80 protein-coding genes, 5 tRNA genes and 2 pseudogenes (1 of these 87 running past the window's edge) are annotated in these 115,343 nt (G+C 35.1%); 58 read left to right on the plus strand and 29 right to left on the minus strand.

Annotated elements, in window-relative coordinates; all coding sequences use genetic code 11:
- The first annotated feature begins 172 nt into the window (after nt 1-172).
- From FW780_RS20970 to FW780_RS21005, 8 genes are all read left to right on the plus strand, one after another.
- A complete protein-coding gene (locus FW780_RS20970; RefSeq protein ID WP_149835550.1) occupies nt 173-1,495 on the plus strand; it encodes a sigma-54-dependent transcriptional regulator in 1,323 nt (440 codons plus the stop codon).
- Nucleotides 1,496-1,848: 353 nt separating this feature from the next.
- A complete protein-coding gene (locus tag FW780_RS22785) occupies nt 1,849-1,926 on the plus strand; it encodes a potassium-transporting ATPase subunit F (RefSeq protein ID WP_077415921.1) in 78 nt (25 codons plus the stop codon).
- Between the two features lie 6 nt (nt 1,927-1,932).
- Nucleotides 1,933-3,627, plus strand: coding sequence for a potassium-transporting ATPase subunit KdpA (gene kdpA / locus FW780_RS20980; protein ID WP_149835551.1), 1,695 nt, complete (start codon nt 1,933-1,935; stop codon nt 3,625-3,627).
- A gap of 179 nt (nt 3,628-3,806) precedes the next feature.
- Complete coding sequence (gene kdpB, locus FW780_RS20985; RefSeq protein ID WP_149835552.1) at nt 3,807-5,846, plus strand: potassium-transporting ATPase subunit KdpB; 2,040 nt, start codon at nt 3,807-3,809, stop codon at nt 5,844-5,846.
- A 10-nt stretch (nt 5,847-5,856) separates the two neighbouring features.
- Nucleotides 5,857-6,414, plus strand: coding sequence for a potassium-transporting ATPase subunit KdpC (gene kdpC / locus FW780_RS20990; protein WP_149835553.1), 558 nt, complete (start codon nt 5,857-5,859; stop codon nt 6,412-6,414).
- A 68-nt stretch (nt 6,415-6,482) separates the two neighbouring features.
- Entirely contained in the window at nt 6,483-7,568 is a 1,086-nt protein-coding gene (locus tag FW780_RS20995; RefSeq protein ID WP_174774484.1) for a porin, read from the plus strand.
- Between the two features lie 57 nt (nt 7,569-7,625).
- Nucleotides 7,626-8,735, plus strand: a complete 1,110-nt coding sequence (locus tag FW780_RS21000) for a sensor protein KdpD (protein WP_149835554.1) — start codon at nt 7,626-7,628, stop codon at nt 8,733-8,735.
- 5 nt (nt 8,736-8,740) lie between these two features.
- Nucleotides 8,741-10,456 carry an ATP-binding protein gene (locus FW780_RS21005; protein WP_149835555.1) on the plus strand — a complete coding sequence of 572 codons (1,716 nt, stop codon included), beginning with the start codon at nt 8,741-8,743 and terminating at the stop codon, nt 10,454-10,456.
- 78 nt (nt 10,457-10,534) lie between these two features.
- On the opposite strand, the gene FW780_RS21010 is transcribed toward FW780_RS21005, so the two are convergent.
- Both FW780_RS21010 and ligA read right to left on the minus strand, forming a co-directional pair.
- Nucleotides 10,535-13,033 (minus strand): DUF7619 domain-containing protein, encoded by a 2,499-nt coding sequence (locus FW780_RS21010; RefSeq protein ID WP_149835556.1) that lies wholly within the window; start codon nt 13,031-13,033, stop codon nt 10,535-10,537.
- 98 nt (nt 13,034-13,131) lie between these two features.
- Entirely contained in the window at nt 13,132-15,138 is a 2,007-nt protein-coding gene (gene ligA / locus FW780_RS21015) for an NAD-dependent DNA ligase LigA (RefSeq protein WP_149835557.1), read from the minus strand.
- Between the two features lie 324 nt (nt 15,139-15,462).
- Here ligA and FW780_RS21020 point away from each other — a divergent pair, with 324 nt between their 5' ends.
- The 20 genes and pseudogenes from FW780_RS21020 to FW780_RS21110 all read left to right on the plus strand — a co-directional run bounded on the left by FW780_RS21020 (nt 15,463) and on the right by FW780_RS21110 (nt 46,205).
- The gene (locus FW780_RS21020) at nt 15,463-18,546 is read left to right on the plus strand and encodes a TonB-dependent receptor (protein WP_149835558.1); all 3,084 of its coding nucleotides are present in this window, start codon (nt 15,463-15,465) and stop codon (nt 18,544-18,546) included.
- 156 nt (nt 18,547-18,702) lie between these two features.
- Entirely contained in the window at nt 18,703-19,449 is a 747-nt protein-coding gene (locus FW780_RS21025; RefSeq protein ID WP_149835559.1) for a glycerophosphodiester phosphodiesterase family protein, read from the plus strand.
- 462 nt (nt 19,450-19,911) lie between these two features.
- Nucleotides 19,912-22,875, plus strand: a complete 2,964-nt coding sequence (locus FW780_RS21030; protein WP_149835560.1) for a SusC/RagA family TonB-linked outer membrane protein — start codon at nt 19,912-19,914, stop codon at nt 22,873-22,875.
- Between the two features lie 11 nt (nt 22,876-22,886).
- Nucleotides 22,887-24,335 (plus strand): SusD/RagB family nutrient-binding outer membrane lipoprotein, encoded by a 1,449-nt coding sequence (locus FW780_RS21035; protein WP_149835561.1) that lies wholly within the window; start codon nt 22,887-22,889, stop codon nt 24,333-24,335.
- 91 nt (nt 24,336-24,426) lie between these two features.
- Nucleotides 24,427-25,989: a calcineurin-like phosphoesterase C-terminal domain-containing protein gene (locus tag FW780_RS21040; RefSeq protein WP_149835656.1), complete on the plus strand. Its 1,563-nt coding sequence runs from the start codon at nt 24,427-24,429 to the stop codon at nt 25,987-25,989.
- A 334-nt stretch (nt 25,990-26,323) separates the two neighbouring features.
- A complete protein-coding gene (locus FW780_RS21045) occupies nt 26,324-27,037 on the plus strand; it encodes a 3-ketoacyl-ACP reductase (RefSeq protein WP_149835562.1) in 714 nt (237 codons plus the stop codon).
- Nucleotides 27,038-27,385: 348 nt separating this feature from the next.
- Nucleotides 27,386-28,213 (plus strand): 50S ribosomal protein L11 methyltransferase, encoded by an 828-nt coding sequence (gene prmA, locus FW780_RS21050; protein WP_047420603.1) that lies wholly within the window; start codon nt 27,386-27,388, stop codon nt 28,211-28,213.
- Between the two features lie 23 nt (nt 28,214-28,236).
- On the plus strand, nt 28,237-29,076 hold the full coding sequence (locus tag FW780_RS21055) for an SH3 domain-containing protein (RefSeq protein ID WP_149835563.1): 840 nt from the start codon (nt 28,237-28,239) through the stop codon (nt 29,074-29,076).
- Between the two features lie 1,014 nt (nt 29,077-30,090).
- Nucleotides 30,091-30,189 (plus strand): annotated as a pseudogene (locus FW780_RS21060) (hypothetical protein); the annotation flags it as partial.
- 169 nt (nt 30,190-30,358) lie between these two features.
- Nucleotides 30,359-34,999, plus strand: a complete 4,641-nt coding sequence (locus tag FW780_RS21065) for a DUF3883 domain-containing protein (RefSeq protein WP_149835565.1) — start codon at nt 30,359-30,361, stop codon at nt 34,997-34,999.
- Nucleotides 35,000-35,411: 412 nt separating this feature from the next.
- The gene (locus FW780_RS21070) at nt 35,412-35,609 is read left to right on the plus strand and encodes a helix-turn-helix transcriptional regulator (RefSeq protein WP_149835566.1); all 198 of its coding nucleotides are present in this window, start codon (nt 35,412-35,414) and stop codon (nt 35,607-35,609) included.
- On the plus strand, nt 35,609-36,688 hold the full coding sequence (locus FW780_RS22680; RefSeq protein ID WP_241676961.1) for a DEAD/DEAH box helicase family protein: 1,080 nt from the start codon (nt 35,609-35,611) through the stop codon (nt 36,686-36,688). The genes FW780_RS21070 and FW780_RS22680 overlap by 1 nt, the downstream gene beginning before the upstream one ends.
- Before the next feature lie 147 nt (nt 36,689-36,835).
- Nucleotides 36,836-38,401, plus strand: a complete 1,566-nt coding sequence (locus FW780_RS22685) for a type I restriction-modification enzyme R subunit C-terminal domain-containing protein (protein WP_241676962.1) — start codon at nt 36,836-36,838, stop codon at nt 38,399-38,401.
- A gap of 8 nt (nt 38,402-38,409) precedes the next feature.
- A complete protein-coding gene (locus FW780_RS21080; protein ID WP_206669041.1) occupies nt 38,410-39,978 on the plus strand; it encodes a type I restriction-modification system subunit M in 1,569 nt (522 codons plus the stop codon).
- Nucleotides 39,978-41,696 carry a restriction endonuclease subunit S gene (locus tag FW780_RS21085; protein ID WP_149835568.1) on the plus strand — a complete coding sequence of 573 codons (1,719 nt, stop codon included), beginning with the start codon at nt 39,978-39,980 and terminating at the stop codon, nt 41,694-41,696. The genes FW780_RS21080 and FW780_RS21085 overlap by 1 nt, the downstream gene beginning before the upstream one ends.
- Nucleotides 41,677-43,326, plus strand: coding sequence for a restriction system-associated AAA family ATPase (locus FW780_RS21090; RefSeq protein WP_149835569.1), 1,650 nt, complete (start codon nt 41,677-41,679; stop codon nt 43,324-43,326). The genes FW780_RS21085 and FW780_RS21090 overlap by 20 nt, the downstream gene beginning before the upstream one ends.
- Nucleotides 43,326-43,958 (plus strand): HNH endonuclease family protein, encoded by a 633-nt coding sequence (locus tag FW780_RS21095; RefSeq protein WP_149835570.1) that lies wholly within the window; start codon nt 43,326-43,328, stop codon nt 43,956-43,958. Before FW780_RS21090 ends, FW780_RS21095 begins: the two co-directional genes overlap by 1 nt.
- Nucleotides 43,959-44,074: 116 nt before the next feature.
- The gene (locus tag FW780_RS21100) at nt 44,075-44,410 is read left to right on the plus strand and encodes a hypothetical protein (RefSeq protein ID WP_149835571.1); all 336 of its coding nucleotides are present in this window, start codon (nt 44,075-44,077) and stop codon (nt 44,408-44,410) included.
- 165 nt (nt 44,411-44,575) lie between these two features.
- Nucleotides 44,576-46,066, plus strand: a complete 1,491-nt coding sequence (locus FW780_RS21105) for a recombinase family protein (protein ID WP_149835572.1) — start codon at nt 44,576-44,578, stop codon at nt 46,064-46,066.
- Nucleotides 46,059-46,205 (plus strand): PTS sugar transporter subunit IIBC, encoded by a 147-nt coding sequence (locus FW780_RS21110; RefSeq protein ID WP_241676963.1) that lies wholly within the window; start codon nt 46,059-46,061, stop codon nt 46,203-46,205. Before FW780_RS21105 ends, FW780_RS21110 begins: the two co-directional genes overlap by 8 nt.
- A 194-nt stretch (nt 46,206-46,399) precedes the next feature.
- Here FW780_RS21110 and FW780_RS21115 read toward each other — a convergent pair.
- Nucleotides 46,400-46,473 (minus strand) — tRNA-Arg (locus FW780_RS21115).
- Nucleotides 46,474-46,505: 32 nt separating this feature from the next.
- Nucleotides 46,506-46,580: transfer RNA gene (locus FW780_RS21120), tRNA-Pro, on the minus strand.
- Nucleotides 46,581-47,086: 506 nt separating this feature from the next.
- Here FW780_RS21120 and FW780_RS21125 point away from each other — a divergent pair.
- The 9 genes and pseudogenes from FW780_RS21125 to FW780_RS21175 all read left to right on the plus strand — a co-directional run bounded on the left by FW780_RS21125 (nt 47,087) and on the right by FW780_RS21175 (nt 64,519).
- Nucleotides 47,087-48,472 (plus strand): T9SS type A sorting domain-containing protein, encoded by a 1,386-nt coding sequence (locus tag FW780_RS21125; RefSeq protein WP_149835574.1) that lies wholly within the window; start codon nt 47,087-47,089, stop codon nt 48,470-48,472.
- Between the two features lie 8 nt (nt 48,473-48,480).
- On the plus strand, nt 48,481-58,689 hold the full coding sequence (locus tag FW780_RS21130) for a SpvB/TcaC N-terminal domain-containing protein (RefSeq protein WP_149835575.1): 10,209 nt from the start codon (nt 48,481-48,483) through the stop codon (nt 58,687-58,689).
- Between the two features lie 3 nt (nt 58,690-58,692).
- Nucleotides 58,693-59,301: a hypothetical protein gene (locus tag FW780_RS21135; protein WP_149835576.1), complete on the plus strand. Its 609-nt coding sequence runs from the start codon at nt 58,693-58,695 to the stop codon at nt 59,299-59,301.
- 384 nt (nt 59,302-59,685) lie between these two features.
- A complete protein-coding gene (locus FW780_RS21145) occupies nt 59,686-60,954 on the plus strand; it encodes a polymorphic toxin-type HINT domain-containing protein (RefSeq protein ID WP_149835577.1) in 1,269 nt (422 codons plus the stop codon).
- Nucleotides 60,954-61,292 carry a hypothetical protein gene (locus tag FW780_RS21150; RefSeq protein ID WP_149835578.1) on the plus strand — a complete coding sequence of 113 codons (339 nt, stop codon included), beginning with the start codon at nt 60,954-60,956 and terminating at the stop codon, nt 61,290-61,292. Before FW780_RS21145 ends, FW780_RS21150 begins: the two co-directional genes overlap by 1 nt.
- Nucleotides 61,293-61,665: 373 nt before the next feature.
- Nucleotides 61,666-62,523: pseudogene (locus FW780_RS21160) on the plus strand (RHS repeat-associated core domain-containing protein); the annotation flags it as partial.
- A 19-nt stretch (nt 62,524-62,542) separates the two neighbouring features.
- Nucleotides 62,543-63,118, plus strand: a complete 576-nt coding sequence (locus FW780_RS21165; RefSeq protein ID WP_149835580.1) for a hypothetical protein — start codon at nt 62,543-62,545, stop codon at nt 63,116-63,118.
- Nucleotides 63,119-63,403: 285 nt separating this feature from the next.
- Complete coding sequence (locus tag FW780_RS21170; RefSeq protein WP_149835581.1) at nt 63,404-63,868, plus strand: hypothetical protein; 465 nt, start codon at nt 63,404-63,406, stop codon at nt 63,866-63,868.
- 126 nt (nt 63,869-63,994) lie between these two features.
- Complete coding sequence (locus tag FW780_RS21175; RefSeq protein ID WP_149835582.1) at nt 63,995-64,519, plus strand: thermonuclease family protein; 525 nt, start codon at nt 63,995-63,997, stop codon at nt 64,517-64,519.
- Nucleotides 64,520-64,677: 158 nt separating this feature from the next.
- On the opposite strand, the gene FW780_RS21180 is transcribed toward FW780_RS21175, so the two are convergent.
- The 3 genes from FW780_RS21180 to FW780_RS21190 all read right to left on the minus strand — a co-directional run bounded on the left by FW780_RS21180 (nt 64,678) and on the right by FW780_RS21190 (nt 73,345).
- Nucleotides 64,678-67,764: a T9SS type B sorting domain-containing protein gene (locus FW780_RS21180; protein ID WP_149835583.1), complete on the minus strand. Its 3,087-nt coding sequence runs from the start codon at nt 67,762-67,764 to the stop codon at nt 64,678-64,680.
- A 57-nt stretch (nt 67,765-67,821) separates the two neighbouring features.
- Entirely contained in the window at nt 67,822-70,977 is a 3,156-nt protein-coding gene (locus tag FW780_RS21185; protein ID WP_241676964.1) for a T9SS type B sorting domain-containing protein, read from the minus strand.
- A 76-nt stretch (nt 70,978-71,053) separates the two neighbouring features.
- Entirely contained in the window at nt 71,054-73,345 is a 2,292-nt protein-coding gene (locus tag FW780_RS21190) for a fibronectin type III domain-containing protein (protein WP_149835584.1), read from the minus strand.
- 435 nt (nt 73,346-73,780) lie between these two features.
- On the opposite strand from FW780_RS21190, the gene FW780_RS21195 reads away from it, so the two are divergent.
- Both FW780_RS21195 and FW780_RS21200 read left to right on the plus strand, forming a co-directional pair.
- Nucleotides 73,781-75,385: a helix-turn-helix domain-containing protein gene (locus tag FW780_RS21195; protein ID WP_241676965.1), complete on the plus strand. Its 1,605-nt coding sequence runs from the start codon at nt 73,781-73,783 to the stop codon at nt 75,383-75,385.
- On the plus strand, nt 75,385-76,515 hold the full coding sequence (locus tag FW780_RS21200; RefSeq protein ID WP_149835586.1) for a tetratricopeptide repeat protein: 1,131 nt from the start codon (nt 75,385-75,387) through the stop codon (nt 76,513-76,515). Before FW780_RS21195 ends, FW780_RS21200 begins: the two co-directional genes overlap by 1 nt.
- Before the next feature lie 231 nt (nt 76,516-76,746).
- Here FW780_RS21200 and FW780_RS21205 read toward each other — a convergent pair.
- From FW780_RS21205 to FW780_RS21215, 3 genes are all read right to left on the minus strand, one after another.
- Nucleotides 76,747-76,820 (minus strand) — tRNA-Arg (locus FW780_RS21205).
- Nucleotides 76,821-76,852: 32 nt separating this feature from the next.
- Nucleotides 76,853-76,927 (minus strand) — tRNA-Pro (locus tag FW780_RS21210).
- Between the two features lie 15 nt (nt 76,928-76,942).
- Nucleotides 76,943-77,027 (minus strand) — tRNA-Ser (locus FW780_RS21215).
- A gap of 135 nt (nt 77,028-77,162) precedes the next feature.
- On the opposite strand from FW780_RS21215, the gene FW780_RS21220 reads away from it, so the two are divergent.
- The 4 genes from FW780_RS21220 (at nt 77,163) to FW780_RS21235 (ending at nt 81,785) form a co-directional block, all read left to right on the plus strand.
- On the plus strand, nt 77,163-78,188 hold the full coding sequence (locus FW780_RS21220) for an N-acetylmuramoyl-L-alanine amidase (protein WP_149835587.1): 1,026 nt from the start codon (nt 77,163-77,165) through the stop codon (nt 78,186-78,188).
- Nucleotides 78,189-78,260: 72 nt separating this feature from the next.
- Nucleotides 78,261-79,661 carry an aspartate ammonia-lyase gene (gene aspA / locus FW780_RS21225; RefSeq protein WP_149835588.1) on the plus strand — a complete coding sequence of 467 codons (1,401 nt, stop codon included), beginning with the start codon at nt 78,261-78,263 and terminating at the stop codon, nt 79,659-79,661.
- A gap of 88 nt (nt 79,662-79,749) precedes the next feature.
- The gene (locus FW780_RS21230) at nt 79,750-80,604 is read left to right on the plus strand and encodes a glycosyltransferase (protein ID WP_149835589.1); all 855 of its coding nucleotides are present in this window, start codon (nt 79,750-79,752) and stop codon (nt 80,602-80,604) included.
- A 134-nt stretch (nt 80,605-80,738) separates the two neighbouring features.
- Nucleotides 80,739-81,785: a hypothetical protein gene (locus FW780_RS21235; protein ID WP_149835590.1), complete on the plus strand. Its 1,047-nt coding sequence runs from the start codon at nt 80,739-80,741 to the stop codon at nt 81,783-81,785.
- A gap of 55 nt (nt 81,786-81,840) precedes the next feature.
- Here the strand turns inward: FW780_RS21235 and FW780_RS21240 are convergent, their stop codons facing one another.
- The 7 genes from FW780_RS21240 to FW780_RS21270 all read right to left on the minus strand — a co-directional run bounded on the left by FW780_RS21240 (nt 81,841) and on the right by FW780_RS21270 (nt 89,849).
- Nucleotides 81,841-83,340 carry a lipopolysaccharide biosynthesis protein gene (locus tag FW780_RS21240; protein ID WP_149835591.1) on the minus strand — a complete coding sequence of 500 codons (1,500 nt, stop codon included), beginning with the start codon at nt 83,338-83,340 and terminating at the stop codon, nt 81,841-81,843.
- Nucleotides 83,341-83,349: 9 nt separating this feature from the next.
- On the minus strand, nt 83,350-84,144 hold the full coding sequence (locus tag FW780_RS21245; protein ID WP_149835592.1) for an FkbM family methyltransferase: 795 nt from the start codon (nt 84,142-84,144) through the stop codon (nt 83,350-83,352).
- Between the two features lie 246 nt (nt 84,145-84,390).
- Nucleotides 84,391-85,056 (minus strand): DUF2461 domain-containing protein, encoded by a 666-nt coding sequence (locus FW780_RS21250; RefSeq protein ID WP_149835593.1) that lies wholly within the window; start codon nt 85,054-85,056, stop codon nt 84,391-84,393.
- Nucleotides 85,057-85,160: 104 nt separating this feature from the next.
- Nucleotides 85,161-86,390: an ABC transporter permease gene (locus FW780_RS21255; RefSeq protein WP_149835594.1), complete on the minus strand. Its 1,230-nt coding sequence runs from the start codon at nt 86,388-86,390 to the stop codon at nt 85,161-85,163.
- 23 nt (nt 86,391-86,413) lie between these two features.
- Entirely contained in the window at nt 86,414-87,163 is a 750-nt protein-coding gene (locus FW780_RS21260; RefSeq protein ID WP_149835595.1) for an ABC transporter ATP-binding protein, read from the minus strand.
- Between the two features lie 106 nt (nt 87,164-87,269).
- Entirely contained in the window at nt 87,270-88,535 is a 1,266-nt protein-coding gene (locus FW780_RS21265) for an efflux RND transporter periplasmic adaptor subunit (RefSeq protein WP_149835596.1), read from the minus strand.
- Between the two features lie 3 nt (nt 88,536-88,538).
- Nucleotides 88,539-89,849, minus strand: a complete 1,311-nt coding sequence (locus FW780_RS21270; protein WP_149835597.1) for a TolC family protein — start codon at nt 89,847-89,849, stop codon at nt 88,539-88,541.
- Nucleotides 89,850-90,076: 227 nt separating this feature from the next.
- Here FW780_RS21270 and FW780_RS21275 point away from each other — a divergent pair, with 227 nt between their 5' ends.
- From FW780_RS21275 to FW780_RS21310, 8 genes are all read left to right on the plus strand, one after another.
- Nucleotides 90,077-91,783 carry a DEAD/DEAH box helicase gene (locus FW780_RS21275; RefSeq protein ID WP_149835598.1) on the plus strand — a complete coding sequence of 569 codons (1,707 nt, stop codon included), beginning with the start codon at nt 90,077-90,079 and terminating at the stop codon, nt 91,781-91,783.
- Between the two features lie 151 nt (nt 91,784-91,934).
- Nucleotides 91,935-92,573: a DUF47 domain-containing protein gene (locus FW780_RS21280; RefSeq protein WP_042723220.1), complete on the plus strand. Its 639-nt coding sequence runs from the start codon at nt 91,935-91,937 to the stop codon at nt 92,571-92,573.
- Nucleotides 92,574-92,586: 13 nt separating this feature from the next.
- Nucleotides 92,587-93,729: an inorganic phosphate transporter gene (locus tag FW780_RS21285; RefSeq protein WP_149835599.1), complete on the plus strand. Its 1,143-nt coding sequence runs from the start codon at nt 92,587-92,589 to the stop codon at nt 93,727-93,729.
- Between the two features lie 101 nt (nt 93,730-93,830).
- Nucleotides 93,831-94,802, plus strand: coding sequence for a polyprenyl synthetase family protein (locus FW780_RS21290; RefSeq protein WP_047374128.1), 972 nt, complete (start codon nt 93,831-93,833; stop codon nt 94,800-94,802).
- A gap of 76 nt (nt 94,803-94,878) precedes the next feature.
- Nucleotides 94,879-95,829 carry a GSCFA domain-containing protein gene (locus FW780_RS21295; RefSeq protein WP_149835600.1) on the plus strand — a complete coding sequence of 317 codons (951 nt, stop codon included), beginning with the start codon at nt 94,879-94,881 and terminating at the stop codon, nt 95,827-95,829.
- Nucleotides 95,830-96,351 carry a DUF4269 domain-containing protein gene (locus FW780_RS21300; RefSeq protein WP_149835601.1) on the plus strand — a complete coding sequence of 174 codons (522 nt, stop codon included), beginning with the start codon at nt 95,830-95,832 and terminating at the stop codon, nt 96,349-96,351. It abuts the gene before it with no gap.
- Nucleotides 96,352-96,356: 5 nt separating this feature from the next.
- Nucleotides 96,357-97,124, plus strand: a complete 768-nt coding sequence (locus FW780_RS21305) for a TatD family hydrolase (RefSeq protein WP_149835602.1) — start codon at nt 96,357-96,359, stop codon at nt 97,122-97,124.
- A 3-nt stretch (nt 97,125-97,127) separates the two neighbouring features.
- Nucleotides 97,128-98,273, plus strand: a complete 1,146-nt coding sequence (locus tag FW780_RS21310) for a hypothetical protein (RefSeq protein WP_149835603.1) — start codon at nt 97,128-97,130, stop codon at nt 98,271-98,273.
- Between the two features lie 44 nt (nt 98,274-98,317).
- On the opposite strand, the gene FW780_RS21315 is transcribed toward FW780_RS21310, so the two are convergent.
- From FW780_RS21315 to FW780_RS21335, 5 genes are all read right to left on the minus strand, one after another.
- Complete coding sequence (locus FW780_RS21315) at nt 98,318-99,622, minus strand: DEAD/DEAH box helicase (RefSeq protein WP_149835604.1); 1,305 nt, start codon at nt 99,620-99,622, stop codon at nt 98,318-98,320.
- 189 nt (nt 99,623-99,811) lie between these two features.
- Complete coding sequence (locus tag FW780_RS21320) at nt 99,812-100,450, minus strand: porin family protein (protein ID WP_149835605.1); 639 nt, start codon at nt 100,448-100,450, stop codon at nt 99,812-99,814.
- 96 nt (nt 100,451-100,546) lie between these two features.
- Nucleotides 100,547-101,035, minus strand: a complete 489-nt coding sequence (locus FW780_RS21325; RefSeq protein WP_149835606.1) for a DUF6438 domain-containing protein — start codon at nt 101,033-101,035, stop codon at nt 100,547-100,549.
- Nucleotides 101,036-101,185: 150 nt separating this feature from the next.
- Nucleotides 101,186-102,169 (minus strand): GTPase ObgE, encoded by a 984-nt coding sequence (gene obgE / locus FW780_RS21330; RefSeq protein ID WP_149835607.1) that lies wholly within the window; start codon nt 102,167-102,169, stop codon nt 101,186-101,188.
- 63 nt (nt 102,170-102,232) lie between these two features.
- Nucleotides 102,233-102,811, minus strand: coding sequence for an adenylate kinase (locus FW780_RS21335; protein WP_149835608.1), 579 nt, complete (start codon nt 102,809-102,811; stop codon nt 102,233-102,235).
- 145 nt (nt 102,812-102,956) lie between these two features.
- On the opposite strand from FW780_RS21335, the gene FW780_RS21340 reads away from it, so the two are divergent.
- Nucleotides 102,957-104,186 (plus strand): LamG-like jellyroll fold domain-containing protein, encoded by a 1,230-nt coding sequence (locus FW780_RS21340; protein ID WP_149835609.1) that lies wholly within the window; start codon nt 102,957-102,959, stop codon nt 104,184-104,186.
- A gap of 102 nt (nt 104,187-104,288) precedes the next feature.
- On the opposite strand, the gene FW780_RS21345 is transcribed toward FW780_RS21340, so the two are convergent.
- Nucleotides 104,289-104,843 carry a phosphoribosyltransferase gene (locus tag FW780_RS21345; protein WP_047420642.1) on the minus strand — a complete coding sequence of 185 codons (555 nt, stop codon included), beginning with the start codon at nt 104,841-104,843 and terminating at the stop codon, nt 104,289-104,291.
- Between the two features lie 398 nt (nt 104,844-105,241).
- Between FW780_RS21345 and FW780_RS21350 the strand changes: the two genes are divergently transcribed.
- A complete protein-coding gene (locus FW780_RS21350; protein WP_149835610.1) occupies nt 105,242-106,831 on the plus strand; it encodes an ABC-F family ATP-binding cassette domain-containing protein in 1,590 nt (529 codons plus the stop codon).
- 84 nt (nt 106,832-106,915) lie between these two features.
- On the opposite strand, the gene FW780_RS21355 is transcribed toward FW780_RS21350, so the two are convergent.
- From FW780_RS21355 to FW780_RS21380, 6 genes are all read right to left on the minus strand, one after another.
- Complete coding sequence (locus FW780_RS21355) at nt 106,916-107,434, minus strand: HEAT repeat domain-containing protein (protein ID WP_149835611.1); 519 nt, start codon at nt 107,432-107,434, stop codon at nt 106,916-106,918.
- 86 nt (nt 107,435-107,520) lie between these two features.
- Nucleotides 107,521-108,066, minus strand: a complete 546-nt coding sequence (locus FW780_RS21360) for an AAA family ATPase (RefSeq protein ID WP_149835612.1) — start codon at nt 108,064-108,066, stop codon at nt 107,521-107,523.
- Nucleotides 108,067-108,108: 42 nt separating this feature from the next.
- The gene (locus FW780_RS21365) at nt 108,109-109,035 is read right to left on the minus strand and encodes an alpha/beta fold hydrolase (protein WP_149835613.1); all 927 of its coding nucleotides are present in this window, start codon (nt 109,033-109,035) and stop codon (nt 108,109-108,111) included.
- A gap of 44 nt (nt 109,036-109,079) precedes the next feature.
- On the minus strand, nt 109,080-109,751 hold the full coding sequence (locus FW780_RS21370) for an Abi-alpha family protein (protein WP_167510772.1): 672 nt from the start codon (nt 109,749-109,751) through the stop codon (nt 109,080-109,082).
- 14 nt (nt 109,752-109,765) lie between these two features.
- Nucleotides 109,766-109,984 carry a hypothetical protein gene (locus FW780_RS21375; RefSeq protein ID WP_149835615.1) on the minus strand — a complete coding sequence of 73 codons (219 nt, stop codon included), beginning with the start codon at nt 109,982-109,984 and terminating at the stop codon, nt 109,766-109,768.
- 19 nt (nt 109,985-110,003) lie between these two features.
- Nucleotides 110,004-110,765, minus strand: coding sequence for a hypothetical protein (locus FW780_RS21380; protein WP_149835616.1), 762 nt, complete (start codon nt 110,763-110,765; stop codon nt 110,004-110,006).
- A gap of 142 nt (nt 110,766-110,907) precedes the next feature.
- On the opposite strand from FW780_RS21380, the gene FW780_RS21385 reads away from it, so the two are divergent.
- The 5 genes from FW780_RS21385 to FW780_RS21405 form a co-directional block, all read left to right on the plus strand.
- Nucleotides 110,908-112,194: an adenylosuccinate synthase gene (locus tag FW780_RS21385; protein WP_149835617.1), complete on the plus strand. Its 1,287-nt coding sequence runs from the start codon at nt 110,908-110,910 to the stop codon at nt 112,192-112,194.
- Between the two features lie 180 nt (nt 112,195-112,374).
- Complete coding sequence (locus FW780_RS21390) at nt 112,375-112,665, plus strand: hypothetical protein (RefSeq protein WP_149835618.1); 291 nt, start codon at nt 112,375-112,377, stop codon at nt 112,663-112,665.
- Between the two features lie 253 nt (nt 112,666-112,918).
- A complete protein-coding gene (locus tag FW780_RS21395; RefSeq protein WP_149835619.1) occupies nt 112,919-113,761 on the plus strand; it encodes an energy transducer TonB in 843 nt (280 codons plus the stop codon).
- 164 nt (nt 113,762-113,925) lie between these two features.
- On the plus strand, nt 113,926-114,699 hold the full coding sequence (locus FW780_RS21400; protein ID WP_047420649.1) for a ParA family protein: 774 nt from the start codon (nt 113,926-113,928) through the stop codon (nt 114,697-114,699).
- 69 nt (nt 114,700-114,768) lie between these two features.
- Nucleotides 114,769-115,343: the 5' portion of a ParB/RepB/Spo0J family partition protein gene (locus FW780_RS21405; RefSeq protein ID WP_034697457.1), read on the plus strand. It continues 316 nt past the right edge of the window; only the first 575 of its 891 coding nucleotides appear in the window; it begins with the start codon at nt 114,769-114,771; the stop codon falls past the right edge of the window.

The following is a 115,343-nucleotide window of genomic DNA, read 5'->3' on the forward strand; positions in this document are numbered from 1 at the left end:
GGAGAGCCTTCGGCTTCGTTCAGGGTGAGAGCAAAGGCGTGAGGAGTATGAATGGATAGTAGGATTAAGCTCCTGAAATATGGACAGGTGTTCATTAAACTATTTCCTTATAAAGCCCCTTTTACTCGAATAAATTCAATAAGTTTGTATCAGTTTTCCAAAAATAATTACAATGTCAGGAAACATTCTGATCATCGATGATGAGATCAAACTCCTTAAGCTACTGGGAATGATCCTCTCCCAAGAAAATTTTAATGTAAAAGAAGCTTCTACAGCCCGTTCAGCGATGACTATGCTGGAGCAATATGAATTTGATGTTGTTTTAAGCGATGTCCGTCTGCCTGATGCTTTTGGAGTAGAATTGATAAAGTCTATTAAAAGTAAATATCCCCAATTGGAAATTATTCTGATGACTGCATTTGGAAATATCACGGACGCAGTACAGGCGATGAAGAATGGGGCGTATGACTATCTGGTGAAGGGAGATGATAATGAGAAAATTATCCCATTAGTATATAAAGCTCTTGATAAGGTAAAAGATAATAAATCAAGAATGGTGCAACCGACGGTCACTAAAGGATTTGACCAGATCATAGGTAAGTCGCCTTTAATTCTTCAGGCTAAGAAATTAGCTGAAAAAGTAGCTTTAACGGATGCCGCAGTGCTTCTTACAGGGGAAACTGGAACGGGTAAGGAAGTCTTTGCGAGTGCTATTCATGAAGGGAGTGACAGAAAGAAATACAGCTTTGTGGCAATCAATTGTTCGGCATTTAGTAAAGAGATTCTGGAAAGTGAGCTTTTTGGCCACAAACAAGGTGCTTTTACAGGAGCTATAAAGGATAAAAAGGGATTGATTGAAGAAGCTAATGGAGGAACTTTATTTTTGGATGAAATTGGTGAGATGCCCATAGAACTTCAGGCCAAGTTGCTTAGGGTTTTGGAAACCAGAGAATTTATAAAAATGGGTGAGACGAAAGTTTCAAAGTCTGATTTTAGATTGATCGCGGCTACCAACAGGGATCTGGAAGGCGAAATAAAACAGGGGAATTTTAGAGAAGACCTTTATTTCAGACTTAACGTCTTTGAGATCGCTCTTCCGGCATTAAGAGACAGAAAGGAAGATCTGAAGATACTTGCAAAGAACTTTATTGACCTTTTTTCTCATAAACTACACTTGTCCTCAATTCAGGTGAGCCCGGATTATTATAAAGCGCTGGATATCAATGACTGGAAGGGAAATATCCGTGAATTAAGAAATGCAGTAGAGCGAAGTTTAATTTTAATGGATAACAATATTCTTGATGCGGACAGCCTTCCTCATTATTCAGAAAAAGCTATTCCGGAAAGTGAATCGTTAAGTATGCGGTCACTGGAAAAAATACATATTCAGAAAGTATTACAATATACAAAAGGAAATAAAGCAGAAGCCGCCCGTTTGCTTGAGATTGGTATAGCAACGCTATACAGGAAACTGGAAGAATACGGATTAAAATAAATCTTTTATCATTTTAATAAAGAGCCTATCAAAATGATAGGCTTTTCTGTTTTTATATAGTTTTGATTTGTGTTTTAACTTGTTGTTTATCAGTGTTTTATTTGTTTTATTTCCAGAATGGACTTTCTTTTGGCATATAGTCTCTGAATAAAATATTTAAAAATGACAATTTCAAGAAAAACGTTTAAAAAACGGGAGCATTCAACTTTTAGTCTGCTGATTGTATCGTACGTATTACTGACTCTTTTAACTCTAATGATTAAGATATGATGCTTATAAGTTTAATTCTGCTTTTTGCAGTATTGTTTTGGCTTTTATATAAATCAGTTGAATTTTTTGATAGAATATAAATTATGTGGAGTTTATTTTTCCTCTCAATACTTGCCTTTGTGTATATCTGTTATGTTTTAATTAAACCTGAAAAATTTTAATTGGTCATGAGTACAGAAATTTTAGGCATTATAGCAATGTTTGCTATCACATTAGTTATCGGAATATTTTTAGGTAAATACATAGCTAATGTTTATGGATACAAAAAAACTTTTCTTGATCCGGTTTTTGAACCCATTGAAAAGTTAATTTATAAAATATCGGGAATTAATCCTGCCCGCCAGATGAATTGGAAACAGAATATGTATGCCATGTTGGCGATCAATCTAATATGGTTCATTATTGGTTTTCTGATTTTACTCAATCAATCATGGCTTCCTTTAAATCCTGACGGGAATCCGAATATGTCACCTGACCTGGCTTTTAATACCACCATTTCATTCTTAGTCAACTGTAATTTACAGCACTATTCGGGAGAAACGGGAGTAAGCTATCTGAGCCAGCTTTATCTGATGTTTTTGCAATTTGTAACGGCAGCAACAGGGATGGCAGCAATGGCAGTTCTTTTCAAGGCTTTTAAAGAAAAAACCAGTACTGAATTAGGTAATTTCTACGATTTTTTCACAAAATCAATGATCAGAATTTTGGTTCCTATAAGTGTGATTGTTGCTTTGATTCTCTCTATGAATGGAAGCCCAATGACATTTGAAGGAAAAGATCATATCATAACACTGGAAGGTCAGAAAGCTGATGTTTCCAGAGGCCCTGTATCTGCATTTGTTGCAATTAAACACTTAGGAACTAATGGAGGAGGATTTTTCGGAGCCAACTCAGCACATCCGCTTGAAAATCCTAATTATATTACCAATATGACAGAGATGGTCACTCAAATGATCATTCCGTTTGCATTGGTATTTGCACTGGGCTTTTATCTGAATAAAAGAAAACTTTCGTGGGTAATCTTTACTGTAATGACAGTTGGTTTCCTTGCTCTTACCATTCCGAATGTGGTGAATGAAACCGGTGGAAATCCTCTGATTACACAAATGGGAGCTGACAGCCACCTGGGAGCAATGGAAGGGAAAGAAATCCGCTTCGGGAGTGCTTCATCCGGTTATTGGAGTATTGCAACCACAGTTATTTCTACAGGATCTGTGAACTCTATGCATGACAGTACAATGCCTCTTTCGGGGATGAATGAGCTGCTTGCCATGATGATCAACTGCTTCTACGGGGGCTGCGGAGTCGGAATTCTGAACTATTTCATATTTATCATTCTTGCAGTATTCATCAGTGGTCTGATGGTGGGGAGAACCCCTGAATTTATGGGAAAAAAGATTGAAGCCAAAGAGATGAAAATTGCTATGATTGTGGCTTTATTCCATCCTTTCTTAATTCTTGCGGGAACAGCTTTAACGGCTTATTTACCGGAATTCGGAGCAAAAACATTGAACAATCCAGGTTTCCATGGTTTCAGCGAAATGCTGTACGAATTTACTTCTTCTGCCGCAAATAACGGATCCGGATTTGAAGGGCTGGGAGATAATACGCCATGGTGGAATATCTCAACGGGAATTGTTCTGTTATTATCAAGATTCATCCCGATTATAGGGCCGGTAGCGATTGCAGGATTATTGGCGCAAAAAAAATATATCCCTGAAAGTTCAGGAACACTGAAAACAGATACTGCTACTTTCGGTTTTATGACTCTGGCGGTGATTTTACTGATTGCAGCACTGTCTTTCTTCCCTGCATTGACATTAGGACCTATTGCAGAGCAGATTCAGTATTTCTCAAAATAAAAATGTGAACATTAAAAATTAAAATCAATATTCAACCATTAAGGAAGCCGAAAAAGTTAGAGGAAGCTAGTCTGACACTTACTGAAACGTTCACTTAATATTATCCATATCTATCCTCATTATCTGGCAGACCTTGATGGTTATTATTGATTTATAATGATATAAACTCTTTCAAAAAAATGAAAAATCAGTCACAAACATTGTTTCAAAGAGATTTGGTAAACGAAGCGATAAAACAGTCCTTCGTAAAGCTGAATCCGAAAATTATGTTTAAAAATCCAGTAATGTTCCTGGTGGAAATCGGAACTGTTGTCATGTTTATTGTAAGCATGTTCAGCCTTACTGGTGATAAAACTCAGGGAAGCTTTTCCTATAACTTTTTAGTATTTATTATTTTATTTTTCACGGTTTTGTTTGCCAACTTTGCAGAAGCTATTGCAGAGGCCAGAGGAAAAGCACAGGCTGATACCCTTAGAAAAACAAGGGAAGAAACTCCAGCCAAATTAGTGGTTGATAATAAACCAGGTTTTCAGGTAGAAACAATTCTGAAAATGTCTGCTGAAATGAAACTGGGCGATGTTTTTCTTTGTGAAGCCGGAGATCAGATCCCGATGGATGGTGAGATTATTGAAGGTCTTGCAACCATTGATGAGTCGGCAATTACCGGTGAAAGTGCCCCTGTAATCCGTGAATCCGGAGGAGACAAAAGTTCTGTAACAGGAGGTACAAAAGTTCTTTCAGACAGAATCAAAGTAAAAGTAACCACAAAACCGGGAGAATCTTTCCTGGATAAAATGATTGCTCTTGTAGAAGGAGCATCAAGACAGAAAACACCTAACGAAATCGCATTAACTATACTTCTGGCAGGATTTACGCTTACATTTATTATTGTTACCCTCACTTTAAAGCCATTTGCAGACTATGCGCAGACTCCGATTACTATTGCGGCATTTATATCTCTTTTCGTTTGTCTTATTCCGACAACAATCGGTGGTCTGCTTTCTGCAATCGGGATTGCGGGTATGGACAGAGCGCTGAGAGCCAATGTGATTACAAAAAGTGGTAAAGCTGTAGAAACTGCAGGAGATATTGATGTTCTGCTGCTTGATAAAACAGGAACTATCACTATCGGAAACCGTAAGGCAACCCAGTTTCATCCTGCGAACGGAATTCAGCTTGAGGAATTTATTAAAGCTTCAGCATTAAGTTCTGTTGCTGATGAAACACCGGAAGGAAAATCAATCATTGAACTGAGCGCTTTGAAATCCGAAGATTTACTGGTTGCCAATCCTGTTTATATTGATTTTACAGCGGAAACCAGAACTTCAGGGATTGATTTTGAAGAAACAAGAATCCGCAAAGGAGCTTATGATACCATAAAAAAACTGACTGAAAAAGCCGGGAATATCTTCCCGCAGGAAACTCAGGATGCGGTAACAAAAATTTCTGAAAACGGAGGAACTCCTTTAGTAGTTTCTGTGAATGAAAAAGTATGGGGCGTTATTGAGCTTCAGGATATCATCAAAACAGGAATCCAGGAGCGTTTCCAAAGACTGAGAAAAATGGGAGTGAAAACGGTGATGGTAACCGGAGATAACCCTCTGACTGCAAAATTTATTGCCGAAAAAGCAGGAGTAGACGATTTTATCGCTGAAGCTAAACCTGAAGATAAGATGAATTACATCAAAAAAGAACAGCAGGAAGGTAAGCTGGTGGCCATGATGGGTGACGGTACAAATGATGCTCCGGCATTAGCTCAGGCAGATGTAGGGGTAGCAATGAACAGCGGAACCCAAGCAGCAAAAGAAGCTGGTAACATGGTAGATCTAGATAATGATCCGACAAAACTGATCGAAATCGTAGAAATCGGAAAACAATTGCTGATGACAAGAGGAACATTGACAACTTTCAGTATTGCAAACGATGTTGCAAAGTATTTTGCCATTATTCCTGCGCTCTTTATCACTTTTATTCCTTCCCTTCAGAAGCTGAATATTATGAACCTTCACAGTCCGGAAACAGCCATATTATCAGCAGTTATTTTCAATGCGGTGATCATTCCGTTCCTGATTCCCTTGGCGTTGAAAGGAGTGGCTTATAAACCCATTGGTGCAAGTGCATTATTAAGAAGAAACCTTTTGATCTACGGTCTGGGCGGGGTAATTGTTCCATTCATCGGAATCAAAATTATTGATTTGATAATCAGTTTATTCTATTAAAATTAAAAAAATGAAAAATCATATTGTTTCAGCATTCAGATTAACTCTTGTAATGCTGGTGGTTACAGGTATTTATCTGGGGATTGTATATGGGGGGTCTAAAATACTTCCCAACAAAGGAAACGGAGAAATTGTTTATGATAAAGGGCAGAAGTTTTATGCCAATATCGGGCAGGAATTCAAATCTGAAAAATACTTCCATGGCCGCCCATCTTCAGTCAATTATAATGCAGCAGGAAGTGGTGGAAGCAACAAAGGTCCAAGTAATGAAGAATATTTGGAAACGGTTCAGAAAAGAATTGATACTTTAAAAATGAAAAATCCGGAAATGGGAAATACTAAAGTTCCTGTAGAACTTGTTACCGCAAGTGGAAGCGGTCTGGATCCGGACATCTCTCAGGAAGGAGCTTTGTACCAGGCAAAGAGAATTGCACAGGCAAGAAATCTTTCTGAAGAGCAAATCAAAAGCTTAATTAATCATCAAACTGAAAAGCCGTTGCTAGGACTTTTCGGACCATCAAAAGTAAATGTTCTGAAGCTTAATATCGCTTTGGATCAATTAAAATAATAAATTTAATAATCGATAATTGTGTCAAGGTTTTAAACCTTGGCATAATAACATACCTTAAAATAATCGTGAAAAAATATCTAGTTATAAGTGCATTATTAGGACTGTTTTTAGCAAAAGCGCAGTCATCAGATTCATTGAAAACAGACAATAAAGTTACATTTTCCGCCTACGCAGAATTGTTTTATACCTATGATTTTAATGAACCTGGCAATCATATTCGTCAAAACTTTTTGTACTCGTATAACAGGCATAATGAAATGAACCTCAATTTGGGTTTAGTTAAAGCTAATTATCAAAGTGAAAATATCCGTGCTAATGTTGCTTTAATGGCAGGAACCTACGCACAGGATAATATGGCCGCTGAACAAAATGCACTGCGCTATATAAATGAAGCTAATGTAGGAATCAAAATATCAAAAAATAAAAATTTATGGATTGATGCTGGGATTATGCCTTCTCATATTGGTTGGGAAAGTGCTATTGGAAAAGATAATATCAATCTAACCAGAAGTTTTGCAGCGGAAAATTCGCCCTATTTTGAAACCGGAGCAAAAATTTCTTATACCTCAGATAACGGGAAATGGTTTTTAAGCGGACTTGTACTGAACGGATGGCAGCGTATTGCCAAACCGGAAGGAAATCAGAGTATTTCTTTCGGACATCAGGTTACTTACAAACCAAATGATAAAATCACTCTGAACAGCAGTTCATTCATCGGAAATGATAAAGCAAAAGAAGATAAGAGAATGCGTTATTTTCATGATTTGTATGGAAGCTTTCAGCTGACAGATCAGTTTTCTGCAGTATTGGGATTTGATATCGGGGCAGAGCAGAAATCAAAAGGAAGCGAACAGTATAATATATGGTACAGCCCAAATATTCTCATGAAATATCAGTTTGACAACAAGTGGGCGCTGGCAGGAAGATTAGAATATTACAATGATAAAAATGGTGTTATTATCAATACCGGAACTCCTAACGGATTTCAGACTTTCGGATATTCCCTCAACGTAGATTATGCGATCTTTAAAAATGTGGTTTTCCGTACAGAGGCAAGAAGTTTTACGGCTAAAGATGCCATTTTTGCGAAAAATGATGAATTTAAAAAAGGAAATTTCTTCATTACAACAAGTCTTGCAGCCTGGTTTTAAAAATCAGCTTAACCACAGTTGAACGTGTTTAAAGTAAAATTAAAAAGAATAAAATCAATGTCATCAGCAAAAGATTTTTTAGAACTTATTCAAAAGTCCCGTAAAGGAAAATTCAAAATTTATATTGGGATGAGTGCAGGCGTAGGGAAGACTTTCCGTATGCTTCAGGAAGCACAATCTCTTTTGCGAAATGGCATTGATGTAAAGATTGGCTATGTTGAAACCCACGGGAGGGAAGAAACGGTAGCTCTTGTAGAAGATCTCCCTGAAATTGAAAGGAAATCAGTTTTTTATAAAGGAAAGAACCTTGAGGAAATGAATCTTCAGGCTATTATTAATGAACATCCTGAGGTAGTTTTGGTAGACGAACTGGCCCATACCAATGTAGAAGGTTCCAAAAATAAAAAAAGATGGCAGGACGTACTGGAAATCCTTGATAACGGAATCAACGTTATCAGTGCCATGAACATCCAGCACATCGAAAGTTTAAATGAAGAGGTAAAAAAAATCACAGGAGTAGAAGTAGCAGAGCGTGTCCCGGATAAAATACTGGCACTCGCAGATGAAGTGGTGAACATTGACCTTACCGCTGATGAACTGCTGACACGATTAAAAGAAGGAAAGATCTATAAAAAAGAAAAAATTCAGACCGCGCTCAGCAATTTTTTCCAGAGCGGACATATTCTTCAGCTTCGTGAGCTGGCTTTGAAAGAAGTGGCCACCCACGTAGAAAGGAAGGTGGAAACAGAGATCAAAACCGAAAATTTTAAACCGATAAAATTCCTGGCCTGCATCAGTAGTAATGAGAAAATTGCCAAAAACATTATCCGTAAAACAGCAAGATTAGCCAGTTATTATAACAGTCCATGGACTGTTTTATACATTCAGAAGCCTTCCGAAAATCCAGAAAAAATAGCACTGGATAAACAGCGGTATTTGATTAATAATTTTAATTTAGCACAGGAATTAGGAGCTAAAGTAGTCCGGATCAAAGAAAGCAGTGTTCACAACGGAATTCTTGAGTATGTGATTGCCCATAATATCACAACGGTCTGCATTGGAAAACCTCACGCCAGTTTCTGGCAGCGGCTGTTGGGGTACAGCTGGATTTATACCCTTATGAACAGGCTGAATGAAAAACAGATAGATATTATTATTTTATCTTAAAAATAATGAAACTTAAAACGAAACTTACCTTAGGTGTTGGCCTTTTATTTCTGCTGATTGTTCTGCTTTCAGTGATAGGTTCTGTATACATTAATAAATTAAAATCCGATACTGAAAAAATTCTTACGGCCAATTACAACAGTCTGGAGTTTTCCAAAAATATGCTTCTGGCACTGGATAATATCAGTACAGACAGCACCGTTGCGGTGGCAGATTTCCAGAAAAATAATAAGCTGCAAGAAAAAAATCTTACAGAATTTGGAGAAAAAGAAGCCACTCAGAACCTGAATCTTCATTTCAACAGCTATCTGAAAGCTCCGGATATTAATAAAGAAAAACTAATCCGTGAAGATCTCGCCAAGATTATGTCCTTAAATATGAAAGGTATAGAACGGAAGAGTGATATCGCCATCATTACAGCCGAAAATGCCACTTTCTGGATCGTAAGTTTAGGAACCGTTTGTTTTCTGATCGCTTTTATATTGCTTTTCAATTTGCCCCAAACTATTGCAGAGCCCATCAATCAGCTTACCTTCAGTATCAAACAGATTGCTGATAAAAACTATAATGAGAGGGTTCATTTTAAAGGAAGTGAAGAATTCAGCAGCCTGGCAGAATCCTTCAATAGTATGGCGGAGAAACTTCAGGAGTACGAAAGTAGTACACTCTCCAAGCAATTGATGGATAAAAAACGGATCGAAACGTTGGTGAATAATATGCATGATGCTGTGATTGGTTTGGATGAGAATCATTTTATTTACATGATCAATGATGAAGCATTGAAGATCACCAATCTCCACAAAGAAGAAATTATCGGGAAAACTGCCCATGAGGTAGCCATCAACAATGATCTGATGCGTGAATTGCTGAAAAATATAGATCATCCGGTAAAAGATCCTATCAAGATTGTTCGGGATAACAAGGAAAATTATTTTGAACAGGATATTATTCCTATCAATATTGTGAAAACAGGTGAAAAGGAGAAAAAATATATCGGAAAGGTAATTTTGCTAAGAAATATTACCCCTTTTAAAGAACTGGATTTTGCTAAAACCAATTTTATTGCAACAATTTCCCATGAACTGAAAACTCCTATTTCTGCGATCAAAATGGGTGTACAGCTCCTTGGAAATCAAAAATTCGGAGAACTGAACGAACAACAGCAGGAATTGCTGAAAAGTATCAATGAAGACGGACAGCGGTTACTGGACATCACAGGTGAATTGCTTAATCTTTCTCAGGTAGAATCCGGAAATATCAGACTGACTATAGAAAAATGTTCCCCTAAAGAAATTGTACAGACTGCTGTAAAAAATGTTGAAAAGCTTGCCGAACAGAAAAATATCTCCATTACTACAGAATATCTTTTGGAAGATAGTGATGCCGTGACAGCAGATTTTGATAAAACAGTCTGGGTGATGAATAACTTCCTTACCAATGCTGTGAAACATTCTTTTCAGGATGAAAATATTCAGATTGTGGTAGAAAAGCTGAATTCATTTATTCAATTCAGTATTATTGATACCGGAAGCGGAATTGATGAAAAATACCACCGCCAGATTTTTGACCGTTATTTTCAGGTTCCCGGAGAACATCAGAACGGAACAGGGCTAGGATTAGCAATCTCAAAGAATTTTATCGAAAAACAACATGGAGAAATAGGAGTGAAAAGTTCTTTGAATAATGGGAGTACTTTTTACTTCAGACTGCCAGTTTCATAAGTATTATTTTACATTTGCGATAAAAATAAAAAGGCTGCGAATAATTTTCACAGCCTTTTATTATAACATTTTGTAAGCTTAATTCTTAATAAACTTCTGTACAATTACTTTGTCTTTTATAAAGGCTTTGAGAATATAGTTTCCTTTAGAAAGTTCAGAAACAGGAATTGAGTTTCCAGTTACATTTAATGAGCTGATAATTCTTCCTGCCGCATCATAGATTTCAACTTTTACAATTTCATTTTTTGATTGAATATTTAAAATATCCCTTACCGGATTTGGATAAACAGCAATAATAGTGTTTTCCTTATTGGTTTCTGCTGTAGCTAACACATTTTGAACGCTTGTTGTGTAAGTATTGGTTACAATAGGGTGGTTGTAATCAAAATAGATTCTCGCAGTATTGCTGAAGCTGTCCCCAAGATTTAAGGTGGATTTTGTTTTGATTTTAAACGAAACATATCCGTCATTATTCGCATCATCAAAAGGAAGCTGAATATTTTCAAAGATAAATTCTACAGTATTCGGATTGGTAATTCTTGTTGCGAAATTATGACTTCCGTTCAACGCAACCAAGCTTGATATATCAAATTTAGAAGTATCAATAATATCTTTTACAACAATATTCTGTGCATTTGCAGTTCCTGTATTTTCAAACCTGATCAGGTAATGTACATAATCTCCAACCTGCGTTTGCGCAATAATAGTTCCTTCCAGACAAGTCTTATCATTTGGATCAAAAGAATTGACAGCCGCTTGGTTTAATGTAAAATTATTGTCAGCAGGTGTTTCATCAGTAGCTCCATTGATTTGTGCCGTGTAATGCAGAATATCTCCGCTATTTACCGGTGGAGTTTGAGTTGGTGTATTCAATTTCAGTGTTACAGTAATTTCTCTGGTTTCCAAAGGGAGAAGATTGTTGAAGTTCCATGTTAAAATGCCTGTAGATTGTGTATTTGGAGCCACTGTTGCATTCAGAAAGTTCAGAAGGTTATCATCGAAATTGAAAACAATATTTCCTGATTGAGAAACTGTTCCTTTATTTTTGTAAACAATTTTATATTTTGTATTAAATCCTGGAATGGCAGGTGTAGTAGGAATTATAAGGATTTCAAGATCATGGTGAATTCCGTTGGGAGCTAAACAGAAATTTTGGGTTAGAGGACTTGTTTGTGCGGGAAAATTTACAGTCAAAGTACTCGGAGATATTGTCCAATAGGCTGGATTTTCTGAAATAGGGGTAATCGTATGAGTACCAGTCTGTAAAGGAATAGAATAATTCCCTGACGAATCAGCGATCATACTTCCTGTGGCAGATCCACTTGTAATCGAAAATTTTTGGAACGATTTGTTAACATCATTGGAGTCACAGCCATTGTTGTTAATATCATATTTTGTATTACCAATAACTTTATAGTAAGTACCGCCGGGTGTGAATGAACAGTAAGAATTCAAATTGATATTGTTGAGTGAATAAGACGTTAGGTAATTACTAATCGCTGCGAAATCACCATCATCACAGCAAATATATTTAAGATTAGGATTGTTATTATTAATATGAAACCAGGATGTAACATTCAATACAGTTCCTCCGCTTTTCAGATTAATGTTTTTTAGAAGTGGATTGTCATAGATCGTTATATTTTCCAATAAAGGATTCATACTTAAATCCAACGTTGTAAGATTATTATTTAAAGTACTAAACTGTCTTAAAGCAGGAAAAATTGAAAGGTCTATAGCTGTTAAACCTGTAGATTGTAAACCAAGAGATTCTATGTTTGTCGTGTTATTGAAAGATAATGTTGAGATAGGGCTTTGTGAAAAATAAACTGTGTCTAAATTTTGTAAATTATGTAATTGAAGTGTTGTTAAAGAATTACAATTATAAATTCCCAAATTATTCAGATTTGTACAACCAGTTAAATTAATATTATTGGTTGAAGAGCTGTTTCTTATTTGAAGCCATTCCAAAGCACTCATATTACTAAAATCTAAAGATTGAATATTAGTTTTATTGATCTCCAAAGATTTCAGATTAGGACAAAGGCTAAGATTAAGGCTATTGATGGGTTGAGTAGAATTTAAATTGCTGATATATAAAGTTTTCAATGAATTGCTCTGCAGGTTGTAGTTCATAATACTATTATTTTCAGAGGTCATCGTTACCAAAGATGTACAACCTGCAATATTAAGAGACATTAATTGCGGATTCGTAGTTACTGACAGAGCAATGAGGCTCGTCATATTACTTAAGTCAACAGCAGAAACAGAAGTTCCGAATAAATAAAGCTCCGTTAAATTGGTAAAGCTTTTAATCCCTTCTATTGATTGAATATTGGCTCTGTTTGCATAATAAAGATCAGACAGTTTTACAACATTATTAGCTTCACTTTGCTGTATGATGCCATCATTATTAGTATCAACGGGAATACTGATTCCATATTGATCTTTTGCATAGCCATTGCTGTAATTCGCTGTTAGCAAAAAGTTCTTAAAAGCTGCATCAGGAATATTCACAATTTGCGCCTGAAACACCGCAAAAATCATCATAGAAACGATGAAGTAGATTTTTTTCATGTATTATTAGTTTGTAGTTATTGCTAAGATTTAAAAACAAAAATAAACCATTGAAATTGAATCTCAATGGTTTATATAATAAATATTTTTCTTGAAAATTATTGCTTCTCGATCAGATCCAGAAACTGCTGCTCATCCAAAATAGTAATCGTTCCGATATCCTGAGCTTTTTTCAGTTTACTTCCGGCTTTTTCACCTACCACAAGATAGTTGAGGTTCTTGGATACTGCAGAAATATTTTTTCCGCCATGTTTTTCTACCATTTCTTCAGCTGATTCTCTGGTAAATAAGGACAGTTTTCCGGTGAATAGGAATGTTTTTCCTTCCAGAACGTTGGATAAAACTTCATTCGTATTTTCTCCCTTTTCAAGCTGTACTCCGTAAGATTTTAAACGCTCAATCATCAATACGTTTTCAGAATTCTGGAAGAAATCCACTATACTTACAGCAATCTTAGCCCCGATATCTTCTACCTGACAAAGTTCCTCCACAGTAGCATTCTTTAATTCTTCAATCGTTGGGAAGTTTTTGACCAGTTTCTTGGCAACCGTTTCCCCCACATGTTTGATCCCGATTCCGTACAGTACTTTTTCAAAAGGAATTTCTTTGGATTTCTCAATTCCTGAGATGATATTCTGAGCAGATTTCTCAGCCATTCTTTCCAACGGAAGAAGCTGCTCTTTTGTCAAAACATAAAAATCTGCAGGATTTTCAATTAGTTTTTCCCTGTAAAGCTGTTCAATAGTTTCACTTCCCAGATTATCAATATTCAAAGCTTTTCTGGAAACATAGTGAATCATTCTTCCAACCACCTGTGGCGGGCAGTGAAGTTCGTTCGGACAGAAATGAATGGCCTGATCTTCGATCTTTACCAGTTCAGTTCCACATTCAGGGCAGTGCTTGATATATTCTATTTCTTTGCTTTCTTCAGTTCTTTTATCTGTGTTTACGCCTACAATTTTTGGAATAATTTCACCTCCTTTTTCTACATATACGAAATCATGCTCATGAAGATCCAGTTTTTTAATGATATCCTCATTATGCAATGAAGCTCTTTTTACAATAGTTCCGGCCAGTAAAACAGGTTTAAGATTAGCAACAGGAGTAATGGCACCCGTTCTTCCCACCTGATAAGATACGCTTTGAAGCTCTGTCTCTACTTTTTCTGCTTTAAATTTATAAGCCATTGCCCAACGCGGAGATTTAGCCGTATATCCAAGCTGTCTCTGCTGCTGTAATGAATTCACTTTTAAAACGATACCGTCAATTTCAAAAGGCAGATTGTGACGTTCCGTATCCCAGAATGTGATAAATTCCTTTACCTCATCCAGCGTTCTGCACAATTTTGCCTGCTGAGACGTTTTGAAACCCCAGCTCTGTGCTTTCTGAAGAAGTTCCCAATGGGTCTCAGCAGGAATATCTTCAGAGATGAACTGATACAGTACCGAAGAAAGTCCACGTTTTCTCACTTCAGCGCTATCCTGCATTTTCAAACTTCCGCTGGCTGTATTTCTTGGATTCATGAAAGGATCAAGGCCTTCTTCCTCACGAAGCTTATTGATTTTATCAAAGTTTTTTCTTGTTAGATAAATTTCTCCACGCATAAAAAATTGTGCCGGGAAATCGCCCTTTAATGTCAAAGGAATATCTGAAATGGTACGTACATTCGGGGTAATTTCGTCTCCCTGAAAACCGTCACCACGGGTAACTGCCTGTGAAAGTTTTCCGTTTTCATAAAGAATAGAAATGGATGCACCGTCATATTTTAGCTCAGCAACGAATTCTACAGGATCTTCAATAGTTTTGATAATTCTTTTTTCCCAGTCTTCAAGATCGTCAAAATCATAAGAATTGTCCAGAGAGTACATCCTGAACTTATGCTGGATTGTAGGGAAAACCTTGGTAACACCACCTCCTACACGTACCGTAGGCGAGTTCTCATCATAAAATTCCGGATACTTTGCCTCCAGATCCTGAAGTTCCTGCAGAAGCATGTCGAATTCAAAATCCGTAATGGTGGGAGTATCCAGTTGATAATAGTTTTCGTTATGCTGGTGAAGCTCTTTGCGGAGCTGTTCTATCTTTTGTTGAATGTTTTCAGACATTGGGTTTCTATCTTTTGAGCAAAAATAACTAAAGTAATTGCATTTAAAAAATAACAGAATTAAATAATACAGGAAAATTAAAAATACGTAATATGTCTTAACAACCTGGTTTTGCAGGAAATAAAACATGTGTTTAAAGTAATTTAACACAACGTTCTGATTTAATTAAAAAAATGTTAAAACTTTCTTAAACACCCTGCCCTCAAAGTCAAAATACCTTTGCACATCTGATTGAAAGAAACCTCAACATTATCTATTAACATGAAAATCAAAGAGGTTTCCTGTCGAATATCAAAAAATTAATCATAAAGATCTTCGGAAGAAATGAAAAAAGTAAAGATTGTATTGGGATTATTGTTTTTAGGGCTTGGGACAATGGCGTATGCACAGACCACGCAGGCTTCTATTGTAGGGAAAGTTACCGGACCGGGAAGTACGGCTCAGGAAAAAGTGAAAGTAACCATCGTAAATGAATCTACAGGGTTCAAAACGGAAACGGAAACCAACTCAAAAGGAGAATATATTTTCAAGGAAATTCCTCTTGGTGGGCCTTATACAGTGATTGTAAATGATGATAAAAAAGAAGGTTACAATGTAAACTTTGGAGATCAGGTTACTGTAAATATGGATCTTGGGAACGAAAAGACCATTGAAGAAGTAAAGATTACCGGAAACCTTAAAAACAAGATCGGAAACCTTGGAGCAGCTACCGCAATTTCTGCTAAAAACATCAGTATGCTTCCGGTAAACGGACGAAACTTTACCAACCTTGCTGAACTATCACCATTGAGCGGAAAAGGAGGAAACCTTTCCGGGCAGTTAGGGTCTTCCACGAACTTTACCATTGATGGTATGACAGCCAAAAACCCTACTTCTGCAGGAGCTACTACCAGCCGAAGCGGTGCCCCTTTCTCAATCTCTATTGAAGCGGTGCGTGAATTCAAAATTACTACCAACCAATATGATGTGACATTGGGAAGAAGTGGAGGAGGAACCGTAAGTGCCGTTACCAAATCAGGAACCAATAGATTTTCCGGAAGTGCCTGGGAATATTTAAGAACGAACTGGCTTTCCAGCCCATACGATATCAGAGGAAACAAAAGAGATAATGATTTCTCTACTTCCCAGTTCGGATTTTCATTGGGAGGTCCCATTATTAAAAACAAGTTGCATTTCTTCGTAGCGTGGGATCACCAGCTGGATTCAAGACCTTTGATCATTGCCGATATCAAATCTCCGGATGATGAGAAGAGATTCAATACAACAACGCAGACGCTAAATCAGTTTGTGGATATTGCAAGAGCAAAATATGGAGTAGGAAGCGGTCCTCAGTTTGGAAGTTTTGACAAAGTGAGAAATTCGGATGCGGGATTTTTACGTCTTGACTGGCAGATCAATGAAAAGAACTTATTGACACTGAGAAATAATTTTACTTACGACCTTAATAAAAATGGTCTTGGCGATAATACCAATATCAATTTCTTTGAATCTTACGGAAACGACAAAAACCTTGATAACAGTTTATTGTTAACCTTAAGATCAAACCTGCAGCCTAATTTAACCAATGAATTAAAGGCACAGTATCTTTATACTTTCCAGGACAGTTACCAGAATAATCAATTAGGAAAACCTGTTCCGAGAGCTATTGTTGAAGGAGTTGCTTCAAGTGCAGGATCTACGAATATCCAGATCGGAGGACATCGTTTTGCACAGGAAAGTTTTAGAAATAATGTATTCCAGATTGTAGACAACTTATATTACAATACAGATAAAGTAAAATATACTTTCGGAGCTGATTTGATGTATACAACGGCAAAATCTGTGTACGGAAGTGAGGTGAACGGAAGATTCCACTTCCAGGGAATGGGTAATTTCGATGCAATGACTCCTTACCGATTCTACAGAGAAGTTCCTTTGATGGAAGATCCGTCTGTAAGATCAAATATCTGGAATCTCGGTGTTTATGGGCAGTTTCAGATGAAAGTGGCAAAAGGTCTTGATTTAATGGCCGGTTTAAGATTAGACTACGGAGGTTATCCTAAAGCAGAATTCAATCAGAAACTGTTTGATGAAATGGGAATCAGGACCGATAATCAGATCAAATCATTTGTAATTCAGCCAAGATTTCAGTTTGACTGGAATATCAATGAAGGAAATAAGGACTTCCTTAAGTTCGGTGCCGGAATTTTCTCTTCGGATATCAACAATTATATGATCATCAACAACCTTGTATTCGATGGAAAACACCTTGCTACAGTGGATGTAACGGGTAAAGATGTTCCGTTCCCGGATTTTAACAGTTATAGAAATGACTATAATTTGGTTCCTTCTCTTTCTCAGTATCAGATCCCAACCATCAACTATACCGGTAAAGATGCAAAAATTCCAATCGTTTATAAAGCGAATATCTCTTATACCCATTTCTTCAATGAAAGATTCAGAGCCGGAATCGCAGGATATATGGCTTTAGGTAGAAATAATTACTATTACTACGATAGAAATATGGTCGCCAATCCTTTCTTTACATTGGCTAATGAAGGAGGAAGAGGCGTATTTATTCCTACAGGTGCTATTACCAATAATGCCAATAACAGTGTAAGTTTTGACTGGAAACAGGGAAGAATCAATAATAATTTCGGAAGAGTATTAGAGTTGGTAAGTGATGGTAAAGTAAACCAGTTTTCCTTTGTGATAGATACAAGTTACCGTTACTGGAAAGATGGAGAAATCACCGCAAGTTATACATGGTCTGACATCAAAGACAATACTTCCTACAACGGAAACGTAGCAAACTCTGCAACATTATCTACCATGATTCAGAGTGACCCGAGAGATTTAAGAATGACTTATTCTGACAACCAGTTCCGTAATAAAGTAGTTATTTATGGGAACTCGCCAACGATTGCCGGATTTACCTTAGGAATAAGATATTCAGGAATTGGAGGAACCCGTTTCTCTGCAACAACAGGAGGAAATATCAATGGTGACTTCGTAGACTCCAACGACCTTGCTTTTATCTTCCCGAATCTTACCAAATCTATTTTGGATGATCCTCAGGTAGGGCAGGCTCTGAAAGATTATATCAACGAATATAACGGAAAAATTGCAGAACGTAACGGAGGTAAAAACGGTTTCTATGGGGTTTGGGATGTGCGTGTTGCCAAAAAAATAAAATTTGATAAAGTAGGAGCTTTTGAACTTTCTGTAGATATCTTCAATGTGGCGAACCTGCTTAATAAAGAATGGGGGGTAAACAACTCCTATGGAAATACCTCTCTGTATAAAGTAACCAAATTTAATAAGGATACTATGCAGTATGAATATGCCAAAAACGTAAGTGGAGGTGGTTTGGTTCCTATGTCAGGAAATCCATACCAGATTCAGATTGGTGCGAAGTATTCCTTCTAATAATTATCATTTTTAATCACTGAAGACATAAAAGAAATTTAAACGATTCCTATCAATATTAGTTTAAAATCTTTTATGTCTTTGTGGTTTCCATATTTTAATAACTACCTTTATCAGAAGTTTCATGACTTCTTTTTTAATTATCTAAATTATATTATGAAAAATTTTATCTTAGGGTTAGCAGTTTTAAGTACAGTTATGATGAAAGCACAAACCCAGATCATTGCCCATAGAGGATATTTCCAGACACAGCCTCCTACGACGGAGAACTCACTTCAATCATTGGAAAATGCTCAGAAGTTAAAAATATATGGGTCTGAATTTGATGTAAGAATGACAAAAGATGGTGTATTGGTGATTAATCACGATGAACATCATGGTAAAATGGAAATTTCAGAAGCTACATTCAAAGAATTGGAAGCACTGAAATTATCTAATGGAGAAAAATTTCCCACATTAAAAGATTATTTGAAACAGGGGAAAAAAGATAAATCTTTGAAGTTGATCGTTGAGATCAAACCTGCCAAGACTCCGGAAATAGAAAATGAAATCACGCAGAAAACGGTTAAAATGATCAAGGATATGAAGCTGGAATCTCAAAGTGAGTTTATTTCTTTCAGCCTGAATATCTGCAAAGAGATCAAAAAACAAGCTCCTTCCTTTAAAGTACAATATCTGAACGGAGAACTGTCCCCGGAGCAGATCAAAAAAGAAGGATTGGACGGTATGGATTATCACTACAGTGTTTTCCAGAAAAACCCTACCTGGATTGCTGAAGCAAAGGTATTAGGACTAATTACCAATTCATGGACAGTAAATGATATTGCTGTATATGATGAGTTGAAAAAACAAGGAATCGGGTTTGTAACAACCAATATTCCTGATCAATTAAAGAATAAATAACGATTTAAAATCTTTCACAAATAGTACAACTGAAGGACAAAATATTCCCCTCCTCTGGAGAGGTGGCGAAAATTCAAAGAATTTTTGACGGGGTGGTTTAAACCCATCTCAACTAAATAATAATCAACAATTTAAAAAGTCTGCTCCCTTATAAAGAAGCAGACTTTTTCTTTTTTTAAGTGGTAAACAAAAAACTATGATTGAATTTTATTTATTGTTTTGTAAATCAGTATTTTATATATACCGTGTGGTATTATCTCAAAGAAAGACAATAAAGATACATAAATACAATTGTAGAATAGTATTAAAAACACTTAATTGTGTAAATGGTTGTTAATTAAATATTTATGTAATGTTATTAAGGCTTGATTAATATACAGTTTAATGTTTTTTTAAGAAACGTTAAAACTGTGTTAAGGTCATCCTTATAATGTCGTTCTAATTTTGCGCAAACAAAAGGAAATGCGTAAAGAGACACAAAAACTGTTGGTTTTGTCGCTGTTAGGATTCGTCAGTGTTAATCTGGTGGCTCAGCAGAAAGCTAAAAAAGACACAATTAAAGGAATTGATGAGGTAGTAGTAACTGCTTTGGGGATCAAGAGGCATGACAGAGCTTTAGGTTATGTTGCAGAAAAAGTAGAAGCCAAAACATTTGAAGAAACCCAGAATAACAACTGGGCACAGTCAATGGAAGGGAAAGTGGCAGGTCTTAAAATTCAGACTGCCGGAGCAGGGCCGCTTGGAACTTCCAGAATTACTTTGAGAGGGGAAAAATCCATTATGATGGATCATAACTACGCTTTGATTGTAGTAGATGGAGTGCCAATGGGAAATTCTACCACAGGTTCCGGTACAGCAGCCTATGGAGCAGGTTCTGGAGGAGATGTTCCCATCGACCTTGGAAATGGTCTGAACAGCATCAATCCAGATGATATTGAATCTGTAACAGTCTTGAAAGGAGCTTCTGCAGCCGCTTTATACGGTTCCCGTGCAGCCAACGGAGCATTAATGATCACTACAAAATCCGGAAAAACAAAGAACGGAAAACTGAGAGTAAACTTTAATTCTTCCTCAAGCTTTGATTCCGTATTGAAATGGCCGGACTGGCAATACGAATATGGGCAGGGAACTCTTGCAACCAATACAGCAGGGAATTTTTACTATTCTTATGGCCTTTCCGCAGATGGACCAAGTACGGGGGGGACAAGTAGTGCTTTCGGGCCTAAATTTGCAGGCCAGTATTACTTCCAATATGATCCTACTGTACTGGGACAAAGTAAAGAAAGACAATTGTGGAGACCTTATGAAAATAACATTAAAGGTTTCTGGAGAACCGGTTCTACCTACTCAAACAGTATTTCAGTAGAAAGCTCTAACGAAAAAACAAGTTTCAGGTCTTCACTTACGTATCTTAATAATGAGTGGATGATGCCGAATACAGGCTTTGACAGGTTCAACTTTGCTTTATCATTTGCGCATCAGCTTACCCAAAAATTAAAAATCTCAACAAAATTTGCCTATAACACTACTTCCAGTGACAACCTTCCTGCGACGGGATACAACAACCAGTCGATTTCTTATTTCATGATTTTCCAGAATCCAAATGTGGATCTTGAATGGTATAAACCCATCTGGAAACCAGGACAGGAGCAGGTTGATCAAATCCATCCGTTCAGCTCCTTTATTGACAACCCTTATATGATCGCTTACGAAATGTTGAACGGGGTCAGAAAAAAGACCATTACAGGAAACATTACGGCAGATTATCAGTTTAATAAAAATTTCAGTTTAATGCTGAGGTCTGGTATTGAAATTCTGAATGAAAAAAGAACGACCAAAAGGCCATGGAGTTCTGCAAATTACCTGAAAGGGTTCTACAGAGAACAGTTTATCAAAAATCAGGAATACAACAATGACCTATTATTCTCTTACAAAGCAGACTGGAATAAATTCAGTATTTCTGCCTCTGCAGGGGGAAGCATCCGTTATAATGAATACCTGATGACAGATTATCAGGCCATCGGATTGAAAACTGCCGGTGAATACAGTCTTACCAATGCGCTTTCAATTCCGGTTAAATATCCGGCACCAAGAGATAAACATGTAGACAGTGTTTATGGATTGCTTACGTTGGGATATGACAATAAAATATTTGTGGATGTTACCGGAAGAAATGACTGGAGTTCTACACTTCCGAAGCAAAACAGATCATTCTTTTATCCTTCTGTAAGTACCAGTTTTATTCTTTCAGATATCTTCAACCTGAAAAGTAATAACCTGAACTTATGGAAACTGAGAGCTTCATGGGCAAAAGTAGGGATAGACAGTGACCCTTATCTTTTGGATAACTATTATAGTGCAAGCAACATTACAGGAAGTGTAATAGCGCCTACCACTTTCAATAATCCTTCCCTTAAACCTGAGAAAAACACCAATATTGAAGCAGGTATGGATTTCAGCCTTTTCAAAAACAGGTTGAACCTTAATCTTACCGCTTATCAGAACATGAGTGAAAACCAGATTATTCCTGTTTCGCTGCCTTCCGAAAGCGGATATTCCAAAAGGGTAATCAATGCAGGGAAAATCAGAAACAGAGGTCTTGAACTTTCAGCTGATATCTTAGCAGTGAAAGGTGAAAACTTCTCGTGGAAAGTAGGCGGGAATTGGTCTACCAACGAAAACAGAGTAATGACGCTGCCGGAAGGATTTGATGGAATCGTTTCCAACGTAGGAGATGTGGTATTCTATAAAATGGAAGTAGGAGGATCTCTTGGAGACATGTATGGATTTAAACTACTAAGAACTCCGGACGGAAAAGTAATCTACGGCGACAACGGGCTTCCTGCAAGACCTGCGGATATTGAAAAAGTAGGCAATGCATTCCCGAAATGGAGAGCGGGCCTTCAGAATGATTTCAAGATTAAAAACTTTACAATAAGTTTCTCATTTGACGGTCAGTATGGTGGGATTGCTTATTCTCAGTCGCATCATAAAATGTCCGAACAAGGGAAACTGAAATCTACCCTTCCCGGAAGAGATAATCCTGGCGGAATGATTGTAGGAGACGGTGTGGTGCAGAATCCTGACGGATCTTTCAGCACAAATACAAAAGGAGTCCTTGTATCCTCATATTATGGAGATTACTATAGAAGAGCCAATGTGGAAACCAACAGCTTCAGCACAGATTTTATTAAGCTGAGAGATGCAAGAATCGCTTACTCTTTCCCGAAAGAAACCATAAAATCTATAGGTCTGGATGATCTTACGATTGCCATTTTCGGAAAGAATCTGTGGATGTGGACGAAGTTCCCATTGTTTGACCCTGAAGTTGCTACACTGGATAATGCAACCATTACTCCGGGAGTAGAAATGGGACAGCTTCCAACGGCAAGAACAGTCGGTTTTCAGTTAAATCTTAAATTCTAAAATCTTTAAAAATGAAAAAAATAATCATAAATCTGACATTGGCTGCTTCTGTTTTTTTGCTTCAGTCCTGCGACAGAACGTTTGAAGAAATCAATACAGATACCAGTAAAATAAAAGACCCTTCTGTGGGAAGTCTTCTTGCTCCTATTCAGTATGAAATGGGAAGTTATGGCTATAACAGAGCAGACGATTTCACTTTTGATATTATGCAGATCGCTTTAGATTTTCCCAATGAAGGAAATACCTACAGCAGATACTATATGGATGAAAAAAGTGGTAACGGATACTGGAATACCTCTTATAAATGGCTTAAGCAGGTAAGTGATCTTAGAAAATATGCAACAAAAGAACAGAATAATAATTATCTGGCAATATCAATGGTCCTGAATGCCTGGATTGCTTCTAATCTTACCGATGCTTTCGGCGATGTACCTTTATCTGAAGCAGTAAAGATTGAAGAAAATATTTTAAGACCAAAATATGACAAACAGAAAGATATCTACATTCAGCTCTTAAATGATCTGAAGACGGCCAATTCACTATTCAACGTCAACCAGGCTCTGGCAGAAACAGATTTGTTTTACAATGCCAACACTAACAGCCAGACCGGTATCTTAGGATGGAAAAAATTCTGTAACTCTCTTTCATTAAGGTTGTTAACGAGAATTCTAAGCAGAAACGGAGAAGTAAACGTATATGAAAGAATTCAGGAAATTGTAAACAATCCTGCACAATATCCTGTTTTTCAGAATAATACAGACAGTGCGGTGCTGCCACTTTCAGGAGTATCTCCATATTTGCCGCCAATTGCCCGCCCTCAGGATTTTACAGCGTACAGATCAGCAGGAGAATTCTTTGTAAACGCCATGAAAGATAATAATGATCCAAGGCTAAGTATGTTTTTTACGAAAGCAAAAGCAACTACCGGGGAAGATCTTGGGTATAAAGGTGCTCCTTCCGGATATGCTTTGGGAACAGCTTTCAACTATCAGCCTTCCAATCTTAACCAAAACCTGGCAAAAGCACCATTGAAGATTTTAATCATGACCTATTCTGAAGTTCAGTTTATCCTTGCAGAATTGGTCAACAAAGGAATTATCGCAGGAAATCAGCAGACATATTACGAAACAGGAGTGAAATCTATTATTGAACAATGGGGAGCAACGGTTCCTGCCAATTATTTCAGTAATAGCAATGTAGCTTATGATGGCTCACTGCAAAAATTGATGCTTCAGAAATACATTTCCCTGTTTTTTGTAGACCATCAGCAATGGTACGAATACAGACGTACAAAACTGCCTGTACTTCCTAACAACGGAGGGCTTCAGAACGGAGGGCAGATGCCTGTAAGGTTCATGTATCCTACCACTACAAAAGTGATGAATACAGATAATTATAATGCAGCCGTACAATCCATGGGAGGAGATAATATCAACGTGAAAATGTGGTGGAATAAATAATATTCCGAATTAAAAATTAAAATAATTTAAAGATTAAAAGATTAAAAGATTAAAAGATTAAAAGATAATGAGTATCAGTATAAAACTTTTAATGCCTTGCATGTTGGTTTCAGCAATGGCATTCTCGCAGACTTCTGTTTCCGGATATGTATACGAAGACAATAACAAAAACCAAAAGAAAGAAAACCGTGAAAAAGGAATTGAAGGAGTTGCCGTTTCTAATGGTGTTCAGGTAGTTCTTACCGATAAAAATGGTAGATACAGCCTTCCGGTTCAGGAAGATCAGACTATTTTTGTCATCAAGCCTTCAGGGTATCAGACTGCTTTAAATGCGAACAACTTACCTCAGTTCTATTACCATCATAAACCAAAAGGTTCTCCCGCAGATTTCAAATACAAAGGAGTTGCTGCTACAGGAGATCTTCCCAAAGAACTGAACTTTCCGCTTTATAAGCAAAATGAAAACAAAAACTTTGATATTCTTGTTTTTGGTGATCCGCAACCTTACACAGAAAAAGAACTGGATTACTTCAAAAGAGGAATTGTAAATGAAGTGAAGAATACCAAGAAAAATGCTGTATTGGGTATCAGTCTGGGAGATTTGGTAGGAGATAATTTAAGTCTTCAGAAACCATATGCAGACGTGATGAAAGAAGTTGGGCTACCTTGGTATAATGTGATGGGAAATCATGATATGAATTATGATGCGAAAGAAGACCGCCTTTCCGATGAAACATTCGAGTCTAATTTTGGTCCGGCCAATTATTCTTTCAACTATGGAAACGTACACTTTATTATTCTCGATGATATTCTTTACCCGGATCCAAGAGACGGCAAAGGATATTGGGGAGGATTCCGTGAAGATCAGCTACAGTTTATCGAAAATGATCTGAAACTGGTTGATAAGAATAAGCTTATCGTACTATCTTTCCATATTCCATTGGAGCATAACAACGAAGACAGCTTCAGAAATGCAGACCGTCAGAAATTATTTGATTTCTTAAACCCTTTCCAGAACGTATTGCTTTTATCAGCGCATACCCATATTCAACAGCAGATTTTCTATGGAAAAAAAGCAGGCTGGAATGGCATCAAAGACTTACATGAATATAACGTAGGAACTACTTGTGGCGACTGGTACTCAGGAACACCAGACGATGCAGGATTACCTACTTCCACAATGAGAGACGGAACAGCAAAAGGATATTCATTCATCAGTTTTGCAGACAATCAGTATAAAGTTAAATACAAAACAGCGGGAAAACCGGACGATTATCAGATCAAATTATATATTCCGAAAGTGATTCCTTCCTCAAGAACCTCTGCAAAAGTATTGGCCAATTTCTTCATGGGAAGCAAGAAAGACAAAGTAGAATACAGAATAGATGGCGGAAAATGGGAAGAAATGGAGTACGATGAAACCATAGATCCGAATTTTGCCCTTTCAGTTTTCAAATGGGATGCTACAGAGAAAATTTTTCCGGGAAGAAGACCTTCCAATCCTGAAATGTCAAAGCACATCTGGGAAGCAGATTTTCCTAAAAAATTACCACTGGGAAAACACAAAGTTGAGGTGAAGGCTGTTGATATGTACGGAAATGAATTTACCGCTTCAGAAGAATTTGAAGTTCAGAATTCAATCCAGATTCCTTAAGCTTTATTTTTTTTACTATACTTTTTTTTAGATTTTGAAACCGGTTCTTATGAGCCGGTTTTAATTTTTTTACTAAACTTAGATAAACCACAAAAGTCACAAAAGTTTTTTAAGCTATAACTTTGGGTATAAGAAGCGAATTTAAGTTTTATAAAAATCTGCGTTTTCAACTTATATGAACTTTCTTGCAGGATGATAACAACTTTCAAATATTCTCAATGCTAATCATCTTTTGTGACTTTTGCGGTTGAATAAAATATAAGTTAAATCTGTGTTTTCACCCACTCGTAAAAATGTTCTTTCGTAACTTTGTATAAAGAAAAGTATCATTACTATGAATATAAACGGAAAAAATGCCATCGTAACAGGTGGTGGAAGAGGACTAGGGAAAGCGGTAGCACTAGCTTTGGCCAATGAAGGAGTAAACGTTGCCATTACAGGAAGAAACGAAGAAAACCTAAAAATGACAGTTGAAGAAATCAAAAAACTGGGAGTAAACTCAGCATACGCAGTTTTTTCTGTAGACAATGAAATTCAGGTAAAAGCTGGAATTGAATCTTTAGCAGAACAACTGGGAGGTATTGATATTCTGATCAACAATGCAGGAATCGGAGACTTCGGAAGTATCGAAGAAATGCCTTCTGAAACATGGGAACAGGTAATTAAGACCAATTTATTCGGAGTATATTATGCAGCGAAAGCGGCTCATCCGTTTATGAAAGCTAAAGGAGAAGGTGATATCGTAAACGTAGCTTCTACAGCTGGTTTGAAAGGTGGACCTAACATGTCCGCATATGCAGCATCAAAAGCAGCAGTCGTATCTTTATCACAATCCATGATGGCAGAGTGGAGAAGACAAAATATCCGTGTAATCACGCTTACTCCAAGTACTATTGCTTCAGATATGAGCATCCAGGGAGGGCTTACAGACGGAAATCCTGATAAAGTATTACAGCCGGAAGACTTCGCAGAATGGGTAAGAGACATTCTGAAAATGAACAGAAGAGCATTAATTGCAAACGGTTCAATCTTCTCTACAAATCCTTAAGAGGTTTAAAGTTTAAGTTTTAAGGTTCAGGGTTTAAAGTTTTTTGCAAAGAAATGTTACTCTGCCTTGAACAATAAAAAATAATAGGAGCGGGCTATTATCCTAAGTGTAGACGAAGGGAGCCCGCTTCATCTTTTTACACGTTTTACATGGCTTTAGCCGAAACTTAAAATCTTCCCGCACTAAAAAATCTGTGAAATCTGTGAAATTCGTGGGATAAAAACGTTACAAATAAATTTTCCTGCCATTTCATTCAAAAAAGCACAAAAATCCCCGGTTTCAGCCAAAAATGACTCCATCATTTTTTTAACAATAATAACATTAGTATTTTTGCAGCAAATTAGTCACATGCAAAATTATTTAGAATTCAATTTTAAAATTTCTCCATTACAGCCTTGGAATGAGATTTTAATGGCAGAGCTTATAGAAATAGGCTTTGACAGCTTTACAGAAGAAATTGACGGAATTTTAGGATATATCCAGACAGAATTGTTTCAGGAAGACCAGTTGAAAGCACTTCCGATCTTTGAAAATGAAAACGTAAAAATCGAATACACTTTTGAAGAAATGCCGAATATCAACTGGAATGAAGAATGGGAAAAGAATTTCTCTCCAATCAATATTGATGATAAAGTATTGATCAGAGCAGAGTTCCATGAATCAGTGCCGGGAATGCATGAAATTATTATTCAGCCTAAAATGTCTTTTGGAACAGGGCATCATCCTACCACTCACCTGATGATCCAGCAAATGATGGATATCGACTTCAATGGTAAAAAAGTATTGGATATGGGATGCGGAACTTCTGTATTGGCAATTTATGCAAAACAGCAGGGAGCAGGAGATACGAAAGCCATTGATATTGATGAATGGTCAGTAGAAAACTCAAAAGAAAATGCAGTTAGAAACAGTGTTGAATTAGATATTGAACAGGGAACTGCTGAAAATTTAGGAAAAGAGAATTTTGATGTTATTTTAGCCAATATCAACAGAAATATCCTGATTTCAGATATTCCGACCTATGTTTCAGTATTGAATAAAGGTGGAAAACTATTGCTTTCAGGACTGTGTTTCTTTGATGTAGATGATATTCTGGAAGTATGCAAAGAAAGCGGGCTTGAGCTTAAAAAGCAACTACAGCGTGAAGAATGGGTAAGTCTTCTGCTTGAAAAATAACACACAAAAAACAAAATACGAATATGAAAACTTTATGGACAGCTTTATTGATTCTGATGCTGCAATTTTTTAGTGCGCAGGAAAATGAAGTATATGCAGATGGTGTCTTTGGTTTTGAAGAAAATAAAACGCAGAAAATCTTTACAGACTGGACTCGTGTGAGACTAGATCCGGGAGTTAATACTCAGGTTGTGGATTCATTACAGACCAATCAGCAGGTAATGATTCTTAAAAAAGAAGAAACGGTCCTGAAGTTGGGAGAAAGAGCAGCCAATTGGTATAAAATCTCTTATCAGAAAGGTGAAAATACTTTGGAGGGATATATCTGGGGTGGTAATCTTTGCGTAGGATACCGCAACAAGAATGGTTACGATTTTCTTTTCGGGCTTTCCAAAACGATTGACAGAAAAAATAAAGAATACAACCAGATAGAAAAGCAGAACATTGCCGGAATAAAGGTACTGGAAGGAAGCACACTCATTGATGAGGTATATTTTGATACAGGAAAAGGTGAGGAGCTAAGCTCTGCGTCCTTCAATATAGAAAGCAGCCATAAACTGCAGAATGTTGAATTTACCCTGAAAGCAATGGTTTCCGGAGAGGCTTGTGGAATAGCAAGCTATGATCAGTATGTTCTTTTTAAAGATAAAAAACTGATTACCCTTCCCCAATTGATGAATGTGGGTGATGTCGGAGCTTATTATCACACTGAAGAATATGTTTTTCCTAATGATAAAGGAGGATTTCCCAACACATTTGTCCTTAAAACAGAAGATATGGAAGTAGATGAAAAAGACAGAGAGAAGAAAAAGCACTCTTCCAAAACCTATCTTTGGAACGGAAGTTCTTATAAATTAAAATAATACTATTCCTCAGAATAAATTAAACCGCTGTAGCCGCAGCGGTTTTTTTATTGTATAAAATGGCCTATAAAAAAATAGGATTGGAACAAACCAATCCTACCCAAACATGATTAAGTGTATAGTTGAGCCATAAAGGCTATAAGGAATTAATGCACAAAAAGATTTTTATTGATCCTTAACCAATGTTTCCTTGATACTAATTAAAACTAACTAAGTGACCTTTCGGCAACGTTTACCGTGTAAAAGTAATAGGTATTACTGCCGCTGAGAACAAAAGATAAACTGATTCAGCGAAATTAGTCGGTGAAACGGCGTTTTAATCCAGTGAAACGAATGATGTTATTCAGAGATAAGTATGCTAATTTAATTACGGCGGGAAAGGCTTTGTTTACGCTCTTAATTTTTGTTATTCCTTACCAACTTCTATTAATAGTGGGAATAATTGAAATTTGATAGCTTATTATGGTTTATTTAGATTGCCAGGTTTATGCTTAGAATTAGAAGTAATGATTTCACCTTTACTTTTTACTCATGTCATGCAAAGAATAGTATTGGAAACTTCTTATTAATTTATAAAACAAAAAAGACTCACTAAAAAATAGTGAGTCTTTAAGTGAACTTGACAGGATTATCTTCGAACTCTTTGGTTGCTGACCTTAATTGGGTTTTACGAGTATTTTGTTGATTATTAGTTGTTTATTGTTGAATGAAATAGTTCGGTTTCTGTATGGAGTACCAAAGACCATATATTACGAAGTTACACACAAGGGAAAAAGTTAAAAATACGGCAGATTATTTATCTGTCGTATTTAAGTTATAAGGCGTTGTATTATTTGCTGCAAAATACATCAAGCATATGGGAAAGTTCCTATCGATTCGGCTGGTATATGATTGGAAAAAAAATATGTAGTAACTTGAGGTAGACAATCAATATCAATATATGATTGTTTTAGTCGAAAAAACAAATGCTTGGTTACTTGAAACTTATCAATATGCTAGTTCTTTGCGTATTATGATATGACAAATGATTTTGTGTGTACCACATATTATGATCTGCTGTATACAGAAATAACTGATTTCATTGCCATCTATATGGGGCGAAATGGTATTTGATAGAAAGTGCTATCCATGACAGAATGCTGATGCGATTAGTGCTGTTTTTATTAAATTCAGTTGGTCTACCGGATTACATAAATTATTGGAAGGTGTTTGAAATCAGCAAATTTTTGTATTAAAAAAGTTTATTTATTTTTATACAACAAAACTTTTTAACCTTTCGAAAATGAATCTGCGAGAAATAGCCAATAAATTATTGAATGATAGTAAACGGACCCCGATTAGAGGTTTGAGTGCTATAGCAGAAGCTGAGAAATATTTACAACAAGCATATGAAGGAAGGTATTTTTTTGAATTGATTCAAAATGTTAGGGATGCAAATAAGGAAATTGAAGAGGATGGTGATATTCTAGTTGAAATAAAAGACAACATACTTTCAATTTCTAACACGGGAGCAGAATTTTCTGCCAAAGGTATTGAAGGTATCACCACCATTGGAAAGAGTACGAAGCAAAGTCAGGAGTATATTGGTTTTAAAGGGATTGGATTTAAATCAATCAGCGAGGTTACAGAATGCCCGAGTATAATAACCCGTCACGGTTCAATATACTTTGATCGGAATCTGACTCTTCGTGAGTATAACGAGCCAGATCTCAAGGAAGAAGAAGTTCCATTATTTTATTTTCCACATTTCTGCAATGAAAAGCTTTCAGAAGAAGAGGTGTTGAAAGGAATTGTGACCAAAATTAGACTTCCTATTAAAAAAGGAATTACGGTGGAAAAAATCACAGATGATTTTTCGGAAATAAAAGAGAAGCAGTTAATCCTATTGGGAAATATCCGCACACTTAGACTGGAATCTGAACAGATAGTTTCAATTTTTTCTATTATAAAAAATACAGCGCAGCATAGTATTAGTGTGACGAATAATGATAAAACCACTAAATTCAAATATTATAGTCCCATCAGCAAAGTTGAAATTCCCAAGAAAGTAGTTCAGTCTTTAGAAGGAAAAGAAAAAGAGATATTTAAAAGTTCTTTTGTTGATATAAATATTGTTTTAGAGATTTCTGAAATCGGGCAGATTAATCCAATTGAAGATGCAAAACTTTATCTATTTTATCCTTTACATATAACTTCAGGATTTCGGTTCATTATTCACAGTTATTTTATCGTGAATCCTGAAAGGACTATGTTACGAGAGTCTAAGCTTAATGATTATTTGCTTTCTGAGATAGGTAAGTTTATTGGGAAAGAAATGCTTGTCAAACTAAAAAAGACAAAGGTAAACACTAACAAGGTTCTGTGTTTTAAAAGGAATGAAGATGCAATGTTAGAAGTTCTATATGACACTGTTGTAACTGAGTTAGAAAACCAGAGGTTTATTTATGATTCCCAGACACAAAAGTATTTTTATCCCTCAGATGTAATTATTGCTGATGATTTTGATAAAGGACTATTCCCCGATGGGAAGTTAGGAGATAAGAAACTGATCTATATTGATGACAGTAAAGTCAGAGATTGGTTTCTTGCAGAATTTGAAATTTCATATTTAAGTTTTGATAGCATTGCAAATCATATTGAGAATGAATGTAAAAGGCAATTAAAGAAAAAAAATATTAAATTTTTTCAAAATCTATATAACTATGTGATTAAACATGAGGGGTTAAGCTTGACGGGAAAAAAAGTTTTGCTCACAGATAACTGGAAATTAATTTCAAATAGTGAGGACATCTTTTACCGTGGGAAGGGAAGTCTAAAAACTCCTATTGCACTTTCTAAGAGTATACAAAAACACATTCATTTTATTCATAAAGAAATAAGGATAAGTGATTTTCGTGAAGGAAAAAGTCGAACAGGGATTATAGAGTATAGTACTTACGAACTTGTAAGGAGGTTACTTAAACTTTTTGCAGAACGCTCTGTTCCGAAAAATGATCTACTAAATACTCTTTTTAAGTTACAAGATCTTGATGTAAAATCAGAATTAGAAATTAGGGAAAAAATTCGATTACCTATTAAAAGAACGGATAAATGGCTGTCACCATTAACTCATCCTATTTATTTTGAGAGCGAAAATCTAATGGATTTATATCCAAATGGGAATTTTATTGATGATTCAGTTTTAATTTCAGAAGGAGAAAAAGATGAAGAGCAATCAAAAAAAATGTTTTTCAAGAAGTTTGGCGTTTGGGAAATACCAGCCGTTTATTTAGCAGAAAAGCAGATAACCATCAACCCTTCTGAAAAAAGAGATCGTATACTTGGCAGTTATTCCGGTTTTTCTACGCGACCATTTTATATTAAGAATGACAGAACATTGGATTTACCTGAGCGATATAATATATGGTTTACAAATACAATAATAAATAATTGGAATACCTATCAGCTATTTCTTAATGATAGTTTACTGCCAAGGTTGCTATATTCTAATAGTTATAGTAACTGGAAGGAGGTCGATGCTGAACATACCATTAAATTGAGTCAATTTATAGAAAGGCTTGCAAATGAAGCATGGATTTGTTTTGAAGGAGAAGATGAACAATATGTAGCCAGCGAAGTAGTTGGAATCAGAGATTTTGATTTTTTACAATCGCATAATCACATTATCAGGAAATTTCTGAGACTTTTACCAATAGATTATGGAAGCAAAAAAATATTGATCGAAGGAGTAGGCTTGATCCATTTGGATGCACATTCCTTAGAAAACTTTAGGCAGCTTTTGCAGTCTATTTATATTAAATACGAAAACGAGATTCCTGCCGGAAAAGACTTTCTGGATTTCTATAATCGTATTTTGAGTAAGCTTGTTGATTTCTATGAGGTTGGCAATATTTCAGAGTGGGCCTTAAACCAATTAGGAAATACTAAGTTTTTAGGTGTAGATGATACAACTAAAGTTCCGTGCTGGAAATTTGCCCAAAATATATTTTACATTGATGATAAGCCGGCATATGATATTTTACCAATAGAAATCAAACAGAAAATTCAGCCACATTTCACAAATCGTGATAAAAATACATTTGGAAAAATTGCGGGACGGATTGGTAAGAGATTTTCTAGATCAATAAGCAAAGAACTTGTAGAAATAGAATCTACTAATGCTATATCTTTCATTTCATTTTTTGAATTGCTCCCCGAAATAATTGCCTTATTAGAATCACATTTAGGTGATGCTATCACTAAGTATTTTCCGGAGATTAAAGCCGTAAAGGTCTTTGAAAAAAGAGATTTGAAAGTTATGATATCGGTTGCGGATTCTTCACCTTTTGTAATTCCTGTGAAATATTTTGTAGGGACTGATTTAAATATTCATTTAACCGTTTCAGATAGTGTAACAAATAGGAATAAACAAATTGCAAACTGTGTTAATGAATTATTTATATACCTACTTGAAAGAGACTTGCGAAACTTCAATGCAAATCTCCTTAATTTTTTAAATGCAATCAATAAGCAAGAGTATTTGAAAAGCTACGATATAGCTGAGGAAAGAATAAATGAAATCAGAGATAAACTAAATGATACCAGTTTTTCACCAAGCCAAAAATTTTGGTCATCAATTCTAACAGTAAGAGGGCTTAGAGATGCAAGAGGTATATTTTTTGAAAATCAGATTGATATAAATAAATTATCTGAATTACTTGGAATAGGTCAGGAGATGGTTCAGGAAGTTGAATGCAAATTCGATTTTTTGCAGACAAATCATGTCTCAAATATCTCTGTTTTGATCAAGTTGTTGAATTCACTTTCTATAACTTTGGAAGAATTGAATGAAGTCATTTATCCTAGAATTGATTTTACTGACTTTTACCTTAAGGAAGTTAATAAGCTGAAAAATAAATTTGAAAAAGGCTTCAATGCAGTTTTGCATTCTTATTTAAAAAGCGAAAATAGTGTTCTAAAGTCTCAATATCAAGATTACTTAGATTTTTATAAGTATAGTTTAAAGATTATCATCCCTTTAAATACGCTTGGACTCAATGTCGAATATTGTTTTATAAAAGCAGTATCCGAGGCATTCCCATTTTTGACAATAAAGGATCATGATTTGGAAAAAGATTTCAGCTTTTTTAATCCGAATGCAATTTATGTTGCAAATTGTGATTTACTCAAAACTTTGTTGGTTTCAACCACTTTTACTGAAATTGATCTTGACAGGTTCTTATCTGAAAATAAAAAAAGAAGCCTACTTTATTTTGATGAAGTGAAAGCTGTCGCATCTAATTTTGAGAAATGGATACATGATCAAACAAATGATGATTTCAAAGAGCAAAAAGAAGATGTAATAACAGGCTTTTTAAGTCAGTTTTCTAACCAAACACATACAGAAATCGAACAGATTATTCCTCGCAATTGCGATTCACATTATATTTCAAATGGGAGTGGAGTTGATGGAAATGGCAAACGATACGACGGGGGCATAAATCAGGATTATAAACAAAAGATAGGATTAGTTGCTGAAATGGTTGTTTTCGAAAAATTAAGCACTATTTATAATGATGTTACCTGGGTTTCCAAAAATGCGTCTAAAGTTTACAATACACATTCAGGATATAATCCGGAAGGACAAGATGGGGTAGGGTATGACATTGAATACATAGATAGAGATGGTAACAAATATTTTGTTGAAGTTAAAGGTCGGGTTGATAAAAGTGATGCATTTGAAATTTCAAAAAATGAAGTTGATAAGGCATATTTAGAAGAAGAGTTTTATAAAATTATTATCGTGACAAACACAATGGATAATAGCCGCAGAAGAATAAGAGATTTGGGCAATATATTTTTGTTGAGTGATGATGAAGATTTTTTCTCTAATAGTAAATTTATCGTTATCAATAAAAACTTTGAAATTAGATTTCATGAGTAATTTTCTAATTGTCACAAAAGAGATAAGGATTAACTTGTAGTATTAATAAAATTAGGTACTATTCCTTTTTAATGAGGCGATTTAACTTAGGATCATTAGTGGGACAGTTCCTTTTTGTGAGGAGAACTCCAAATGTCGATTTAGTAATTTTAAGATTTTTGTCAAAGTATTAATCGATTTTTATTTTTGATTACTCTAATAATATCTCTTTTGTGTTTGTTTGTCAATACTAAGTTTATTTTCATATTCTACATTAGTTTAACTTTCTAAAAATAAAGCGTAGACTTTAAAAATAGCTGTCATTTTATTGTATTTAGCGTAAAGGGATTATGAAAAAGTTAACGAAAAACATATCAAAAAACGAGATATAATTAGAAAATAGATTAAATTAGTGACTTTAATTTATACGGACATGAACCGAATAAAGGAGGTACTTGAAGAAAAAGGAATCAAACAGACTTGGTTGGCAGATAAACTTAGAAAAAGCTATAATATGGTAAATGCTTATGTACAAAATAGACAACAACCTAGACTAGAGATTTTAAGTGAAATTGCTAACATATTAGAAGTCGATATAAGAGAATTAATTGTTTCAAGTAAAGATAAATAATGAACGAGGCAACCACTAGAAAAGATATCATCGATAGACACTTGCAAGAAGCAGGATGGAATGTAAATGACTTAACTCAAGTGATGCTTGAGTTTGATATCAACGTGGAACTATCAGAAAGTGTAAATGAACCTCAAGAGCTTTATCAAACTCATCAATTTTCTGACTATGTTTTGTTAGGCAAAGATGGAAAACCATTAGCAGTTATCGAAGCAAAGAAGACAATAAGTGATGCTGCTCTTGGCAAAGAACAGGCAAAACAGTATTGTTACAATATACAAAAGAAATTAGGTGGTGAATTGCCTTTTTGCTTTTATACGAATGGTAACGAAATATACTTTTGGGATTTAGGAAACTACCCTCCAAAAAGAGTTTATGGCTTTCCGACTCGTGACGATTTAGAACGTTATACTTACCTAAGAAAACATCGTAAAAGCTTATCCCAAGAATTTATCAATACTAAAATTGCAGGACGAGATTATCAGATACGTGCTATTCGATCTGTAATGGAATCTCTAGAAAAAAAACGGTCTAAGTTTCTTCTCGTTATGGCGACTGGTACAGGTAAAACCAGAACTGTGATTGCTCTTATTGACGCTTTGATGCGTGGTGGCTGGACAGAAAGAGTATTGTTTTTAGTAGATAGAGTTGCTTTACAAGGTCAGGCATTGGATGATTTTAAAGAACATTTACCTAATGAACCCCGTTGGCCACAATATCAGGAAACCAGTTTTGCTACGGATAGAAGAATCTATGTTTCTACATATCCGACTATGTTAAATGTAATCAGAGATGAAAGTACAAAAGTTAGTCCGCATTTTTTTGATTTAATTGTTGTTGACGAAAGCCATCGAAGCATTTACAACACCTATCAAGAAATATTACAATATTTCAATACAATTACTTTGGGGCTAACGGCAACACCAACCGATATCATTGATCATAATACGTTTGGATTATTTGATTGTGAAGATGGACTCCCAACTTTTGCATATTCTTATGAAGAGGCAGTAAATCATATCCCTCCATATCTCTGTGATTTCCAGGTGATGAAAATTAAAACTAAATTTCAAATATAAGGAATCAATAAGAGAACGATCTCATTAGAAGATCAAAAGAAACTTATTTTAGAGGGGAAAGAAGTAGCTGAAATAAATTATGAAGGGACTGATTTAGAACGTAGAGTTATTAATAAAGGAACAAATACTCTAATTGTACGCGAATTTATGGAAGAATCTATTAAAGATCACAATGGAGTACTTCCGGGAAAAACCATTTTCTTTTGCATTAGTAAAGCGCATGCACGACGTATTGAAGAGATTTTCAATTCGCTTTATCCCGAATATGCTGGAGAATTGGCAAAAGTAATCGTTTCAGACGATCCGCGAGTTTATGGTAAAGGAGGCTTACTAGACCAGTTTAAAAATCAAGATTTACCGAGGATTGCCATTAGTGTTGATATGCTAGACACTGGTATTGATGTACGAGAAGTTACCAATCTTGTATTTGCAAAACCTGTGTATTCTTATACCAAATTCTGGCAAATGATAGGGAGAGGTACTCGGTTGTTAGAACCTACAAAAATTAAGTCTTGGTGTATTAAAAAAGATAGCTTTTTAATTTTGGATTGTTGGGATAATTTTGAATATTTTAAACTCAATCCGAAAGGTAAAGTTTTAAAAAATCAAATCCCTTTACCGGTACGGTTATTTGGTTTATACATATATAAATTAGCTATTGGGATGGAACTTGCTGATGAAGATATTTTTGACCCAACTCTAGAAAAAATTAAAATAGCGATTGATAGCTTACCCATACAATCTATCGTAATACGCGATGCTATTAAATTTTTAGAGGAAGTTAAAGGAGATTTATTTTTTGATGATCTTAATACTGAAAAAATAGACTTTTTACAGGAAAACATTCGACCTTTGTTCAGGACAATTAGTGGAGTTGATTTTAAAGCGATGCGATTTGAGAAAGATGTTGTGGAAATTTCAATCGCATATTGGCAAGAAGATAAAGAAAAGTTTGAAGCATTGAAAAATGCCATTACGGAAGAAATTTCAGAATTGCCTTTAAGTATAAATGTAGTAGCAAAACACAAAGACTTAATACAGCAAACCCAAACGGATTATTTCTGGAATACTATAACAGAAAAAAAACTGAGTGATTTAATCGAACATTTAGCCCCTTTAATGGTGTATCGGGAAGGTACTGTAAACCTAGTACCTGCAAAGTATAATTTTACGGATGAGATATTTGAAAAAGAAAAAGTTTTATTCGGACCTCAGAATGAAGCCGTGAGTATTGAACGGTATAAGGAAATGGTGGAAGAAAAAATAAGAATACTTTTAAATGAGCTTCCCATTTTAAAAAAAATAAAAGATAATGAACCTATTTCTGATATAGAAATAGAAGAACTTTCTTGGATGCTATCACACGAAAGTCCACACATTACAGTAGACTTGCTCAGAAAAGTATATAATAACAGAAACGCTGCCTTGGTACAGTTTATTAAACACATTCTTGGGATTGAGATTTTGGATGATTTCCCAACGACGATCAGTAAGGCGTTTAATGACTTTATTGCAAAACAATCCAATTTGGGCGTAAAACAATTGGATTTTTTAAGACTTTTGCAAACTTATTTAATAGAAAAAGGGAGTATAGAGCGCAAAGACTTAATCTCAGCACCCTTTACCAGAATACATCCTAATGGGATAAGAGGTGTATTTGATGGAAAAATGATGCAAGAAATATTACAATTTATTAATGCCTTAGCTGCGTAATTATAACAATGGATAATCAGGAAATTAAGAGTAAAGTAAACGAACTCTGGGGGAAATTTTGGTCAGGTGGATTAACTAATCCAATAGACGCGATACAGCAAATCACATATTTGTTGTTTATGAAGCAACTGGACGAAAACGACCAAAAACGACAAGGTGATGCAGAATTTTTAGCAATGGAGTATAAATCCATTTTTCAGGGAAAATTCTATTTGCCTGGTGAGGAAGAAGATAAGGGTATCGAAAGAGAAGAGTTACGTTGGAAAAATTTCTCTCGCAAGCCTTCAGAAGAAATGTATCAATTGGTACAAGCCCGAGTATTTCCTTTTATTAAAAACTTAGGCGAAACCGATTCTCCTTTTGCTAAACATATGGACAATGCAGTATTCATTATCCCTAAACCAAGCTTGTTGACAGAAGCTGTAAAAAAGATAAATGAAATTTATGAGGTTTTACATGCTCAAGATCGCTTTGTAGATGCCCAAGGAGATATTTACGAGTATTTGTTACAGCAACTTAGCACCTCAGGTAAAAATGGTCAATTTCGTACACCAACTCATATTATAGAAATGTTGGTAGAGTTAGTAAAGCCACAATTGGGCAATAAAATTGCAGATCCGGCGTGTGGTACGGCAGGATTTTTATTGGCGGCTTACCAATACATCTTAACACAGTTTACCTCTTCCAAACATAAAGTGTTAGATAATTATGGCTTTACTCGTGGGACATTAGCTGATAAATTAGTAGATGATACCTCTAAAGAGGTTTTAAATAGAAAAACATTCTATGGCTTTGATATTGATCAAAATATGATTCGTATTGGGTTAATGAACCTGATGATGCACGGTATCGAACATCCTAATATTGACTATACGGATACTTTGAGTAAATTTTATAATGAAGATAATGAATATCATATAGTACTCGCCAATCCGCCGTTTACAGGAAGTCTGGACAAGGCAGAAATAAACGAAAGTTTTACAACCGATACCAAAAAAACCGAACTGCTGTTTTTAGAGCGTATCTATAAAATGCTACGAATGGGCGGAACTGCGGGTGTTATCATTCCTCAAGGGGTTTTATTTGGCTCTGGAAAAGCTTTTCAGAATATACGAAGTATTTTGATAGATAAATGTGAACTGAAAGCGGTAATTAATTTACCATCAGGTGTATTTAAACCTTATGCGGGAGTAGCTACAGCTATTTTGATTTTTACCAAAGGTGGCGAAACAGAACGGGTTTGGTTTTATAATATGGAACATGATGGTAAAACCCTAGATGATAAACGTAATGATCGCTTCGATAAAGAAGGTAATCGTGATTACGGCGACATTCACAAGATCATTCAGCATTACAACAATCGTGAACAAGAAAATCCTATCGATCGTACACAACGTTATTTTTTTGTGCCTAAACAAGAATTGATGGACATGGGTTATGAGCTTAGTTTTAACCGCTATCGAGAAGAAGTATATGATCCAATTGATTACAGATCAACTACAGATATTATGGCGGATTTAAAACAAAAGCAAAAGCAAATTGCAAACTTGATTGATGAACTTGAAAATATGTTGTAATGGAATTGGTGAATCTTAAAGAAATTGCACTTCAAATCAGAGGTGTTTCGTATAAACAAAATGACATTTCAGCAGAAATTGATAGGAATAAGATAATTTTACTTAAAGGAAATAATATTCAGGGAAATAAAATCAATTGGGAAGATTTAATCTATGTTAATGAGAATAAAGTTTCTGATATTCAAATACTAAAAAAGGGGGATTTATTACTAACATCATCAAGTGGTAGTAAGAACTTACTTGGCAAACATGTTATTTATACAGGTGAAGTTACAGCAACTTTCGGAGCATTTTGTAAAGTAGTACGTCCAGATAAAAATAAAATTTTTCCAAAGTACTTGGATTGTTTTTTTAAAAGTAAAAGATATAGAAGTCACATCTTAAAAGTTACCCAGGGTGCAAACATTAATAACTTACGAAATGAAGATATTGATAGTATAGAAATTCCATTCCCTTCTTACGGAAATCAAATTCGCATTGCTTATCTATTAGAAAAAATAGAAGCCACCATTGCCGAACGAAAAAATGCAATTGGTTTATTGGATGAATTTGTAAAAGCTAATTTTTATCAAATGTTTGGTGATCCTGTAAAAAATGAAAAAGAATGGAGTTTGTTTAATGGATTTGAATATGCTAACGATATTCAGGTAGGAGTTGTTATTAAGCCAGCCTCACACTATGTTAAAGATGGGGTAATTGCCTTGAGATCGTTAAATATAAAGCCTAATAAAATAGACCTTAATGACGTTGTATATTTTTCAGAAGTAGCTAACAAGACAACACTTTCTAAATCAATATTAAAAAAAAATGATATAGTTTTAGTTAGGACAGGCAATACAGGAGTTGCTGCAATTATACCAGATGAATTAGATGGTATTAACTGCATTGATTTAATAATTTGTAGGCCCAAAAGAGAGCTGATCAATTCATATTATTTGGTCTATTTATATAATTCAGAGAGGTTTCAAAAGGTAGTTGAGAATAATGAGGTTGGTGGTGTTCATAAACATTTAAATGTTGGTGTTTTAAAAAATATTAATCTTCCTATTCCACCTATTAACCTCCAAAACCAATTTGCGGATATTGCTCAAAAAATAGAAAGCATCAGGGCAGAGCAAGAAGTACAATTAAAAGATTTGGAAGAATTGTATGCATCGGTGAGCCAAAAAGTTTTTGCAGGAGATATAGACCTTTCCCAAGTGCCTTTTGATGTAAGTTTGTTACCTAATGAACACAATCCTATTGAAACTTCCGAGGAAGAACCTAAGCCTGATGGTGTAAAGCAAGAATTACTTAAAGAAGAAATTAAAAAGGTAACCCAACCTGCAACAAAAAGAAAACTCAATTGGGAAAATGTAAGTTTTAAAGAAGTGGCAAATTATATTCAAAATGAATTTAATGGGTATTATTTTAATGCAGAAATGTTACTTCGCTATTTGAAAGAAGACATAGGAATGGTTGTCAATTATTTTTCTTCTGTAGAGCAGAAGAAAAAACCACAATATGAAAATGCAGATGATTTTTACCGTTTTGTAACGACAGCTATTACTGGTGAGAATTCCTTTTTACAGTTAGAACAAGTATTTTACAATGCAGAAACAGAGAATATCCCTAACATTAGTTTTACTGAAACAGATTTAGTCAATCTGGCTAAGAAAGATAAAAAAGAACGCTCAGGCATTTATTTTCGAATTAAAGATGAAATTACTACGCCTTAAAATATTAGGAGAAGACTTTCGTAGTCTTACTGCTAATGTAGATTACGAATTTAATGATACTTTGGAAGACAGTAAATTATCTACCAAAGTATTTGCTGGTTTAAATGGTAGTGGAAAATCCAATTTCCTGGAATTATTAGCAGAGATTTTTTATTATCTGGAAAGAGTTAAACTTCAAGATACCCCAAAGTCATACATTGAAAATAAAAATTTTGGTTTTGAGATAGAATATATACTTCCTAAAACGAAGAAAGGTTTTGATTATATAGAGAAAATAGAATCGAGAGAAGTTTTGTATTTGGATAAACCATTTGAAAAAGATGTACATGTAAACATTAAGAAAGATTTAGAAGGCTTCCTAGAAATGTCTTATTCTTTAGCGGGTGAGGATAACTTTTCAGTAGTAGAAGAAAATTTCGAACAATTCTTACCTTTAAAAATCATTGCTTATACTTCAGGGCAAAACGAATTATTGAGTAATCCATTTATACGTTTGCGATACCATTACTTCACCGAAATGGTAAATAGTAAATACAAGGATTGTAATCGTCGTTTGTTTTTTTTAGATGCCGAAAGTAATTACAGCATTTTTGTTGCCAATATGTTATTAGGCAAAACTGCTCCATTAAATTATATTAAAAGTATTTTTAGGATAGAAGATTTACATTCATTTCGAATTACGTTTAATTACAAACATAATACCCAAGAAGCATTAAAAATATTAGAAAAAAAGCAAGATTTACTGAATCCATTAAAAGCATGTGCAACTACTTGGCGAGATGATACAAATGCTAAATGTTTAATATTAGACTTTTATATAACTGAAGCAGTACATCAAGCATTTCAATACTATTACAAAACAGCATTCCAACTATTTCAGACGTTTTACGAATTGCAAAGTTTGAATTTGTTAATCGAAAAACAAGCAGTTCGTAAGTTTGTAGTTAATGCGTCTAAAGCCATTAATATCACAGACGAATTATCAAAGTCAGATCCCTCGGATTTGATTTTTAGAATTGAAAAAATCCAAATCAAAAAACAAAAAATAGAAGAAGGTAAAAAGGACACACTCTATTACAAATCTCTTTCGGATGGGGAGCACCAGTTAAATGAAGTGATAGGTTCTGTTATGATGATGGAAGATGACGGCTGCTTGTTTTTGATGGACGAACCGGACACACATTTCAATCCAAAATGGCGAGCTAAAATGATTACGATTCTGAACAAAGTTTCTGGAAAAGAATATGATGCCCATGGAAATCCTGAAAATATAAGGAAGCATGAGTTGATTATGACCACGCATTCTCCTTTTATCATTAGTGATAACCAGAAAGATAATGTGTATAAGTTTATACGAAAAGATAAAACTTTGAAATTGGAAAATCCTAAACATGAAACTTATGGTACTTCCATTACTTTTTTAATGAAGCAGATTTTTGATAGAGATATTACTATATCAGATTACGCAAACAACGAACTGATTGATTTGAAAAGAGAGATACAAAATATAAATGATACAGCATTATTGGCTGAAAAAATTGATGAGATAGAAGAACGTTTGATGGGCTTTGGGGAGAGTATAGAAAAATTTGATTTGTATAACTATTTAAGTCAAGTGAAGAAGAAATAATGTTATACACTTACATAGATATAGAACACCCAATCCATCAATTGCAAAATAATATTTGTTATTATTTTGAGCGTTTGTTTGATTTGGAACCTCAACCTTACGATAGTACTGTAGTACTTCAAGCAGGTTTTATAACTTTAATAAATTCATCAAATAAGTTTAAAAATTATTTAAAGGAAATAGCGGAAAGATATGTTGCATTACCTGACGGGGAAAGAGATATTATAAAAAAAGCATATTATAACCATTTCAATATTGAGAATCTATGTAATGATACAACCTTAGAAGTTGTAAAATATACCGAAATAGTCAATGAAGATTTTCGAAAAATTTTAAAAGAATTTTTAACATGGTTATGGGATGATTATGACAGCTTACCAAAAGCATTAAAAGATGAATATAAGGATGTGCAAGATCATTTTAATGAATTTAAAAAAGTTCAAATAGGCAAAGTCTGCCCTTTTTGTGGAATTAGTAGTTTAAAACCCCGTACAGATAGAAAAAGGCGAAATGCTTATGATCATTATATTCCTAAGGCAATGTATCCTTTTGTCTCAATAAATTTCAAAAATTTGTTTCCTGCCTGTCATGAATGTAATTCAGATGAAAAAAAGAATATGATACGCCTTTAAAAAATGATATAAGGCAAAAAGTTCTTTTCCCTTTTAGCACTACTTACACAATTGATGAGATAACCATTAGTATTAGTCCCCAAGAAGCATTTAATACTCTAAATCTAGGAACATTGTTGAGTGATATAGATTGGAATATTTCGTTTATATTAAACTCAGGGAGTATTGATATCTATAATGTTTGGGATGATATTTTTAGAATCAAGACAAGGTACAAAGAATACATTATAGATTACGAGGATACATGGTTTACAGATTTTGTTATAAAAAAATTTAATGAAAAAGTTGTAACCAATGTATCAACATTTGAGCATTACAAAAATGAACTAATTGATGATTCAAGAGATTTAATGATAAAAGATCCTTTATCTATATTGAAATATATCTATTTTACCTTCATTTTTAATATACCAGATATTGAAAATAAGTTGAGACAAGTTGTAATGGCTTAAGAAACTATTGAAATTAAATCAATCCTAATTTTCATTTCAGAAATAATTGAGAGTATACGTTTTCAGAAATAAGAGAGTCTTAAAAGATTAAGAGCTTTTCATTTCTCATATCATATGTTTAAAAATACTAATCTTGTAGTAGTAGATTAAGCAAACATTATTCATATGAAAACAGCCTATTTATACGTCCGTGTAAGTACAGACGAGCAAAAAAGAAAAGGGTACTCCTTACCTGAGCAAGAGGACAGGTTATTAAAATATTGTAAATATAACAATATTGAAGTCAAGGGAATTTATCGTGAAGACTTCTCAGCTAAGAATTTCAATCGGCCTGAATGGAAAAGCCTATTCACAACAATTAAGCACAAATCACTAAAGGAAGAAGCTAATATATTGTTCATTAAATGGGATCGATTCAGTCGTAATGTTGAATATGCCTATGAAATGATAGGAAAGCTTCGGAAATATAAAACAACAGCAATGGCTATTGATCAGCCTGTAGATTTCTCGGTGCCGGAAAGCACGGTTATGCTTGCTGTATACCTTTCTGTACCAGAAGCCGAAAACAGTAGGAGAGCCCAGAATACAGCAAATGGAATTCGTCGGGCTAAATTAATGGGTAGGTATACTAATAAGGCGCCATTAGGATTTATTAATCTGACACTGTTAGATGGTAAAAAAATAATTACTCCTAAACAACCAGAAGCAGACATTATAAAATGGGTATTCCATCAACTTTCAAAAAATATTCACAAAATAGAAGAGATTAGAAAAATGGCGACTGATAAAGGTTTGATATGCTCACGATCGCATTTTTTCAGATTGATACGTAATCCGGTTTATTGTGGTCTTATATCAGTAAATATTAGCGCAGAAGAACAACAAATGATTAAAGGAATGCATGAGGCACTAATTTCCGAAAGTCAGTTTTATGACGTGCAGCGTATTATTACAACAAAAAGACAAGTTACTGCTAAAGCAGATACTCTAAAAGCAACATTTTTTCTAAGAGGCTTCTTAATATGTCCCCATTGTAATCAAAAACTTAGTGGAAGCTTTTCTAAAGGCAAAACCAAAAAATATCCCTACTATCACTGTCATGGACGATGTAAGACAAGAATAAATGCAATTCTTCTTAATGAATGTTATCAGAATAAACTTCAAGAACTAATATTATCAAATAATGCAGCTGAATTATTCAACAGTATTTTAGAAGATCAGAATATAAAAACACAGAAAACAAATTATTTACATGAACGGATGTTAGCCGAGAGAAAATTGAAAGAAGAAGGATTAACTCTCTCTCAGGCTAGAAAGTTATTTGTAGCAAGGATCTTGAAACTTGACGATTATAATGAATTAAAAAAAGAGAATCAAGTTAATTCTCAATGCTTAAAAAAAGAGCTACGTAATATCAATACTAAATTAAGAGATATTGATAGGCAGGAAAGATTGGAAGGCAAATTATTTTTGGATCTTTTTTACGGATTTTCGGAATTTGATACAGCTGATAAAAAGCATCTTTTGAGTTTAATTCCTCCTGTTAATGTTGACTACCAAAAAGGCAGCCTTTCTTTAGATCTAAATGATGCATTATTAAAAGTACTATCGAAAAAAGCTAATCGAAAAAATATGAAAAATGAATTTCATGTATAAAAAAATATCAATTGAACAGGCAATTGCCCTATTAGCAAAGAATGGCATTAAAGTAGATGATGAAGAAATAGCAGTTATTTTGGACTTGCTTTATCTTATCTCAAAAAATTATAAAAAACCAGAACAAAAGACACTATAACCCTAAGGAGATTTCGAATTTGCGAAAAAGTCCTATAGAAATATATTGAGGCTCTTCTAGATAATTTCAAACAAGTGATAGAGGAATTCCAGCTTCAAAAATCGAACTCTAAATATCCCAATTGTAAAAGTTTGGGCCACAGATTTTTATGGGTATAAAAAATGAGACAACTTTTAAAAAGTTGTCTCATTTCGTGAGCGCGAAAGGATTCGAACCTTTGACCGTCTGCTTAGAAGGCAGATGCTCTATCCAGCTGAGCTACGCACCCATTAAGTAATTTTGAGAAAACTACTAAAACAGTCGGGGCGGCAGGATTCGAACCTGCGACCTCCTGGTCCCAAACCAGGCGCGATGACCGGACTACGCTACGCCCCGAGGGTGTCATCAGTAACGATATTTACTTCGTTTTTGCGGTTGCAAAGGTACAATACTTTTTCAAATAAAAAAATAAAATGAAGAATAATTTTAAATTAATTTTTGATGAATAGAACTTTATTAACTTTACATGATTAATAACCATTGACTTATCGTATTTGAAAAAAGGTGAAAAAATTTTCATTTTTTTTTACTTTTTTATTTAAAACCGTTTGTTCATGGTTTCCGCTTTAATAAAGGATTTCATTGATCATTCAGTAAAATGAAAGAATTAGAAGTTTTTTCTCTGTTAAAAATTGTTAAAAAAAAAATCGTGGTATCTATTTCTTTTATAAATTTGCAAAAAAAAATTAATACCACGATAATACTATGAAGAAACCAACCATTTTCATCTCTTTCTCCTATCATATTCTGAATTTTTAAGATAGTTTTCTTTTTTCGGTTAATTTTCAAACTAAACTTGAGTTGGCTTCTGCTGACTATTCATTTGGTAAAAAATATCTAGTATGTATAACTCTTTTTATGCTAAGGCATTCGCGGTAATTTGTTTATCGTGTTCTGTGTCTGTTTATTCTCAACTAGTGGGATCTGATGCCCTATTATGGGAAAAAGCTAATCCAACCCTTCGTGAAGTAACGAAGTGCAAAGATGAAAACTTACTCAATTTTCATTGTGGTATCAAGGATAAGCTTTTCAAAAAATATATTAAATACAGTAAAAATAAGAGTCATACTCTTACGGTTGTCCACCGATCGAAGGAAGATGAGTTGATATGGGAAAATACTGAAAAAAAGATTTCCCTGGGAAATAACAACTTTAAAACTGGTAGAGAAAAGACTGTTGAAATTAGAAAAAGGCCAAGTCTTTTTTCGTTTGTAGCGGTTGCAGATCCAAATCGTGATAAATCTGATAGTTTGAAAATTAAATTTGAAGATCAGAATCTTTACGAGATGATATTTTTTCCAAGAAAAGCAAAATCTTCAGATCTTGGTAAGATACATTCCTATCTCTCTATTAAATATGGAATTTCATTGGAAAAAGGGAAATATTACAGCAGTGATGGAAAGGTGATCTGGGATCCTGAAAAGCATAAAGAATTTAGGTATAAACCAACAGGATTAGGAAGGGACAATGGTAATGAATTGTATCAAAAACAATCTTCCAACCAGGCTGATCTATTTTTAACAATTGGGAAAAATTCTATTGAAAGAACCAATGTAGAGAATCAGGCTGTTTTTGAGAATAATCAGTTTGTGATTTGGTCTGATGATAATAATGAATTGGTTTTAAAAAATGATAGAAACTTTGATGTTTTGCAAAAAAACTGGGAAATCAACTTCATAGGTAATAAAGTTTCTAAAACGGATTACAGTGTAAGAATATTGAAAGAAACGGTGAATCCAAGATCTTTACCTGTTGCCTATTGGATGTTCTTGAAGAAACCTGACGGGAATATTCAAAAAATTCAGGGATCTGAAACGGCAAACTATATCATTTTTAATAAAGTTGATTTCCTTAATGACTTTGATAATGGCGATACGGCCCATTTCACCTTTGCAGTAAGTCCATTGAAAGAGGCTAAGAGTGAAGGTGGGAATCAAAAATCAGATTCCGGATTTTCAATTAGTAGCAGTGAGTTATCACTGAATATGACTAAAATTAATCTTTATCCGAATCCTGTCAAAAAAGGTCAGACTTTTACAGTGACTTTCCCTCCTATGGAAGGACTTGGGATTTCCATTTATGATGGAGCTGGAAGATTGGTCAAATTTGATAATATCGACCGAAAATCAAATCATTACACGGGTCAGCTTGAAGTTCAAAGTGCCTATATCATTAATCTTATCCAAGATAAAAAAATTATAAAAACGTTCAAATTAATCGTTGATTAAACTAAACCATGAAAATAAATACGGATCAATTTCCTGTTACCAAGAAGTCTTGTCTGTTGATAGTTTTCTTTGCGTTCATGTTTGTTTTTGCAAGCTTTACCAAAGAAGACAGGCAGAAGGTGCTGGGATTTAAAAAAGAACTTATAAGTAAATGGACTGATAAAAAAGTTGATTTACTTGATGAAAATGCAAAAGACACCTCTTTTAATCAATTAACACCATCCGAAGGATCGTCAAACAAAAATGTTTTAGGTGAAGATCATTCTATATTTTTAAATTCGGGAAATAAGAATTTAGAACATTCTGAATCTGAGAATAATAGTGGAGGTAATAATAGCAGTTTTTATCCATCAAAGGAAAGAGAAGGAACTATTGGTGCTTTCACAGATCAGGAAGAGGATGAAGTTTCTGATAATTTTTTTACAATTGATATTCCTTCTGTGGAAGAAAATGCAGTGGCTTATTTGGAATACGATTTATTTGGATTGGCCTCTCATGAATCTGTATCCAGATCTATCAATCATAATATTGCGATAGGAGGAGGAATTATTGTTCCAAGCACAAAATGGAGTCATCAGAAAGAGGCTATTAATTCGGAACTTATTAAAACAGGTTCCAATTCTATACTCTTTACCGCACCCACGGCTGGAGTAAAATACAAAGTGAAAAACCTACGTTTGGTTTTTGAGAAAGATAGAAAATCAAATATAAGCCCTATAGTAAGTTCTATACTTTCAGAAGACCAGTTGTATGTAAAAGGAAATATTGGATCTTTATCAGATGTCATAGTAAATAATGAAACTGTTGCTGTAAAGAAAGGTGAGTTTGAAAAAGTAATCAAACTTTCGGAAAAAAATAAGATAGATGGTTCATTCTCAATTACTGCAGGAGGTATGACCAGTATCTATAAAATTCCGGCTTCTACAAAGTCTTTCAAAGTAATTGATCATTATTATGCAAAATCAAAAGGGATTGAAGTTTCAAAAGATAAGGAATTTAGCATAAGCTATGAAGATGCAAATATTTCTATTGAGAAAGGAACATCAGAATCGGCTTATATAGAAGTACTGAAATTAAGGGAAAAAGATATACCGGCAGTATCTCAGGGACTTAAAAATGTAACCTTGAATAATGCGGCTTACAGATTTTCCGTAGTGTCAGGGAAGCTGGCGAAAAAAGCAAAAATTACCATTCCATATGATGTCAAAAGATTGGGATTGTTTTCTCCTAAAGACATTAAAATTTTCCATTTTGATTATGCCAAGAAACAATGGGTAGCAGACAAATCAGTTGTTGATGAGAAAAATAAAACGGTAATGGTAGAAGGAGATGGAGACCATGATTATATCAACGGAATTATTTCCGCTCCGGAATCTCCTCAAACAACAGCTTTTTCACCAACAAGTATCAGTGGATTGAAAGCCGCAGATCCTATGGCAGGAATGCAGCTGATGAATGCTCCTACAGCAAACCAAAAAGGTGATGCAAGTATGAATTATCCTATTAAAATCCCTGCAGGATTGGGAGGATTACAACCTTCTTTAGCAATAGGATACAACAGTGGAGCAGGTAATGGATGGATGGGTGAAGGATGGGATCTTCAGGGATTATCTGCGATCACAATAGATACCAGATGGGGAACACCTAAGTTTGGTGCCCAGGAAACGGAACTGTATACTTTAGATGGTGAAATGCTTGTTTATCCTAATGGTTACTTGCCACACAGACATAATAATACAAGTGAGACGTCTACAGATATTACAACAGCAAGGCAGGCACGTAATTCGACGGGAAAAAAGCAATTTTATCTCAGAAAAAACCATGATTTTACTCTTATAGAAAGAGAAGGGAATACTCCTTCTGATTATTCATGGATAGTAACTTCTACAGATGGTACTAAGAGTTATTATGGCGGAAGTGATAATTCTGTTATAAAAAATGACGAAGGCCAGATTGTTCATTGGGGATTAAGAATGGTAGAAGACAGTAATGGTAATAAAATGATGTTTACCTATCAGAAAAGCATATTGGATCTTGGATCAACTAATGCCCTAACCGGAGGAGTTTATTTTCTTATTCAAAAAATAACTTACGGAAAAAATCAGGATTACAGTGTTAATTTTATTGCTGAAACCGGGATTAGCAGAAAAGATATCAGTATCAATGCTAAACAGGGATTGAAAAGAGTGGAACCGTATCTTTTAAAATCTATTGATATAAAACATAAGACAGAAAAAATACGAACCTATGGAGCAGAATACGAAGATGGACAATTTAATAAAACAAGGTTAAAAAGATTATACAGTCAGGTATACAACATTAAGATTGTGAATCCGCTTCCTATTGTTGATGACTATTCTTTTGAATACTATAACCAGGTAGAAAATAATCAGATATTTGGACCTGATACTCAGGTGCAGGTACAGAATTCTGAAAATGTCTATAATGGACTGATCGAAAATATTCTGAAACCATCCAAAATCAATGGAAATATTTCCTCTGAAAATGGATTAAACTTCAGACCGGCTGCCGGCTTGAATTTCTTTTATTCTTCCAATGATGCATATGGACACCTGATGTTTGGATTCCCTTTTGGATATTCTACTGCTGAAGCAAAAAATGCACAGCAGCTTATTGATTTTAACGGAGACGGTATTCAGGATATGATCTACAGAACTTCTTCTGAACTGAAATTCAGTCAGGGAAAATTGGATCAGGACGGTCATTTATCTTTTTTACCAGCCAAACCCTTATTAAATTATAATAATAACTTTACCTATACCGAAACCAAGACCAACAATTCAGGATGGGATATGGGAGCTACAGTATACAGTAGATCCCAGATTAAATCTACATCCAGAGGAACCACATCTACCTATCTGATTGATGCCAATTCTGACGGTTTGGTTGATATTGTCAATAATGGACAGGTGTGGTTTAATAAATATAATAAGACTTCACAACAGCCTGAAATGACCATACATTCTGAATTTACAGAAAATATGGTAGTGAAGGACAAGCCAATTGCACCTCCGGTCTTACCACCGGACGATCCTATTGTTACTCCAGATATTCCAGCAGTACCTATTACTGATGTTGTAAAAGTATGGATAGCTTCACAGGATGGTTATATCACGATTAAAGATAATATATCTGTACCTTCTTATACTGGAGATCAGGGTGATTTACCCATAAAAATGTATTATTCGGTGGAAGCTCCTTACGCGTCTTCGGGTGCTTCTGTTAACACAAGAGTTTATCTTACTGAGCTTACCCCTGGTGGCCTGGCAAAAAATATTTCGATCTCGAAGTATAATGATTATTATACAGAGATGAATGCCATTTCACCGGGAAATAATACAGTATCCAATCAGGTAGGAGCTGCTAATACTTCCAACAGGATTTTTGTAAAAAGTGGGGAAAAGGTATATATAAGATTGCATAAAAGTATGACGAAAAATTTAGAGGTAAACTCTAATCCGGAAGTTATTTATGTTGATCCCACAACAGGATCCCCTTTGTCAAGCAAGTTTATATTTCAGGACCAGTTTAGGTTGAATAATGGAAATTATGGAAGTAACTTCCTTACCAATAATTTATTAACATCAGCATATCTGGATGGTACGGGGACAGCAAATATTACAGTGGAAAGTGTTAATTTTCCTAATAGTACAGATAGCTTTACCTTTAAAGTAATTGCTGAAAATGCAAATACCGGTGCAGTTACGGTACTTCATTCTTCCGAATACATTCAGTCATATGATCCTTTTAATACTGAAGCTTATACAGGTACTTTGAATGTGAATTCAAGTGAGCCTGTTTATTTGAAATTTATTGTAGAATCTGATTCTCATACATCATTCTTCAACAGCAACTGGAAAGATAAAATCAAAGTACATTATAATGCTGTTTCAAATAATAATGCATCAGTTAACTTAGATTTGTATCCGGTTGCTCAGTATCCTTCATATGCAGTAACACAACTAAGAGCAAGGATAGACATTAGAAATACTCAGGATAATCCTAATATCGTTAGTGGAAAAAGAGCTTTTGGTGTTCAGATAGACAAAAGTGTTACAAACTTTTCTACTCTTTCAACCGGAACGTTTTATTACGTAATCAAAATCGGATCAACGGTGATGGGGAAAAGAAAAGTAACCGTAGCTGCTAATGGAGCTAACTCCGTGATTAAAGAAGAGGATATGATTGGTGGATTTGATGTTCCGGGAATGAGTCCTATCAGCTTTTATAAGGGAGATTTAACAATACCAGAATTTGGTCAACCTCATCTTGTTAATATTCAGGTGTATTGTAAAACTGATGGTGATTACGCTTTATTCAATAAATATTCTCAATACTTCCAGGGGAAACCATTCAAAATTTATGGAAGTGGTGAGCTGATTACCTCTGTACCGCCAACTTCGGTAAATACAGCAATGTATAACCCAAAAACTGCTGTCTATAATAACTGGGGACAATTTTTATACAATCCGGGAATTATAGAAGGTTATACCTATGGAAAACCAATTGAAGCAGAAACTATGACTCCGGGTAATGTAGCTCAAAATACTTATCCACAATGTATTCAGCAGCCTCCTTTATCTGCAGAGGAGTTGGCTAAGTGTATTGATAACTTACCTAATGCGAATCCTAACACAGGAAATAATACAGTTTCCCAATTTGTTTCTCCTATGAAACCCTATAGTTCGCTGGTAAATACAGGAGGGAACTATACTGTTAAAAGCATTTGGGTGGGAGCCGGAGAGAATCAGTTCGCTTCTGCAGGTTCTTTCAAGGATGATGAAACTGTCAATTATTTCAATAATCCTATACCTAATACACCATCGGTAACACCTACTACTCTGGTGACAAAAGTACTTTCATTGGATACCACAATGAAGGCTATCAGTAGAAAACAGAGCAGCTACACCCGTAATACAACGAATACATTAAATGTATCAGTAGGAGGTGTAGGAATATCTGAAGCTGAATCAGAAACTGTACCTTGGGGAAAGGGAAGTATTGAAACTCAGACTTTCTCTGATATAAATGGAGACGGGTATCCTGATATGGTATATCCTGAGTCTATTCAAATGACAAACTCAGTCGGAAGTTTAGATGATATAAACCTGGTACCATCGGGAGGTTTTCCTACGGATTCCAATACCTATCAGAAGATGAATTCTCTGGGATTCTCTTATAACCTTTTTTCTGCTAGCGGAAGAATTAGTGTAAATGGTTTGTTGGGTACTACTTCAAAAGGAGATTCTTCTATGCCATGGTCTGGGTCTGGATCTGCTAGTGCAGGAGTTACTAAGTATTTTAACTCATTTGATTCAGGAAATAACTTTTGGATGGATATTAATGGTGATGGACTTCCTGACAGAGTGGTAAACGGAGGAGCAATAAACATGGGAGTAATGCTCAACTTAGGAAAAAAACTATCGGGGATGAAACCTGTTGAGAATATGATTACTTACAGATCTCACCCGATAGGAAGTGAAAATGTTTCTATAGGCGGAGGTTTAGGATCTTCAGCAAATATGGGTGCCTTGAGCAGCTTTGGATTTGGTATCAGTGCAAGCTTAGGCGGTTCAGCTTCAAAGGGGACTGCAGATGTTGTATATGAAGATATCAACGGAGATGGTTTAATTGATATTCTTGAGGTGAAAAATTGCGATCTATTGCCAGGTTGCACTAAATGGACCAATGTTCGCTATAATTTAGGACATAAATTTGATACAGCTGTTCCATTGCTTAAAACAGTAGGAAATGTAGATTTTACTGAAGAAAGTGGCTCATATAATGGCTATTTCTCTTTCGGAGGAAGCTTTATGGTGAACATAGGACCTATCCCGATTATTCCTCCTGTTCCGATTCTGAATCTTTTCATAAAAGTAGGGGCAGGAGCTACGGCCAACTTGGGGATCAATGTTTCTGATACTCAAAAGGCTTTCAGAGATATGAACGGAGATGGATTTGTAGATCTTGTAGTAGATAACAGTAATGGATTTACAGTTAACTATTCTTTGATTGGAAAAACCAATAAACTGAAATCTGTTACTCAAAACATAACCAAAGGGAAGTACACTATAGACTATCAGTTTACACAGCCGAACTATGAGGATCCACATGCAAAACTGGTGGTTAAAGAGGTTAAAATATTAAATCCGGATGTCTTTAGTACAGACTATACGCTTTCCAGTACAGAAAAAGATATTGTAACCCAATATAAATTTGAAAATTCCAGATATGACAGAAGAGAAAGAGATAATTTTGGTTTTGGAAAAGTAACACGTGAAGAAATAAATATTGATGGAAATCCTTACCGTAAAACTGAGGATACGTATTACAATACAAGTTATTTCTTAAACGGATTAATTAAACAAAGTAAAATCCTTTCGGGAAATGATGAGTTAATTTCCAAAGTGATCTATAACTATCGTTTATATAAATTTAAAGATAATACAACCAAAATAGACCCTAATTACTTAGCGGAAAGTTTTGATACCGGAGGAACAGAAGGTAGAAGAATGGCTACCGTTCTGTTGAATACAAAGATCAATACGAGATTTGAAAATGGTGGTGAAATAGAGACTACGGAAAAAATGGAGTATGATTACAATACCGGATTGGTTTCAAATTATACCTATACCAGCCCTACTAATTCCTATAAATCTGTGATCACTTATTGGACCGGGCTGAATAAAAATATGATCGCAGTACCAAAAGAGATCAATGTATATGACGGCACAGGATCTACTCTTTTAAGGAAGAGAAAAACCCAGGATGTAAACGCTAATACAGGGGATATCGGAAAATATATCGTATTTGATGGTTCTCAGGATATCATAACAGATTATACTTATGAACCTTCCGGTAATGTTAAAACGGTAACTTATCCGCCTGATGAATCACAAAACAGATATTCCATCTCCTACGAATATGATGATGAAACAGGTAAGTATGTAATAAGGACAACTGATGCCTTTGGATATATTTCCTTTGGACAGTATAATCTTTATTTGGATGTTTTAACAAAAAGTACGGATATAACAGGAAATGTAATACAATATGGATATGATGACTATGGAAGGCCTATATCCATCATTGAACCTTATAGCCCTGCAAATGTTTCTACAATAACTCACTCTTATTATTATGACCATTATGGTATGCCGAGTTCGGATCAGAATATTAAAATATTCCGTGCCAGAACCTCTCATTATGATGCAGACCATCCGAATAACCTGATTAATACAGATTCTTACTCAGATTTTATGGGAAGAGTAATACAGGTGAAGAAAGATATTGATGTAAGTGGTGTGGAAAAAAGATCTGTTTCAGGAAGAGGAGTATTTGATGTATTCGGAAGAACAATAGAACAGTATCATCCGGTACAGGAAGATCAGATGACAGATAATCTTAACCTGTCAGTTGCTCAGAACGTAGTAAGAACCAGTTATGATCATTCAGACAGGATTAACAGTATGAAGGATGAAGATGGGGTGATGAAGAATCTTACCTATCAGATTGAAGGAAACCTGCTTAAAACTACAGAAGAGTTTGATGTTATGAAGACGGAAACCTTTGCTAACGCAGAAGGACAGGTTGTTGAGAAGATAAATTACCTGAATAGTGATCCGCTGTCTACAAAATTTGAATACAATACAATAGGTGAACTGCTTATGGTAACTGATCCGCAAGGTATTAAGACGACCTATAAGTATAACCTTGCCGGAAGAAGAACAGAAATGTTGCACCCTGATAAAGGGCAGACTACTTATGAATATGATACCGCTGGACATCTGATCAGATTTGTAACTCCAAATCTTGTTAATGATCCTAATATACAGAGTCATTTTATCCATTATAAATATGATAAGAACAGACTGACAGATATTATACTTCCTGACCTTCCAAGCGGAGTTACTAATCCTAATAACGTTCATTACGATTATATGCCTGCCAATTCAGGAAATAATTCCGGAAGGATTACAACAAAAACAGATGGAACAGGGTATACTACTTACAATTATGGTAAGCTGGGTGAAGTAATATCGGAAACCCGTAGGATATTCGGATACAGTATTCCAACGATGGAGTTTAAAACGGATTATATCTATGACAGCTGGAACCGTCTTAAAAAACTGACGTATCCGGATGGAGAGCAGCTTACTTACAGTTATGACCTGGGAGGGAATCTTAAAACGGTAACCAACGGAAGTTATAATTATATTCAGAATATCAAATATAACCTTTATGAGCAGAGAACAGCAGCGAACTATGGAAATGGAACAAGAACAGATTATTCATATATTGCTACCAACAGAAGGTTAGATCACTTTGGGTTATGGAGCAATTCCAATGCATTTTTATCCAACAGCTATGAATATGATAAGAGAGGAAATATTATCCGCCTTGCCAATGATGTAGGCGTAACTCCGAATCAAATGGGAGGTACCTATGCTTTCAAATATGGGTATGATACCTTAAACAGATTGATTGGTACGGAAAGTGATATGGGACTTAATGATAAAGGAGGAACTCCTACAACTCCTAATACTTCTCCATATGCGCAAAGTAACTCACATTTTGAGCTTAGGAAGGTTATGTATAACGAAAGTGGAGGGATTGTATTGAAGGAGCAGGTGCATCAGATCGATCAGCAGCCGGAACCACTGAATACCTACTCTAATAACTATAAGTATATTCCGGAAACCCATAAAGTAAAGTCAATTATTGACGGTAATATTAGCGGGACACAACAGCTTTTTGCCTATGATGAAAATGGGAATACTATTGAGCATGTTGATGAATTTGGTTCTAAGCATATGTTCTGGGATGAACAGGATCGTTTAAAAGCTTTTTACAGTGATGATTCTGGTGTATACCAATATTATGCATACGACGACAAAGGAGAAAGAACGATAAAGTACAATCTTCATGGAAGTTCTCAGTTATATCAGAATGGAGAATTGGTAGATCCGGGTAGCTTAAGCTTAACTGACTATACATTGTATCCTAATCCATATGTAACGGTATCCTTAAACGGGCAGTATACCAAACATTATTTTGAAGGATCAACCCGTTTTGCAAGCAGGGTGATGGATGGAAGCAATATTTTTGTTCCATTAAACCTCAGAGCTTCTGATCAGGGAACAACAATGAAAGAACCTGACCCTTCTGTTGATTTTAAAACATACCTTGAAAAAGCAGGAGTAGGCGATATTTCAGCAGAGCTGAATACTTTAAACGGACCAACCAGCCAGTTAGGATTATACTATTTGCATAATGACCATTTAGGAACAGCAACATTTGTTACCAATTCCAGCGCTCAGAGTACGCAGTTTTTCTTAAATTTACCATTCGGAGAAACGATGTTGGAGCAGAGAACAGGAGTATATGATAACCCATATAAGTTCAATGCAAAAGAACTGGATAGAGAAACAGGGCTGTATTATTACGGAGCAAGATATTATAACCCGAGAGCGAGTATCTGGTATGGGGTGGATCCGTTAGCTGTACATAATCCTGTGATGGAAACAGAATTTTATGGAGAAGGAGAACATAACGATGGAGTATATTTTTGGGGAAATCTAAATCCTTATATTTATACCTACCAAAATCCTATTAAATATGTTGATCCAAATGGAAAGCAAACAGTTTCTTTACCTCTTTTAGGAGGGGCCCGAATAATTGTTTTAGGGACAGGGGGCTTTGTAAGTGGAGTTGCAGGAGGAGTTTTTGGAGGATTAGTAGCCGCAGGATATGGAGCCTTGCAACAACAAAAAATTTTTCAGCAACAAAGAGGATATGAATTTAGCAGACTTTCACATCAGGAAGAAAAAGAAAAACTATTACAAGAAAGTTTTCCTGTAGCAGAACAAGATAATTTAACAATTAAAGATTTTCCTGCGGCAATAAAACAAAAGATTACTATTTTAAATACAGATCATTCTAAAAATGACAAGAAAAAAGTAAATAGTGCCGAAGTAGGTGATATAGTCCAAACCCCAGATTCTCATCCACAAAACTTTAATAAAAAAGGAAAAAATTATACTAATAACAAAACAAATGAAATTTGGCAGAAGAGCACTACAGAACATAGTGGTGAAAAAGAATGGAAAGTTGGGATTGGAAGAAACGAGCCAACAAAAAGTAAAAAAATAACAGTAACTTCTAGTGATAGCAAGATCTTAAAAAAGAACTTATAAATTATGAATAAAAATGAAGTTTATAATTTTTTATCTAATATACTGGACAGTAATTTAGATAATCCTATAAAAATTGACAATCCTTTTTTTTTAAGTACAATTTTTTGGGACGAAAATTTTGTAGCAGACTACTCGGAAAAATATGAAGCTACAGTTGATTTTTTTAAGTTGCATTTTCAAAAATATTTTGATGAAATAATTGTTGTTACTTCGCTTTATATTGATTACAAAAAACTAAAGTATAAAACACTGGAATATAATTTAAGCTCAAAAGGATATATTTTACCAATTTTAGAGAATGTATTTGATGATAATCTAGAAAATATTAATGATTCAATTTTTTCTGAAATAAGTTCTAGTTTTAGATGTTTTAAGAATTGTCAATATCAGGATATTTTAGATCTATCCTTTTTGATGATGGGATCAGATATATTGCCAGAAGATTCGGGTTATTTATTTTTTGTTTTGCCAAAACATAATTTAATAATATATCCCCATTCAGATATAGGATATGGTGCTTTTTGTTTAAGTTTATTTACCGAAACAAGTTTATGGACAGAATTTGAAAAAGGATCTAAAGAAAAGTTTAAATTAATAAAAAGGAAACTATAAGTATCCCTAATAATTTTAAAAGACCTCGCAAAACGCGAGGTTTTTTAATTAAAAAGCCCCACTAACCCCTATATTTGTTCTATGAAACGATTAATGCTGCTGTACCTGCCTTTCCCTGTATTCCTATTCTCACAGGCTACTGGAAAAGTGATCAAAATTTCAGACGGAGATACCATTCTTTACTGCTAAAAGGCAATCATCAAAAAAAAATCAGATTGGCTGAAGTCGATTGTTCGGAAAAGAGAAAAGGAGCTTTGCTTCGTAAAAAATAATAATGAGTGTTAGAATTATATTGCTTGGTGATCATTTACGAACAGTTAATTATATAACAATACGGGTGATTAGACGTCTCAGTTTTTCTTAAATTTACCATTCGGAGAAACGATGCTGGAGCAGAGAACAGGAGTATATGATAACCCATATAAGTTCAACGCAAAAGAACTGGATAGAGAAACCGGGCTGTATTATTACGGAGCAAGATATTATAACCCGAGAGCGAGTATCTGGTATGGGGTGGATCCGTTGGCTGTTTACAATCCGGCGATGGAGACTGAGTTTTACGGTGAAGGACAGCATAATGGAGGAGTATTTTATTGGGGTAACCTAAATCCTTATATTTATACATATCAGAATCCGATTAAGTATGTTGATCCTAATGGTAAACAGACACTAAGCTGGAATATTTATGGAGATAATCCTCAGACAAGATCTCAGGTTGCTGGTGAGTATTTAGAATTGTCTAAAAATATTAATATGGCTTCCTTTGCGTTAGCAGACACATTTTTAACCAGAGGTTTGGGAACTAAGATTATGATTGCTTACGCTAGTGGAGAAGCAGCTCATAGTATGCAGATGCAGACTCATTGGCGAGATAAAGGCAATGAGGCTCAGGCAAAAAAATATGAACAGGAAGGAGCAGAAGCTACTAAAGAATTAGTGGTTTTTGGGGGAGTATCTGCTGTAGGAAAAATTGCAAAAAGTATGCAGTCTTTCGGACAAATTCTATGTTTTGTAAAAGGAACATTGATTAAAGTGTCAGGAGGATATAAAAAGATCGAAGATATAAAGATTGGAGATGAAGTTCTATCTTATAATCTACAAACAAAGAAAACTGAATTTAAAAAAGTAAATGAAGTAAGTGAAAATTTATCACGTGACTTGATGGAAATTACTACTCATAATGAGATAATTTTATCAACTCCTGAACATCCCTTTTATATTGGAGCAAAATGGGTTAAGGCTTCAGATATTAAACCAGGCAATTTATTATCGAATTATAAAGGTGAATATATTCAAGTAACTTCAATAAAAAAAGTAAAAAAATTAAATTATGTCTATAATTTTATAGTAGAAGATAACCATAATTATTTTGTTACTAATTCATCTATTTTAGTGCATAATGGAGGACCATGTGATATTGCTTGGAAAAAAGTTATGAATTCTAAAGAAGTTATTAAACAATTGGAAAAAAATGGATTTGAAGAAGTTGCCCAAGCAGGAAGTCATAAGAAATTTAAATATCCAGGTTCAGAACTATACGTTACTGTTGCTGACCATGGTAAAAAAGACATTCCAAAAGGCACTCTATCAAATATCAAGAAACAGGTTAATAGTATAATTGATGATGTTACTAAGAAAGAAATTAAAAAATAATGAAAGATATATTTGAATTTAAAATTTTAATTAATGGACATAAATTTGATACTTATGAAATAAATAGTTTTATTGCTTTTGTAGAAGAGCATTCTATTTACTGGGGAGGAGGTTATAGTAGTAATGAGATAAATGGGGGGGTGTATGCTGATAAAAATATTATAATTAATATTAATGATTTTATTAAAGAATTTGTAACTTTTTTTTTAAATCTTAAGATAAGTATTGATAGAATTGAAATTAATATTGAATATTTCTATTTCCAATATTTTGAGTATAGTAATTTTATGAAAGCTTACCCTTCATTGCCAATAAGTATTGGTCACTGGCAAATATAAGTAGGTCTTATAAAAACCTCGCAAACGCGAGGTTTTTTCATTTTTAATAACGGCTAATTCCTATATTTGCCCCATGGAACGATTAATGGTGTTGTACGTGCTTTTCCCTGTATTCGTATTCTCACAGATTACCGGAAAAGTGATCAAAATTTCAGACAGAGATACCATTTTTTACTGCTAAAAGGCAATCATCAAAAAAAAATCAGACTGGCTTAAGTCGATTGTTCGGAAAAGAGAAAAGGAGCTTTGCTTCGTAAAAAATAATAATGAGTGTTAGAATTATATTGCTTGGTGATCATTTACGAACAGTTAATTATATAACAATACGGGTGATTAGACGTCTCAGTTTTTCTTAAATTTACCATTCGGAGAAACGATGTTGGAGCAGAGAACAGGAGTATATGATAACCCATATAAGTTCAATGCAAAAGAACTGGATAGAGAAACAGGGCTGTATTATTACGGAGCAAGATATTATAACCCAAGAGCTAGTATTTGGTATGGGGTAGATCCACTAGCGGAGAAGTATCCGAGCTGGAGTCCGTATGCATATTGTGGAAACAACCCTATTAATTACATTGATCCTGATGGAAATTTTAGATTACCAGCAAATGCTACGAGAGAGGAAAGAGCATTATATACAGCGGCAATAAAAACTATAAAAGCGGTGTTTCGAGATTCAGAATTTCGGAAAGAGTTTAAAGAGAAATTTGGTGTAGATGATAAAATGATACGGAAAATGCTCAGAGATGGAGATGGGCCCACTGTTATAATGAATAAAAGTATACAACATTTGGCGCAATTTGATCCAGAGAATCCCGATGTTATTACAATAGATTCTGGCGTAGTAAATACGGTTTCAAAAAATAAAGGAAATAAAAAGTATATTGATAATTTAGCAGAAATAATAATTCATGAAGGTGGTCATTGGGCAGACTATGCAATTGACCATCATTCCAAGGAATCTGAACCACTTTTTAAGACGAGTTTTAAATCAAAAAGTGGTATTGGAGATGTAGGAGATAATTGGGAAACTGTTTATTTTGGAACAGATACTCAATTTTCTGCTTCTGATCGTGACATAATTACTGAAAAGTTTGATGGAATTAGGAGGAATAATGCTGCAAAAGATTTTAGGAAACAACGTGAAATCAGGGACTTAAAATCACAAAAAATGCCATCTATTTATAAAAAACCAAAAGATAATTTGCGAGTAAGACCATGTTATTAACCCAAAATCCCTAAATAATATGAATTTTAAAACTAAAATAGTTATAATTTTATTATCCTCTTTATTACTTACGAATTGTAAGGAGGAATTGAAAAAATGTGTAAGCCAATCTACCGATACTAATGTAAAACTATATAATGATTTAACAGATCAGTTGATATTTTATTATTTTGGAGATAATTATTTAGGTGAAAAAAAATATTTTGATAGTTTAAGAGTAGCTTGGCTTAAAAATAGTGATGATAAATATGGCGAAGAGAGGACAAAAGCTCATAACAACCTTTTTAATAATCCTGAAAAATTTTGCAATTTGTATATAGATTCTACTAAAAATAAAAATATATATTTCTGGACAGATAATACCGAAGTTTATTTAAAACGCATAAAAAGAACGAAGGATTCTTTTAAAAACTTTTCTAATAGTCCAGATATTAAAAATTTAAGCATACGAAGTTCTATAAAAGCAAATCAATTTAATTTGTGTACCGCAAAAGTATTAGATCTGGCAGAGTATGATAAACATACAAATGAATGTGAGATAGGTGTTGTCTATTTTTCAGAGATTGTATTTGATCCTTCTAAAAAAGAGCATTAGTATTTGTTGAACATTATTTTAAAAATTATCTGCATAGAGCCTTTGTATTTGAACTAATATTGCATGATAATTATTGGGAAATAGAAGATTCTATGTTAGTGTCAACTTCCTAATTTCCGGCTATTTACGCGATGGCTCCCCGCTGCGCAAAATCTCCCTACTTTGAGGTGAAAAAAATCAAATAACTTAATTCAATATTAAAAAAAACCTTGCAAAATGCGGGGTTTTTAATTAAACAAGAATTACTAATTCCTATTTTTGCCGAATGAAAAGATTTAAGTAACTATGGAGAATGTTTTTTTTGATTATAAAATAGATTTAATAACAATCAAAGAGGAAAGTAAAGTAGATTTTAAAGCTTTTGAAATTCATGATTTAAAGAGTTTTTTTAATGGAAAAATATTTGTGTTTTTTCAATATAAAAGTAAAAGAAATTTTATAATACTTGAGACAGGTATTATAGACTATATTTTGCAATTTGATGATTTGATTTTATCTATTGAAAAAGGAATTTATAAGACTTTTACGATCTCTTGTGATTATTATAGTAATAATTTTATATATGAGTATTCAAATGTTAATAACAGTCTAATTATTAATGAAGGGAATGCTGATTTATATACAATATCTTGTAATTATGCTGATTTTAAAAAAGCATACTTGAAATTTAGGAAAAGGGCATTGCGTGAATTAAATGTTTTATATCCGGATTTAATTAATAATAAGGTCTTTAACGAGCATTTTTCATAAGAGCTAGTCTTACCAAAAAAAATCTTCTGACTTTGAGGAAAAATGATAGAAATTCTTAAAGCTAAAAATCTCGCAAAACGCGAGGTTTTTTAATTTGTAATGACGACTAATCCCTATATTTGCTGAATGAAACGATTAATGTTGGCGTACCTGTTTTTCCCTGTATTTCTATTCTCACAGACTACCGGAAAAGTGATCAAAATTTCAGACGGAGATACCATTACTTTACTGCTGAAAGGCAATCAGCAAAAAAAAATCAGACTGGCCGAAGTTGATTGTCCGGAAAGCGGACAGGCATTTGGGAAAAATGCGAAACAGTTTACCTCTGCTCAGGTATTCGGGAAAACGGTAAGCTTTATTGAAACGAATACAGACCGCTACGGGAGATCTATTGCAAAGGTTTATTATGATGATGGAAAATATCTTTCCAAAGAGCTTATCAAAGCAGGAATGGGATGGTGGTATTTTTCTTACTCCAAAGATGCTTCTCTAGGTAAAATTCAGGAAAATGCTAAAAATAAAAAAGCCGGTCTTTGGCAGGATATTAATGCTGTTGCTCCATGGGATTACCGTAAAATGAAACGTGAGCTTAGAAATAATAAGAAAATCGAGGCTGCTAAAACCGGACCAAAAGCAAAAGGAGTAGCATAACTACTTGGGTAAAAAACTTGAAGGTATGCTAATTGATGTCTATTCCAGCATTTGAAATATTCTGATGTGATATTAAAAAAATAAAACTGTCTCAAAAAATGAGACAGTTTCTGTGAACAAAAAGTATTACAACCCTAACAAGAGTGTTGTATTTTGATTTAATTTCTATTTTTTACCAGAATCCATCCAGTATAAGAAACCAGTTTTTGAGTATCAGGATCTATCCACTTTATTTCATACCAGTACGTACCGCTGTTTACGGGAGTACCGCCGATAGTACCGTCCCATCTGAAATTATTGTTTTTCTCAGAAGAATGAATAAGCTGTCCGTATCGGTTGAAGATCCCAAACTTTAAATCCTTCAGATATGCCAGTTCAGAATAATCCAATGTATCATTGATACCGTCATTGTTGGGAGTGATTGCGTTGATAAGATTCGGGACCAGAATCTGTACTTCTACAGGGCGACAGTTGTTAGCATCTTTTACATAGAAAATATTTTTACCTCGTGGAAGATCTGTAAAGACATTAGAATTCTGCCATGTCATTCCATCCCTTGAATACTGATAAGGAGGTGCGCCACCTTCTACTGTAAGGGTTACCGTGTTTCCTGTAGTTTCTATCTTCTTTACTTTTGGAACAGGAACAGACATTACTTTTACAAATTGCTTGGTTTCACAGCCATTAGAAGTCAGGATTACCCAATAATTACCTATAGAAGCAATAATAGAAGGAGTAGTAGCTCCTGTACTCCATAGATAAGATGTATAACCTGGTCCTGCATCCAGCGTAATACGTGCATCAGGGCATATATATTGATCCGTCAAAAGAGGTGAAGGTTTAGGAGGAATTACAGTTAAAGTAATTTTAGCAAAATCAAAACATCCGTTGGCTGTGATTACTTTCACAAATACTGTGGTATTGGAAGACGTATAAGCCGTTGGAGTTGTGATTTCATTTGTTCCGTTCATCGCATCATTCAATGTCGGATAGTATTTTTTAGTCACGGGATTGGTAGTTGTGACAAGTGCTGTTGTTAGGTTGAAGGTTCCGGTATTGGGATTACTAAGAATAAAACATCCTGTAAGTGTAGTATCCTGTACATTGGGCTTCGGATAAAACTGGAGTGTTATTTTTGCATTAGCAGTACATCCTTCTACTGTTGTTACTTTTACATACACTGTGGCATTTGCCCCAGAGGGGTAAGCATTAGCGGGAATAATTTCATTGGTTCCTGCATTTAGATCTGCCAAAGTAGGATAATATTTTCTGGTGGCAGTAGCCGGACCTCCTACAGCAGCTGTAGTAAGATCAAAAATACCCGTTCCGTTGGTTTCACAGCTTTTGACAGTAGTATTTGTTAGAATAAGAGGTTGAACAGTGATATTTACTTTTACCTGTTCACAATCCGTAAAATCCGGATCATTTCCACAGAATTTATAAGTGAAAGTATCAGTGGTTGTTCCTGTATTGGCCGTATAGGTAAGAATTCCTGTCGTTGTATTAACTGTTAAAGTTCCATTTGCGGGAGGAGTAATAATCTGTACAGTTCCCGGTACCGGAGTCTGTGTAGAATTTGTAAATGCAGGAGTAATAGCTGTAGGAGTACCTGCGCTGCAGACATTCATTGGTTTTACAGTGTTCGCCAGACAGGTGTATACTTTGTAAGGGTAAGTTGTAAGAGGGGTACATGTACTTTTAGTAATGGATACCGTATAATTTCCTGCCTGAGTGGGAGTGTAGGTATTGTTGTTGGCTCCTGGAATAGGATTTCCATTGAGATTCCATTGATAGTGGTCAAAACCGCTTTCCACCTCTAAAACAATTCCCGGAATACATTCCCCTGAAGATTTACTGATCACCGGAATAGAATTGAATCCTGCAAAATATCCTCCATAGCCCAGATTTCCACTGCCTCCGATAATACCAGCTGTGACAGCTTTGGTGGAAGTTACGGTAACATTTCCGGAAATATTGGGAATAGAATAAGAAACCCAGTTCGGGGTTCCGGTTACAGGAAAAGGTCCTTGTGCAACAGGAGGAGTTACTCCGTTTACTGTTACTCCGGCTCCGGTCTGTGTCAGAATATTAAGCTTTACAGAAAGCGGAGGGTAGAAAGTTGTGTAATAAGGCATTTCTCCTATTTTTCCTATCTCATCAATAACGGTAGGAAGAAAACAGTTTAAAGGTGGAATATAATTGAACCCTTCTGTCGCATCATTATCTGCAATACCCGAAAGGAGTTGATAAACATACACATTTTTTGATGCTTTGACATACATATTGAGATGAGATGGTCCGTTAACGATATAATTCATCGCACTGACACGGTAATATTGTCCTTCGTTCAGAGTAGCAACAGGAGTAGGATTGTTGTTAAGTCTGATTTCCGTATTGTTTTCAGTAGCAACAATGATAGCGCCTTCAATTTCAGGAAGAAGATTGCCCATTCCTTTGATAAGGACAAATTCCTGACCCAGACGTTCTACAGGAACAGACTGATCCATCACGATATCCTCTCCGTAATAAGGGGGTGCCATTCCAAACTGACCATGATAATTTCCGTTAGTTACTGATACAGGTTTGGTAGATTCTATTTTAGCACCGATAAAACCATCCTTATTTCCCGGTTTATTGGCAAATCCTGCAAATATATAAGATTGGCCTTTATTAAGAGTAATTGTAATACTGGGATGGGTAAGTCCGTTGAAGTTATTATAAAACCAGGTAGTCATCGCATACCCGGAAACTTTAACTTGGGTATTATCCTCCGTAGCCAAGATACCACAGGTGAAGTTCTGACTGATCTGGTTATTCATCAATGGTGAATATACCGCATAAAACTTGGTTCCAATTCCGGCCTTTCCCTTGGATGTCAAAATTTCCCCGTGATTGATTTCCGAAAACCTGTAGGTTGCAAAGAAAGGTAAATCACCATGAAGGTAGAGACCTCTTGTTTTTACACTCATGGCATCGGTTGTATTCTGACCCGTCATCAGGTTCCATGGAACATCAAAAGTCTGTGGATTTCCTTTACTGATAGTAACAGTTCCTATTACCGTATTATTATTGTAAATCGTAACGGGAAAAGGAGTAGTACTATCCGTAGAAAGATACAGTGCCTGTTTGGGTGAACCGTTTGAAGAACTTGCGACCATAGGAGCAAACCAGTGATCTGTATCCCGCTGTGCATAAACAGTAGAAGATAAGAGTAACAGAATAAAAATAAATAAGATCCTTTTCATAAATTTTAAGGAAGATTAAATTAAATTGTACTTGATGGCTGTTGTAGAGTCTTTGGTTTAATCTTTATTTTTCAATAAGATCCATCCGGTGTATTTAATACTGGCGTCCTGCAGAGCCGTTTCTTTCCAGGTAATTACATACCAGTAAGTTCCGGTGAATAGTTTTTTATTGCTGAACATGCCGTCCCATGTGTAATTGTTAAAGTGTGTCCCTGTAAAAACATTATTTCCGTATCTGTCATATACCATAAAAGAGAGGTCTTTTTTATAAGCAAAATCAGCATAGGAAATCTTGTCATTAATGTTGTCTCCATTGGGAGTAATAGCATTGATAAGATTGATGACTGTTAATTCTACTTTTATGGGTTCACAGTTATAAGAATCTTTTACATAAAACTTATTCTGTCCGTTGGGAAGGTTGATGAAGATATTAGAATCTTGCCAGTTGACACCATCAAGAGAATACAGATAAGGAGGCTGTCCGCCAATTACGGTAAGAGTAGCCTTATTATTTTCTATATCTATAGCCTTGATAACAGGATTGGGTGCTGCTTTTATACTAATGTTCTGCTTGGTAAAACAGTGATCATGTTCTAAAATAACCCAGTAATTTCCTACTCCTGCATTGGAAATAGATGGAGTTGTAGCTCCGGTACTCCATTCATATGACTGATACCCAGCTCCGGCATCAAGTGTCGTTGTAGAATTAAAGCAGATAAACTGATCTTTAAGCAAAGGAGAAGGATGAGGCAGAGTAACGGTAAGAGTTACTGTTGAAATAGTGTAACAACCTGTCGCATTAATTACTTTAATATATACTGTTCCACTGCCGGAAATGTAAGTGTTAGGATTTTGAATAACATTGATCCCGGATATGGCATCCTGCATTGTTTTATAATATTCTTTTGTAATACCTGTATCATTGGTAACCAATGCCTGGGTAAGATTAAAACTTCCTTTATCCGGCATTGAATCTATATAACAAGACGTTAAAGACACATTCCGAACCTGTGGAGAAGGATTAAACAGAAGACTGATCTTTGCGTTGGCAGAACATCCTTCAGGAGTTGAAACCTTTACATAAATATCTTTAGGAACGGCAGATGCATAAGCATTGGCTGGTGTAATTTCATTAGCCCCGGCTGTAAGATCTGCTAAGGTAGGATAATACTTTTTAGTACTTCCTGATGGTCCGCCTACATTGGCAGTAGTAAGATCAAAAACTCCTATTCCATTATTACTGCAGGCTTTAATTGAAGTATTGACAACATTTACGGATTGTACTGTAATATTTACCTTTACTTGTTCACAATCTATGAACTCAGGGGCATTACCACAGAATTTATAAGTGAATGTATCCACTGTGGCTCCTGTGTTGGCTGTATAAGTAAGTACCCCCGTTGTTGGGTTTACACTGAGTATTCCATTGGCTGGAGGGCTGGTGATTTGTACAGTACCCGGAACCGGTGTTTGAGAAGAACTGCTAAAAGCTGGTGTTATAGTTAAAGGAGTTCCTGTTGAGCAAACCGTTAATGCTTTTGTTGTATTTACCAGACAGGAAAATGCTTTATATATGGGAGTTGTGGCAGGTGGGCAGCTTCCTCCTACAGATACGGTAACCGTATAATTTCCCGGTTGGGTAGGAGTATAGGTATTGCTATTCGCTCCCGGAATGGCTGTTCCATTCAGATTCCATTGATATGAAGAATAACTGTCGTCCACTTCAAGGGTCATCCCTGGGATACAGGTTCCGTTTTTCTTGGCAATAACAGGTATTGAAGAGAAACCCGCAAAATAACCACCATAACCAACATTCCCTTCACCGGCGGCAATTCCTGCAGTAACTGCTTTAGTGGACTGAACGGTAATATTTCCAGTGACATTAGATACAGAATATGATGCCCAGTTTGTATTTCCGGTTACAGGAAATGGTCCTTGGGCAGGTGTTAATGGTGTTCCATTAACTGTTACCGTTGCCCCAGATTCTGTTATAATATTGAGTTTGACAGCGGGAGTGATAGTTGTATAATAAGGTAATATGTTGATCATCCCTATTTCATCTATTTTCTTAGGAAGAAAACAACTGAGAGGAGGTATATAATTCGCTCCAATCGTAATCTCAACAAAGGAAGTTGAGGTTCCGGCCATAAGTTGATAGACATATACCTTTTTGGTGGTCCGGATTCGCATATTGTAATGTCCGGTGCTGTTCTGATTATTATAGGAAGTAGAGTTAATACGGTAGAATTGTCCTTCATTAAGTGTGGCTGCAGGGGTTACATCATCATTAAGATATACTTGTGTGTTATTCTCCGTTGCCGTTACTATAGCACCCTCTACATTGGCAGCAATTGGAGCCATTCCTTTAACAAGAACAAACTCATCACCCAAACGCTCTACCGGAATTGACTGGTCCATTAAAATATCGCCACCATTATTAGAATTAATAATCTGACCATTGAAGTTTCCATTTGTGACACTTATAGGTTTATTAGATTCAATTTTAGCACCTATAAAACCAGCTTGGTTTCCTGTTTGGTTTCCTGAGCCTTCTATAATATATGATTGCCCTTTATTTAAAGTAAAAGACATTGAAGGGGTATTGACACCATTCGTCCCATTAGAAAACTGAACGGAAGAACTATAATTGGACACTGTTACTACGGTATTATCTTCAGTAGCCAGTACTCCACAGGTAAAATTATTATTGGAAGAAGAAACTGCAATAGGCCCATAAGCAACATAAAACTTGTTTCCAATACCAGCTTTTCCTTTGGATGTAAGTATTTCACCATGATTTTTTGTGGAAAACCTGAAAGTACAGAAAAAAGGTTTTTCTCCTTTTACATACAGGCCTCGCCCAGTTATCTTAAAGACCTCTGATTGTACTCCTGTAATCATATTGTCCATAGGAATATCAAAAGATTGAGGATTACCTTTACTGATAGTTACAGTTCCTATGACGGTATTATTGTTATAAATTGTAACAGGAAAGGGAGTCATAGAATCTGTAGATAAAAATAAAGCCTGCTTATTAGAATCATTAAGTCTGGACATCATAGGGGCAAACCAATGCTCCGTGTCTCTCTGTGAGAAAAGGGTATTGGTAGCTAAAAATAAAAGGAATATTGTAAGCAGAAGCTTCCTGAGGAATAGAATTCTGTGCTTTGTTCCATTGGAATTAGGCTTATAAACAAAGTAAAAGTCTTTCATTGGATAAGTTTAAGGGGGATAACTGCCATAAAAGCGATGGATAAATACCCACCGCTTTTAATGACAGAGACAACATTTATTTCTTTATGGCTTTTATGGTCTTGGAAGTACCATCTTTCATTACCATTTTTACTAAATAGACTCCTGATGCCAACTCTTTTAATGACATTGTATGATCAAAATTTCTGATATCAGTGATGAACTTACCTGAAGCATCATAAATCATTACTGATTGTATATTTTTGCTGTTTGTGATCGTAATCAGATCAGTGAAAGGGTTAGGATATATGCTTGGTTCTGATCTTACTGCGTTGTCATGCACATTCATAGTTTGGGTAGGGGCCCATGAAATATTATCCCAGTAATATTGTGCATTTCCTGAGAGTGCATACGTATCACGGATAGCAAGTCTTGCTCCTGCAGGAACAGTATTTGGAATGGCAACAGTGTATTCACTTGTTCCTGTAGCCGGAGTATAAGAGGTATTGGTAATGTTCAATTGCTGAATTAATATAAAAGTAGAAGCATCAGTCGGGTTAGTCACATATCCAACTTCTAATTTTCCTGTATTCACACTACAATAAGCATTCAGCTTCAGAGAGTGAGTACCTGCGTTGATATTGGAAAGTTCAGGTAATACAGCAATTGATACATCTCCCGCAGAGATACTGCGCTGTAAAATATGTCTCGTTCCAGAAAGAGCGCCACTTCCATTAATATTTACACTTGCATTTCCTGTTATTATTCTTCCCCAACATGGAGCGTTAGTTAACAATCCTGTAGCATAAGTATCAAAATTCTCCGATAAGGTAGTAACAGGTGCGCAAAGAGTCAGAACAGAGGCAATATTACTCCATGCACTCTGATCAGAGGCACTACATCTTGATCTCACCCAAACATAATATGTTGTAGCTGAATTTAATCCCTGTATTGTATAAGGATTTGCTGTTACTCCGGTGATTGTTGGAGCTGTTGTTGAAACAGGAGGAGTATTGTTTGTACTATAATAGATGTCATATCCCATTGCAGGTGCAGGAGTTGGAGCTGTCCATGTAATATTTGCTGTTGCACTGGTAGCATTTGATAAAACAACGTTTGTTGGAACAAAACAGGTAGGCTTAGGTTCCCAGTAAACATTATCCCAATAGATATTCACTGATGGTACTCCTCCGTGTCTTATGGCAAGTCTTGCATTGGCAGGGACTGTATTAGGAACTACAACACTGTATTCGTATCCATCATAAACTGTATTACTTATATTCACAGACTGAATATTGACAAATGAAGAAGCATCACTATCATTGGTAACATAACCAATATCTAATATACCGGCAGTACTGCTCACTTTGGCTTTAAATCTTAGCCAATGGGTTCCTGCATTTACATTACTGAACGTTGGAAGTACAGCGATGGTCGCATTTGCTGCACCATTAGCACTTTGGTACATAGCTTTGCTACTATTCACACCACTACCGGAAGCAATATTCTGATATCCTGATCCCAAAATAATTCTGTCCCAGCAGTCAGCATTATTAGGCCCGGTTACTGCATTTTCAAAGTCTTCAAACATCGAAGTCTTAGCATCACATTTGGTTTTTAATATCCCCCTTAAAGACCATGCGCTTTTACTGGATGTATTACAGACTGATCTTATATAATAATAGTAAGTAGTAAAAGGCAAAAGTCCGCTGACAGGTGCTGAGGTTGTATTACTGGAACCTGATGCCAGAGTAGAGGCATCCGGAACAGTGGTGGAAGAAGTATAATAATATTCGTAGCTTCCCGGTGCTGTAGCTGGGGCACTCCAGGAAATAACTGCAGAATTGTTGGTAATATTGGAAGAAGTAAGAGTGGTTGGAACAAAACAGCTTGGTGAAGCTTCAACCTTCAAACTAAAATCAACAAAATTACCATAATTGTTAGGACCACATGGGTTTACCGGATTGGGAAATGATGTTCCGCTTTGTACCCTGATTCTATAAATTCCTACTGCCTGAGAAGGAGGAATGAAAATCAGGTCATCAACCACTGAATAGTTGGAAGGGCTCAGTGCGTTTTCATAAAAATCATCAAAATCTCCATCATTATTCCAGTCGATCCAGACATAAGACTTTGCAGATCCTACAAAATCAAGGTGAACGTTCATTGTTCCTCCCGGATAAGAAGTTACAATCTGGCTGGAAGAATTATCTACATAAGCCTGATATGCAGTAGCTGTATAATATAAAGCTCCCTGATCCGAAAAAACGGCATTTTTTAAATAATAGGCCTGACTGGAAGTGCCGGCTGTAGGAACACAATAAGTCTGCGCATTGAGTTGGTAAACTGACAGGAAGAAAATCATCCATAATAAGTAGTTTTTTCTCATTTTTTTTTCTTTTTTAAGTTTGATTACCGGCTTTATTGTCAGATTTTTCCTTAATAATGAGCGGTAGAATTAATTGTTTTGCAGTACGTTTTTTATTTCTTTTCTACATCAATGGATGTAGAGTATTGATTTGTTTAAAAAAAAATCATATCTTAGATGATAGTGATGTTTTCTTTAATTTTTTATAAAATTAATGGTTGATAAGTGTGATGATTTCATTGAAATTTGAGAATAATTCTAATATTTTCAATCAACTTAAAGGTTTGAACAATATTAGCGTTATATTTGCCCCCCATCAAGGAATGTGCTTGCATAATTCGCTGATTTTACAAGGATTTAAAAATTAAAACACTGTAAGTCAGGTTGTTGTACACAAGTGATTTAAAAGGAGTAATAATAGAAATTTCAGTTAAAAACAGTGGGAAAATGATCCTCATGTTAAAAAAAATACTGAAAAGTAATATAGCAATATTGTTTTTCATTTTGTGGTGCCCGGTTTTTCTAAACGGGCAGGCAGCTCCGGATTTTAGTATTTTAACTGATAAAGCATTTCAGAAATTATATCAGAATCCGGAAGAATGTATCAGCTATTCACAGAGCCTTCTGATTAGTGATAAAAATATAGAGCATAAAGTCATTCTCCGAAATATTATTTCACAGGCGTATGCTTTGCAGGGAAATTATGTACAGTCAGTAAGTATTTCCAATCAGAAAGATGATGATGATATAAAAGGAAACCTTTCCCATTTTATCCAGTTGTTTGATGATTATAATCTGGCAGATCAGTATCAGAACTTAGGATTATATGGGCAGTCGAAAGAAATCATTGCAGGTATTTTAAAAGACCCGAAACTCTTACAGAGCAATAATCCCAAAGAGCGTATGGTGCTTGCCAAGCTGTTTCAGCTTCAGGCGATAAATGCGGGAATTACTAGAAATTATAATTCCGCTTTACTGAATATTGATAAGAGTAATTCTTACCTTAATAATAACAATGAAGAGAATAGGATTATCAAATGGGAAAATATTATATTCCGGTCTACTTTTCTGATGCGGCAGAATAAGCTGGAAGAATCCAAGAAATTACTTGATAATGTTATTCAGGATGTTGAAAAACATGGGAATAATGCTTTTATCTCCGCATTTGCCTATGAAAGTATGTCCCGATATTACTTTCTCAAAGCAGATTATAATGGCGCTGTAAAACAACTTGAAATAGGGTTTTCAGAAATTGAAAACCTTCCTTATAATGATCTGAAAATCATATTTTATGAATTGTTTGCCCGTAGCTATCTGGCCCTCAATAATGATGGAAAATACTATTATTACAATAATTTATACACAGATTTAAAAGCAAAACTGGATTCCAATAAAAAAGAAGGGATACAGTATGTTGTAAAACTACTGGAAACATATCATCATAAAAACCTTGAATTCCAGGAGCAGAATAAAGAGAAACAGCTTAAGACTGCTGGGATTATTATTTTAATTCTTATGGCGGGAATGATTGCTTATTTTCTGAGTGAATCATCAAGAAGCAGACATCTCAAAAAACAGCTTGATTTTTTTGAAAAACTGAAAATAAAAGAAGAATCTTCAGGTATTGTGATTGAAGTGCCGAAAGAAGAAGAGGTGGCAAAGGAAAATAAAAATCAGGAAAAGGATCCCTCCAAAATTTCAAAAGAAAAAGAAGTAGAAATTCTGGAAAAGCTTAAAGACTGGGAAAAATCCGACAGTTATCTGAATAAAAACCTGTCACTGGCTATTCTTTCTGCTCAGACAGGTATTAATACAAAATATTTGTCGGAAGTGATCAATAATAACAAAGGCAAGAACTTTAACGGCTATATTAATGAACTTAGGATTGATCACATTGCGCGTCTTCTGAAAACAGATCCAGCCTATCTGAATTATAAAGTAAGTTATCTGGCAGAATATGCAGGATTTTCATCGCATGGTGCATTTACAAATGTGTTTAAATCTATCACAGGTATGTCTCCCAATACTTACATTCAGGAAATTATAAAAAATAAAAACTGATGAAATTCTTTTTCCATATTATTTTGCTGTGTGTTCTGTTTTTTCAGGCACCTCTTTTCGGGCAGAAAATTTCTGATGATTCCTTGATGAAGATTGCCAACCAGGAGATTTATAATAATCCGGATTATGCCATTAGCATTGGAAAGAAACTGCTTCAAAAAGAAAATAATCTTGATAAATCCATTAAGATTTATCTGATTTTGTCCACTGCTGGAATTGCCAAAAGAAACTTTGATGAATCTCTGCAATATATTTTAAAAGCAAGGGAGTTGCTGCAGAAAACAAACGACCCTAAAATTCATACGAGTTTTTTGATTGCAGCTGCGATGCAGTACCAGCAGATGGAACTTTTCAGTAAAAGTCTTGAAACACTGGATGAGGCTGATGAATATTTGGCGAAACTACCTGAAGATTCCTATCTGAAAAATTTTGAAACAGCCAGAAGCTTTGCCCTGCGGGGAATGATCTATAAAAGCCAGTCGAACCCGGAAATTGCTCTTCAGGAATTTTTGATTGCCATCAGAAATTTTGAAAAAATACAAGAAAAAGAGAAAACATACTTTAACCAGAGTATCATCTATTACAATATTGGTCATTGTTATCTCGATCTTAATCAACCGGACAATGCCGGAACATCGTTCATGAAATCTATGAATCTGGCAGAATTGATTAAAGCTAAAAGTCTTGAAGCGTTTGCTTTAAAAGGGTTGGCAGAGATGAACAAACAAAAACACCAGAATCAGAAAGCATTGGAACTGCTGATAAAAGCTGAAAATTTAGGTAAAGAAGCGGACGATCTGTCCCTTAATGAAGGCATTTATAAAGAAATGGCGGATAATTATCTGGCGATGGGGAATCCCAATCTTTATCAGGTCTACAGCAGAAAATACTTGGAAACGAAATTTAAAAGGGAGCAGAGCGAATTAAGCTCCATCAATCACGCTATTGATGTTCACAATATGGAAACTCAAAAGAAAAGTAACAAGCTAATAACCCGATATAATTATTTTATTGCAGGGCTGATTATTATCGGGCTTTTTATACTAAGTATCTTTTTCTATTTTGTTATGAAGATCAGAAAGCGAAATAAGAAATATCAGGATGAAATTAAGCAGCTTATCAGGGATTAGACAGAGGAAATTTAATGATTTCTGTATAAAATAAATAGTGAAGATAATTTCTACGAAACATCTAGAAACAAAAAAGACTCACTAAAAAATAGTGAGTCTTTAAGTGAGCGCGAAAGGATTGAAAATATTACCGTCCCGATTTACAAATCGGGATGCTCTATCCTTGCTGATTTTTACATGAATTTGTTATAAAAACAAAAAAGACTCACTAAAAAATAGTGAGTCTTTAAGTGAGCGCGAAAGGATTCGAACCTTTGACCGTCTGCTTAGAAGGCAGATGCTCTATCCAGCTGAGCTACGCACCCATTAAGTAGTTTTGAGAAAACTACTAAAACAGTCGGGGCGGCAGGATTCGAACCTGCGACCTCCTGGTCCCAAACCAGGCGCGATGACCGGACTACGCTACGCCCCGAATATATAAGAAGAGCGGAGGGTAAGGGATTCGAACCCTTGCGACACTTTCGCGTCGACAGTTTAGCAAACTGCTCCGTTAACCACTCCGGCAACCCTCCTTTTTGTTGATTTTTTAATGATCGTTGTTCCGTTATTGCGAGTGCAAATATAGAACAGATTTCTTTATTTACCAAATAAAATTCAAGAAAATTTTGTGTATTTTTGAAGTAATAAATCATCCAAAAACCAAACTGATGCGTAAGACATTATATATCATCGGATTAAGCACATTTGTTTTTTCATGTACTTCTCAGCAAAATGTGAAAAAAAATACTTACAAACCGAAAACCCCGATAACACAGGCGAAACCGACGGTTCAGACAACACCTCCGGTTGCTCCGAAACCAAAAGTAGTATCCGATCGTGGAGTGGACTTTTTTACTACTAATATAGCAGACCCAACAAAAAATGATAACACGGCAAGTTATGGCTCTATTGTATCTGCAAAACCAGGAGGATATAAAGTTGTAAAGACTTATTTTCCCGCAGTAGCCCAAAACTTCAGACAACGTTATTTAATATTACATTATACAGCACTTCCGGACGATAAGTCAATTACCGTTCTTACTCAGCAAGCGGTGAGTGCCCACTATCTGGTAAACAATACAGGCGATAACGAAATCTATCAGTTGGTAGATGAAAATAAAAGAGCATACCATGCAGGAGTAAGCGCATGGAGAAATGACAAAAATCTTAATGATACTTCTATCGGTATTGAAATTGTGAATGCCGGCTATACTACAGATGCAGCAGGGAAAAGAACATTTGCTCCTTTTAGTGATGATCAGGTGAAAAAAGTAGCAGCATTGGTGAAAGATATTGTGGCAAGATATCAGATTCAGCCTACTTATGTACTTGCCCATTCAGATATTGCTCCTACAAGAAAACAGGATCCGGGACCTATGTTCCCATGGAAAAAACTGTATGATGAATACCAGATTGGGATGTGGTATGATGAAGCAGCCAAGCAAACTTATCTTGAGGCCGCTCAGGCAGATATTACCACAAGATATAATGAAGCCAGCTTTATTTTCCTTATTCAGACTTCATTACAGAAATTTGGATACGGATTGGAGTCTAGCGGAACATGGGATGATGCTACCAAGAAAACAATTGAAGCATTCCAGTACCACTTCCGTCCGCAAAATTATGACGGAATTATGGATGCCGAAACATGGGCAATACTGCAAGCTTTAAACCAAAAATATCCAGTAAAATAATTCAAATTAAAGCGCATCGGTTAGATGCGTTTTTGCTATCTTTAAACGATCAAAAACAGTAAAATATCTGTAATGGAAAATTTCAGGAAAGAAAGCGATCTATTAGGCGAACTGAATGTGCCTTTAGATGCTTATTATGGGGTTCAGACACAAAGAGCTATCAACAATTTTAAAATTTCAGGACAGCTTTTGTCTTCATATCCGGACTTCATAAAAGGGTTGGCTTTTGTAAAAAAAGCGGCAGCAAAAACCAATTATGAATTAGGACTTCTGGACGAAAACCTATATTTTAAAATAGCAGAAGCGTGTGATGAAATTGTAGAAGGGAAATATCATGACCAGTTTCCGGTAGATATGATTCAGGGTGGGGCTGGAACCTCCATCAACATGAATGCCAATGAAGTGATTGCCAATATTGTATTGGAGAAATTAGGAAAAAATAAGGGAGAATATGAATTCTGTTCACCTAATGATCATATCAACCTTTCCCAGTCAACCAATGATGCTTATCCTACAGCCATCAAAATGGGATTGCTGCAGATGAATATCGGACTGGTAGAAAAACTTGAAAAAATTATTGCTGCATTCCGTGCAAAAGGACAGGAGTTTCATGATGTTATCAAAATGGGACGTACACAGCTTCAGGATGCCGTTCCAATGACTTTGGGACAAGAATTTGAAGCCTATGCAGCTACATTAGAAGAAGATATTTCTAAGCTGAATAACAATGCCAATCTTTTTGTAGAAGTGAACATGGGGGCAACAGCTATCGGTACAGGATTAAACGCTCCGGTGGGTTATGCTACACTTTGTGCTAAAAACTTAGCTCAGATTACAGGATACCCGATTGTCTCAGCACCAGATTTAGTGGAAGCAACACCAGATACGGGATCTTATGTAATCTATTCTTCAGCAACAAAGCGTCTTGCTGTGAAATTATCAAAAATCTGCAACGATTTAAGATTACTTTCATCAGGTCCAAGAGCTGGGCTTTTTGAAATCAACCTTCCGCCAATGCAACCCGGATCTTCTATTATGCCGGGCAAAGTAAATCCGGTAATTCCGGAAGTGGTAAACCAGGTTTGTTTTAAAGTATTCGGGAATGACCTTACCGTAACTTTTGCGGCAGAAGCAGGACAGCTACAGCTTAACGTAATGGAACCGGTACTTTCTCATGCGATCATGGAAAATATCAACTTCCTTTGCAATGCTTTAGATACTCTTCGTGAGAAATGTGTGGTTGGAATTACTGCCAATAAAGAAATTTGCCTGAACATGGTGAAGCACAGCATCGGTATTGTAACAGCTTTGAACCCTTATATCGGATACAAGCAGTCTACACAAATTGCCAAAGAAGCATTGGAAACCGGAAAAAGTGTTTACAACCTTGTTCTTGAAAAGGGAATTCTTTCTCAGGAGAAACTGGACGAAATTCTTGATCCGAAAAATATGCTGAAACCGCATAACAAATAAATTCTATAAACGATGAATGATCAATGACAATTGATATCTTAAAAAGTCTCTTATCATTGATCATTCATCATTAATCACCATAATTTCCGTGAGGTTTTTAATTATAATTCCTGCCCATAACGAAGAAGACAATCTTTCCTTTACGTTTGACTCTTTACAGCAACAAAGCAGCAAAGATTTTAAAGTAGTGGTAGTGAATGACGGTTCTGTAGATAGAACCCCTGAAATCATCAGGAAATATACAAAGACTGATTCCCGTTTTGAAACAATCAATCTTCAGAAATCTGGACATCAGCCCGGATCTAAGGTTGTTCATGCTTTTAAAAATGGGCTCAGGACTCAATCTATGGATGAATTTGATATCATCTGTAAGTTTGATGCCGATATCATCCTTCCGGAAAACTATCTGGCAGTTGTAGAAACAGCTTTTGCAAACAATCCGGAATACGGACTTGTAGGCGGACTTTTATACATAGAAAAAGACGGAAACTGGATCTATGAAGGAAACTCTAATAAACACCACGTAAGAGGCCCTATGAAGGCTTACCGTAAAGAATGTTTTATGCAGATTGGTGGTTTAAGAGAAACATTGGGCTGGGATAATATAGATTCCATACTATTGGAAAATCTGGGATGGAAGGAAGTAGTTCTTCCGGAACTCCATGTAAAGTTGATTAAAGTAAAAGGTGCTGACTATACAATACGGCCGGCAGATTATTATGGCAGATACTTTTATTTCTTAGGTCTGAATAGATTTCTGGCTTATATTGCCTCCTCAAAAGAAGCGATGAAAAGTAAGTCTCCATCATTTTTCTTTGATATTATCAATTCCTATGAAAACTGTAGATCAAAAAAAATGGAGCTTAAAATTACAAAAGAAGAGCAAAAAGCTGTTAATGATCAGCGTTGGAGAATGCTGAAGAAGAAATGGTTGAAGATGTAAAAGACTTCATCTATAATTATTGGCAAATTTAATAGGGATGGGCCATTGTCCTGAGCGTAGACGAAGGGGTCCGTTTAATTAATAAAAAATAAAAATTCATTGGCTTTAGCCAAAACTTAACTTTCCGTTAATCCGTGAAAAAAATAGCTTACATAGAAATAGACACCCACGCAGAGATTGCACAGGCTTTCATGGATATCATGGAAGGGTCTCAGAATTTTGCTGTAGACTATTATTTTTCAAAAAGAATTAAAGATCAGATCAATGACAACAATGAGGCTGTGTTCTTGTCAGACAGCTCTATGATCCTGGATCAGTTAAAAGGAAAAGGATATGATTTGGTTGTCATAGGGACGGTACATCGTTATTTTAATACATTTTTAGCAATAACAAAAAAGTACAATACGGCAATCATTACCCATAATCTGAACTTTACAAAAGCTTCAAGACTGAACCTGATAAAAAGTGTTTTCAAAGGAGATATTATTTTCAGACTGAAATTGTGGCTTAAAGAAGGACTGTTTTATAATACTAAAGTTTACCAGACTTCGCAATCGCTTTTAGTACTTGATGAGGCTTTAATTTCAGATAGACATCAGTTTTTACCCTTATTTTATACAAGAGATTTTGTTAAAATTAAAAATGATAATCTGACTGTGGTTATTCCGGGAGGAGTTTCTCAGAAGAGAAGAGATTATGCTTATATTTTTAAAACAATTCAGGATCTGAAGTCAGATAAACGTTGTGAGTTTGTGTTCCTTGGAAAAGCAAAGGATCATGAATTAAAACAGCTTGAACAACTGTCTCAAAAACTACCTGAAAATATCACTATTACTTATTTCTCTGAAAGAGTTTCTTCTGAAGATTTTGAAAAATGGATGCAGAAAGCAGATGTTCTGTGGTGTCCTATTCAGCAGGAAACAGAGTTTTTCAGCATGAAAGAAACCTATGGAATGACTAAAATGACTGGAAACCTCGGTGATGCTGTAGCTTACGGAAAATTGGCTGTTTTCCCTGGGAATTATCCTTCAAAACTTGAATTCATCATTCCGGAAAAAGAAAATATTCTTGATCAGTTAAAGGCTTTATCAGAAACTCCATTTGACTTTTATAAAACTTACAGTAAAGAAGTAGTGCAGAAGAAACTGGAACTGTTCCTCAACAGTCTGATTATAAATTAAAATACTTCAATTAAAGTAAATACTTTCGCTTTCTTTCTGTTTTCGATTAAAGAATCTATTTAATCTTAAATACGCTTTTGATAAACTTCATATTCAGGTAGTCTTCAATGGGGAATACTTTGGTGAAGTAATTTCCGATATAGATCAATATCAGAACAACGGCGGGCTTATAAACAAGATTGATAAGATTGCTGTTGAAATTGGGAAGAACAATAGCCACGGTAATAGCCAGTGTACAGATAATGGAAACAAAAATCATTTCAATACTCAAAGGTGAAACTTTAAATACGATATAATTGAAAATGATTTTCACCACATTGTAAATAGTAAGAGAAATAGCCGTAGATAAAGCAATTCCGATCAGTTTCAGTTGTGTGTTTTTAATGAAATAATAGTTAAGCCCAATAGTCAGTCCTGCCAGTAAAAGCATCACCAGAATATTGAATCTGTAATATTTTGAAAGAGAAATAATATTTCCGTTGAATCCTGTTGCCAGATCTATCAAAACGGCAGATCCCCAGATCCATACTACAGGTTCATATTCTCTAAGCATTGTTCCATTCTTGGGCATAAATTGGGTCAGATACGGAAATCCAACCATGATGCAGGAGAATAAAACAGCGCCAAGGAAATATAACGTTAAAGATGTTTTCTTGTGAAATCTGTCCAGCTCTTCCATGTCTCCGTCTGCCAGAGTCTTGTTGATGATAGGAGCAGAAATATTAAATAATCCAAGCTGTGGAATTGAGATTAATGAGATCAGGGCATACAAAACAGAATAGATTCCTACTTCTTCCATCCCCATAAATTCCCCAATCATAAAGCTGTTGATGGCTAGATAATTTCCAAAAGTTCCCAGAAACCCGAAGAAACTATAATTGAAGAATTCTTTCCAGAAATTATTTTTCTTAAAATAATCCGTATTAAAATCTAATTTGATTTTCTCCAGTTTGTTGGTGTAATAGATATATCCCAACAACATTAAAAAGAATATTCCAAAAAAGAATGCAAAAGCAACTTTCTGCGATGCTGACGCAGTGATATTCTGTGATAAAGCAAAGAAAAAGAGGCAGAAAGCTCCCAGGTTTGCTATTTTCGGAAACAGATTGTCGAAAATATTAGAAACCACAATTCTTTTATAATTGGAAGTGTATTTATTGAAAATAGCACAAAACGAAAGAATTAAAATCAGCGGAAGAATCATCTCTTTCATCTTCCATGCTTCCGAGTGCCTGAATTTTGGATAAAAATAGGGAAGTATAAAAAATACAACTGTGAAAATAAGAAAGTTGATAAAAACAGCGAGCAACGACAATGACAGCATGTTTTGTTTTTTACCGTCTTTTTCTACCCTGTGAAAAAATTTCACGTTTGAATAGGAAATTCCCAGGACTACAAAAGGAACCAGCATTTCTGCAGTGGGAAGGATGTAGCGCAGCTTTCCGTAAAATTCAAAATCATTCGGAAATATGAATATTGCGGAAACTGTGCCCAGCAAAAACCCAATATAACCGATAATGGAATATTTGAAGCCTTGTCTCGCTACTACACTCATAAAGTCGTTTTAAATGTTTTTAGGTATAAAAATAATATTGTTGATGTACTGAGTTTTATTTTTTTCGTCGTTTGTATTTTGTGTTATGATATCCTCTGTAAGATTTTCCAGGGTAAAACTGTTTCTGTTCAGATATTTCGCTTTATATCCCCAGCTCATTACTTCAGAAATTTCATTCCATATAGGGGTCTGGTGGTGTCTTTGTTCCATCTCAACCATTAATGTCGGCATGAACTGTCTGATGGTTTCTCTTGCTCCGGAAAGGGTTTTTATTTCGTTTCCTTCAACGTCTATTTTGATAAAATCAAGCCTTTTAAAATGTTCCAATGCAGCCCATTCATCCAGTTTGATCACTTTTACTTTTTCCGTATAACTTTTTTCTTCCCCTTTTTCCTTGTAAGATGTGTTTAAAGTACCACGGGAAGCAATTGTTTTTCCGTTAATAATTGGTACTTTGAACTCGGCCATTATGTTTTCGTCAGAAAGGGCCAGAGGAAAGACATGCATGGCCGGAAACAGCCTTTTTAATCGTCGGTAAAGCTTTTTATTAGGTTCAAAACCATAAATGTTATCATGGTTCAATGTGTTTTCCAATTGGTATAGAAAAGTTCCTACATTCGCACCAATGTCCAATATGACAGCATTTTTAGGAAGGTATTCTTTGATCCATACCAGTTCCGGTTCTACATTGCGTTCCGAAAAATTATTTTTATTAAGATTATTTAACGTTTTAAAATATCTTTTTTTGTAGAAATTCGGAGTTATATATTGTAGTTTTTCTGCGATTTTTTGGTATAAAGACATCGTAAGCTTTTTGACGAACAGCAAAGATAAGCAAAAATGTAAAACTTTTCTTAAAAAATGTTAAATATAATAAGTTGATTTTCAGTAATTATCTTTTGTTTCTGCTTTTATAACCAGTTGTTTTTTAATGAATTTTAAATTTTTCACAGAGACATCCCTATCCCTTAACCTTTATAAATTCTAAAAAGTTCGGATAGAAAGTGTATTATCAATTATCTGTGAAAAAGATTAGTATTTCAGAATAAATTAAAGAAAAGGAGTGTTCAGGAAATCATTGAACGGTTTCATCAGTTTGAAAATTTTATTCATATTTTTCACTGCATTTTTATCCAGTACTTCCTCATCTTTTAATGAATATACTACAATGAAATTTTTAAGTTTCAGATATTCTCCCATAGGATCCTCTTTCTCGAAACCTTGAGGAATTTTTTTTAGTTTGTCGTCCTGGTCAAGTTCCGGGAAGTGCTTTTTAAAATCTTTATTATTGAGGATTTTAAGGAAATCATCACCATACAACGATATTTCTTTACGTACTTCTTTCAGAACTGAAGATTCAGGCATATAAATACCTCCGGCTAAAAAGGATTTTCCGGGTTCCATGTGAAGATAGTAGCCTCCTTTCTGGTTGCCTTTTCCCATTCCCAGAGAAGCTCCGAAATTCGTTTTATAAGGTGATTTGTCTTTTGAAAACCTTGTGTCTCTGTAAATTCTGAACAAGGCTTTTTTACTGTCGATCTTAGCAAGTTCTTCATCAAAACCAGACATCTCTTTAATTAGTTCATCAAGAAATGAAACAACATTTTGCTGAGATTCTGTGTACAGATTTTTATTTTCATTAAACCATTCACGGTTATTGTTTTTATTTAATTTGTTTAAAAAATCAAATGTTTTGGAAGAAATGCTTGCAGACATATTGTGTTAGGTGTTTTTTAGTTGTTAAGTGAGATTTATAAAGGCTTCTCAACCCCGAATCCCGAAACTTCGCAACCCGTTCTCACAACTCAAATGTACAAAAACTATTCATATCTCAATGCTTCAATGGGATCAAGTTTTGAAGCTTTCAGGGCAGGATAATACCCAAAAAATACTCCGGTCACAGCACACACAATAAAAGATACAATAATGGAAGATTCCGTAATAAAAGTAGGCCATGAGAGGAAAAAAGTAACCAGTTCCGAAGACAGAATGCCTAAAAGTACCCCAAGAATTCCACCGGTGATACTGATTAACACAGCTTCAATCAAAAACTGGTACAGAATATCCTTTCCTCTTGCACCGATAGACATTCTCAACCCGATTTCTTTGGTGCGTTCCGTCACAGATACATACATGATATTCATGATGCCAATTCCTCCTACAATAAGAGAAATGCCGGCAATGGCTGATAAAAGTACGGTTAAAAGCTGGCTGGTAGAACTCATGGTAGAAATAAGCTCAGCCTGAGTTCTCACACTGAAGTCATCATTGCTTCCATCAGCAGGCAGTTTATGCTGTTTTCTTAAAATCTCCGATACCTGATCCGTAGCTTGTTGTGAAGTATTCTCATTTGAAGAGGCGGCGTAAATCGTCTGAACATAAGTGATTCCCAAAAATCTTCTCTGAACAGTATTGAACGGTGCAATAATGACATCATCCTGATCCTGTCCGAAAGCATTAGAACCTTTGGGAGCAAGAATTCCGATAACTTTCATGGGAACTTTATTGAATCTGATAACAGCTCCTACAGGATCTTCACCGTTGGGAAATAAACTGTTATAAACCGTCTGGCCTAAAAGACAGACCTTATTAGAAGATGTGACGTCTTTTCTGGTAAAAAGATTGCCACTTGCAATGCTCCAGTCTCTGATATTAAAATATTCTTCATTTACGCCCTGCAGCTGGGTAGGCCAGTTGTTAGGGCCGTTGATAGACTGTCCGTTGGTCTGTACAGCAGGAGAAACATAAGAAACATCAGGAGCGCCCTTTGAAATTGCATCTGCATCCTGAGGTCTCAGAGTCTGTAACCCCGAAGCTCCTATTCTAGCTCCTCCGGAAACATTCACATTGCTGGACGGTCTTATGGTAATCATATTGGATCCCATTGAAGAAAGCTGATCGCTGATACTTTTTTTTGAACCTTCTCCAATGGCGGTCATTGCAATTACCGAAGCCACACCGATAATGATACCAAGCATGGTTAAAAATGCACGAAGTTTATTCCGTAAAAGGGCTTTCCAGGCTATCCTGAAGAGGTTAGAGACGTTCATTGCAATGAGTTTTTAGTTTAAAACTATTTATAATCATCATTTACCGGAAGATTTTCAAGGGCTTCTCTGGCAGATTTGATATTATCGTTCTTTACATCTTTAATTACTTTTCCATCCCGTAGGGTTACCGTTCTGCTGCTGAAAGTGGCAATATCAGGCTCATGAGTTACAAAAACGATGGTTCGTCCCTGATGGTGAAGATCCTGCATGAGGGCCATAATTTCATAAGACGTTCTGGTGTCTAGGTTTCCGGTGGCTTCATCTGCAAGAATCATTACAGGTTCGTTCACTAAAGCTCTGGCAATGGCAACTCTTTGCTGCTGCCCTCCGGACATCTGATTGGGAAGATGATCAATCCTGCTTTCAAGTTTTACCGCAGTTAAAGCTTCTATGGCTCTTTTGTGGCGTTCTTCTGTAGATATTTTTGAGTTATAAAGAAGTGGAAGTTCTACATTTTCCTTTGCGGTGGTTCTTGGAAGAAGGTTATAAGACTGAAACACAAAACCGATTTTTTGATTTCTGAGAACCGCCAGTTCGTCACGGTCAAGATTTTTAATATTAACACCATCCAGAATATAATCTCCGCCTGATGGTTTATCAAGGCAGCCTATGATATTAAGCAGAGTTGATTTTCCGGAACCGCTGCTTCCCATAATGGTCACAAATTCACCTTTCTCTACTGTGAATGTGACACCTTTCAGTGCATGAACAACTTCTTCGCCCATTCTGAATTCTCTTTTCAGATCCATGATCTCCAGAATTTTTTCTGCCATGACTTTTTTTGTTTTGCTAGTTGCTAGTTGCTAGTTGCTAGTTGCTAGTTGCTAGTTGCTAGTTGCTGATTAATTTATTTAGGTTTGGTCGGCTCAAAAATTTATGTTATCTCGGTCCGCCGCCACCGCCACTGTTTCTGTTGTTTCCACCACCTCTTCTTTGAGGCATGAACGGACTTTTAGCCTGTCCACCGGAAGATTTTTTTGAAAGTACTTTATAACCTGTAATAATATTGTCACTTGTATTTAATCCTGAAATAACCTGTATTTCGGTGTCATTATCCATTCCGGTTTTTATCTTTTTACGGGAAATGGTGCTGTCCTTCGCGATAACCCAGACTGCAGATTCATTTTTCTTTTCGGTTCCTTTATTTTGTTTTTTCCATTGGCCTTTTTCATGTTTTTTACCGTTAGCGAATGGAGAATTTATTTTATATTTTTTGATAACCAGGCTATCTGGTCTGAAGCTGGTTGCTGCTACAGGAATTTTCATAACATTCTCTAAAACCTGTGTATAAATTGTAATGTTTGCCGTCATTCCCGGCTTCAGTTTTAAACCTGAATTATCTGCGTTAATGATGGTTGTATAATTGACCACATTGGATGAAACGGTTGGATGGAGGCGGACTTCAGAAACTTGGCCGTCAAATGTCTCATCGGGAAAAGCATCTACTGTGAATGTTGCTTTTTGGCCCACTTTTACATTGCCAATATCAGCTTCATCCACTGAAGCGCGTACCCTCATTTTAGTAAGATCTTTAGCAATACTGAAAAGAGTAGGAGTACTAAAACTTGAAGCAACCGTTTGCCCTTCACTTACATTCCTGTTGAGTACAGTTCCGTCTATCGGGGAATAGATGTTGGTAAGAGACAGGTTTTTGTTGGCTGTGGAGAGCTGAGCATTTACAGAGCCTACCTGTGCTTTAGCGGCATTGTATTGATTGGTGGCATTATCATAATCAGCCTTGCTGATAGCTCCTACTTTATATAACTGTGACTGTCTGTTGATGTTGATTTCGTTGTAAGCAAGATTGCTTTTTGCGTTTTGTAGATTGGCTTTAATCTGCTGTGACTGAAACTGAAGCAGATCCGGATCTAAAGTAGCCAGCAGTTGTCCTTTTTTCACTGTAGAATTGAAGTCAACATAAATATTTTTAATGATTCCCGATACCTGAGTACCTACTGCCACAGTATCCACAGGCTGAATAGTTCCTGTAGCGGTTATGGAATTGGATATTTCTCCCATCTCAGGCTTTACTGTTTCCAGCTGAATCTTTATTTCTTTCTCTCTGATGAAGAAAAACCAGGCTGCACCTATAATTATGATGCCGCCCACAACCCAATACAACCATTTTTTATTCTTTGTTTTCATAGCTTACTTTAGATTTATAGGGTTACCTGCGTAAAATTCGTAGATCTGTTTGTTGAGAACTGCTGTATATTTGGCCTGAAGATAATTCTGAACAGACTGTATATAAAGCAATCGTTGTTGCTGAAGCTGTACATAATCAATGCTTCCGATTTTCATCTGAGCATTCACAATATCATAACTTTGCTTACTGATATCCATCTGTTTGAAGGCAGAATCGTACTGCGAAAGGGCGTTCTGAAGATTGATATATGATTGTTCCACCTGTTGGTTAAGAATCGTTTTGGTGTTTTGTAAATCAAGATTGGCCTGTTCAATAGCAATTTTTGACTTCTCAATCTGTGTTTTATAAATTCTGTTGTTGTAAATCGGAATTCCCAAACTTAATCCAATGGGCATATAAAAATTGTTTCCAAGCTGGTTAAAGTAATTTCCATTGCCATTGGAGTAGTTGGTAGAGATATTTCCTACGAGGCTTAGTGTGGGCAGAATAGATGCTTTAGCCATTTTCAGATTCGTGTTGGAATTTTCTACGTTCAGTTCACTGTATTTTACTTCAGGACGTTGATTCTGTGCCAGATTTTGAACATCTTCTAAAGGATTTAGCTGATCCTCTACGATAATACTGTCGGGTTTGACAATATGAAAATCATAATTTGATGGCAGCTGCAGGATTTGCTTTAAATTAACCATATTGGTCCGCAGATTATTTTGTGCAGATGTCAGATTATACTGATCCTGAGCAACCTGTGACTGAATCTGAAGATAGTTTAATTTTGAAAGACTTCCTGCTTTATAGAGCTGATCTCCTTGTTTTAATTGGGTCTGAGTTGTTTTCAGGACATTTTCAAGGGAAATAATATTTTCCTGGTTCATCAGAATATTCAGATAAGCCTGGGTAATATTTAGGGTAATGTTATTTTCTGATTCCTGTACAGAGAGATTGGCCATTTGTACCAATAAATTTTTGGAGGCTTCATTGTTTTTAATGTAATCGGCATGGTACAGGGTCATAGAAGAGCTGGCTCCGATACTTTGAGATTGTGCGCCTGTCATATGAAGTCCGTCACTTCCGTTGAGAGCGAATAAACCTTGTGAAATTGTTCCGCTTAAGTTTGGGTATTTCGCATCTTTTGCCTGAAGCAGGTCTTGTTGTGCTGAATTTTTTGAAAGCCTTAGAGAATTAATCGAAATATTATTCTCTTTTGCGTATTCAATACAATTTTCCAGTGTCCAGGAGGACGGATAATTGGGTGTTTGGGCAAATATTTCAAAGGCTATGCATAAGAATATCAAAAAGAAAAATTTGCGTTCCATGGTTTTATTTTTGAAAATTCATAAATATCACAGAAAAAATCAATCCAATTTAATAAAAAAAAATAATGTTTAACAACTTTTTAACCTAAAGCTCGTTTTTTTAAATTTTATTTTCAAAAAATTAAAGAAATATTAAAAGATTCTGAATTTAAGATTGTATATTTAAAACTTTATTCAAAAACAAGTCAAATATTTGTTGTATCTTTGCAAAAATTTTAAAATAGTTAATGAATTTATTTACGGAAACCAATTTAAGTCCTGATATCCTTAAGGCAATTGGCGAACTGGGCTACGAAAGCCCAACAGAAATCCAAAAACAGACTATCCCTTTTATTCTTTCAGATATTCGCGACTTGATCGCACTTGCGCAAACAGGGACAGGCAAGACAGCAGCGTTTTCGCTTCCGATTTTGGATATGATTGACGATACGAGTCGCAAAATCCAATTATTGGTGCTTTGTCCGACACGGGAATTATGTCTTCAGATTTCGAAGGACATAAAGAATTACTCTAAGTACATGAAAGACATCAAAACTACTGCAGTTTATGGTGGAAGTAGTATTGTAGATCAAATGAGATCTTTGAAGGATAAACCACAGATCATTGTGGGGACTCCGGGAAGAGTAATAGATCTTATTAACAGAAAAGCACTTGACTTTTCTGCTATTCATTGGTTGGTATTAGATGAAGCCGATGAAATGCTTTCTATGGGATTCAAAGACGAATTGGAAACCATTCTAAGCGAAACTCCGGAAACTAAACAAACTTTCTTATTCTCTGCAACGATGAATAAAGAAGTGGAAAGAATTTCCAAAAATTACCTTACAAAACCACACCGTATTTCAGTAGGTTCTATCAACGAAGTGAAGAAGAACATTACACACGAATACTATGTAGTAGGGTACCGTCAGAAAAAAGAAGCGTTGAAAAGATTGATCGATGCAAACCCTAATCAGTATTCCATTATCTTCTGTAGAACGAGAATGGAAACTCAGGAGGTTGCTGATTTCTTAATGCAGAACGGATACGCAGCTGATGCTCTTCATGGTGATCTTTCTCAAGCGCAGAGAGATACGGTAATGAAGAAATTCAGACTGAAAAACATCGATATTCTTGTAGCGACAGACGTTGCAGCAAGAGGATTGGATGTAAACTCTCTTACACACGTTATTCACTTCTCTTTACCGGATGACCCTGAAGTATTCGTTCACAGAAGCGGAAGAACAGGTAGAGCTGGAAAAGACGGTATTTCTATGGCTTTGATTAAGCCTGAAGAAAGCAGAAAACTGAAACAGATCAAATCTGCAACCAAAATTGAAATCAACGAAAGATTCATTCCTACAGGCGATGATATTATCAAAGCTCAGGTAGGAGGTGTATTCGAAAAATTATTGACGGAACACGAGGATCTTTTTGAATTTGATGATAGTTTAATCCCGGATCTAAGCAAATTTACAAAAGAAGAATTGGTACATCAGTTGTTACAGTTCCAATTGAAAGATCTTGCTTTATATTACAAAGACAAACACGATCTTGTTGAGCAGAAACTGAGCAGCAGAGATGATGATTACTCAAGAAGAGACCGTGGACGTGATAGAGACAGAGACCGCGGACGTGACAGAGACAGCAGAGACAGAGATCGCGGAAGAGACAGAGATCGTGGTGGAAAGCCAAGAAGAAGAGATGAGAATATGGTAAGATTCTTCTTTAATCTTGGGAAAAAAGACCACTTGAAGAAGCTTGATGTTTTGGATATTATCAATAAAGCTACTGGTGATGGAAAATCCAAGAAAAGAGCTGAGATCGGAGATATCGAAATCTTAGAAAAATTCTCTTTCTTTGAAGTTGAAAAATCGTTTAAAGACAACGTCTTGAGCAATATTCAATCTATGAAGTTTAAAGGAAAAGATATGAGAGCTGAAGTTGCAAACTAATCTCATCAATTACTATACAAAACCGGCATTAATGCCGGTTTTTTTATTTGATAATCAGTAGTTAAGCGAATGTTAACAAAACTTAATGTCATATAGTTTCACGTACAATCCTTTTTTAAGAAATTTGCACACGAATTATAAATACTAAAAAATGGGAATTGGTAATATTTTCCACGCTTTTCAACCAAAAGATAAAATCTTCTTTGTACTTTTCGAAAAAGTAACTGAAAATCTAGTTGCAATGTCAGAAGATTTCAACACAGGAATCAAGGATTTCGATCTTAATGACGATTCTATGTTGAAGAAAATGAGTGATTTTGAACACAAGAATGATGAACTTACTCACGAAATTTTCGTAGAATTAGGGAAAAACTTCATTACACCTTTTGACCGTGAGGATATCCACACATTAGCAACAGGACTGGATGATATCGCTGATTATATCTACGCTTCCACAAAATATATTTTCCTATACAAATCACCTGAGATGAAGGCTTATTCAGACTTCTCTTTATTGATCCATAAAGCATGTCTTGAAATTCAGAATGCAATGAAAAACCTTAAAGGGTTCAAAAACATGGAACAGGTAAAAGAAGCTTGTATTAAGGTGAACTCTATTGAAAATATTGCTGACGATTTGCTTTCCAATTCAATGGTAGAATTATTTGAAACCAATGATGCAATCAACATTATTAAAGTTTCATCTGTATTGAACTACCTTGAAATTGTAACGGACAAAGCAGAAGATGTTGCCAATACAATCGAGAACATCATGATTAAATACGCCTAATACATAGCAAAAAATGGAATTTCCGATTTTACTTGTAGTTATTATTGCGTTGGCCCTGATCTTCGATTATATCAATGGTTTCCATGATGCTGCCAACTCAATTGCGACTATTGTTTCTACAAAAGTTTTAACTCCATTCCAGGCTGTACTTTGGGCAGCACTTTGGAACTTTGCGGCCTTCTTTATTGCCGCTTATATTATTGGAGAATTCAAAATTGGTAATACAATTGCCAAAACAGTTAACGAGAATTTTATCACCCTTGAAGTTATATTTTCCGGTCTTGTGGCAGCTATTGCCTGGAACCTGCTTACATGGTGGTTCGGAATCCCTTCTTCATCATCACATACGCTGATCGGAGGTTTCCTGGGAGCAGCTCTTATGCATGCTTTTATGATGGATTATCATGCTGTAGCAGCAGCACAGCCGGATCTTGGAATGTGGGGTACTATTAAAGAAGCTTTCAGCCAGGTGACCCATCAGAGTGTAGTAAAGTTTGATAAAGTAATTCCTATTTTCCTGTTCATTTTCATGGCACCGATTATAGGGATGATTATCTCAATCATCATTACACTGATTATTGTACACCTTTATAAAAGATCAAACCCGCACAAAGCAGACCAGTCTTTCAAAAGATTACAGTTGGCTTCTTCAGCTTTATTCAGTTTAGGACACGGTTTGAATGATGCACAGAAAGTTATGGGTATCATTGGTGCAGCTCTTATCTACTACCATGTTGAAATGCTGCATGATCCAATCTATCTGAACATTCCTGCTGCAGGGCGTTTCGATTATTTTGCTCAGCATTACCTTTGGGTTCCTTTGGTTTCGTTCCTTGCAATTGGTTTAGGAACAATGAGTGGTGGCTGGAAGATCATCAAGACAATGGGTACTAAGATTACTAAGGTAACTTCATTAGAAGGAGTAAGTGCTGAAACTGCAGGTGCTATTACTTTATTTATTACAGACCACTTTGGTATTCCTGTATCTACAACACATACCATTACAGGTTCTATTATCGGGGTAGGACTTACAAAAAGGATTTCTGCCGTAAGATGGGGGATTACTGTAAGCTTACTTTGGGCTTGGGTTCTTACCATTCCAATCTCTGCAATTGTTGCAGGAATTACTTATCTGGTGGTTACCTTCCTTTTCTAAAAAACAAATCATATAATTATATAAACTTTGTCCGTTTGGGCAAAGTTTTTTGTTTTATAAAGCCTCGAAAAATCGTATTTTTGTTCAAATTAAAAGATTTTATGGAATTTTTAGACAGATACCAGCAGATTGTTGCAGACGCCATCACTAAATATACTTTTAAAGATAAACCTTCGGAGCTGTATGACCCGATGAATTATATTATTTCCCATGGTGGAAAGCGTCTTCGTCCTATTATGGTGCTGATGGCTTGTGAGATGTTCGGCGGAGATCTTAAGCAGGCAATTAAGCCGGCATTGGCTATCGAGTTTTTCCATAACTTCACGCTGATCCATGATGATATTATGGATGAAGCTCCTTTAAGAAGAAACAAACCTACCATTCATACTTTACATGGTCTTAATGTAGGAATCCTTTCCGGAGACGGGCTGATGCTTAAAGCCTATAAGTTTTTTGAGGATCTGGAGCCTGAAATCTTTAAGGCATGTATCAGAATATTTACACACACCGGACTTCTGCTTTGTGAAGGACAACAGTATGATATCAACTTTGAAACTCAGAAAGATGTAACTTTTGATGACTATATCAGAATGATTACTTATAAAACAGGAGTTTTGAGTGCTTCATCATTTGAAATCGGAGCGTTGATTGCAAGAGCTGATTTTAAAGATGCTAAAGCTATTTTCAACTTCGGAAAGCATATCGGGATTGCATTCCAGATTATGGATGATTATCTTGATGTATTTGGTGATCAGGCACAGTTTGGGAAAAAACATGCCGGAGATATTTATGAAAACAAGAAAACCGTTCTGTATCTGTTAGCAAGAGAACATGCTACGGACGAAGAAAGAAAAGAGCTTGATTACTGGTATTCTAAAAAGACTGAAAACGTTGATAAAGTCTATGGAGTAGAAAAGATATTCAGAAGAACCAAAGTAGATGAAAAAGCGTTACGTCTGATCGAAAAACATAATGAAATAGGACAAAGCTATCTTCAGAAAATAGATGTTCCGGAAGAAAAGAAAAAACCTTTTATCGAACTGGCAAATTATTTGTTGAGAAGAGAAAGTTAATAGAGGTAGTAGATGGTAGATAGCAGGTAACAGCAATTTACCTGCTATCTATTTTCTGCCACCTAATACCTACACGATGAAATTCAGAACAGAAGTTGATATTCCTGCATCAGATAAAAAGATTGAGATTGAAGATAAAATATTTTCAATAGGCTCATGTTTTGCCTCTGAAATGACTGATTTACTTAAGGATGGACAGCTTCAGACTCTTAATAATCCCTTTGGAACGATTTTTAACCCTTTTTCAATCAATAACGCCGTCAATAGATTACATGATTCTGCGTTTTATGAAGAAGAGGAATTAATTACCTACAATGAAGAATATATTTCTCTGGATCATCACACCAGTTTTGATACCCGGTATATTCATCAGACTTTAGATAAAATAAATGGGGCTATTGAAGCGGGAAACGCCTTTCTTCAGGAAGCCGACTGGATCATTATTACTTACGGTTCCTCATTTATTTATGAATTTCTTCCTAAGAACAAGCTGGTGGCCAACTGTCACAAAATTCCACAAAAGTTTTTTGAGAAAAGACTGCTTTCCCATCAGGAGCTTACAAGTTCTATTTATCAGACGATTCTGGACCTTAAGGATATTTGTAAAGAAGGAGTACAGATCCTATTCACCGTTTCCCCTGTAAGGCATACTAAAGATGGAATGGTAGAAAACCAGTTAAGTAAATCCAAATTAATTACCGCTATCCACGAGTCCATTTCTCTCTTTGAAGACTGTCATTATCTTCCCGTCTATGAGATTTTGATGGATGATCTCCGGGACTACCGTTTTTATAAAGAAGACATGATTCATCCAAGCACGCAAGCGGTTAATTATATTTTTGAGAAATTTGGGAATGCCTATTTTTCAGGTGAGACTCAGCATTTTATTAAAGAAAATTTTAAGATTATCAAGGCACTGGAACATAAGACCAGTGACAAGAAGGACCCTAAGTTTATAGAATTCAGGGAGAAATTAGATCAAAGGATTGAAATTCAGCGGAAAAAGGTAAAACATAAAATATTTTAAATGCTTGATTTTACCAGAATTGACTATCTGAAAGATGGAAATGAAAGACAGAAAAAAGCTTATGAAATTCTTACAAAGTATCATGTCTTTGAGAAGCTGAAAGATTATTCACCCATTTTAGCAGGAACTGTTCCTATAGAGATTGATATCAAAGGAAGTGATTTGGACCTTATTTTCGAGGTGGATTTAAAATTTGAACAAGACTTTCTGGATGATTTACTATTTTGTCAGCTTATTCCTCAAGACGTAGAAGTGGAATATCCCATTGTGAACGGTGAAAAATGCATTACAATAAATTTTATGCTGGAAGGGTTTCCCATCGAAATTTTCGGACAAAATAAACCTACAACTGAGCAGAATGCCTACCTTCATATGGTTTCCGAATACAAAATATTGCAGGAAAAAGGAGAAAAATTTAAACAAAAAATAATAGAACTTAAAAAACAGGGAATAAAAACAGAACCCGCCTTTGGGTTATTGCTGGGGCTTGAAAATCCTTATGAAGATCTGTTAAAATACTAAGAAAAATGATTGATACACATACCCATTTATACGCAGAAGAATTTGATGAAGACAGAAAAGAAGCTATTCAGAGAGCTTTAGATAAAGGAATTACAGAATTCTATCTTCCTGCCATCGATTCTGAATCGCACGAAAAAATGCTGCAGCTGGAAACAGAATATCCGGGACAGATTTTCTCAATGATGGGATTACATCCTTGTTATGTAAAACCGGAATCGTGGGAAAAAGAACTTGAAATTGTAAAAAATTATCTCGATCAAAGACATTTTCCGGCGATAGGAGAAATCGGGATTGATCTGTATTGGGATAAAACAACCTTAGATATTCAGGTGAAAGCCTTTGAAAAACAGATTGACTGGGCTATAGAAAAAGACCTTCCGATTGTAATTCATACAAGAGAAAGCTTTGATGAAACATTTGAAGTGTTGGAAAGAAAAAAACACCCGAAGCTGAGAGGGATTTTCCATTGCTTTTCAGGAAATCTGGAACAGGCACAATACGCTGTTGACCTTAATTTTATTTTGGGAATTGGTGGAGTAGTAACGTTCAAAAATGGGAAAATAGATCAGTTTCTGAGTGAAATTCCATTGGACAAAATTGTTCTGGAAACAGATTCTCCTTATCTGGCACCGGTACCTCACAGAGGAAAAAGAAACGAAAGCTCCTATCTGGATCTGGTTGCTGGAAAATTGGTAGATATTTATGGGAAAGATTTTTCTGAGATAGACCGCCTTACTACAGAAAATGCTAAAAATATTTTTAAAATAGCATAATTAATGAATGCCCTGTTAAATTTTACCAGGAACAATCGGTTGAATAGTATATTGCTGTTTGCTGTTTATTTCATAATCAATCTTTTATTTCTTACGAAATATGGAATCAGACAGTCTTTTGTTCCTCTTAATATTTTAATTATTCTTTTTTCAGGAGGTAATTTGTTATTATTTTCTTTAGGAAAATGGTCTTGGTTGAAAAAAATATGGACTGAGAAATCAGTATATCTCCTTGTAACCGCTATAGCTGTTGTTTACATTGCTATGTGCCATGTGATGAAAGATCCTTACAAAATGAATATTGATAGATGGGCAACGTTAGAATTTTCTCTGCAGCATTGGATAAAAGGTGAATATATTTATGATACTCCAAATTTCATGGGAAATTTATCATCTTATCTTCCCGGGCAGTTGCTTTTATCAAGTGTTTTTTATTTTTTAGGGAATGTAGGCTACCTTCAGGTTTCAGCTTTTTTATTGTTTTCGTATGTTATTTTTTTAGAATTTAAGGGCAATTTTCATAGATTTCTTGCGATATTAATGTTAGGCATTTCTTTGGCCTATATTTATGAAGTGGTTTGTAAGAGTGATTTTATCTCTTCCTTTATTGCGGTTGCAGCCTTCATTCTTTTTTGGAGCAGAAAATTTAAAGACGATTATTTTAAGAAGCCTTTTCTGTTAGGAATAGGTATAGGAATTTTATGTCTTACAAGAAGTGCAGTGATTATTCCATTGATTATTTTTTTATTAAATCCTTTTATTAAAACCAGCTGGGAAAATAAAATAAAATTTGGAATAAGTTTTTTATTGACGGCAGTAATATTATTGGCATCCGTTCTGCTGCCTGGCAAAAGTGTTGAGCATGTGCTGCAATATAATCCTCTTAATCTTCAGGGGCAAAGCAATAAATTTGTTATGCTGTTCTTTATTATACTGTCAATCATACTTTCCTTTTATGTAAAAAAAATAGAAACGGTATTTTACTATTCAGCATATATTCTTTTTTTCGTAATGTTGAGTTTTGTAAGTGAGCAGTATGTGACCTTAGGGTTTTCTTATCAGAATAATTTCTTTTCTACAACTTATCTGGCTGCTTGTTTACCTTTCTGTATTATCGGTTATTGCTATACAAAACAAAAGGCAGAATAATAAACTATAAATAAAAAAGTCCTTTTCAAAAAAGGACTTTTATTTTATTTCTTTCTGGTGAAATTCTTATTTTTAGGCTTTTTAAATCCTACAGATGCTCCAGCAGAAGGCTTTTTACGGTTGTTATTTGACCTTGAATTATTACTGTTACCTGTTTTAGGTTTCTCACCACCTGCATGAACAGGTTTGTTGTTAGAATCCCTTTTTTGAGCAACCAGATCATCAGTATGGAACGGATGGTCTTTGATCACAGGAATCTTCTTCCCAATCAGTTTTTCAGTATTCTTTAAATTCAAAAGATCAAGTCCATCTACAAAAGAAATGGATGTTCCTTCAGCTCCGGCTCTTCCGGTTCTTCCGATTCTGTGTACATACGTTTCAGAAACATCGGAAAGCTCAAAATTGATAACGAATTTCAATTCATCAATATCAATTCCTCTCGCTGCAATATCAGTGGCTACAAGAACTCTTGTTTTTCCGGATTTAAAATTATTCAAAGCATTTTGTCTCGCATTCTGAGACTTGTTACCATGAATTGCTTCAGCAGAAATATTGTCTTTCTGAAGTTTTCTGGCAATCTTATCTGCTCCGTGCTTCGTTCTTGCAAATACCAGTACAGAATCTGAAATATCGTTTTGCAGAATGTGAGAAAGCAAATTCAGTTTGTTATCTTTTTCTACAAAATATACAGATTGTTTAATGGTGTCTGCTGTAGAAGAAACCGGAGTTACCTCTACTTTTACCGGATTATTCAGGATAGAATTAGCCAGTTTTTGGATTTCAGCAGGCATTGTTGCAGAAAAGAATAAAGTCTGTCTTCTCTGAGGCAAAAGTTTGATGATTCTTTTTACATCATGTACAAATCCCATATCCAGCATTCTGTCTGCTTCATCAAGAACAAAGATCTCAAGATTTTTCAAACTGATGATGCCCTGAGCTATAAAGTCAAGAAGTCTTCCCGGTGTTGCTACCAGAATATCAACTCCTTTTCTTAAAGCAGCTTCCTGATTTCCTTGTTTTACCCCTCCAAAAATAACAAGTTGTTTTAATGGAAGATATTTACCGTAAGCATTAATATTTTCCTCAATCTGAATAGCCAGTTCTCTGGTTGGAGTAAGGATTAACGCTTTTATATGTTTATTGGGAATTTTATTTTTGGATAAATTCTGTAGAATAGGAATAGAAAAAGCAGCTGTTTTACCAGTTCCTGTCTGTGCGCAGCCTAAAAAGTCTCTGCCGTCTAATATATCAGGAATCGATCTCTCTTGGATAGGAGTAGGAGTCGTGTATCCCTGCTCCTGAATTGCTTTTGCAATAGGTTCTATTAAGTTTAAGTCTGTAAAATTCAAATGAATTATTTTAAAATTTAAATAAAAATTCCTTCAGTCTGAAAGAATTACATTCTGCAAAGGTAGTCTAAAAAAAATTAAGATTTTTATATTGCTCTTTTGTGTCCTTTCGGAGATATTTTAAGTCAGAGAAATATAAATGGCCACCCAATACGAGCAGCCATTTTTATGGATATGAAAATCTGAAGCTTATTTAAATTTATATCCTACACCAGCCTGCAGAAATCCAATTTTAACAGGAACTGCATTGTTTTTATTCATTTCTATAAAATTGAAATTGTATCTGGCGTCAACAAAAAACTTTTCATTAATCTTATATTCTGCGCCCAGGAAAGGAAATAAATTCAAGGTTTTTAAAGATTCGTAATTGTGGGTTTCTGCATCAGCAAAAAGATTATCCATTTTTACTTTGGATGATATATTAACCCCTAAATTGATTCCCGCAGATGCAGAAAGCTCCGGAATAATATAGTATTTGACTGAAATAGGAACCTGTATCTGATTGAATTTGTACTCAAAGTTCATATTACCCGTGTTTACCACTTCATTGCCTACCAATTCATACCAGGGATAAGAATCTTTACCACCCAATTGAGTATAGAGTAATTCAGCCTGCAAACCAAATTTAGAAGATAAAGGTTGTTCTGCTACGATGCCTGCATAAAAATAGGATTTTGAATCCAGCCCGGTTCCAAAAAAATTCATATTAGATAAGGAATATCCTCCTTTTACACCAAAGCTCATAGATGCCTGGTCTTTTGTGTTTTCTTGTGCATTCAATAGTGCTGAAAAAGCAAATAATGCAAGAAAAAAAATGTTCTTCTTCATGTTTATTTTAAATGGTTACTAATTTTACAAAAAAAATAATTCCTCCAAATGAAGGAATTACTGTGGCAAAGATAATTTAAATATTGTTTAGTGAAACTATTTCACTTTATTCCATTGTTGGTTCTTTCTTAAGTTTTCAAAAAACGTATAGACTTCCGAAAGCTTTTCACTTCCACGTTTTCCATAATCTTCCACATTTTTTGAAGTTCCGTCAGCGAATTTGATTCTTAAATAAGAGGTTGGAAGATCAGTAATATTGTGTTCACCATATTTGTCGTTTAAGCTTTTTACATTGAGTCCATCCAGCAAGCTGATTAGTTTGTTGTAATCCTCTTCCTTGATTGTTCCTTTAAAAGTTCCTTCACGAGGCTTGGAAAATTCATCTTTTGAAGGCTTATCATTAAAATTAAAATGTTCCGCTTCAAAAACTGCTGTTCTGTCCGGACTGATTGTCATTTTAAAAACAGGGCAGAACCCGAAACAGGGAGTAGCCTCATATTCAATAGTAGAATATTTTGAATTTACTTTCTGAGAAGTACAGGAAAATAAAAATACAAATGCACAAAGACCTAGTAAATATTTCATAGTTTAAAATTTCAGATGATCTTTCAATAATTATTCCAATCTAAAAAATGGAAGATGTATCAAAGGGTAAAAATAAAGAGAAGCAATATAGCTTCTCTTTATTATTTTCAAAACCCGAATTTACTCCGGAGTTTATATTTCAGATTTATTCTATCCGTGCAGTTGTTTCCAAATGGCATCTTTCAGTTCCATAAGGCCTTCTCCGGTAACTCCTGAGAAGAACAAAGGCTGCTTGTTTTCAGGAAATTCTGCTGCAATTTCTTTTTTCAGCTCATCATCCAAAAGGTCAGATTTTGAAACAGAAATAATAAAATCCTTATCCAAAAGCTCAGGATTATATTCCTTAAGCTCATTTTCCAGAATCTTAAACTCCTGATAGTGATCTTCAGAATCAGAAGGAATTAAAAATAACAGAATAGAGTTTCTTTCAATATGTCTCAGAAATCTGTGTCCTAATCCTTTTCCTTCCGCTGCTCCTTCAATAATTCCTGGAATATCAGCCATTACAAAAGATTTGTAATTTCTGTAGTCTACAATTCCAAGGTTAGGAGTAAGGGTTGTAAAGGCGTAATTGGCAATTTTTGGTTTTGCTGCAGAAACAGATGCTAAAAGTGTAGATTTTCCAGCGTTTGGAAATCCAACAAGTCCTACATCAGCCAAAATTTTAAGCTCAAAGACAACATAACCTTCTTCACCATCCATTCCGGGTTGAGCATATCTTGGAGTCTGATTGGTAGAAGATTTGAAATGTTCGTTTCCTTTTCCACCTTTTCCTCCTTGCATCAAAATGATTTCCTGCTTGTCATCAAGGATTTCTCCGATAATTTCACCTTCTTCATTTTTAGCGATAGTCCCAATGGGAACATCGATATAAATATCAGAACCGTCAGCTCCGGTTAGCTGGTTTTTCGCTCCGTTTTCACCTCGTTCTGCTTTTATGTGACGGGTGTATCGAAGTGGAAGTAAAGTCCATTCATTAGCATTTCCTCTCATGATGACATGCCCGCCACGACCTCCGTCGCCACCGTCAGGACCACCTTTAGGAATATACTTTTCACGGCGAAGGTGGGCAGAACCAGCACCTCCGTGTCCGCTTTTACAATGGATTTTTACGTAATCTACAAAGTTAGACATATAGTTTGTGTTGCGAGTTGCAGGCTACGGGACGAAATTTTCTATCCCGCACCCGTATCCCGATTATTTAATTTTCTCTACTTCAGCGAAAAGTTTTTGGGAAATTTCATCAATTTCTCCAACACCGTTTACTTCTACATATTTACCCTGCTGCTTATAAAGCTCGGCAACTTCTGCTGTTTTAGTATAATATTCTTTAATTCTGTTTTCGATGATCTCTACATTGCTGTCGTCTGATCTTCCGCTGGTTTCACCTCTTTTCAGAAGTCTTTCAACCAAAATTTTGTCTTCTACTACCAATGAAAGACAGATGTCAATATCGTCATTCAGTACTTCTTTAACGATGGTTTCCAAAGCTTCTGTCTGAGCAGTTGTTCTTGGATATCCGTCAAAAATAAAACCGTTGGTATCTGTAGGTTTTTTGATCTCATCGATCAGCATATCTGTTGTTACCTGATCCGGAACCAATTCTCCTTTATCAATATAAGATTTAGCCAACTTCCCAAGTTCAGTATCATTTTTCATGTTGTATCTGAAAAGGTCACCTGTTGAAATTTGCTTTAAATTAAATTTTTCGATCAGATTTTGTGCTTGTGTTCCTTTTCCGCTTCCTGGAGGTCCAAACAGAACAATATTTATCATTTTTAGTTTAAGTTTTTAAAAGATTTTTTTTTAAAGGTACAAAAGTAAAAAAAATATGCCATTTCAATAAAATTAAAATTTTTATTTGCTTTTATTTAAAGTGTTATTTATGTTTGTAAATATCTAATAAAACTTAATTATATTTATGAAAAAATCATTTTTTTCTGTATTTATGCTAACAGGATTGTTTGTAATACAAATTAACGCTCAGGCCAGTTTAAATTTTGATGGGAATGACGATCTGGTATCTGTGGTTAATTCTCCGGTGAGTGGCAGTACTTCAAGAACTGTGGAAGCGTGGATCAAGACAATAAAAAATTCGGACCCTACAGGGTTAGGTCAAAGTGTAATTGTGGATTGGGGAACAGCTAGTACAGGAGGCCGCTTTACCTTAAATACTTTTACAGGTAATACTCTTCGTTTAGAAGTGCAGGGTAGCGGAATCAATGGAACAACAGCTCTTAATGACGGAAACTGGCATCACGTAGCAGTTACTTATCAAAACGGAGCCAATCCCAATACTAAATTGTATGTTGACGGGAATCTAGACGGATCAGGAAATTTAACTACTTCTGTTAATACGGCAACGGGTGGCACATTTAGAATTGGAGAGAGGGTAGATAATGTAAATTTATTCCGTGGATCAATAGACGATGTAAGAGTATGGAATGTAGTGAAGTCACAAGCTCAAATACAACAGGATATGAGTAAAGAATTCTGTGCAGTTCAGCCGGGACTTGTCGCTTATTATAAATTTAATGAAGGAATACCTGCGGGAAACAATACCTCTAAGACTACCATTTATGATTATTCGGGGAATAATAAGAATGCAACAGCTACCGGATTTGCTTTAAACGGCTCTGTCTCTAATTTTGATACTCCCAAAACATTGACATTAACAACGATTGACGGTACGGTTTCTCAAAATAATAATTTAATAACTGCTAATCAGACAGGAGCAACATATCAATGGTATAATTGTAGTGGTAATTCACCGATCTCAGGTGCTAATTCCCAATCTTATACGGCTACTGCAGCAGGAAATTATGCTGTAATGGTAAGTTTAAACGGATGTATGGTAATGTCTACTTGTGTTGCGGTAAATAATTTGGCAACGACAGAGGTTCAATCAAAAAATAAATTTAATATATATCCTAATCCTTCTTCTGGTGATTTTTATTTTATGCTTAATAATGCAAAGGCGGGTAAAATTTCAATATATGATGCTACAGGAAAATTCATCAAAAATGAGATATTCAAAACTGATCAGGAAGGGAATGGGAAAATAAGAATTAATGAACCAAAAGGAATTTATTTTGTGAGTGTTGAGGATGAAAAAGGAAATAAAGAGATCATAAAACTGATCAAAGATTAAACAAATAAGGCTGGTTCAAAATGAACCAGCCTTTATTTTGATTAAGTTTTAAAAGCTAAAAGCTAAAAGCCAATAGCCAATAGCAGTAGCTAATGACAATAATTAATGGTTAATTTGTCCGTCTTCCAATTGATATAAATTAGGTAGATTTCTTCCCAATTCATCATAATCAAGTCCGTATCCAAGTACAAATTTGTTTGGAATTTCCCTTCCAATATAATCAAGCTTGAAATCTTTCTTGTAAATCTCAGGTTTTAGTAAGAAACTAGCCAGTTTTACAGATTTAGGACGTTGTGTTTCCTTAAAATATTTGAAAAGACTTTCAACTGTGTTTCCTGTATCTACGATATCTTCTACAAGAATGATATGACGGTCTCTTACATCTTTGGTAAGTTCCATTTTCTGATAAACAATCCCTGTAGATTCAGTTCCTACATAAGAACTCATTTGAATGAAGGCAATTTCACATTCCCCCGGGTAATATTTTAAAAGATCTGAGAAGAACATCACCACCCCATTTAAAACACCAATGAATACAGGTACTTCATCTTTGTAATCTTCATAAATTCTTAACGCTGTCTCTTTTACAATTTCCTGAATTTCGGCATCCTTTAAATAAGGAACGAAAGTTTTGTCGTGAACTTTAATGCTTTCCATAAAATTTTTAGTAGGTGGCAAAGTTACGGATTTTTGATTAAAATACTTTCCTGTTTTTATGAGTTTGAAAGTTTGATGGTTTCGGGATGACAAAGTAGGAGATTATGATGAGACCTGTTTAAATCAGAATAAGTATAAGTTATTGAACCACATAGAAAGGTATAGCCTTAGAAAAATGAATTTTTTGAAAGAGAATAAATGTCCGGTGTTTAAATATGGAAGAAAAAAGAGATGATAAATATCCTGATAATTTATGGAAAAATGCATATTGCAGAAAATGAGTATCTTTGTTCTTTCAAAAACCCAAAATACGGACATGTAGGATATCATTTCTTTCAGATTCAATAAAAACAGTAACTAAGATGTTACTGGTGTTCAACCATTTTAAGAAAGAAATCATGATTTTACTGCAAAATATATCCTTTGGGTTTCCGGGAGGAGATCTTCTATTTAATTATACCAACTTAACAATACCATCTCACACCAAATCTGCTTTGGTGGGAAGTAACGGCATGGGAAAATCGACCCTGCTGAAAATTATCGCAGGTGAAATACAGCCTTTAAACGGGAATGTTACTATTTCAGGTTCTGTTTTTTACGTCCCTCAGATGTTTGGGAATTTTAATCATCTTACCATTGCTGAATGTCTGAAAATAGATCAGAAATTGAATGCTCTTCAAAAAATTACCAATGGAGAGGTGGATGAAATTTATTTTGAAATTCTCAATGACGACTGGGATATTGAAGAGCGCAGCCGGCAGGCATTGGAGCATTGGGGACTTGATGATTTTGACTTAACTCAAAAACTGGAAGACCTGAGCGGTGGTCAGAAAACTAAGGCTTTTCTTGCCGGAATTCAGATCAGTCAGCCTGATATTATCATTTTAGATGAACCTACCAACCATCTGGATATTGAGGGAAGAAAGTTATTGTATGATCTTATTAATAGAACAGATGCAACGGTAATAATTGTAAGCCACGACAGAACTTTGCTTAATCTCGTTGATACTATATTTGAACTAAGTAATCAGGGAATTGCGACGTATGGAGGGAATTATGATTTCTATGCAGCGCAAAAAGAAGTGGAGGAGGAAGCTCTTCATAATGATATCCATGCCAAAGAACGGGCACTGAAAAAAGCAAAAGAGAAAGAAAGAGAAACGCTCGAACGCAAGCAAAAACTTGATGCGAAAGGAAAACAAAAGCAGGAAAAATCCGGAGTTGCCCGAATTATGATGAATACGCTTCGGAATAATGCTGAAAAAAATAGTTCAAAACTGAAAAGTGTACATGCAGAGAAAATCAGCGGAATTTCAGAGGGGTTGAGAGATTTGCGCTCCTCCTTAAAGAATTCTGAGCAGATGAAAGTAAACTTTAATGATTCTAATCTGCATTCAGGGAAAATTTTAATTGTGGCTGAAGATATTAATTTCAATTATGGACAGGTAAATCTATGGAAAGAAAATCTTAACCTTGAGATCCGAAGCGGAGAAAGAGTTTCCATCAAAGGTTCAAATGGATCAGGAAAAACAACCCTGATAACACTTCTGCTGGGAAATACTGAACCTTCCGAAGGAAAAATAGACAGAGCAGAGTTTAACAGCATCTATATTGATCAGGAATATTCACTGATTGATCATGATTCAACTCTTTATGACTTTGTTCAGACCTTTAATGATCATGCACTACAGGAATTTGAGGTGAAAACATTATTATCCAGATTTTTGTTTGGTAAAGATACCTGGGATAAAAAATGTGGTATGTTGAGTGGAGGTGAGCGCTTACGTCTGCTTCTGTGCGGACTTTCCATAAGCAGCAAAGCTCCGGATATGATTATCCTTGATGAACCCACAAATAATCTCGATCTTCAGAATGTCGAAATTCTCACCAATTCCATTAAAGATTATCATGGAACGCTGTTAGTTATTTCTCATGATGAAGTTTTTCTGGAAGAGATTGGGGTTGATCGGGAATTGATGCTTGATTAAGTGATTAAATGAAACTCCGGCTTCAGCCAAAACTTATAAAACAAAATCCCGGAAATTATCAACCGGGATTTTTTATATAAAAAATTATTTCTTTGTCTTTTTAATGGCATCCAGATAAATCTTCTTGATACTGTTTTTCTCTTCCTTCTCACTGATACCTTCAATAGCGGGAAGCAGGGTAGTATTGTGTTTGGTTTTTAATTTTAAAATTTCGCCCAATGCAAATGCCGCACTCCAGCGTACCACAGTTCCTTCATGTTCTGTATTTCCCAAAAGGTTATCAATTGCCTGATCCAGATTTTCAGGGAACAGATGGGCTGTGTTGCCTATCACTTTGGCGCTTTCCCATTTTATTCTGGGAGCCTTTTCGGTAAGTGTTTGGGTGACAAATGAAAACACGGTATCATCCGCAAGGTCAGGATTCTGTTTTGTAGCATATTCTATTGCTTCAATGCAGGTTGCTTTTACAGGATCTTTTGATTTTTCAGCGAAAGCAATCAGTTCATTGGCAGGTAAAGAGGTATCAATAACCCATTTACTGATAATATCAACCTTTTCTTTTGATTTTACAGTCTTGTCTTTTATAAGTTCTTCTATAGTCACAGTGATTGATTTTTTTAGTGTTCTAAAATAGCAATTCTTCTGAAAGTAACATAACCTTTGTCATTGCGAGCAAAGCGAAATAATCTCTATATAACCTGTTTTATTTTATTCAGAATAATATCCATCTTTTGAGGCAGGTTATAATCGCCTGAAAGTTCAATCAAGGGGGTATTCATCTCAGACAGCCATTCCAAATGGGCTTTTAACGTTCTGTTTGCAATACCGGTATTGTGATCATAATCTTCAGCCCAATCCATAAACTCCTGAAATTTTTCTGCTCTTTCCGGATTGGTAATAATTTCATCACCATACCTTTCATGCTCTCTTTTTCTCAGTCTTTCCAATCTTATTTCAGGAGGAAGATAAAGAAAAATAATCAGGTCAAATTCAGGAAATACATTTTCACCCCAATGAATGATTGAGCCACCAAAAATCCAGTTCTCAGCAGTATGAAGTTGGTCTGAAACAATTAAATTTCTTATTTCAGGGTTTTGTCTTTCTGTAAAAGGAATTGGTGTTGGGAGCCAGAAAAAATCATCACTGTCAAAGTATTCAAGATTGAGTTCTTCAGACAATGCTTTTCCTAAAGTGGTCACTCCGGAACCTGAAGCTCCGAAAATATGTATTCTCATAACTTTGTTAGTTTAGAAATCTGCAAAATCTGCGAAAGCATTTTAATTTTTTATTATCCAATGATAGATTTCATTCAGTACTTCTTCCCGTATTTCTTCGTTAAGAATCTCATGGCGCATTTCAGGATAGATCTTCACATCCACAGGCTGAAAACCGTCTGTTTTTAAGTTGTTGACTGTATGCATCACGCCTTTTCCAAAATCACCTATCGGATCATTCTGCCCACTTACAAATAGAAAAGGAAATGACTTAGAAACAGTTGCAGCCCAGTTTCTCGCTGTCGCTTTTTTATAAATAGTAAATAAAGTATAAAAAGCATTATGAGTAAACGGAATTCCGCAAAGTTCATCCTGCTCAAAAGCTTTTCTGTTGTTAGGATTTACACTCAGCCAGCTGGTATCGCTGAAATCTTTATCCTTTTTAAAATGTTTGTTATTGACACTTGTAAAAACAGAATTCAAAAAAGTACGATGATGAGGGGCGATGGCGTTGGTTAATGATAAATAAGCTCTTAACAAGTCTATTCCCGGTAAAGGTCCACCGGTTCCTGTAATAATAGCTCCTGTAAATTTACTGCTTGCTTTTTGAAGAAGACAACGTGTAATAAAAGATCCCATAGAATGTCCCATAATAAAATGAGGAACCTCCGGAAACTGCTCTGCAAGATGATCTGCCATCATTTCTGCATCGGCTACAAGCCTTTCATCCGGTTTTTCAAGCTGAAAGAAACCAATATCTTTTTTCTCCTTTACAGATTTTCCATGTCCCAGATGATCATAAGTTAATACAGCAATCCCATGATTGGCAAAATATGCTGCAATTTCTGCATATCTTCCGCTGTGTTCCTGCATGCCATGAACAATGAGAAGCGTGGCTTTTGCTGTTTCTGGTGAAAACAGGCTGTAGAAAAGTTGTGAGTTGGTGTCTATTTTTGATGGTAGGTATGTTGAGGTTTGAGATACTGGCATAAGAAGTTGTTTGAAGGTGACTTAAAGATGTAAAAAGTAATTTTTTAATTTTTAACTTTGCATGCTTTAAAAAATAATTCTCCTAATTCAGTTAAAATATATTCTGTTGTAGAATCTACTTCAATTTCCAAATCAACATTTGCATAAGTTCTGCCACTGACATATTCATCATCTTTGTCAATAGGAATTTCTAATGTTTGGCTTTCTGCATAGAACTCTTTAACCTCTTTTACTAAGCCTAATCTTATAACATTTGAAATTTCAAAATCTTTAAATAAATTTTCAGGGATAGTCTCAAATTTTACTACTGAATGCTTAAGGTTGATTTCTTCATAATCTAAATTCTTAATGCTTCTTTCCAATTCCATTATTTTAACTTCGAGCTTCCATATTTGAGTGTCCCAACTATCTTGTGAAATACTTTTTCTTGATTGTATTTCGTTTTTTATTATTTCAATTTGCCTTTTTATATTTTCTGTTTTTGATGATTTTTCATTTTGAAAATTCTCTAATTCGATTGATAAATTTAATCTTCTTGCAATACATTTATTGTAAATAGCTTCCAAAGGAAAAAACTCATCTTTAGAAAGTTGGCTCAATATATATGGGAATACGTGATTTTCTATATTTTGCTCAGAATCTACAAGATTTGAAAGTAATATTGCCCATGTCGTTTGCATGTTGTCATCTTCTTCTAAAGCAGAATATTCTAACAACGGTGCTAAAATTTTTAGAGTTTTTTCTTTGATTTAATATTATGTTTTTCGCAATAGTCTTTTGCTTTATTTAGCATTTTAACTTGATTTTTAAAACGCCACATGGTAATGTGGTCTTTAACTAATAAACCTGTTTCTTCAATTGAAGGCATAATTAACTTATCCACAAAGTCTTTAGCTATTTCTAAACCTTTTTCAATTGTTGTTGATTTTATATCAAATTTATTATCCATGAATTTGTGTTTTTTATTATTAATTTTGAATCAGTTTTTTTTGAATCGTAATTGTTGCAGACTTAATGGTTATAATAACAAGATATTTATATAAAATTAATAATAATTCTTTTTTTAAAGCATAAGTGAAGTGTTCTGGATAAACAGTAATTTCACCATTATGGACAAAGTTATTTCTGATAGAGTATATTATGGTTAATACTTCAGTATGAGAAAGATCTGGAATTCTTTGATTTATTATTATTTTGTCTACTATTTTCTTTAATCTTGCTTTTTGTCCCCCTTTTGCTAACTTTTCACAATATTGTAAATAACCTTTTAGCAATGTTCTTTTATCTATATTATTAAATTTATTTTTTAATTCAAAATTTACTTGTTGTAATGAATTATTTATTTCTTCAGTATTAGAGTATTCAATATTTGTTGAATCATCTAACCAAAGGATTTTGCGATCAAGTAAATTTAATGTTAAAGCTTTTTGATGAAAAATAAAAAAAGCTTCATAAGCAAACCAAATATCAGAGAGTTTGTAAAGTAGTAAATGACATTCTTTTAAGTCCCCATGTTTTTCATCAACAAATTTTTCTGTTAGTTTTATTTCTTTAATTGCAATTCCTAAGCGTAACTTAGCATCAAATTTTATAAAATCATCATAAAATTGTAATATAAGTGTCTTTTTATCTTCATCCTCTTCAATAAAAGCTTTGTTTAGAATATTTCTATTTATTTCCTCGTAATGTTCATAGATTTTGTTAAAATCATAAATTGAGTTTTCTATCATAGTATTTGTTTTTATTCAAATATATTAAAAAGTCTGTCCAACCTCATGATTTTCACCCCAACTCAAAATAAATATCCTCTATAATTTGGTCGTCATTTTTTTTAAAAGTAATTTTGCACGAATCTAAAAACAAAAGTAAAATATGTCAACTTATGTAGTTGTAGGTCTTCAGTACGGAGATGAAGGCAAAGGAAAAATCACGGATGTTTTATCAGCAAAATCGGACTATGTAGTGCGTTTCCAGGGTGGAGACAACGCTGGTCACACGGTTTATGTAGGTGATGAAAAATTCGTTCTACACCTTCTTCCTTCAGGAGTTCTTCAATGCAAAGGGAAATGTATCATTGCGAACGGAGTAGTGGTAAACCCTAAGTCTTTCATTAAAGAAGTTGGTCAGATCGAGAGCAAAGGCTTGAGAACAGATCACATCTTTATCAGCAGAAGAGCGCATGTCATTATGCCTTACCACATCCTTTTGGATACTTACCGTGAAGAGGAACACGGAGGAACTCAGATCGGAACTACCAAAAAAGGAATCGGACCTTGTTATGAAGATAAAATTGCAAGAGTCGGAATCAGAATGGTAGACCTTTTAAATCCTGAAATTTTAAGAGATAAAATCGAGAAAAACTTAAAAGTTAAGAATTCTCTTTTTGAAAAATATTACGGAAAACCAACTTTAGACGTTGAAGAAATCTACAACGAATATTTAGAGATCGGAAAACAGCTTCAGGACAGAATCGTTGATACTGAATTGGAACTGAACGAGGCGATCAGAGACGGTAAAAACGTATTATTTGAAGGAGCGCAGGCATTAATGCTTGATATCGACTTCGGAACGTATCCATACGTAACTTCATCTTCTCCATCTACAGGAGGTGTTTGTTCAGGAGCGGGAGTTCCACCAACATCACTTCAGAACTTAATCGGTGTAGCAAAAGCATACTGTACAAGAGTAGGAAACGGACCTTTCCCTTCTGAATTAGACAATGAATTAGGAGAAAGCATCAGACAGATTGGTGGTGAATTCGGAGCTACTACAGGTAGACCAAGAAGAACGGGTTGGTTAGATCTTGTTTCTTTAAAGCACGCTTGTATGATTAATGGAATCAACAACCTTGTAATCACTAAGCTTGATGTTCTTACAGGAATTGAAAACCTAAAAGTAGTAACACACTACAAAACTGAAGACGGAAAAGTGATTGATTATTTCACTTCTTCAACAGAAAAATTATACAACTACGAGCCTATCTACCAGGATTTACCAGGTTGGGCAGAAGATATTACAAAAGCAAGAAGCTATGATGAACTTCCTGACAATGCTCAGAAATACATCGAGTTTATTGAAAAGTACTTAGGAATCAATGTGTACTTAGTTTCTGTAGGTCCTGAAAGAAGTCAGAACATCATCAGAAAAGAATTATTCTAATATTCTTAGACTATAAAAAATAGAGAGGCTATCATTGGATGGTCTCTTTTTTTTTGTTTAAAATCTACTTTAACAGCTTATCGTATCCCTTGTCAAGGTTTTAAACATTGACAAGGATACTTATTCCAATCTTTAATTTTTATATACTTTTGTCTTAAAACAAAGTGTAAATAAGAAATTATGGAAGAAAATAAAATACCACAACGTTTTCTGAACAATATCGTAATCAGCTTATATCTTACCATTGCATATGCTGTTTTGATTATTGTTTATTTAGGCGGCTTGCCATTCAGTGTAAGTTCAGATTTTTTATTGATTCTGTTTATTGCCTGCAGTTTGATTTTTAGTATAGGAGCAATCTATTTTGCCGCTAAAAGTTATTCAAAAACTAAAATCAGTTCTGTTATTCTCATTATTATTAATGCTTTGGGATTATTAATACCGCTTACACTTCTTCTCCTGCTTATATAATTTTATTTAATAAGCTAGTACTATGGTATTTGTGGTTTATTGTTCTTTCTAATTTTTCATAAAAATATCACTGCTTTTCCGTATAAACTTTCTATTTGAAAATGTTAAAATTCAAACATTATCATAAAATTTTCTAATATTATGTTGTTTTGCTAAAATTTTGGCAGATGTTTTGATATTACAACATTGCTTATCGATAAGAGCTAACAAAACTAATAATCAAAATTTTTAACAGTTTAAAAAAGTAGTAGTGATGAAACAACATAATCAAAACCAGGAATTTCGTTTTAACGAAGTTCTCTTTGAGCACCGCAATAAAGAATATGGTGCCTATGTATTAAGAAACGAATCAGATCGAATATTAACCAAAGCGCTTTTTATCGGAGCAAGTTTAATGGCTGCAGTATCTATTACACCATTTGTAATTTCAGCATTTAAAACTCCGGAAGTTATTTCAGATAAGGTATTTGAACTTCCAAGAGTAGTTGAAATTCAGGAGATAGATAAACCGAAAGATCAGCCAGTACAAATTGTAAAACCAACGCCACCAGCTCCCGCAGTAAAAACATATGATGATAGATTACCAGAGCCTAAAGCGATTGTTACCAATGAAAAACAAGTTGAGGATAAAACGAATGCAGTAGCAAGCACACAAACATCGGAAGGTAAAGAAACTCCGGCTACAACCTATATTCCGATTGTACCTCGTGTCATCGGAGGCGATGGCCCACCTGCAGTAAAAGCTGATCCGGTAGTTGAAAAAACAGATCCTAAAAAGATTGAAACGGAATTAAGTGTAGAAGCTAATTTTGCAGGAGGAATAGACTCCTTCAGAAATAAAGTAATGAACAACTTTGATGGTTCAGGATTTGAATCAGAAGACGTTGTGAAAACGACAGTTACCTTTATTGTAGAAATGGACGGAACCATCTCAGGGGTAAAAGCTAATGGAACCAACGCCGATTTTAACAGTGAGGCAATGAGAACAATTAAAACAATTTCCAGTAAAGGAAAATGGATCCCGGCCAAAAACAAAAAAGGAGAATTCGTAAGAAGTTATTTCAAATTTCCTATCTCAATGAAGTTTGATAATTAATACGGAAAAACACATTTAAAATAGTTATCCACAAAGAATTTTTTTTGTGGATAATTTTTTTTATTGCTAAATTGCTTATTAACAATATTTTAACTCAATTTTGATTTTCTCCACTCACCGAGAGCAAAGAAAAAAGTGTATTTTTGAAACTTAAAGTTCTAATAATGGCAAAAATCATAGGTATTGCTAATCAAAAAGGAGGTGTTGGTAAAACTACCACCGCTGTAAACTTGGCGGCAGCATTAGGAGTATTGGAAAAAAGAATATTAATCATTGATGCTGATCCTCAGGCGAATGCTACATCCGGTCTGGGTGTTGAAGATGTTCAGTATTCTACATATAATTTACTGGAGCATAGTGCTGAAACAAGAGTCTGTATCAAAAGGACTGCAACTCCAAATCTGGATATTATCCCGTCACACATTGACCTGGTAGCTGCAGAAATTGAATTGGTAGACAAGGAAGACCGTGAATATATGCTTAAAAAAGCATTAGCCAGTGTAAGAGATGATTATGACTATATCATCATAGACTGTGCCCCGAGTTTAGGTCTTATTACAGTAAATGCTCTTACGGCAGCAGATTCTGTAATTATTCCGATCCAATGTGAGTATTTTGCATTAGAAGGACTTGGAAAACTTCTGAACACCGTTAAAAATGTTCAGAAAATCCACAACAAAGATCTTGGAATTGAAGGTCTTCTTCTTACAATGTATGACAGCCGATTGAGACTATCCAATCAGGTAGTGGAAGAAGTAAACTTACACTTCCCTGAGATGGTTTTTGAAACCATTATCAGCAGAAACGTAAGATTGAGTGAAGCACCAAGTTTCGGGGAAAGTATCCTGAATTATGATGCAGAAAGTAAAGGAGCTGTTCAGTATATTCAGTTAGCTGAAGAAGTTCTTTTGAAGAATGAAAACTTAATAAAGAATTAAATTAATAATAAATGGCCAATAAGTGAATGCTGGTCATCACTTACCAAACATCATTTATCAATTATATCTATGAAGGACAAAAAAAGAGCTATGGGACGCGGCTTGGGCGCCATTTTAAGTGCAGAATCCAAAGCAACTATCAATTCCGCTACTGATGAAGGAGCAGATAAGTTTGTAGGAAATATTGTAGAAGTTGCGCTTGAAGATATTTATCCGAACCCGACGCAGCCGAGAACTTATTTTGATGAAAAAGCATTAAACGAACTTGCACAGTCGATCAAAAACTTAGGCGTAATTCAACCGATTACCCTTAGAAAAGATGGTGAAAAGTTTGAAATTATTTCCGGAGAAAGACGTTACAGAGCAACTAAAATTGCGGGGTTAACAACTATTCCTGCCTATATCCGTTTAGTAAATGATCAGGAGCTTCTTGAGATGGCTCTTGTTGAAAATATCCAAAGAGAAGATCTTGATGCTATCGAAATTGCCCTTACTTATCATAGGCTTTTAGAGGAAATTGGTCTTACGCAGGAAAATCTGAGCCAGAGAATAGGAAAAGACAGAAGTACTATTACAAATTCTATCAGGTTGTTAAGACTAAACCCGGATATTCAGAATGCCATCAGAAGCGGTGAAATTTCTGC

This window comes from Chryseobacterium sediminis (assembly GCF_008386505.1).
GTDB lineage: Bacteria > Bacteroidota > Bacteroidia > Flavobacteriales > Weeksellaceae > Chryseobacterium > Chryseobacterium sediminis.

Bases quoted from the DNA above. Each gene is read 5' to 3' on its own strand.
- FW780_RS21005 (WP_149835555.1), top strand. From the start codon at position 8,741: ATGAAACTTAAAACGAAACTTACCTTAGGTGTTGGCCTTTTATTTCTG.
- FW780_RS22685 (WP_241676962.1), top strand. From the start codon at position 36,836: ATGGAAGAATCTATTAAAGATCACAATGGAGTACTTCCGGGAAAAACC.
- FW780_RS21010 (WP_149835556.1), bottom strand. From the start codon at position 13,033: ATGAAAAAAATCTACTTCATCGTTTCTATGATGATTTTTGCGGTGTTT.
- FW780_RS21385 (WP_149835617.1), top strand. From the start codon at position 110,908: ATGTCAACTTATGTAGTTGTAGGTCTTCAGTACGGAGATGAAGGCAAA.
- FW780_RS21340 (WP_149835609.1), top strand. From the start codon at position 102,957: ATGAAAAAATCATTTTTTTCTGTATTTATGCTAACAGGATTGTTTGTA.
- FW780_RS21190 (WP_149835584.1), bottom strand. From the start codon at position 73,345: ATGAGAAAAAACTACTTATTATGGATGATTTTCTTCCTGTCAGTTTAC.
- FW780_RS21095 (WP_149835570.1), top strand. From the start codon at position 43,326: ATGTTATACACTTACATAGATATAGAACACCCAATCCATCAATTGCAA.
- FW780_RS22680 (WP_241676961.1), top strand. From the start codon at position 35,609: ATGAACGAGGCAACCACTAGAAAAGATATCATCGATAGACACTTGCAA.
- FW780_RS21030 (WP_149835560.1), top strand. From the start codon at position 19,912: ATGCGTAAAGAGACACAAAAACTGTTGGTTTTGTCGCTGTTAGGATTC.
- FW780_RS21085 (WP_149835568.1), top strand. From the start codon at position 39,978: ATGGAATTGGTGAATCTTAAAGAAATTGCACTTCAAATCAGAGGTGTT.
- FW780_RS21090 (WP_149835569.1), top strand. From the start codon at position 41,677: ATGAAATTACTACGCCTTAAAATATTAGGAGAAGACTTTCGTAGTCTT.
- FW780_RS21125 (WP_149835574.1), top strand. From the start codon at position 47,087: ATGTATAACTCTTTTTATGCTAAGGCATTCGCGGTAATTTGTTTATCG.
- FW780_RS21295 (WP_149835600.1), top strand. From the start codon at position 94,879: ATGAAATTCAGAACAGAAGTTGATATTCCTGCATCAGATAAAAAGATT.
- prmA (WP_047420603.1), top strand. From the start codon at position 27,386: ATGCAAAATTATTTAGAATTCAATTTTAAAATTTCTCCATTACAGCCT.
- FW780_RS21110 (WP_241676963.1), top strand. From the start codon at position 46,059: ATGTATAAAAAAATATCAATTGAACAGGCAATTGCCCTATTAGCAAAG.
- FW780_RS21070 (WP_149835566.1), top strand. From the start codon at position 35,412: ATGAACCGAATAAAGGAGGTACTTGAAGAAAAAGGAATCAAACAGACT.
- FW780_RS21275 (WP_149835598.1), top strand. From the start codon at position 90,077: ATGAATTTATTTACGGAAACCAATTTAAGTCCTGATATCCTTAAGGCA.
- kdpC (WP_149835553.1), top strand. From the start codon at position 5,857: ATGAAAAATCATATTGTTTCAGCATTCAGATTAACTCTTGTAATGCTG.
- FW780_RS21020 (WP_149835558.1), top strand. From the start codon at position 15,463: ATGAAAAAAGTAAAGATTGTATTGGGATTATTGTTTTTAGGGCTTGGG.
- FW780_RS21080 (WP_206669041.1), top strand. From the start codon at position 38,410: ATGGATAATCAGGAAATTAAGAGTAAAGTAAACGAACTCTGGGGGAAA.
- FW780_RS21105 (WP_149835572.1), top strand. From the start codon at position 44,576: ATGAAAACAGCCTATTTATACGTCCGTGTAAGTACAGACGAGCAAAAA.
- FW780_RS21325 (WP_149835606.1), bottom strand. From the start codon at position 101,035: ATGAAATATTTACTAGGTCTTTGTGCATTTGTATTTTTATTTTCCTGT.
- kdpA (WP_149835551.1), top strand. From the start codon at position 1,933: ATGAGTACAGAAATTTTAGGCATTATAGCAATGTTTGCTATCACATTA.
- FW780_RS21365 (WP_149835613.1), bottom strand. From the start codon at position 109,035: ATGCCAGTATCTCAAACCTCAACATACCTACCATCAAAAATAGACACC.
- FW780_RS21065 (WP_149835565.1), top strand. From the start codon at position 30,359: ATGAATCTGCGAGAAATAGCCAATAAATTATTGAATGATAGTAAACGG.
- FW780_RS21175 (WP_149835582.1), top strand. From the start codon at position 63,995: ATGAAACGATTAATGTTGGCGTACCTGTTTTTCCCTGTATTTCTATTC.
- FW780_RS21320 (WP_149835605.1), bottom strand. From the start codon at position 100,450: ATGAAGAAGAACATTTTTTTTCTTGCATTATTTGCTTTTTCAGCACTA.
- kdpB (WP_149835552.1), top strand. From the start codon at position 3,807: ATGAAAAATCAGTCACAAACATTGTTTCAAAGAGATTTGGTAAACGAA.
- FW780_RS21335 (WP_149835608.1), bottom strand. From the start codon at position 102,811: ATGATAAATATTGTTCTGTTTGGACCTCCAGGAAGCGGAAAAGGAACA.
- FW780_RS21055 (WP_149835563.1), top strand. From the start codon at position 28,237: ATGAAAACTTTATGGACAGCTTTATTGATTCTGATGCTGCAATTTTTT.
- FW780_RS21280 (WP_042723220.1), top strand. From the start codon at position 91,935: ATGGGAATTGGTAATATTTTCCACGCTTTTCAACCAAAAGATAAAATC.
- FW780_RS21240 (WP_149835591.1), bottom strand. From the start codon at position 83,340: ATGAGTGTAGTAGCGAGACAAGGCTTCAAATATTCCATTATCGGTTAT.
- ligA (WP_149835557.1), bottom strand. From the start codon at position 15,138: ATGTCTGAAAACATTCAACAAAAGATAGAACAGCTCCGCAAAGAGCTT.
- FW780_RS21200 (WP_149835586.1), top strand. From the start codon at position 75,385: ATGAAATTCTTTTTCCATATTATTTTGCTGTGTGTTCTGTTTTTTCAG.
- FW780_RS21350 (WP_149835610.1), top strand. From the start codon at position 105,242: ATGATTTTACTGCAAAATATATCCTTTGGGTTTCCGGGAGGAGATCTT.
- FW780_RS21025 (WP_149835559.1), top strand. From the start codon at position 18,703: ATGAAAAATTTTATCTTAGGGTTAGCAGTTTTAAGTACAGTTATGATG.
- FW780_RS21345 (WP_047420642.1), bottom strand. From the start codon at position 104,843: ATGGAAAGCATTAAAGTTCACGACAAAACTTTCGTTCCTTATTTAAAG.
- FW780_RS21310 (WP_149835603.1), top strand. From the start codon at position 97,128: ATGAATGCCCTGTTAAATTTTACCAGGAACAATCGGTTGAATAGTATA.
- FW780_RS21400 (WP_047420649.1), top strand. From the start codon at position 113,926: ATGGCAAAAATCATAGGTATTGCTAATCAAAAAGGAGGTGTTGGTAAA.
- FW780_RS21170 (WP_149835581.1), top strand. From the start codon at position 63,404: ATGGAGAATGTTTTTTTTGATTATAAAATAGATTTAATAACAATCAAA.
- FW780_RS21185 (WP_241676964.1), bottom strand. From the start codon at position 70,977: ATGAAAGACTTTTACTTTGTTTATAAGCCTAATTCCAATGGAACAAAG.
- FW780_RS21255 (WP_149835594.1), bottom strand. From the start codon at position 86,390: ATGAACGTCTCTAACCTCTTCAGGATAGCCTGGAAAGCCCTTTTACGG.
- FW780_RS21180 (WP_149835583.1), bottom strand. From the start codon at position 67,764: ATGAAAAGGATCTTATTTATTTTTATTCTGTTACTCTTATCTTCTACT.
- FW780_RS21290 (WP_047374128.1), top strand. From the start codon at position 93,831: ATGGAATTTTTAGACAGATACCAGCAGATTGTTGCAGACGCCATCACT.
- FW780_RS21285 (WP_149835599.1), top strand. From the start codon at position 92,587: ATGGAATTTCCGATTTTACTTGTAGTTATTATTGCGTTGGCCCTGATC.
- FW780_RS21380 (WP_149835616.1), bottom strand. From the start codon at position 110,765: ATGATAGAAAACTCAATTTATGATTTTAACAAAATCTATGAACATTAC.
- FW780_RS21300 (WP_149835601.1), top strand. From the start codon at position 95,830: ATGCTTGATTTTACCAGAATTGACTATCTGAAAGATGGAAATGAAAGA.
- FW780_RS21045 (WP_149835562.1), top strand. From the start codon at position 26,324: ATGAATATAAACGGAAAAAATGCCATCGTAACAGGTGGTGGAAGAGGA.
- FW780_RS21395 (WP_149835619.1), top strand. From the start codon at position 112,919: ATGAAACAACATAATCAAAACCAGGAATTTCGTTTTAACGAAGTTCTC.
- FW780_RS21245 (WP_149835592.1), bottom strand. From the start codon at position 84,144: ATGTCTTTATACCAAAAAATCGCAGAAAAACTACAATATATAACTCCG.
- FW780_RS21150 (WP_149835578.1), top strand. From the start codon at position 60,954: ATGAAAGATATATTTGAATTTAAAATTTTAATTAATGGACATAAATTT.
- FW780_RS21165 (WP_149835580.1), top strand. From the start codon at position 62,543: ATGAATTTTAAAACTAAAATAGTTATAATTTTATTATCCTCTTTATTA.
- FW780_RS21260 (WP_149835595.1), bottom strand. From the start codon at position 87,163: ATGGCAGAAAAAATTCTGGAGATCATGGATCTGAAAAGAGAATTCAGA.
- FW780_RS21265 (WP_149835596.1), bottom strand. From the start codon at position 88,535: ATGAAAACAAAGAATAAAAAATGGTTGTATTGGGTTGTGGGCGGCATC.
- FW780_RS21145 (WP_149835577.1), top strand. From the start codon at position 59,686: ATGCTGGAGCAGAGAACAGGAGTATATGATAACCCATATAAGTTCAAC.
- FW780_RS21360 (WP_149835612.1), bottom strand. From the start codon at position 108,066: ATGAGAATACATATTTTCGGAGCTTCAGGTTCCGGAGTGACCACTTTA.
- FW780_RS21040 (WP_149835656.1), top strand. From the start codon at position 24,427: ATGCCTTGCATGTTGGTTTCAGCAATGGCATTCTCGCAGACTTCTGTT.
- FW780_RS21390 (WP_149835618.1), top strand. From the start codon at position 112,375: ATGGAAGAAAATAAAATACCACAACGTTTTCTGAACAATATCGTAATC.
- FW780_RS20970 (WP_149835550.1), top strand. From the start codon at position 173: ATGTCAGGAAACATTCTGATCATCGATGATGAGATCAAACTCCTTAAG.
- FW780_RS21305 (WP_149835602.1), top strand. From the start codon at position 96,357: ATGATTGATACACATACCCATTTATACGCAGAAGAATTTGATGAAGAC.
- FW780_RS21250 (WP_149835593.1), bottom strand. From the start codon at position 85,056: ATGTCTGCAAGCATTTCTTCCAAAACATTTGATTTTTTAAACAAATTA.
- FW780_RS21220 (WP_149835587.1), top strand. From the start codon at position 77,163: ATGCGTAAGACATTATATATCATCGGATTAAGCACATTTGTTTTTTCA.
- FW780_RS21130 (WP_149835575.1), top strand. From the start codon at position 48,481: ATGAAAATAAATACGGATCAATTTCCTGTTACCAAGAAGTCTTGTCTG.
- FW780_RS22785 (WP_077415921.1), top strand. From the start codon at position 1,849: ATGTGGAGTTTATTTTTCCTCTCAATACTTGCCTTTGTGTATATCTGT.
- FW780_RS21270 (WP_149835597.1), bottom strand. From the start codon at position 89,849: ATGGAACGCAAATTTTTCTTTTTGATATTCTTATGCATAGCCTTTGAA.
- FW780_RS21195 (WP_241676965.1), top strand. From the start codon at position 73,781: ATGTTAAAAAAAATACTGAAAAGTAATATAGCAATATTGTTTTTCATT.
- aspA (WP_149835588.1), top strand. From the start codon at position 78,261: ATGGAAAATTTCAGGAAAGAAAGCGATCTATTAGGCGAACTGAATGTG.
- FW780_RS21135 (WP_149835576.1), top strand. From the start codon at position 58,693: ATGAATAAAAATGAAGTTTATAATTTTTTATCTAATATACTGGACAGT.
- obgE (WP_149835607.1), bottom strand. From the start codon at position 102,169: ATGTCTAACTTTGTAGATTACGTAAAAATCCATTGTAAAAGCGGACAC.
- FW780_RS21000 (WP_149835554.1), top strand. From the start codon at position 7,626: ATGTCATCAGCAAAAGATTTTTTAGAACTTATTCAAAAGTCCCGTAAA.
- FW780_RS21375 (WP_149835615.1), bottom strand. From the start codon at position 109,984: ATGGATAATAAATTTGATATAAAATCAACAACAATTGAAAAAGGTTTA.
- FW780_RS21035 (WP_149835561.1), top strand. From the start codon at position 22,887: ATGAAAAAAATAATCATAAATCTGACATTGGCTGCTTCTGTTTTTTTG.